This window comes from Luteolibacter yonseiensis, assembly GCF_016595465.1.
GTDB classification, from domain to species: Bacteria; Verrucomicrobiota; Verrucomicrobiia; order Verrucomicrobiales; family Akkermansiaceae; genus Luteolibacter; species Luteolibacter yonseiensis.
Genome location: NZ_JAENIK010000008.1, coordinates 57,672 through 173,014 on the forward strand (window position 1 = coordinate 57,672; position 115,343 = coordinate 173,014).

Below are 115,343 nucleotides of genomic sequence, written 5' to 3' on the forward strand. Positions count from 1 at the left end.
TTTTCCCGGCGGTGTCGCGGACGGCCACACCCATGCGGTCCGCGTCCGGATCGGTGCCGATTACAATCTCCGCGCCGGATTTTTCAGCGAGGTCGATGCCCATCTGCAGCGCCGGGCCGTTTTCCGGATTCGGCGACTCCACGGTGGGGAAGCGCCCGTCCTGGATGTCCTGCTCCGGCACGGTCAGGACCTCGAAGCCGAGGCCGCGGAGCATCGGCACGTTGATGTGGCCGCCGGTGCCGTGGAGGTTGGTGAAAACGATCTTGGTCTGTCCGCCGTCCAGAAGCGATGGCTTGAGCAGCAGGGTCTTCAGACGGCTGATGTAAAGCTCGTCCATCTCCGCTCCGAGGACGGTCACGGTCCCCCGCTCCGATTCGGCGACGGGCTCGTAGCGCTCGCTGGTGATGGCGTTCACCTCGTTGATGATCGCCGTGGCATGCGGATCCACGATCTGCGCGCCATCGTTGAAATAGGCCTTGAAGCCGTTGTCATGGGCGGGGTTGTGGGAAGCGGTCAAAACGACGCCCGCGTCCGCACGCAGTTCTCGCACGGCGAAGGAAAGCTGGGGAGTGGCGCGCGGTCCGTCGAAGAGATAGGCGTCACAGCCGAGGTCGGCACAGGTCTTCGCGCAGAATTCCGCGAAATCCCGCGAGAAGTGGCGCGTGTCATGGGCGAAGACGAGCACGGGCTTCCGCTCAGGACCGGTGAATTGTTTCGCGTAGGCGATCAGGCCGCGGACGGCGCGGCTGACGTTGTAGAAATTCATGGTGGCGGTCCCCACGCAGGGATGCTCCGGACGTCCGTTCGGCCCGCCCGCTCCCTGCTCCGCCTGTGTCACCACCCGCCCGATGGTCCGTCCGCGCAGGCCGCCGGTGCCGAAGGCGAGGGTTTTGAAAAAGCGGTCGTTGAGTTCCGCCCATGCCCCGGAAGACACCAGTTCCCCGATGACCTGCGGAGCGATCTCGCTCGTGGTGCCATCCAACAAAGCCGCGATGTTGTTTTTTGCAGATTCCAGCAGGCTGCCTTCGGCAACCGCATTGATAAGGGTGTCTTGAATGGTGCTCATTTCTGGTCTCATGGTAAGGAAAATCGAGGCGGTGGCAATCCCGCGCATGGTCGTTTTTCCCAACATGCGACAATCCGCGTGATCCATTTCTCCGATTGCGGCGGATGAACCATACGGCATGCCAATTCCGGCTGCTGTCTTGACTTCCCCGCTCCAAAATCGAAAGAAATCCGTATGAAGAAGCTTTTTCTCGCCCTGATGACGGCGCTCAGCCTCGCCAACATCCACGCCGCCACGCTGAAACTGGACGGAAAACTGACTTCCAACATCACCGAGCCGGTCTGCACGTTCAAGCTCAAGGGCAACATCCGCAATGTCGGTTCGTCTTCCGGAACCCTCAAGATGATCCTGATGGCGACGCCGAATCCATTCCCGTCCCCGGGTGTCATCGTCGGAGAATACACCCTCGGCACCCTGCCCAACGGATACCAGATCACGGACTTCACGGTCAAAACCAACGCGAAACTCCCCACCGCCACCGGCAACTACCATCTGACCATCACCATCGCCGAATACACGGGCGCCGGATGGAAAAACATTTTCGCTGAAAAGGCCGGCACCCAGAACATGGTGAACGGAGACATCGCCGGGCAGAAAAAATGGCCGATTCCATCCACCAAGGCGGTTCCGCCGATCGGCAAGCTCCCCAACGGGATGCGCATCCTCCTCGATTCCAAGGCAACCGGCGACATGAACCTGATTCCCACGGCCTTCCAGGAGAAATCCGTCTCCACCGTCAAATCGAAGAACAAGCTGGAAACCGTGCTGAACGGCCGGAAAAAGGCAGGTAAATTCACCATCGCCGCCAAGGACGGAACCTTCAACAAGCAACGCGTCACCTACAGCCAGATCGTGATCGACTACGGCTCGGGATCGAAGTCCACCCTCAGCCTCTACTTCCAAGGCACCTACAACGGCACTTACAAGAACGTCGAGAAGACGTCGGTCGGCTCGATCACCACTTGGGGCACCTTCAAGCTCCAGTGAGCCGGATCCCGGCAGGGGGCTTGTGAAAGGGACGATTCCGGCAGGTTCCGGGATGTCCCAGGTGGTGGCAAGTCTTCCATATTCGGCCTAGCCGTCCGGGAAATCCCGCAGTAGCTTCCGCCGCCTTCATGCATCAACTTCTTAAAAAAGCGGTCGAAAAGCGCTCCGGCCTTCTTACTTCTGAAACGGATGCCGTCCGCCTCATCGACGGTGCCGGAGACGGCCTGCCGGGATTGGTTTTGGAGGCATTCGCCGGGCGCTGGCTCGTCTCCACCACCACCGGCCAGATCGCCCCGCAAGTCCGGGAATGGCTGCGGGACCAGGGAGTTTCCTGTCACTGGAAACGTCTGGACCAGCACCAGAAGGAATCCCCCACCCACCTGTCCGGTCCGGAAACCACCGGACCATTCCTCATGCGGGAAAACGGGGTGGCTTCCGAAATCTCATTCCAGTCCGGCTACTCGCAGGGAATCTTCCTCGACCAACGCGACAACCGGGCCGAAGTCCGCAGGCTGATGGTCCCCGGAATGAAACTGCTCAACACCTTCGCCTATACGGGAGCCTTCTCCGTCGCCGCGGCGATGGCCGGTGCGGAAACGACCACCCTCGACCTCTCCCAACCGTATCTCGACTGGGCGAAACGCAATTTGACCCATAATTCGCTGGATCCCGCCGGGCACCATTTCTGCAAGGGTGACACATTCCACTGGCTCCGCCGCTTCGCGAAACAGGGGCGCACGTTCGACGGCATCGTCCTGGACCCACCGACGTTCTCGCGCGACGAGAAGGGCAAGGTCTTCCGGGTGGAGGAGAACTTCGGAGAACTGGCCGCCCTCGCCGCCGACATCCTCACGCCGGATGGCTGGCTGCTCTGCTCCACGAACTGCAAAAACCTCGGTCTGAATGATTTCCAGAAGCAGCTCCGCAGTTCCATCCGCCGCCCCATGAGCGCCCGGCACTCGGACATGCCGCCCGATTTCACGGACGAACCTTACTTGAAATCCGTGTGGCTCAGATCATGACCTCCGCCGTCCCCAAACCACCTTTGTCGGAAAAGAGCCTGCTCCTGCTGCTGGCGGCGGTCCAGTTCACCCACATCATGGACTTCATGATCATGATGCCGCTGGGTCCGCAGCTCATGCGGGAACTCAAGATAGATCCCCAGCAGTTCGGCGCGTTGATCTCCTCGTTCGCGATCACCTCCGGAATCGTCGGCCTCGCGATGGCTCCCTTCGCCGACCGGTTCGACAGGCGGAAGCTGCTGCTGTTCTGTTATGCGGGGTTCACCCTTGGCACGCTTGCCTGCGGCTTGTGCGACACCGCCGCCAAACTCTTCTGGGCGCGCGCGGTCTGCGGAGCCTTCGGCGGGGTGAGCGGCGCGACCATCATGGCGATCGTTTCGGATGTCGTCCCTCCGGAGCGCCGCGCCCAGGGCATGGGCATCATCATGACGGCATTTTCGGCAGCCGCCGCGCTGGGTGTTCCATTTGGTTTGAAAATCGCACAATGGTGGAAATGGGAGGCCCCCTTCCTGATCGTCGCCGCCGTCGCCACGGTGGTGTGGATCGGGCTCCACCGCATCCTGCCGCCCGTCCGGGGCCACCTCTCGGGAGAAAAGGTGAGATCCGGCAAGGACTTCCTCGACCTCCTGAAGAATGGCAACGCCTGGACCGGCCTCGCACTGATGGTGGCGATGATCTTCGGCCATTTCACCATCATCCCTTATCTTTCCCCCTATCTTGTCGGAAACATCGGACTGCCGGAAAGCAGCCTCTTCCTCGTCTATCTGACGGGTGGCATGGTGACGATTTTCACGGGCCCCTTCATCGGAAAACTCGCCGACCGCCACGGCAGGTTCCTGTTATATGCGTGTCTCATCACGGCCGCATGTGTGGTCATCCGCCTGCTCACCTCCAGCGGCCCCCTGCCCCTGTGGCAGACATTGCTTCTCGCGGCGCTTTTCTTCACCTGCGCCAGCGGGCGCTTCATCCCCGGACAGGCGACGATCTCGATGGCCGTGCCTTCCTCACGGCGGGGTGCCTACATGAGTCTGGTGGCCTGCTCGCGGGACCTCGCCTCCGGCCTGACCGCCGCATTGGGAGGCATGATCATCAGCAAGACTCCAGACGGACGCCTGTTGGATTTCGACAAGCTCGGCTGGATCGCGATCGGGGTGAGCGTTTTCAGCCTTTGGATATTCCGACAGGTAAAGTCCGCGGAATAGTCAATCGGCGCATTGTCACAAAATCGTCACTGACAAGCGGATGATACTGTTATTTCATACCGCCAATGATTTCCCTGACTGATGAGGACGCACGATCCGCAAGCGAGCGGCTCTCCGGCGGATGTGACACCATGGAGCAGTTGTTGAACGGACTGCTCGACTCCAAAGGCCGCGTGGCCGAGGACGTGCACGCCATCCGCAAACTCGGAAAAACCCTGCGCGGCGGGTTCTCATTGTTCCGGCTGAAGGATTCCATCAAGGAAATCCAGGCCATCGGCCGCCTGCTGTCCGGCCCGCGTGATGCGGTGTCACGGCTGAGCACCTGGGGGAAGATCGGGTGGGAGGATGACGCTCCGGCCGGTGCCGCCATTCTCGGCCTGTTGGACCAGCAAACCCATTCCGCCGCCCGCAGGCCGCCGCCGGAAACCATCGCCTGGTGCCAGGAACGCGTCGCGGCAGCGAGGAAAAACCTCCAGGAGCTGCCGGTGGAAGCCCTCGCCGAGCGTCTCGCCAAGGGGGAGAAAAAACTCGGCAAGCAGGCCGGCAAGCGTTGCGGAAAACTCGATCATGATGCCGAGGAGGATTTCCATGACGCCCGGAAGGCCATCAAGGCCTACCTCGGGGCGCTCAAGTTCCTGCCGGAAACCAGCGTCACTCCGGATCCAAAACTGGTGGATCTCGCGGAAATCCTCGGGGATGAGAACGACATCGCCACGCTTTCCGTGTGGCTGGAAGATCACGGATTCACGGCGGATTTCGTCCCGACACTTTGGAAAAAACTGAAGAACGCCCGCAGCAGCCTGAGGAAACAGGCGATCCGCGACGCCGATCTTCTCGCAAACACGCGTGGTGGCTGAATCCCGCCGTGCCGGGTTGCTGGTGAATGTCATATGTGAATCCACCAACTCCGGGCAAACGGCATCATTCTCATCCCGGGCGCGGCGAAATTTCCCGAAATTTCCCAGCACCGGGGTTGCGCCGGGGGCGATTTCCTCTATGGAAAGGGCGTTCCGATTCCATCCGCACCTTACTCCAACCACCTAACGCCATGTCCGCCCGTCTTGATTTCCGCAGCCGCCATTTGGGTCCCGTTGGTTCCGACCGCGAGGAGATGATCCGGGAAACCGGCTATCCTTCGCTGGACGCCCTCATCAATGCCGCCGTGCCGGCGGGAATCCGCATGGATGGCGCTCTCACCCTGCCTCCCGCACGCTCGGAACAAGAGGCGCTGGCATGGCTGAAGTCCATCATGTCGAAAAACCGGGTGATGCGGTCGTTCATCGGCCAGGGTTACTACGGCACCCACACGCCGGGAGTCATCCAGCGGAACATTTTGGAAAATCCCGGCTGGTACACGGCCTATACTCCCTATCAGGCCGAGATCGCCCAAGGCCGCCTGGAGGCTCTGCTCAATTTCCAGACGATGATCACGGATCTCACCGGGCTGGATGTTTCCAACGCTTCTTTGCTGGACGAGGGAACCGCCGCTGCGGAAGCGATGAGCCTGGCCCTCGCAGGCAAGCCGAAGGGCAAAGCCATCTTCGTCTCGGACCGCTGTCATCCGCAAACCATCGACGTGGTGGTGACCCGCGCCGAGCCGCTCGGCATCAAGGTGGTCATCGGTGACTGGCAGACTTTCGAACCCGCCGCCTGCGACGGACTCTTCGCGGTGATCGTGCAGTACCCCGACACCCGGGGCCGCATCGACGACTTCGCGCAATTTTTCGCCACGGCGAAATCCGCGGGCGCGGTGACCATCGTCGCCGCCGACCTGCTGGCTCTCACCGTGTTGAAAGCCCCAGGTGAATTCGGCGCGGACATCTGCGTGGGTTCCTCCCAGCGCTTCGGCGTCCCGATGGGCTTCGGTGGCCCCCACGCGGGATTCATGGCGTGTGTGGACGCGCTGAAACGGAAGATGCCGGGCCGCCTCATCGGCGTGTCCGTCGACTCGCGCGGCAAGCCGGGCTACCGCCTTTCGTTGCAAACCCGCGAGCAGCACATCCGCCGCGACAAGGCGACTTCCAACATCTGCACCGCACAGGTGCTCCTGGCGGTGATGGCGTCGATGTATGCGGTGTATCATGGCCCCGAGGGGCTGCAACACATCGCGAACACCATCCATGCCCGCACCGCCTCGCTCAAGACCACGCTCACCGCGGGGGGGGTGGCTGTCGAGGTGGGTCCGTTTTTCGACACGCTTGCCGCGAAGGTCACCGGCAAGGCGGACGACGTGCTCTCCGCCGCCGCCGCATCGGGCATCAATCTCCGCCGCATCGACGGGGACTATGTGGGCATCTCTCTGGATGAAACGACCACGGATGATGATCTGGCGGTGATCGCCGCCGCGTTCGGCGTGAAAGTGGTTTCACAGGACAACAGCGGCGCCGCATGGCACGGCGGCCACGCGCGGACCACCCCGTTCCTCCAGCAGAAGGTTTTCAACAGCTATCATTCCGAGACGGACATGCTGCGCTACCTGAAACGCCTGGAGTCGAAGGACCTCGCGTTGAACGAGTCGATGATCGCCCTTGGCTCCTGCACGATGAAGCTGAACGCGACCTCCGAGATGATGCCGCTGAGCTGGCCGGAAGTGGCGTCGCTGCATCCGTTCGTCCCCGCCGACCAGAGCCAGGGCTATCGCGAGATGCTCGCGCTGCTGGAAGGATGGCTGGCGGAGGTCACCGGGTTCGCAGGGGTTTCCCTCCAGCCGAACGCCGGCTCCCAAGGTGAGTATGCCGGACTGCTGGCCATCCGCCGCTATCACCTCGCCCGGGGCGACTCCCACCGGAACATCTGTCTCATCCCGGTTTCCGCGCACGGCACGAACCCCGCCTCGGCGGTGATGGTCGGCATGAAGGTCATCGGCGTGAAATGTGACGCGGACGGAAACATCGACGTCGCGGATCTCGCGGCCCGCACGGAGGAACACCGCGAAAACCTCGCCGCGCTGATGGTGACCTACCCGTCCACACACGGCGTCTTCGAAGAAACGATCCGCGACATCTGCAACATCATCCACGAGGCGGGCGGCCAGGTTTACATGGATGGGGCGAACATGAACGCCCAGGTGGGCCTCACCTCGCCCGGCCTGATCGGCGCGGACGTCTGCCATCTCAACCTGCACAAGACCTTCTGCATCCCCCACGGCGGCGGCGGACCGGGTGTCGGCCCCATCGGCGTCGCGAGACAGCTCCTTCCCTATCTCCCCGGACACGCGGAACTGCCGGAAAAGGAAGGCGCGGTGTGTTCCGCCCCCTGGGGAAGCGCATCGATCAACACGATTTCCTGGATGTATGTCGCGATGATGGGACCCGACGGACTGACGGAGGCCACCCAGGTCGCCATCCTCAACGCGAACTACATCGCCAAGCGTCTCGCACCGTTCTTCCCGATCCTCTACACCGGCAACGAAGGCCGTGTGGCGCACGAATGCATCATCGACGTCCGTCCCCTTTCCGATGCCAGCGGCATCACGGTGGAGGATGTGGCGAAGCGTCTCATGGACTACGGCTTCCACGCTCCGACGATGAGCTGGCCTGTCGGCGGCACGCTGATGATCGAGCCGACGGAGTCCGAGTCCAAGTCCGAGCTCGACCGCTTCTGCGACGCGATGATCTCCATCCACGGAGAGATCTCCGCCGTCATCAGCGGCGAACTCGATGCCAATGACAACCCGCTCAAGCACGCGCCGCATCCATGCGAAACAGTGTGTGGCAACGAATGGCCGCACTCATACAGCCGCGAGCAGGCGGCGTTCCCGCTGCCATATCTCCGCAATCACAAGTTCTGGCCGTCGGTGGGCCGCATCGACAACGTGCATGGCGACCGGAACCTCGTCTGCACCTGCGATTCCGTGGAAGCCTACGCGGCGGCGGGCGCCTGACCACACCATCCCATGAGCCAGCCCTCTCCCATCGACTGGACCACCTGGTCCGGTGAAATGCATGCCACGCTCATGTTCATCGTGAGGGACGGGCAGGTCCTGCTCATTGAGAAGAAGCGGGGCTTGGGCGCGGGGAAAATCAACGGCCCCGGCGGGAAGATCGATCCCGGCGAAACCCCTCTCCAGGCGATCATCCGGGAAACCCAGGAGGAGTTGTGCATCACGCCCCACACGCCGAGGAAACTCGGCGAGCTGCGGTTCGCGATGTCGGACTGTCCGGACATCCTTTGCCATGTCTATCGGGCGGATGACTTCACCGGCACACCCACCGAAACGGATGAGGCGGTGCCCGTATGGACGCGGCTGGAGGAAATCCCCTATCAGCGGATGTGGGAGGATGACAGGCACTGGCTGCCTCTTCTGCTCGATGAACAAACCTTCCTGGGGAAATTCGTCTTCGAGGGGGAGCGCATGCTTTGGAAGGAGATCACCACCGGCGTCCGGTGGTGAATGGACAATAAAAAGCCGCCTTCCACCTGAACGGAAGACGGCTGATGGTCCCGATTGGAATCGGGTCTTCGATTTACAGCGCGGCCTTGAGCGACGCGAACCTGGACTTGAGTTTCGCCAGTTCCGCCTCGGCCTTGTCGATCTGATTGCTCAGGGCGAGGAGGGAGGTGAGCTTGGCGTTGAGTCCACCGGACACCACGGCGGCCTTCGGAGCTTTCGCCGCCTTGGAAGCCTTGGCTGGAGCGGCTTTCTTGCCACCCTTGGAACTCACGCCGGCGGCACCGAGCCAGGCCACGACGGTCAGCGGGGAGATGCCGAACTTCTTGGATGCCGTGCTCGCACCGCCACGACCGTTCGCGGCGTTGTATGCCACCACGAAGTCGGTGACTTCCTTCTTCTGGTCGTCGGAATAACGGCTCTTCTTGCCACGGCCGTCGGCGGCGGCCTTCGGAGCCTTCGCCTTTGCTTCCTTCGGTGCTTTCGCAGCCTTGGGAGCTTTCACGGACTTCAGCCAGCTTGCGACGGTGAGCTGGGAAATATTGAATTTCTCAGCAGCCTTGCTCTGGCCGCCGCGGCCGTTTGCCGCATTATAATTCACCGCGAAATCGATGACTTCCTTCTTTTGTTCATCGGTATAGCGAATTCCTTTTGAGGATGCTTTCTTGGTAGTAGTACTCATGACACATGCAAGCTATGACTCAAGCACAATCGATCAAGCGAAATTTTCCTAATATCTTTCCCAATATCATAAGCATCATTCCACTAAATGATGGATCATTCCTTCCCCACATCTGAGATCGCATTCCAGAATCCCGATCTATCATTCATATCCGCGAGCCAGTAGCCCGCTCCATCCATCACCCTGGGCCTGGCGACAACACCGCCGAATCCGACGAACAGATCCACATCGGGACCTGTCTCCATATCCGACATGCCATCCCCCATCATCACCACCCGCTCGGGCAGGAGGGCCGTTTTCCACTCGCGGATGACTTCGTTCTTACCAAGATTCCGCGTGGTGGGATAGGTTTCCCCATAGCCCTTGTAGCTTCCATCATCATTGAAATATACCGGCACCGCCTCCACATGCTCAACCCCGAGCAACTCCGCGAGCGGCCGGATCAACGGCGCGAATCCCCCAGACAGGATGATTGGCAACCAACCATCCGCCTTCAATTCCTGAATCAATTCCGCAGCCCCTGAAACCACTGTTTCCATGTAAAGTTGCGCGATCGACTCACATAAATCACGATCCGGACGGATCATTTCCATGCGTTTGAAAAACACATCCCCGATGGGCACCTCCCCGTTCATCGCCGCATGGGTGAGATCCACCACCCGCTGGAACACCTCGTCTCCCTTCGCACGCGCGAGTTCGTCGATGCCCTCGATGGTGGAAAGCGTCGAATCACAATCGATGAAAAACAGTTTTCCGCGTCGCACGGATGGGGGATGGATCAACACTTCCGTCCCGACATCCACCAGGTCGAACAGTTCGATCACGTCCGTGTTGGCAAGCCTCACGCATCCCTGGCTGGCGGGATGGCCGATCCGATCCTCTCCGTTCGTGCCATGTATATAGATATTCCGCTCCAGTGAATTCGCGTTTTCCGGATCAAGGCCCTCCATCCTCAGGATGCGGGTGAGCACCAGGTCCCCGGCACACACATCTCCCTCGCGCCAGAGGCCGACGGGCACGCGCTGTTTGAAAATGGTGCCAAGAGGCTCGCCATCGCCGATTTTCTCAGAGATCACGAAGCGTCCCGAAGGCGTGCGATAACTCCCTTCCACAAAACCAACCCCCTTGGTGGCGGTGGAAACGGAGAACTGGCGGATGCGTTCATCTCCCTCGATGACACTGAGTGTCTGGTCATCGATGGAAACTTCCAGGCGGCGTGATGGAGTCATGGTGGTGATAGGATCAAGAGTGCGTTGTGCCCTCCCATTCCATGGGAGAGTTTATAGATCGGGCCGGAGGCATCAAGCGGCTCGTGCGGCAGGTTGAAACCGTCCGGAGCATGCAGGCCGGGGAGATTCGGCGGGAGTTTTCCCTCTTCCAGGAAACGTGCGAGGATCACGCTTTCCAACAAACCGCTCGCACCGATGGTATGACCGATGAAGGGTTTGAGAAGGTGAAGATCCGGTGGATCCGCAGGAAACGCGCGGCGGAACGATGCCGGATCCGCCACCGCCTGCACCGATGTGCCGGTGGCGTGCGGACAGATGGCGGAGGGTTTTCCATGGAGTGCCAACGCCTTTTCGAACAGCTCGGGCGTGCGTCCGCCGTCGGCGGGAATGCCGACAGGATCGCGGGCATCGGAGTTGCATCCGTAGTGAAGCAAGCGGGAGAACTTTCCTTCGGCGGGTTCGATCGCCATCGCGGCGGCGCCCTCGGCGGGGATGAAGCCCGCCGATGCCGGGTGGTAGGGATCCAGGGCCATCGCATCCGCCAGCAAACCGGAAGCATGGTAATTATCCAGCAGAAGAGGCACCAATGGCAGGTCCACCGCCACCGCCAGCGCTCTCGGAGCGGCTCCGGACCGGACCATCATCATCGCGATCCCCACCGCGTCCAGACCGGCGGCGCAACCGCTGGCAAGCACATGGTTCGGCCCCGTGATGCCGAACTCGATCGATATCGCGGAGCAGGGTTCGCTGTGGATCGTGTTGCTGGCGGCCATCAGCTTGAACGGCCTGCGGCCCGGCCAGGGCCCCAGCCAGCCCGCCGCATTGCCACGGCTGGTCCCGATGACGAGCGCGGCATCCCGCAGATCATCATCCCTCCAGCCCGCCGCGGAAACGGCTTCGCGCGCGACATGCAGGGCGGCCATGGTGGCTGGACTCCACTTGCGGTTGATCAACAATTTACGTTCCCCGATCCATGCCCCTGGGCGGTGGGCATGGGGGCTGTCATTTCCCAACAACCCACCCAGCTTCCGGAACGGCGTCCGGCGTGCGAGCACCGCCTGATAATGCGACGCCACATCTGAACCAAGGGCTGAAAGGGCGCCGAGGCCCGTGATGGAAAGTGCGGTATGGATGGACACGGGTTAACAAGCGGGAGCATTCCCGCAAACCTAAATTCACATTTGTCAGAGGATGAGCTGGGCACCCAGCTCGACCACACGTCCCGGCGGAAGTTGGAAATATGCGGTGGCGGGGGACGCGTTGCGCGCCATCATCGCGAAGAGTGACAGGCGCAGACGCCCGAAAAGAGTAGCGTTCTTGCCCACGAAGTATGTCTCGCGACCGAGGAAATAGGTGGCTTTTCCCGCGGGAAAACGATGTTCCTCCGGCATCCTGTTCTTGAACGCTTCCGGCACGTCCGGTGTTTCCGCGAAGCCGAAACGCATGGTCACACGTTGCAGGCCATCACCGAAATCCTCGAATTCGAGCGTCTCGTTCTCATTCGCCCGTGGCTGGTCGAGAGTCTCCACATGAAGCAGGATCACCCTTTCGTGGAGGATTTTATTATGTTTGAGATTATGGAGAAGAGCCGTCGGGACCTGCAGTCCCTTGCCACTCATGTAGATGGCGGTTCCGGTGACACGTTGGATTTTTCCATTCTTCAGATCCTTCTGAAGAACATCGATCGGCAGCGCGTCGCGGATGATCCGCGCATAGAGCATCTTCCGTCCCCAGATCCATATCAACATGGCCGACATGACGGCGGCGGCGATCAACAACGGCAGCCAGCCGGATGGGAAGATCTTCAATACATTCGCTCCGAGAAACGCTCCGTCCAGGATGAGGAACAGCCCGGTGAGGATTCCCGCCTTGAGCTTCGACCATCCCCACACCGTCCGTGCCGCGGCGAAGAACAACACCGATGTGATCGTCATCGTGAGCGAGATCGCGATGCCATAGGCACCCGCGAGAGCGGCGGAGGTCTGGAAGGTGATCACCAGAAGGATGCAGGCGGCGGCAAGGATGTGGTTGACGGCCGGCACATAGACCTGCCCCACGGAATGTTCCGAGGTATATAAAACCCGCATCCGGCACATGCAACCGAGCTGCACCGCCTGGGTGGTGAGCGAGAAAGCGCCTGAGATGAGCGCCTGGCTCGCGATGATCGCGGCGGCGGTGGCGAGGATCGTCAGCGGGAGCTGCAGGAAGCCGGGAGCCAGCAGGAAAAACGGATTACGGATGGCGGACGGGTCCGAGGTCAGAAGCGCGGCCTGCCCCAGATAGTTGATCACCAAGGCCGGAAGCACCACCACGAACCAACCGATGCGGATCGGCGTGGTGCCGAAATGCCCCAGATCCGCGTAGAGCGCCTCGCCACCCGTCACCGCGAGAAACACCGCGGCCAGCAGCGGGAACGCGTGCTTCCATTCCCGGACAAGGAAGGACAGCCCCTCCCATGGTCCCAGTGATCTGATGACTTCCGGATGCATCAGGATCTGCCTGCCACCAAGAAGTGCCAGCGACAGGAACCATATCAACACCACCGGCCCGAACAGCTTGCCCACCTGCCCCGTACCGAAGCGTTGGATGGAAAACAAACCGATGAGGATCACCACCGACGCAGGCACCGTCCAGTGGGCGACAGCCGGACTGCTGACCGCGAGCCCCTCCACCGCGCTGAGCACCGAGATCGCCGGAGTCAGCATGCCGTCGGCATAGATCAGGGCGGCACCCGCCAGACCGAACAGCAGGATTTTCCGGGAATCCACATTTCCAAGCTTCTTGGAAGTGCTGCGGATCAATGTGGACAGCGCCAGGATTCCTCCCTCGCCCCGGTTGTCCAGTTTCAGGATGATGAAAAGATATTTCACGGACACCACCAGCAGCAGCGCCCATACGATCAGCGATGCGGCTCCCGCGAGATTCTGCGGATTGATCGGTGCGCCATGTCCGCTCTCCAGGGAGAAACACTCTCGGAACGAATACAAGGGACTGGTGCCGATGTCACCGAAAACAATGCCCAGCGCAGCAAGGGTGGTAGCTGCCAACGAATGCGAATGGCCGTGATGGCCGGGGGTTGATTCATTCATCGTAGCAAGCGGATCGCCTGCGCGGGCTTCAAATCATTTCCCAACCCCGCTGGCTAGTGAAATATACATTCATTCACACCCCTTTTCAGAGGGTGATCTGGGCGCCGAGCTCCACCACGCGCCCCGGAGGAAGCTGGAAATAAGCCGTCGCGGGGGAGGCGTTGCGGGCGAGCACTCCGAAGATCGACAGGCGCAGGCGGTCCATGAATGTCGCATGTTTTCCCATGCCATAACTCTCCCGGCCGAGGAAATAGGTCGCCTTGGACACCTGCAGTTTGGCATCGCCCTTCAGCCGTTTCTTCAATGCCGCCGGAACATCCGGTGTTTCGGTGAACCCGAAACGGATGGTGACGTTCTGCAGGCCGTCACCGAGGTCCTCGTATTCGAGCAGATCTTCTTCGGAAGCCGTCGGCTGGTCGGTGGTCATCACGTGCAGGAGGATCACCCGTTCGTGCAGGACCTGGTTGTGCTTCAGGTTATGCAGCAGCGCGTTCGGCACCTGGGTGCCTTTTCCACTCATATAGATCGCGGTGCCGGAGACGCGGTGGATCCTGCCTTTCTTCAACTCCCTGAGCAGATCCGCGATCGGCAGCGAAGCCGCGACGATGCGTTCATACAACCGCTTCCGACCCCACAGCCACGTGAGCATGGTGCACATCACCAGGCCGCCGATGGTGAGCGGCAGCCAGCCCGTCGGCAGGAGTTTCAAGGTGTTCGCGGCGAGGAAGGCGGCCTCGAATGTCAGGAACAGACTGGTGACCAGACCGGCCTTGAGACCGGACCAACCCCAAACCGCGCGTGCGGCGGAGAAGAACAACACGGTGGTGATCGTCATCGTCACCGAGATCGCGATGCCATAAGCTCCGGCCAGCGCGGCGGATGTCTTGAAGGTGATCACCAGCAGCACGCAGGCGACCGCCAGCAGGTGGTTCACCGCAGGCACATATACCTGCCCCATCGAATGCTCCGAGGTGTAGAGGATCTGCGTCCGGGGCATGCAGCCCAGTTGCACCGCCTGGGCGGTCATCGAGAAGGCTCCCGAGATCAGTGCCTGGCTGGCGATGATCGCCGCGCAGGTGGCGAGGATCGTCAGCGGCAGTTGCAACATGGAAGGGGCGAGCAGGAAGAAAGGACTGCGGATCGCCAGGGGGTCCGCCGTCAGCAGCGCGGCCTGCCCGAGGTAGTTCAATACCAGCGCCGGGAACACCACCGTGAACCATGCGACCCGGATCGGTTTCGTCCCGAAGTGGCCGATGTCCGCATAAAGAGATTCTCCTCCGGTCACCGCGAGAAACACCGCGGAAAGCAACGGAAACGCATGTTTCCACTCGCGGCAAAGGAACGAAATCCCCTCCCACGGGCTGATCGCCCACAACACCTGCGGGTGAGCCCACAGAGCGCGGATTCCCAGCGCGGCCAATGTGACGAACCAGAGCAGGATCACCGGGCCGAACAATCTTCCGACCAGTCCGGTGCCGAAGCGCTGGATGTAGAACAGCGCGACCAGCAGCACCACCGACAGCGGCACCGCCCAGTGGGCGATCACCGGCGCGCTCACCGCCAGACCTTCCACGGCGCTGAGCACGGAAATCGCCGGCGTCAGCATGCCGTCCGCATAAATCAATGAAGCTCCCGCCAGACCGAACAACAGGATCTTTTTGGGGTCCCTTCCCCCGAGACATCTCAAGGCTCCGCGGATCAGGGTAGAAAGAGCCAGAACACCGCCCTCCCCCTTGTTGTCCAGTTTCAGGATGATCAGCAGGTATTTCACCGTGACCACCATGATCAGCGACCAGACGATCAGCGAGGCGGCACCCACCAGGTTGCCCGCCGTGGGAGTGGCTCCGTGAGACCCGGAAAAACACTCGCGGAACGCATAAAGCGGACTTGTTCCGATATCTCCGAAAACAATGCCCAGGGCGGCCAGTGTGGTTGCCGCAAGGCGAGGTCTATGGCCGGCGTGGCCTCCGTGTGTGTCGCTCATCGTCGCGGGCGGGTCGCTCGCAGGCGCTAAAAAACATTTCAGCCCGCCGCTGGCCAGCGAATTCACGAGGCGGGAAAATCCCGATCATCAGGCTTGGCGCGCGCGCCGCGCTCCCCCACGCTGCCGCGTCTGACGAATGAGCACTGTTCTGGAAACCATCGACGGCGGCACGCGCTATCTCGAAAAACGCGGCATCGAGGACGCCCGGCGCAACATGCAGATGCTCGTCGCCCACCAGCTCGACTGCACGCGGATGCAGTTGTACACCCAGTTCGACCGCCCCATCGACGAATCGGACCTCGCCCCGCTGCGGGTGAACCTCAAGAAACGTGGGGAAGGCATCCCTCTCCAGCATCTGCTCGGAAAAGTCTGGTTCCACAAACTGGAGTTCAAGACCGACGCCCGCGCGCTGATCCCCCGGCCCGAGACGGAGGAGCTCGCCGAGTTCATCTTGCAATGGGATCTTTCCGTTGATTCCCAAGTGCTTGACATGGGCTGCGGCTCCGGTGTGCTGGGCCTCACGCTGGCCTCCGAACGACCCGGCTGGCAGGTCACCCTCGCCGACATTTCCCCGGACGCGCTCGCCCTCGCCCGGGAAAACGCCGCCGCACAGGAGATCCCGAACGCCCGCTTCCTGCAAAGCGACCTCTTCAGCGCCGTTGATTCGTCATTCGACGGCATCGTCGCCAACCTCCCCTACGTCCCCGACTCCGAACGCGCCACCATCTCCCGGGAAGTCCGGCACGATCCCGAACTCGCGCTTTTTTCCGGCCACGACGGACTGGACCTGATCCGGCGGTTCATTCCGGACGCGTTCCACCGGCTCAACCCCGGCGGCTGGCTGGCCTTGGAAATCGGCCACGATCAGGCTTCACAAGTCGCTGGAATTCTCGATGCTTGCGGCTTCACCGACATCGAAGTCAAAACCGACCTTTCCGGCATCGCCCGCTTTCCGTTCGCGCGGAGAAGCCGGGAGCCGGCGATCGGGAGTTGAGAGGAAGATGACTTTTCCTACCAATTTCCCACAAGCGCCGCTCCATTCCATTTTCTTCACTCAACTCCCAACCACCAACTCTCAACTTTCCCATCCATGGACAAACTCGTAGTTCACGGCGGCTCCACCCTGCGGGGGGCCATCAACATTTCCGGTTCCAAAAACGCCTCGCTGCCGATTCTCGCCGCCGCCATCCTCACGGGTGAGGACTGCATCATCCGCCGCGTGCCGGATGTTTCGGACACGAACTACATGATCCAGATCCTCAGCGCGCTCGGCGCGGATGTGGAACGCTCCTCCGGCACCGTCCGCATCTCCTGTGCCGACATCATCGACGAAGCCCCCTACGAGCTCGTCCGCCGCATGCGGGCCTCGATCTGTGTCATGGGCCCGCTGCTCGCCCGGAACGGCCGCTGCGTCGTTTCCCTTCCCGGCGGCTGCGTGATCGGCGACCGTCCGGTGGACCTGCATTTGCGCGGATTGGAAGCGCTGGGCGCGAAAATCGAATTCGAGGGCGGCAACATCACCCTCACCGCGCCGGATGGCCTCAAGGGGGCGGAAATCGACCTGCGCGGCACCCACGGCCCCACCGTCCTCGGCACGGACAACGTGATGATGGCGGCGACCCTCGCCGAGGGCATCACCGTGATCGAGTCCGCCGCCGCCGAACCGGAGGTGCTCGATCTCGCGAATTTCCTCAACGCCATGGGTGCGAAGATCACCGGGGCCGGCACCCGCCGCATCGTCATCGAGGGGGTGAAGGAACTTCGCGGCGTCGAGCACACCGTCATTCCGGACCGCATCGAGGCCGGGACCTTCATGGCCGCCGCCGCCATCGCCGGAGAAGGGGTCACCCTCCGCCGCGTCTGCCGCGAGCACATGAAGGCCATCACCGCCGCCATCGAGGAATCCGGCCACCGTGTGGAGTTCAACGAAGCGGGCGATTCCTGCACCATCCATCGCGGCGAAATCCTGCAGGGCGTGGAGATCTCGACCGCGCCTTACCCGGGTTATCCCACCGACATGCAGGCGCAGATGACCGCGCTGCTCGCGACGACGCCGGGTCTCAGCGTGATCAAGGACACCATTTTCCCGCAACGCTTCATGCACTGCGCCGAGCTCAAGCGCATGGGCGCGGACATCAAGGTGGATAACGGCACCGCCGTCGTGCGCGGCGTGGAAAGGCTCTCCGCCGCGCCTGTCATGGCCAGCGACCTCCGTGCTTCCGCCGCACTCGTGCTCGCCGCACTGACCGCGAAAGGTTCCACCGAAATTTCCCGCCTCTACCACATCGACCGTGGCTACGAGCACATCGACGAGAAGCTCCTCATGCTCGGAGCGAACGTGCAGCGGGTGAAGGACCGGTGAAAGAGAGTCCAACCTGTATTCGCATTGCTCTGGATTTCGTCAGAGGTCCGCCTGAGGCAGGTCCCGCAGAGGATCGGGAATCTCTGGCTCAAAGAAATACAAATCCAGGTCGTCGACGGCACTTCCGGCACGGACATTCCTCCGACAATCGGAATGCCCGGAGACAGCGGTGAGAATTTGCCACATTGCCACACAGGAGGCTCTTCTGAGAAAATCCGTGAGTTCACCATCATTTCGGACAAACCTGTATTCTTTCGAATCCAGTCCGAAGGGTATTTGGAACAATGGCTTCAGATCAAAGAGGAATCGCCTCACCAGAACATCGTGAGGCTATAGAAAAAACAAGTCATTTCCCCCATCTCACGCTGTCCGGCCTCCAGAAGAAAGTCTCCCGCCCCGTCCGACGTATCCATTGCCACATGCTCCGCCTGAAGACATTCATCCTCCTCGCCGCCACCTCTCTCGCCGCGCAGGGGAAAAATCCGATTTTTGCCGCCGCGGATCCTCATGCGGCGGTCATCGACGGCACGCCATGGATCTTCCCGACCCACACGGAAAAAGGGAAAAACTTCTTCGCCTTCAAGTTCACTCCCCAGAAAACCTGGGAAAAGGTCGGACCGCTTCTTGATCTGAAGGACGTTTCATGGCTGAAGAACGAACGCTACCGCGGGCTCGGCCCGTGGGCGCCGTGCATCGCGATCAAGGGCGGAAAATACTATTTCTACTACTCCGTCGGCCCGCAGAGCGAAGGCCGTCCGTCGCGCATCGGTGTCGCGGTCGGAGACTCCCCGGCAGGGCCCTTCAAGGATTCCGGCAAGGCGCTTCTCACCGGCGGAAACGGCTTCGAGGCCATCGACCCGATGGTGTTCGAGGACCCGGCCAGCAAGAAATTCTACTTCTACGCGGGCGGCAGCGCCGGCGCGAAGCTCCGGGTCTTCGAGATGGCGGACGACATGGTGAGCTTCCGCAAGGAGATCGAGGTCAAGACGCCGGAAAATTTCACGGAAGGGGCGTTCATGCACTACGAGGGGAAATTCTACCATCTCACCTACAGCCACGGCGGTTGGCAGGACGCCAGCTACTCGGTGCACCATGCGACTTCCGAATCCCCCACCGGGCCGTGGAAATACCGTGGTGTCATCTTGAAAAGCGACGCCACCCACAAGGGGCCCGGCCACCACTCGATCATCCAGTACCCGGACAAGAAGAGCTACCAGATCATCTACCACCGTTGGGACAACCGCGAGGGAGACGGCCCCTACTCCGGCTCACGGGTGGTCGCCATCGACAGGCTTTTCCACACGACGAGCGGCGACATCAAGACCGTCATCATGACGGATTGAGACTTTTCCTTGCGCGGCAACCCATCAGCCTCTCCGTTATCCTTGATCATGATCCTGTTGAAGAAAACACCCATCCGCCTGCTGGCACTCCCGCTTCTCGTCACGGGAGCCTTCGCCCAAGGCGGAAAAGGCGGTGCTTCGAACGCTCCGCTTGTCGCGGAAACCTACACCGTCAGGAAAGCGCCTTTCACCCAGACCCTCTCCACCGTCGGCACCCTGCGGGCGAACGAATCCGTCTCCCTCGTTTCGGAACTTTCCCGCCGCCTCGTGAAAATCCACGTGCAGGAAGGCAGCGCCGTCGCCGCCGGGGATCTCTTGTTCAAGCTCGACGACAGCGACCTCCAGGCGGAACTCGGTGAAATCCAGGCCCGCATCTTTCTCGCCAACACCAACAAGAAACGCGTGGATAACCTCCTGCCGAGCAAGGCCATCAGCCAGCAGGAATACGACAGTTCGACCGCCGAGCTGGCCATTCTGGAAGCCCAGCGCAACACCCAGCAGGCGCAGATCGCCAAGACCGAGATCCGCGCGCCCTTCGCCGGGCGCGTCGGCGTGCGGCAGGTCAGCGAGGGGGCCTTCGTCTCCCCCACCACGCCGCTCATCACGCTGCAGGACGTCTCCCGCATCAAGGTGGATTTCCCGCTGCCCGAGCGCTACTCCGGCGAGGTGAAGAGCGGGCAGAAATTCACCTTCACCGTCGCCGGAAACGGCACGAAATTCGAAGGAGAGATCACCGTGCTCGAGCCCGCCATCGAGGCGGCCACCCGCAGCCTGCTCGTCCGCGGCATCTGCAGCCAGCCGAAGGGACTGCTCCCCGGCGGATTCGCCGAGGTCACGCTCTCCCTCGACCAACTGGCGCACGGCTTCATGGTCCCGAGCCAGGCGATCGTCCCTTCCGCGAGAGGCCAGGGCATCTATCTGGTGGAGAATGGCAAGGCCAAGCTCCAGTCCATCGAGATCGGCCTCCGCACCGATGACCAGGTCCAGATCCTGCAAGGCGTGAAAGAAGGCGACACCGTGGTCACCACGAACCTCCTCCGCATCCGCCCCGGTCTGGAAGTCACCGCAGCGACCGCGCCATGAGTCTGTCAGACACCAGCATCCGGCGGCCGGTCCTGGCGATCGTGATGTCGCTCATCATCGTTCTCTTCGGCGCGACGGGTTTCTATTTCCTCGGCGTCCGCGAGTATCCGGCGGTGGATCCTCCCATCGTCACGGTCCAGACGACCTACCCGGGTGCGAACCCGGATGTCGTGGCGTCACAGATCACCGAACCGCTGGAACAGGTCATCAACGGCATCGCCGGCATCCGCACGCTTTCGTCCGAGTCGCGGCAGGAGCGCAGCACCATCACTGTGGAGTTCACGCTGGATTCGGACCTGGACACCGCCGCCAACGACGTGCGCGACCGTGTCTCGCGCGCAGCCAGAAACCTCCCGGTGGATTCGAACCCACCCGTCGTGGAAAAAGCCGACGCCGACTCCTCGCCGATTCTCTTCCTCTCCATGGTCAGCGACAAGCGCGGCATCCTGGAGGTGAGCGACATCGCGGACCGCGTCGTCCGCGAGCGCATGGAAACCATCCCCGGTGTCTCGTCCGTCCGGATTTTCGGCGAAAAACGCTACGCGATGCGCCTGTGGATGGACCCGGTGAAACTCGCCGTCCACCGGTTGACTCCCGCCGACGTGCAGGCCGCTCTCGACACCCAGAACGTGGACCTTCCCAGCGGCCGCCTGGAAGGCTCCAGCAACGAACTCTCGCTCCGCACGCTCGGCCGCCTGTCCACTCCCCAGGAGTTCGAAAACCTCATCATCAAGCAGGAGAACGGCCGCCAGATCCTCTTCGGCGACATCGGCTACGCGGAACTCGGCCCGGAAAACCTGCGCACCGGCTTCAAGAACGGCCAGCTCTACCGCATCGGCGTGGCCATCATCCCCCAGCCGAACACCAACGCCATCGCCATCGCCGATGAATTCAACAAACGTCTGGAACAGGTCCGCAAGGAAGTCCCGCCGGACATCACCGTGGAGGTCGGCTATGACTTCACCCGCTTCGTCCGCCGCTCCGTGGCCGAGGTGGAGGAAACTCTGGTCATCGCCTTCGTGCTGGTGGCGCTGATCATCTTCCTTTTCCTGCGGGACTGGCGCTCGACGATCATTCCCGTCATCGCCATTCCGGTGAGCATCATCGCCGCCTTCTTCATCATGTATCTGGCGGGCTTCTCCATCAACGTGCTCACGCTCGTCGCCATCGTGCTCGCCATCGGCCTCGTCTGCGATGACGCCATCGTGGTGCTGGAGAACATCTACACGAAGATCGAGGAAGGCATGACGCCCATGGAAGCGGCACTCACCGGCTCGAAGGAAATCTATTTCGCCGTCATCTCCACCACGTTCTCGCTCGCCGCCGTTTTCCTGCCGCTCATCTTCCTTTCGGGACTGACAGGCCGGTTGTTCCGCGAGTTCGGGATCACCCTCGCAGGCAGCGTGCTCGTCTCCGCGTTTGTCGCGCTCACCCTTTCCCCGATGATGTGCCGCTTCCTGTTGAAAAAACACGGCGACACCCCGAACTGGTTCTACCGCACGACGGAGCCGTTCTTCAGAGGGCTCACCAGCGGCTACCGGGGCATGCTCGGGCCGTTCCTGCGCTGGCGGTGGCTGGCATTTCCGATCCTGCTGGCCAGCGGTGGCATGATCGCCTGGCTCGTCGGTGTGATCCCCCAGGAGCTAGCGCCGTTGGAAGACCGTGAGAACATCCGGGTGAACGTCACCGCTCCCGAGGGCGCCGGTTTCGAATACACCGAGAGCTGGATGGACAAGATCGCCGCGTATGTGGATGAGAACATCCCCGAGACCTACCGATCCTTCACCATCCTCGGCGGCGGTGGCGGCGGCTCGGAGGCGAACTCCGGCGCACAGAACATCTATCTCAAGGCACCGGAGGAACGTGGCCGCACGCAGGACCAGATCGCCGAGCAGCTCACCCGCGAACTGCAGGATTTCACCGGCGTGCGATCCTTCGCGTCACAACCACCGACCATCGGCGACCGCCGGGCCGGACAACCGCTCGCCTATGTGATCCAGGCGCCGAACTTCGAGTCGCTGGTGAAGGTGCTGCCCGAGTTTCTCGCGGAAGCGAACAAGAGCCCCCTGCTCCGCCAGATCGATGCCAACCTGAAGGTGAACCGCCCGGAAGGCGTCATCTCCATCGACCGCAAGAAGGCCGCCGAGCTTGGCATCTCCGTGGAGGAGATCGGCAAGACCGTCGAGTTCGCCTACTCGGGACGGCGCTTCGGCTACTTCCTGAAAAACGGCAAACAATACCAGGTCATCGCCCAGATGCAGCGGCAGGACCGAAACGACCCGGGGGATTTGAAAAAACTTTTCGTCAGGACGGCCAAGGGCGAAATGGTTTCCTTGGACAACCTCGTCAGCTTCTCCGAGTCCGCCAGCCCGGCCGCCATCTTCCGTTTCAACCGCGCGGTCTCGGCCACCATCCAGGGTACTCCCGCGCCGGGACACACCCTCGGCGACGGCATCAAGGAGCTGGATAAGGTGGCGGAAAAGGTTCTTCCGGAGAATTTCCGCACCTCGCTGGCCGGACAATCGCGGGATTTCGCCGAAAGCTCCTCGTCTCTGTTGTTCGCTTTCGTTCTCGCGCTGCTCATCATCTATCTGGTGCTCGCCGCGCAGTTCGAAAGCTTCCGTGATCCGTTCATCATCATCCTGACGGTTCCGCTCTCGGTCGCGGGCGCGCTGCTCTCGCTGCACCTCACGGATCAGACGCTGAATGTGTTCAGCCAGATCGGCATCATCATGCTCATCGGCATCGTCACGAAGAACGGCATCCTCATCGTCGAGTTCGCCAACCAGCGGAAGGAGGCGGGTCTGTCGAAAACGGAGGCCGCGCTGGAAGCCGCCATCTCACGCTTCCGCCCGATCCTGATGACCAGCCTCGCGACGATCTTCGGCATCCTGCCGATCGCGCTTTCATTGGGAGCTTCCGGCGGATCACGCCAGTCGCTCGGGATCGCGGTTGTCGGAGGATTGATTTTCTCCGGCTTCCTGACGCTATTCGTGGTGCCCGCGGTTTATGCGATTTTCTCACGGGCGGCGGTGAAACATGAATGATGCGGCATCAGATTCCATGGCCTCTCACCACGACGGCACCATGACGGTGCAGCGTCTCGGACACCGCCTGTTCACGGAAATAGGGAAGCATTTCGATGCGACCGTTCAACACCGGAGCATTTGCCACGAGGCGTGAACCGGCGGCCACCGCGGCTTCAATCAGGGACTCGGATGCTCCCGGTGCCCGGATCACTCCATACCTTTCAATCGCCATCCTGTCACACAGCCGGGCCTCCGCTTCCCGTGTGAACGCCCTTTTCCAACCTGAAAGCGGATAGTCTTCCGGCACCGACAAATCCACCTCCGCACCGGACGCCACCGCCGCCAGCAGAACTCTTCCCAAGGAAGTCATGTCCATTTCCGCCGACGCACGCACAAGCACGCGTCCGAACGGCCGGTAGCGGAAGACATTCGCCTCGCATGACAATCCGGACGGATCGTGGTCTTTCAAAAACTCCGCCGCCAGCCAATGGGCATCGCTCTCGGCAGCCGCAGCCAGTTCCCCGGCATCCGCTCCGGCTTCGACAAAACACTCCCTCAATTCACGGATGGATTCGCTTGCGGCGAGACGCCGCGTTGGCAGCCCCTGGTTTCTCCATGTTCCGAACTGCGCGGCATAGTTCGGTCCGCCCGCTTTGGCACCCGGTCCGAAGCACGAACGCTTCCAACCGCCGAATGGCTGGCGTTGGACGATGGCCCCGGTGATCGGCCGGTTGATGTAGGCATTCCCCACCTCCACCCGCTCCTTCCATCTCTCCACTTCCGCCGGATCCAGCGAATGGATGCCGCCTGTCAGCGCGAAGTCCGAATCGTTCTGGATGCGGATGGCGTCGTTCAAATCATCCGCTCTTACCAGGCCAAGTACGGGACCAAAACACTCGGTGCGGCGGAACCAGCTTTCCGGAGTGACACCGAGCTTGATCCCCGGCGACCACAGGCAGGGGTTTCCATCCACCATGCGTGGTTCCAGCAACCATTCCTCCCCTTCGTCCAAGGTGGTGAGAGCCTTGAGCAGCTCCGCTCCCGGCTCGCGGATGACGGGAGTGACGATGCTTCCGAAATGCCCGGTTCCCCCCACCCGCAACGACTCCGCCGCATCCTTCAACTGGCGGAGGAACGCCGGATCGTCGTAGATCTCCGCTTCGAGAATGGCGAGGGAGGCGGCGGAGCACTTCTGGCCCGCATGGCCGAACGCGCTTTTCACCAGATCCTTGATCGCGAGATCCGAATCCGCGGCGGCGGTGACGATGAGCGCGTTTTTCCCGGAGGTTTCCGCGAACAAACGCAGCCCGGGCTTCCAGCCTAGGAACATCCGCGCCGTTTCATAGGCACCGGTCAGGACCACCGCGCCGATCCGGGGATCCGTCACCAGAGCGCGGCCCGTTTCATCATCCGGGCAGGGAACGAATTGCAGGACCTCGCGGGGGATTCCGGCGTCCCACAGGGCGTTCACCATGACCCATGCGGTGAGCACCGTTTCCGGTGCGGGCTTGAGGATGACGGTGTTCCCCGCGACCAATGCCGCCAGGACCCCGCCACAGGGAATGGCGAAGGGGAAATTCCACGGCGGGGTGATGAGGACCGTTCCCAATGGTTCGAACGAGGAACCATCGAACCATTCCTCCGAAAAACTACGGGCATAGTAGTCGGCGAAATCGATGGCCTCGCTGAACTCGGCGTCCGCCTCCATCACGGATTTCCCAGCATCCGCCACCATCGCGGCGATCGCCTCTCCACGGCGGCTGGCGAGCACGGCGGCCGCCTTTGCCAGCAATCCCGCACGCGCTTCAAATCCCGATTGCCGCCACGAACTCCGCGCCGCAACCGCCGTCGCCAATGCGAGTTCGATCTGCTCCCGGCTGGCCAGGGCGTGCTCGTAGATCTTCACATCCGGTTGTGAGGGATCGCTGGCCGGGACACGCGCCGCGCCCTCAACGAATCCGCCCGCGATTTGGAGCGGGACAAACGGGGCATCGACCCCGGGCCGGCCGAAGCCGGCGCTCCTCACGTGTGATTGGATCCACGAGACGTTATGGGGAAGCGACCAGTCGGTATCCGGCTCGTTGTGGAATGGCAGGTCCAACGGACGGACCGGACGGATTTCCGTATTTCGGTCCTGCACCCGGCGGGGACCCGAGGAAGTTGACCGGATGCCATCGCAGGCGGTGAGAAACCGGGACTTCTGGTTTTCCCACCCGCCATCTCCGAACTCCATGCCAAACAGATCGTGGAGAAAATTTTCCGGTGACGTGTTCTCATCAAGCCGCCGGACCAGATAGGCGATGGCGCTATGGAAATCCTCGCGTTTCACCACAGGTGCGTAAAGCAGGAGACCATCCGCCGCATCCCTCACCACGCGGGCCTGGTGGTTCGCCATGCCCTCCAACATCTCAAACTCCACCCGCGCCTCCACTCCCTCGCGCTTGCGCAGGAGCAGGCCATAGGCGATATCGAAAAGGTTGTGGCTCGCCACCCCGAGACGCACGACACGGGCGTTTTCCGGGCGGCAGCCTTCGTGGAGCATGCGCTTGAAATTCGCATCCACCTCCGCCTTCGTCCCATACGGTGCGAGCGGCCAGTCGTGGATCTCCGCATCCACCTTCTCCATCGCGAGATTCGCACCTTTCACGATGCGGATCTTGATGCCCGCGCCACCGGAATCCACCCGGCGGCGGGCCCACCCGTTCAGCTCGCGCTGCACCGGCCATGCGTCCGGCAGGTAGGCCTGGAGCACGATTCCGGCTTCGTGGTTTTTGAACTCTTCCTCATCCAGCACCTCGCGGAAAGCGTCGCAGGTCAGCCGCAGGTCGCGGTATTCCTCCATGTCGAGGTTCACGAACTTCGGCTTGGGGTTGGCCATCGCCGCACGGTAGAGCAGGCGCAGGCGGTGTTTGATTTCCGCAAGGGTCTCCTGCCAGGCGACGAGATGGATCTGGCTGAAGATCGCGGAGATTTTCACCGAGATATAGTCGATGTCCGGCTCGCCGAGCCGTGCGAGGTTCGCGGCAAGGCGTCTGCCGGCCTCTTCCTCGCCCAGCACCGCTTCCCCGAGCTGGTTGAGGTTCATCCGCATCCCGGCCTTGCGACGTGCGGCCAGATGCTTGCGGAGCTTGTCTTCTTCCGCAGGCAGGATCACGGCGGCGCTCTCGCTCCGCATCTTCCCGGCGACAAGCGGCATGACGACCTCCGGCACCACTACTGACGCGATCGCTCCCATCCGCATGGCGATGCGTGCGGCGAGCGGCAGGTAGGCGGGCTCGCCGTATTCCTCGATCAGGTCACGGAACCGCTTCGCCTCGCGCGATGCCGTCGGCGCACGGAACACCTGGTCCGCCATGGCGAAGGTGAAGGCCTTGCCCTCCATGTCGTTCATGAGGCGGGCCATCTGGCGCGCCTGGGATTTCTCGCTCCAACGCTGGCTCCGGGTGGCCTTTTCCAGCAGCTCCGCGGCAAGCGTGATGGCGGCTTCCGGCAGGTCTTGATCCGAAGGAATGGAAACAGGTGTCATACCAATCAGGTTAGCACGGGGGTCTTGACCGTTTTCATCACGAGTCACGGCAAGCTCGGTCACAATTCCACCTGCGGCCAATTGATTCTTGTCAGGACGGGGCCGGAAAGATTTGGCTGCGGGTGTGGCGATCGACACGGAATTCATCGCGCGGATCGACTCACCGCGGTTTTGCGAGCGCTTGTTCGCCGTGCTGCCCGACGTCGTCTTCTGCCTCAAGGACTCGGACTTCCGCTACCGCGCCGCGAACCAGGCATTCGCCGTCCGGCTCGGCCTGAAAGACCCGCGCCGCCTGATCGGGAAAAGGGCGGAGGACTTTTTCGTCCCCGCCTTTGCCGAAACGTATCGCGAACAGGACCTGCTGGTCCTCGCGGGTGGCGAGGTCAACGACGAGCTGGAACTCATCAGCAACAGCGACGGCTCGGCGGGCTGGTATCTGGCGACGAAGATCCCTTTGCATGATTCCGGCGGGAAGGTGATCGGCATCGCTTCCGTTTCCCGGGACCTGCGCGAGCCGCGCGAAGGAGATGCGGAAATGGCGGGTATCGCCAAGGTGGCGGATCACGTGCACCAGCATCTCGACGAAGACCTGCGCGGAGCGGAGCTGGCAAACATCGCCAACCTCACCCCCACCCAGCTCGACCGCAGGATGCGCCGCGTTTTCCACCTCAGCACGGCACAATTCGTGAGGAAAGCCCGGATCGAACATGCCGCGCACCTGTTGGGAAAAACCACCATGCCGATCGCCGAACTCGCGCTCGCATGCGGCTATGGCGACCAGACGGCGCTGACCCGGCAGTTCCGCGCCACCGTGGGCATGCCGCCCGCCGCCTACCGCGATCACATGCGGCAGTTGCGGGGCTCAACCACCGGATGACGGAACGGCTTCCATGATCGCGCTGGCCCGCACGATGTGGCTCTCGTCGCAAAAGCGGGTGCGGAGCGCGATCTTGAAGTAGATGAAATTCGCCATGAAGGGATTCACCGACTCGCCCTCCGTGCGCGCTTTCCACACGGCGGGAATCTCGCGGATGGGGACGCCGAGACGCAGTGGCTTCAGCGCGGTTTCCAGGAAAAACGGATGTTTCAGCTCCACCCAACGGATGCGCCGCACCAGCGAAGTCGGGAAAATCCGGTAGGCGTAGGTGAGATCGGTGAGGGTGGTCCCGTACAGCAGGGAGAACATCATTTGAAAAACCTTGTTCGCCAGCAGCTTCACCGGATTGTAGCCGACGAAGTGACCGCCCTTGATCCAGCGGGAGGCGGTGGTGACGGAGTCGGGATGCAGTTTCGCCTCGTGGATCATCGTCCGGACCAGGGCCGGGTCGGTCTCCAGGTCCGAGGACATCATGACCACGTGCGAGCCTTGGACGAGATCGAACGCGTCACGGAAGGCCCCTCCGACGAAGGGCAGTGTCTGGAAATTCACCGACGCCCTTTCACCCAGTTCCCCGGCGATCTCGCGGCAGATGGCCAGACTCTCCGGCTTGGTGCGTTCGCAAACCATGATAATATATTGTCCGACATCCTCCGCACACGTGGCCTCGATGATCCGGACCGTCTCACGCATGGAGTAGGTCTCGTTCAGGACGGGTAGGATGACGGTGGCCGAGGTGAAAGCGTTCATATCCTTGTAAGCCAGTCCTGGTAAACGGTGGAGAGGGTCTCCCGCATCGTGTAATCTGGACTCCAGCCGAGTTTTTTCAACTTGGAGTTGTCACCCAGCAGGAGCGGCTCGTCCGAAGGACGCATGAGCTGCGGATCCGGAAGCACCTCCACATCGAGACCGGAAGCCTGGATGAGCATCTCCAGCAGGTCGCCGATGGTGTGGGCTTTGCCGGTGCAGATGTTGATGGGATCGCCCGGGTCACCTTTTTCCGCGAGCAGCATGAGCGCCCGCGCGCCGTCCCGGACGTCCACGAAATCCCTCGCGGAGGTCAGGTTCCCGACACGCACCGTAGGTGGCAGCAGGCCTCGTGAAATGAGCGCCAGCTGGCGGGCGAAATTCTGGATGGCGGTGGCGGGAGGGTGGCCGGTACCGACGTGGATGAACAAACGGGGCAGGAAAACCTTCAACCCGAAGTTTTTCCAATACTGGTAGCCCAGGGCCTCGGTCGCGGCCTTGGACACGCCATAGGGGGTCATCGGCTTGAGCAGGCGCTCCTCCACCAGGGGGGTGTCTTCCGGTTTCACATCGCCGTAGGCGGCGCTGGAGCAGGCGAGCAAAACCTTGGACTGCGGAGCATGCAGCTTGCAAGCCCGGAGCACGTTGAGGGTCCCCGTGTAGTTGGTGAGATGGGTCATGTCCTCCATGTCCCACGAGATGCCGTTGTAGGCCTGCGCCGCCATGTGGACGACGAGGTCCGGCTTGATCCTTGCGATCAGTCTTTCCAATGCGTCACGATCGAGGATGTCGCATCGAAGCACGTTTTCCTCCTCCACCACCGCCATCCGGCTGGTGGCGCTTGACCGGGCGATGCCATAAACCTCGTGCCCCTGCGAGCGGGCAAGCCGCGCGACCTCGCCGCCGATCATGCCCGTGATGCCTGTGATGAAAATTTTCATACCATGAAGACCGCGCAGCCGAAGGAAACCTCCCCGCTGGAACACGGATGCCAACTGTCCGAAATTCTTTATTTCGGATTTCTAACAATCAAGGTATTTTGAATATCCACCAAAAGCCGGAAACCGGCCGACGCCTCCCTTGGGGATAGCAGACATATGGCATGGCCAAGGGGCAGGGACGTATGGAACGTCCCTCCCGTCGTCTCACAGTGGTAGCGCGTAACTGCGGCCGTTCACGCCTTCATACCAATGAAGGTAGGCCTGGTTCACCATGGAGTAGCCTCCGGAGGTGGGATAGTTTCCGGTGAAATACCAATCGCCGCACGGCCCCTTGATGGAAGCGTGGAGGTTGTCGATGGTTTGGAAAATCACCTCCACCTCGCCGCCCCATTCGATGCCTTCCGGGTAAACCATGCGGCTTACCTCCGCGGAGATTTCGTCGTCGGTGAAATCCGCGTAGACCGCCTGCACGCGGTTCCGGCGCTCGTGGGCGGGAAGCTTGAGCTCCTGCTGGCAGTCGTCATAAATCTTGTCCAACAGCGACTGCCGGCCCGCGCGGCGCTGGAGGGCCACCGCCGCGTTGAAGGCGATGAACTTGCCAAGCTCCGACATGTCGATTCCGTAACAATCCGGGTAGCGGATCTGCGGGGCGGTCGAACAAACGACGATCTTCGACGGCTTGGTGCGGGCGAGGATTTTCAGGATGGACTGCTTGAGCGTGGTCCCGCGGACGATCGAATCGTCGAGAACCACGAGGAAATCGCCCGCTTTCACGACGCCATAGGTGATGTCGTAAACGTGGGAAACGAGCTGGTCGCGGCCTTTTTCCTGCGAGATGAAGGTGCGCATCTTGATGTCCTTGTGCGCGACCTTCTCACCTTTCGGCCAGTTGCGGAGGATGAGGTCGTCCACGAGGTCCTCCGTGAGAGTGCCGTCCTTGGACGCCTGCAGGATGGAGGAACGGACTTCCTGGCGGCGGAACAGGCGCAGGCCGTCCATGAGGCCGTAATACGCGGTTTCCGCGGTGTTCGGAATGAAGGAGAAGATGGACTTGTCGAACGCGCCGCCGATGGATTTCACGATCTGCGGGACAAGCGCGGCCCCCATGGCCTTGCGCTCGCGGTAGATCTGCGGATCGTTGCCCCGCGAGAAGTAGATTTTCTCGAAAGAACAGGGAGTGTATTTCTGCGGCGGGGCGAATGCCGAGTCGGACATGCTGCCGTCCGACTTGATGGTGATCATCGAACCCGGATCGACGGCCCTGACCTCGCTGGCGTCGGCTTCGAACACGGTCATCAGCGGGACCCTCTCCGAGGAGAAGGCGATGACCTCGTCCGTGACGAGCATGTGGCACGGGCGGATGCCGCGGGGGTCGCGCATGACGAACATGTCGCCGTTTCCGATGACACCGCAGATGGCGTAGCCACCATCCCAGGCGGCGGCGGATTCCGCGACGAGCTTCGGGACATCGAGAGCCGCGGAGATGCGGGCCGGCATTTCGGCGCCGGGCACGCCTTCGTCACGGAGGCGGCGGTAGAGATCGGTGTGGTGCTCGTCGAGATGGTAGCCGATTTCTTCGAGGACCGTCTGGGTGTCGGTGCCGAACACCGGGTGCTGGCCGCGGTCGATGAGCACCTCGTTGAGCTCGCCGGCGTTGGTCATGTTGAAATTCCCCATCACCATCAGGGTGCGGGTCGGCCAGTTGCTGCGGCGGAGATAGGGATGGCAACACCCGACATCGAATTCGCCGGAGGTGCCGTAGCGCAGGTGGCCGATGAGGATCTCACCACCGAAGTCGAAGTGTTTTTTGACACTTTCCGGATCCTTGTGGTTCATCTGCCCCTTGCGGGACATTTTGTAGAAATTCTTGGTTTCCTTGCGGAAAATCTCGGAAAGAGCGTCCTGCTCCACGCCCCGGCGGCGGTGGACGTAGGGTTGCCCGATGGGCATGTCCAGCTTCACACAACCGATGCCGGTTCCGTCCTGGCCCCGGTTGCGCTGTTTTTCCATGAGGAGGAACAACTTGTTCAGTCCCCAGAGGTTGGTGCCGTAGCGGTCGTAATAATAAGCCAGCGGTTTGCGGAGCCGTACAGCGGCGATGCCACATTCGTGGGTGAGGAAGTCGCTCATGCGTGGGTGGATGATAGCTTCACTCGCCGATAACGCAAACGCGGACCCCTTCTTCGGGTACCATTCGTCCGATGACGGTTCCGCCGTCGCCCGCTTTCAGGGCGGTTTCGACATCGGCCTCGGCGACGATCGCGACCCAACCGATGCCCATGTTGAAGGTGTGGAAGCGGTCTTCCGCGTCGACGTGCGAGAGAAGTTTTTCGATGCCGGGGAGATTCCATTTCGGAATCTCGAGGTCCGCGCCCATGCCGCGGAAGAGGCGCTCGAGGTTTTCCGGGAGGCCGCCGCCGGTGATGTGGGACATCGCCTTCGGCTTGACTCCGGATTTTTTCAAATCGCGGGTGACGTCATGATAGAGACGGGTCGGCTGGAGCCATGCCTGGAGTTCCTCGTCGGTGACCTCGCCGGGGAATTCGTTGAGCACGCGGCGGACGAGCGACCAGCCGTTGGCGTGGATGCTGTCGGAAGCGTAGCCGATGAGGACATCGCCGACGGCCACCGTGGTGGGATCGATGAGATCGGGCTTTTCCGCGCAGCCGATGCAGAAACCGGAAAGTTCGATGACGTCGGTAGGGACGATGCCCGGCATTTCAGCCGTCTCACCACCTGCCAGAATGCAGTCACAGGATTCGAGGTAGTCGGCCATGCCGGAAATGAGGCGGGTGATTTTTTCCTCATGCAGCGCGGCGATGCCGATGTAGTCGAGGAAAAGCAGCGCGTCGCCACCGGTGGTGAGGATGTCGTTGACGCTCATCGCCACCAGGTCCTTGCCGGCGGTTTCGAGAAGATCGTGCTCGAGGAGCAGTTCCAGTTTCGTGCCGACACCGTCGCAACCGGTCATCATGACCGGTTCCTTGTAGGAACTCAGGTCATAACACGCGGCGAAAAGCCCGAAAGCTCCCCACAACTTGCGCGTTTGCTGGGTTCTGCGCACGTGAGTGCCGATGTCACCGACGAGTGCCGCCGCCTTGCGCGTGTCCACTCCTGCTTGTTGATAGGTAAGTTTGCCCGCCATATTCCGCTGCGCGAGTTCTAGCGGGCGTCTCCGGCGCGTCACGCAGAAAAACTCCGAATTTGCGATCAGCTGATAACCAACCCGCTGGATCACCTCGAACTTCCGGCAAACGCCGGTCCCACGCGCACCGGATCTCACCCGCCCGCCCGAGGCGTCTTCTTTTCCCGATCCGAACGGGCCTCAAGCACGACGCCGGGTGGCAGGGTCTTGCGGAAATCGACAAGCTGCCGGTCGATCTCGTCCACGGCCGACGGGGAGGTCGCGAAAAACGCCACCACCGGACTGGCGGGAGTCACCCGCTCCCTGGAAAGATGAAGCTGGCCCACCTTGATCCAGCCGATCTGACGACCGGGCACCCAGCTTTCATAGACAATGGCCAGCTCCGCATCGTGTTTCTCCGCCACCCGGGTCATCCACGAAGGATCCTTTTTCGCCATGCGGAAGTTCAACGCGTCATGGGACGCCAGGCCCCAGAGATCCAGCACATAGGCGTCGTTCCGATAGGTCACCCAACCCAGGTCATTGACAGCGACGGGCTTTTTCCACCAGCCGGTGACGAAACGGTGCATCTGGAACTGCTGCTCGTAGATATTGTTCGCGGCCAAAGGAACCGTGAACATTCCGGCCACGTAAGGATAGGAAATCACAAGTCCGAGAACCGCCGTAACCAGGATCTCGCCCCCTGTCCAACGTCTCACCAGACCGCTGGCGAAACCACCGGCGAGGACGAAGATCGCATATAGCAAGGACGCGAAAACATAGCATTCGTAGCGATTGTACCAGCCGTAGGCACCAAAGCACACATGCAGCACCCCTGCTCCCGCGAGACACAACGCGGCGTGTTTCGTTTTTTCCGAACCTCTCCGGACGGACAACCAGCCCAGTGCCGTGACCATCAACAACAAAAGGACCCCGCGGTTCCCCGTGAACGTCTGCCCGATGGCATCCGCAATTCCTCCCAAACGGCTGCCTCCCGTGGTGAGGTGGGATTTCGCAATGATCGAACTGGGCATCAGCGGCAGTCCCAGCAGGGCGAGAAATCCCGAAAACGCCGCCAATCCCGCGACCGCCGCGCATCCGACCCCGAACGCCAACGCCTTCCGGTCCTTCAGAAACAGCAATCCGCACGCGGCCGCAGTGAGCGCGAGATTCTCATACCGCACCAGCGGCCCGGCGACCGCGGCGAGGACCAGCCATTTCCCCACCTTGCCTGTTGCTGAAAACCGGAGCATCCCATCCACCAGGAGCACGGCCGCCAGCACCTGGAGGTTGTGCTCCATGCCGGTGAAAACCAACCCCACGACGTTGCAGCCCAGCAGGATCACCGAGGCCATCGCCGCACGGGCGGATTGCGAACCGTCGTCGGGAAAGGCCCTGCGGAGGCCGCGCAGAACGACCAGACAAGTCAGGAATCCGAAAACAAGATTGAGGACCAGCGGGAAAAGGTCCCCCACCGGCGTGCGGGCCAAGGGCGCGATGAGGAAAGGCCAGATGGGGCTGGAACAGGGAGCGCAGAATTCCGAACCGTTCACCCCGTAGTGCCCCCGCATCATCTCCTCAGCCACCGCCAGATGGATGTAAGGATCGTCCATCGTGTAGATGAACTTGAAATCATTCAGGACCAGGATCGCCAGCAGCTCGAAGAGACATAGGATGAAGAATCCTCCATACACCCATACCGCATCCAGCGGGATGTGCCCCTGCGATGGGTGGGACTCGTGTGGCTCTATCGTGGGCGTGTCCGGATGACTCATCGGTTCCGTTGCATTTGTTATCTCACCACTCTCCAAAATCGGGTTTTCCGGAAAGTCTCCAAATGTTCATTTTTAGATCGATGGATGCAAACCTAACAACCACCCATCGGAACTTGCTGAGAATGCGTTACTCGGAACAAAAAATTAATAAAAAACCGATAATTTTTCGGAGCAGCCGACCTGCAAATTTTACAAAATCATCAGTCTTTCCCCTATCTCCCATTGTGGTTTTTCCCTGAAATCGTGGAGAACACGCACTGATTCAGCGACTAAACCCAAACAGAAATCGGAAATCCATGTAACTGTGCCAGTTCCGAAAATGTTCAAAAAAAGGTTGCAAACTGATCTACATTGTAATAATACTTGGACAGATTAGCGAAATCGACAGTTAACCCGTCCTGATAGTCCAGAGACCTACTTTTCCAACCGGTCAAAAGCCCAACAATGATCCCACGAGTGCCATCCATCCATCTCGACTCCGGTCTTGAGATAGGATATGGAACACCTCTTGCCACCTTCGGCGAGGCGGTGGAACTCACCGCCGGGACACACTTCCTGCTCGCCCGCAATGGACGTGGAAAAACCACGTTGTTGAGGACTTTGGCGGGGACACAGAAGCCTGTCTCCGGGAGTTTCAAGGTCGATGGTTTCCTGCAATATCTTCCCGAAGACCTGAGGTTCGACGCGAGCATCACGCCCTCGATGATTTTCCGGACGCTCCTGCCGAAAGACAGGCTCGCCGATGCCCTCGCACTCGCCAGCCGCATCGAACTGGACGTCAAAAAACCATATGGCCGCCTTTCGACAGGGAACCGTCGCAAAACCAGCCTGATCGTCGCCGAGTTTTCCGTGAAACCCGGTTGTGGCAACGTCCTCCTTCTGGACGAACCGTTCAGCGGTCTCGACGCCTTCGCCCGTCAGGAGTTTGAGGAAATCTGGAAAAACTCCGCCTCAAACGTCCTGCGCCTCGTAAGCTGTCACCCGGACTACGACTCGATGGAAATGCCGAGCGCGTTGCTGATCGAAAGCCACAAGGGCAGATACCTCAACGACAACGGCCAGACATGGCGGGGTCTCAAGAATCTCATGAACTGACGACCATGAGACTGTACCGCCTCACCCTTGCGACGATTCTCCAGCGGAAAGCCTGGGCGGTCTGTGCGTTTGCGGTGCTGGTCATGCCCTTCGCGCTGCCATTGATTTCCAGCGCCACGGAAAAACCGCTTCTTGTCCAGCCGGCCCGGATTCTCGCCGCATGGGGCACCCTCTGGATCTGTACGCTGTTCTGGGGGCTTTTCACCTCCGCCCAGCAGGGAGAGACGAATGCGAAAACCGGGATAGGCGAGTATTTCCAAACCACCGGTCTTTCTCCGACACGCCAGTTGTTCCAGATCTGGCTCGCCGTCTTCACCTTTGTCGCCCCGCTCACGATCATCACCGCGGGCATCTGCCAGTTCTCCGCCGCTCCCGCGGATCCGGTGGAACAGGGGATGTGGTGGACGCTCAATCTCCAATACACCGCCCTTTTCCTTCTTGTGACGGGCCCGCTGCTGGCTCTCTCCACGGCGCTTGCCTCGCGCTTCGGCGGCATCACCGGATTCGCGGTCACGCTGGGCATCGCCCTGTACGGCCTGTATGGCGTCGGCTATCTCGACAACATGCTGAAGCTTGAGGCAAATCCGGTCCTCCATGGCATCTGGATGTTTTCGCCGCACTACCGCTTCGCCGATCTCACCCAACGTCTTTATTTCAAAACCGGCGCACTCCCCGTCGCCACCTTCTGGAGCATGACCTGCTATTTCGCGGGCGTGCTCTTCGTCAACGCAGGCATTTCCCGGCTCTGCTTCCGCACCAAAGTCCCCGCTTAACCCCCCATCCCCCTACCCCCACCACCACAGCGAATCCGTCCCGTTCATGTCACGCATCGTCACTCACGCGATATCCGCCAGCCTCATCGGCATCGGCGTGGTGGCATGGACATTTACCGGGCGCGCGCTGGTGGAGGATCCGGAGGTGGATGCGCCGCTGAACCCGCTCGGCATCAACGGCAGCCCCTATGGCGAGGTCTTCGCCATGGCGATGCAGGAGCCCATCGACACCTATTTCCATGGAGCGATGGATGGGGGCGGCCGCCGGCATTCCACGGAAGCCGCCGACAAAACCGTGCGGGAACCGGCCGCGACCTTGGAAAGCGGCTGGGAGAATCTGCTCACCTCCCTGGAGGACGCTTCGGAAGTCCGCACGAACCCGAAAGCCGCGAGCGACGCACACAAGCGCTACCTGCGCCGCCAGGTGGAGGACAAGCTCCGTTTCGCCTACCAGTTGGATCCGGCGCACTACGCGAACTACAATTCGCTGCATTTTTTCCTGACGGAACCCCAGCTTGGAACCCGCCCCGAACTCACGCCGTCCGCCGCGAAACTGGCGGAGGAGACGATCCGCTACTGCCTCATGCAGGAGCACGATCCGCGCCCCGCGCTCACCGCGGCGGCCGCCGCCAGCAACATCCTGGAGCTGATGTTCAACGACCACCGGAATCCGGCCCCCAAGTTCGGCACCCGGCAGATGCGCCAATACCTCCAGGTGCTGGACCACTGCATCGCCCGCCACGTTTCCCTCTCGGAAGAATGGGACCGCACGAAAAATTGGGAACTGCTGTCTCCCCAGCGGGTGGCCGAGTGTGAGGAACGTTTTCAATTCATCCTCAAGTTCCGCGAAACCGCCGGGCAGATCATCCTCCGTTTCGAAGGTGAGCCGGACGCACCCCATCTCTGATCCACAACACGATGTCCGCATTCTCCACCACCGCCGCACCACCACCTCTTCCGGGACAGGGCTCCACGGGCGCTCCCACGCGCTTCCTGACCGGCATGGGTGGAACGGATCTGCTGGGCATCATCTTCCGGGTCTGCCGCGAGCTGCGCGTCTCGGACATCCAGATGCGCGCCGGACGTCCCGTTTACATCCATACCAACAAGGGCATGGAGAAACTCGATTTTCTCGGAATCCTCACCGCCCGTCACATGGATGAGATCCTCAAGGAACTCATCCGCAACCGCGAGAGCGGCAGCCACGGCTTCGGACAGGAGGACGCCTCGATGGACATGCGGGTGGATGACAAGATCCGGCTCGCCATCGAGGAATTCTCCCAAACCCGCGTCGCGGACTTCTCCTGCGACGGCATTCCGATGGGCGGCAGCGGAGAGCGTTCCGGACGGCTCCGCATCCAGGCCCACCTCAGTTCCTCCGGACTGGGAGTCACCTGCCGGATCCTCAACGATCACATTCCCGAACTCGAGTCGCTGGGCATCGATCCCGACACCACCGCCACCCTCCGTTACGGCGTGCTGAAGCGCGCGGGCCTCTGCCTCGTCACGGGGCCCACGGGTTCCGGGAAATCCACCACCCTCGCCTCGCTCATCGACTGGGCGCGCCGCCACCACCCCAAGCACATCGTCACCGTCGAGGATCCGATCGAATACCAATACCCGGACGATATGGACGATCCGGAATACCCGGGCCACCGCATCCCCTCGCCCAGCATCGTCACCCAGCAGGAGGTCGGCCGCGACGTCCACTCCTACCGCCAGGGACTCAAGGACGTGCTGCGGAAGGCTCCGCACATCATCCTGCTGGGAGAGATCCGCGACCGCGAGGCCATGGAGACGTGCATGGAGGCGGCCCAGACGGGGCACCTCGTCCTCTCCACGCTGCACACCACGGGCGCGGTCAAGACCATCGGCCGGATCCTCGAACTCTATCCGAAGGAAAACCACGCTTCCGTCCTCAGCCGCCTCGCGGAAATCCTCATCTTCATCCACTCGCAGGGCCTGCTCAACGGCGTGCAACGCCGCGTGCTGACCTACGAATTCCTCCAGAACAACGATGACTCGGTCTCAAGCGCCATCGCCAACTACGACGGCGGGGCCCGCTCGCTCGAAGACGTCATCCGCCGCGCCGGAAACATCGAGTGGGACAACAACCTCAAGCGCCTCCTCAGGCAGGGGGCCATCACCCAGGAGACCTTCCAGAATGCCAAGATGAACAAGAACGACGACGGGTTTTCCTGATCGTCACGACACTTTCCGGGATACGCGGAGCGAATCGTCAGAACTCAGAATCCTTTCGAAACGCGATGCCTTCCCGATCCGACAAAACAAGACACACCAAAAATAAACACACTATGAAACTGACCAATACCATCGGTACGAAACGCAAGGCAGGGATGACCCTGCTCGAGCTGACTGTCGTCATCCTCGTCTTGCTTTCACTCATCTCGATCCTTTTCATCGGCGCCCGCGCCTGGAAAAAAGGATCGGACCGTGCGGCGAACATCCTGAACATCCGCAACGTGCAACAAGCCGTGCGCGCTCACGTGAACGTTCGCGGCCTTGCGGAAGCGGCATCGCTCGCATCCACGGAAATCGTCGGAACAGGCAAGTACCTCAACCCCCCGACACCGCCCAACTCCGACATCACCTACACCTACGGAACCAACGTACCCGGCATCGGCACGCTGTATCTCATCGGGTCGTACGCCAACGACACTTCGGCGGACTACGCTCCGACGAACTATGGCGACTGGTGATTCGAGCATGATCCCCCTTTGATCTCCCATGCGGAGCATCGCATCCCTGCGGTCCGCCCGCCCCTTAACGGGCGGACCGTTTCTGACGTCCCCTTGTCAACATTTCCCCCGGCGCATCATGTACTTCCAGCTATCCAAGTCCCTTGCCCACCTTCCAACATCCCGCCTCCCTGAATGCTTTCCAGCAATACAGGCAGGCCTGCGCCATCCAGCGGACCACCTCGCGTGCCGGCAATCCCGCATGGTATCAGGAAGCTCTTTCCCTGAACCTGCAGCTCCACATCCGCGCGGACGGCTTCTCGATCTCCACCTGGTACTACGACCGCCGGAAGCTCCAATGGAGCGCGGGTCCGGCCCTGTCACATGAGATCCTTCATGATATAGCAAAACTCGAATCGTTCATCGCGGAGGCGCTCCGCCACGCGCGGGCCGGCGGTGCGAACGGCCTTGGAGTCATTCTCCACATCGCCGACGAATTCTCGACCACCGAGCTGAAGCCGGAACTCGACAATCCGGCGTCACTGCCGGAACTGCGCGCCACCGCCGTCACCGATCCCGGAGCGATTCTCGAGGACTCTTCCATCCAGGCCGACCAGGCTTCCTGGCGCGTCCTTCCCTACCCTGCCGCCGGTGGCCAGGCCATCGCCACGACCATCGCCGTTTCCAGGCAATACGCACCGTTCATCGAGCTTCTGCGGGAGGTCGGGGAAAAGACGAATTTCCCGGTCGTCACCCACGCGTTGAGCGCCCCCTTGGTCGTCATCATGGGCCTGGGCGACGTGCTGGCCATCACTCCCGGGAAACCCTTCGTCGCCATCCTCCAGTATCCGTGGTTCACCGCGCTGGCGTTCTTCAACGAACATGCCGACCTCCGGCTGGTCCGCACCCTGCAGCACCGCGGACTCCGCCGTCCGACCAACTTCCGCAACGCCCTCGCCACGACCAACGCGTCCCTGGAGTTCATCGACCCGGATCTCTTCATCCTGCCCCTGGGCGCCAATGTGGACACCACCCTGGCCGCCGATCTGGAGGCCTCGTTCACGGGCTGCCGGGTGGAGGAGATCCTGCGGGACGGACCCGAGGCGGTTCCCGCATGGAGCCCGGAACCGCTCATCGCCGCGAAGGCGGGCCACGCCGAAGCCCCGGCCATTGCCTCCCACACCTTCCAGATCCTGCGGGATGACAAATGGGCGTTGCAGAACTTCCTTCCCACGCCGGACAGCGTTCTGGAGATCTACCCGAACCGCTCGGAAATGCGCCTGCTGAGGATGCTCCGGTTCGCCCGGGCCGCCATCATCATCGTATCGATACTATGCGCGGCGTACTTCGCGTTCGGCGCGCTCGATCTGGTGCGCCGTCCCGAATGGGCCTTCGAGCCGTCCCAGGCGGATGCGGCGCAGGGCAGGCTGGCCCGGCTTTCCGAGGAGCGGAAAAAGGCCGAACACTGGAACAATCTGCTCGAAGACCGGTCGAAGGCGTGGACCAGCATGGAATCCCTCTCCCGCATGTTTCCCGAAAAGGGCGGCATGCTGGTAAAAACCTATTCCCACATCACCAAGGCCGACGGTTCACCGGGACTGGCCAAGGTCGGCTTCACGAAAGAATGGAGGCTCACCGGTTTCGCGCGGGACGAGGCGCTCGACTATCTGAACACCATCAACACCCGCGAGGGGATCTCCGCACATTTCAGCGAGATCGCCCGCATCACCGGAAGCTCCGCCTACCTGCCGAACACCGGAAACCGGACCCTCGTCGTCAATGTCCGCAACCAGGAAAACGGCGCGTTCAAGCCCGTCCCGCCCGAGGAGGCGGACGACTCGGACACCACCACCTACCCCTTCAGCTTCGACCTCACCATCACCCAGCGCTTCGAGGCCACCGACCCGATGGCGATCAACGTCGCCAAGGCACCCTGAACCATGAACCTCTACCGCCAATCCATCGCCTTCTTCGGCATCGCGCTGCCACTCGTGGCCGCCTTCGCCGTGGTGGGCCTTTGCTATCATCTGAAGACCCGGGTGGTCAGGTCCTACGAGAACAAGATGACCAACTACAAGACCTACGAGATGGGCCGCCTCGCCGGACTCGAGATCGAAGGCCAGGTGACAAGGCAGCGGTCCCACATCGACCGCTGGACCAAGCAGCTTGCCGAGGAAACGGCCAGCACCCTCACCACGCAACTGCGGGAAATCACCGAGACGCTGCCCAACAAGGAAATCCAGCAGACCGCCTTCGAACCGACGAAGGCCAAGGCCGGGTTCGGCGCGGTTTCCGCCCAGAACTCATCCCAGATCCGCATCGCCTTCCGGGGGACCTTCCGCACCATGCAGAAGGCGTTTCTGGAACTGGAAACCCGCATGCCCCAGCTCCAGCTCCAGGAGCTGCGCATCGAACCGAACGCGACGCAGTCGTCTCTTCTCAACTTCCAAGTCAGCTACACGGCATGGGAAAACTGACACATCACGCAGGACAGAGGAACGGGATCGCGGTGTTCTCCGCGCTCGCGATCCTGTGTGCCTCGACCTCGCCGGCGTCCGCCCAACCCACGCCAGGTTCCGCTCCTGTTCCGGAGGAACCGTCTTCCGGGAAGACGGTTCCGCCCATCACCACGCCGTCCCGGCTTGTCAGCCCTGAGGAACGTGAGGCCTACATCGACACACTCGCGTCGGCCTTTCTCATCCGCAACCGGACCAAGGATCCCTTCGGCCAGACGCAGGACCCGGACGCCAAGCCGGTCATCCGGCCCTCCGTCGTCCGCAAGTCCACCCAGGCCGCTCCGGTCGTCCTGCCGCTGGCGGAGGTGGTGAAACTGCTCGTCGTCACCACGATCATCCCGGGCGAGAAGCGGTTCCTCGTCGGCACCCGCTCGTTCAAGCAGGGCGATGTCATGCCCGTTTCCTTCCGCAACCGCCAGTTGCGGATCCAGATCACGGAGGTCACGTCCCGCCAGATCTCCTTCCGCAATGTGGACAGCGGGGAAACCGCCGTCCGCCCGCTCAACGTCCTCCCCGCCGGCATGACCCCCGGCCACCAGGGCATCCGGACTCCGGGCATGACACCGGACGCTCCCGGCTCGCCCATCGAGATCGAAGCGGAACCCACCCAACCCTGAAATTTTCCAAACCTGTTTTTCCCATGAAAGCCGCACCCATTCCCACCCTTTCCGCAATGATCCTTGCGGCGGGTCTGCTCACCGCCCAGCCCGCGCCCGAGCCGATGATCGAACCCGTCGCCCCTCCCGTGGAGCTTCCCAATCCTCCGGCTGCCGACGAGACGCAGCAGGAAACCCTGCCTCCCATAGGACTTCCCCCCGTGGTGGCCAAGGAAGCGCCGCCCGCGGCACCCTCCCTACAGGCGGGGGACCCGAAGCAGGAGATGCTCCAGTCCGACGAGGGAATCATCATCAAGGACGCCGGTCTGAACGACACCTTCCAGTTCCTGGCGAAATCCGCGGACCGCCAGTATTTCCACAACAGCAAGATTTCCGGCCCCGAATTCCTCGTCACGGGCCACCTGAACAACGGCAACCCGCTCCAGCAGATGGAGGAGCTGGCATTCATGTACGGCCTGTCCCTTCATACCAAGGGGGACACCATCTACGCCCTGACACAGGCGCAGCTCGCCCAGCTCCCTAGCACCGAGTTCCACTACCAGCTCCGCTACCTCCGCCCCACCGACATGGAGCAGATCAAGGAACTGATCAAACCGATGCTCACCCCGGGAACCGGCATCGTGAACTTCGAGCCGAAGACGAACACCATCATCATCATCGACTCCGCCCACCGCATCGAGCAGGCCCGGAACCTCCTCCACGGCATCGACAAGGCGAAGGGCCAGATCATCGTGGAAACGAAAATCCTGCGGGTGAACAGCACCGCCGCCGAGCGAACCGGCGTGAACTGGGCCACCTCGCTGGGACGGGACGGCACCCCGTTCAGCCTCACCCAGGACCTCAACTCGATCTTCGGCCTGGACACGCCGATCATCAAAGGAGGTCCCAGCGAGAACTCGAACCTCGTGCTTTCCCCATTGCAACTCACCGGCGTGCTCCGCGCGCTGGCGGAGGGCGGACTCGCCCGCCAGGTGTCGAATCCCACGCTCATTACCGAAGACAACGAGCAGGCCGCCATCTCGATCATCGACCGGATCCCCATCATCACCACCACCACCACCGCAAACACCTCCGGCGGAAACCCCACCGTGACCGAGGAGGTCCGCTACAAGATCGACGGCGCGGATCCGTCCATCGACACGCTGCCGGAAAAACACCGGGAGATCGGCATCTCCATCGTGGTCACCCCCACCCTCCTTCCGGACGGCACCGTGCGCATGAAACTGCGTCCGCGGTCCGCCCAGATCGTCGAGCAGATCCTCAGCGTGTCGGGAAACAAGTATCCCCGGGTGACCGAGTCCATGGTCGAGTCGCTGGCCCGGGTGCCGGACGGCCACTCGCTCGTCGTCGGCGGCTTCTATGGCGAGGCCCAGACGAACGGGAAAACCAAGGTCCCGCTGCTGGGAGATGTGCCGGTGCTCAACTTCTTCTTCAAGAGCAAGGACGCCTCCAAGGAGAAGACCAGCCTGGTCTTCATCGTCACGCCCAAGTCATACAACCCCGCCAGCGGCGTCTCGACACGCAACGCCAGCAACCGGCTCCGTTCCGCCACCATCCTCGAATGCGACCATGACTGGGTGGACGAGGACAATCCCGGCCCCGCCCACGAGCCGAACATGAAGCGCACCATCCGTGGCCTGCAACCCGCCGAAGCCCCCTATTATCCCCGCGCGGAGGAACTCGCCCGCCCCACGCCGCCGCCTCCGGCCGCTCCCTCCAAGCCCCGCTTCAGCCGGGCCGCCAAGCATTGAAACGATCCATGCAGTCCGCACTTCCATTTCCAGCCGTGACCGATCCATTCCCGACCGAGGGAAGGGACGACATCTGGAATCACGCCGAAACCTGTCTCCTGCGCACCGCCGAGGCCATCCAGGAAACGCGCGCGTCCACGCCTGCGGAGCTGTCCCAGGCAGTTTCCGCCGCCCGCGAGGCGCATGCCCAGGGAAAGCCCGCCGACCTTCTGGACGTCCTCGCCCGCATCCAGGGCCATGACGAGGAGCACGTCGGTCCCGTCATCCTGAGCCTGGGAGACAAGGTCGCCGCCACCCAGAGCCCTTACGCGCCGCTGCTCCCCTTCGCGGGGAAACTGATCGCGCCCTCCGCCTTTTACGATTCGTTCGACCAGGTGCACCGCATCGCCCGCGTGCTGCTCTCGCCGGTCGTCTACGCGGAGGATACGGACGCCATCGGCACGGCATCGGCCAACCCGGTCGCCGCCGCCATCCTGGCCGACGAGATCCGCGCGGCGGTTTTCAAACGCTTCGGCATCCGGCCCTTCGTCACCATCGCCCGCCTCGACTACGAGAGCTGGACATTCCTCACCCGCAAGCATTTCGAGCTATGATCGAATTCGACGGCATCACCTTCAACGAACTCATCAGCCGCCGCATCATGGGCGAGCTGGCCGGGCATGATCCGAGCTATTCCGAGCTCGCGCAGGACCAGGTGCCGAACCGGGTGACGCGCTACAGCTTCATGGCCGCCATCGCGAAAATCAACGGCCTGCCGTTTTTCCCGAGGGTGGCGGAATTCTGCGAGGCGGCCCTGCACGCCACCTGCGACTCCACGGTGATGACGCGCGGTTTCTTCGCCCCGCTCTGCCTGTCCGGCAGCGACAAGCTCGTCGTCGCCGTGGCGAATCCCTGGAGCCCGTTGCCGGAGGAATACCTCGCCCCCCGTTTCCCGCATCTTGAGATCATCAAGATCGTCACGCTGGCGACGGAGATCAGCCGCGCCATCGAGTCCGTCGCGACGAACAGCGGCCCCAGCAGGTCCGAGCTGGAGGCCATCGACGTGGAGGACCTGGACGACGGCATCCATGACTTCGACGTCACGACGGACTATGCCGAACCGATGGCGCAGCTCGTGGCCACCATCATGGCGGATGCCGTGAGGACGCGCACTTCCGACGTGCACTTCAAGGTGGAGAAGGAGACGTTCTACTATGCGTTCCGTTGCGACGGGGACATCGGCGCGAAGGTGGAGATCCCGATGAAGCTCAAGGACCGCCTGGATGCATTTCTCCTGAACCTGATGAAGCTGCCGACGGAGATCCGCAACACGGCTCCCGGCATTTCCGGAAGATTCACCATCTCGTATTTCCACCGCCCCATCGACATCCGCTACGAGCGCCATCGCACCTACCGCGGCTACCACGTGACGATGCGGCTGCTCGACAAGAGCAACATCAACGTCACCCTCGGAAAGGGCACGCTGGCCTTCGACGACGACACGATGTTCGCGCTGAACAAGGTGATGAAGATCCCCGCCGGCATCATTGTCATGTCCGGCCCCACGGGGTCGGGGAAATCAACGACGCTCAATGCCATCCTGCGCGAGCTCAACCGCCCTGACGTCAACATCCTCACCCTGGAAAACCCGGTGGAGGACGAGGTTCCCGGCATCACCCACTGCGACCTGAAGAGTCCCAAGGAATTCAAGCCGATGATCGCCTCGTTCATGCGGTCGGACCCGGACATCATCCTGATGGGCGAGGTCCGCGACTTCGAGTCCGCCGAGCTCGCGATCGAAGCCGCGGTCACCGGCCACAAGGTCCTGACGACCATCCATACCGCGCGCGCCTCGCAGATCATCGAGCGCTTCGAACAACTCGGCCTCGAGCGGTGGAAAATCGCCCAGACGCTCAAGGCGGCGTGCGCCCAGCGCCTGGTGAAACTGCTCTGCCCCTATTGCAAGGAACCTTCGAAGGGGGTCAGCGAGTTCGACAGGAAAACCTTCAGCCTCGACGATTCCTGGGCGGACATCCCTGTCTTCACCGCGAAAAACGGCGGCTGCGCCGAATGCCGGAACACCGGCTACAACGGCCGCACCGCGATCCTCGAGATCATCCCCATCACCCCCAAGATCTCCGACCTGCTCGCGAAGGGGGAGATGACCCCCTACGAACTGGAACTCAAGGTGGCCGAGGAGGGTGTCCTCCCCAGCCTCCGCCGCAGCGGCCTGCGCCTGCTGCGCGATGGAAAAACCGACCTGCTCGCCGTGAGCAAGGTGATCGACATGACCTACACCGATGATTAGCGCCTCTCCCGCCACCATTCCAGCCAAAGGGGGTGCTCCGGCCACACCGCCCAAAGGCCTTCTCGCGTCCTTGAACAAGCCGAAAAAGGTCAGGGAGTTCAGCAAGAAGGAGCTCGTGGATCTTTTCCGGGGGCTCGGCTCCATGCTGCGCGCGCAGATCAACACCGCGGACGCGATGAAGTATTACAGCCAGGGGCTGCCGAACAAGGCAATGGTGGACGCGCTCGCCCACATCCGCGAGGACATCAATTCCGGGATGAACATCCACGAGGCCTTCCGCCGCACCGGCCGTTTCAGCGAGACCATCGTCGGACTCGTCCAGGCCGGCTCGGACGCGGGCCAGCTCCACCATGCGTTCCAGTCGCTCGCAGCACGTCTGAAGAGCGAGTTGTTTTTCCAGAAGCAGCTCAAGAAGGCCACGATCACGCCGGGTGTGATCATCGGCGTGCTCATGGGGGCGTTCATCGTGTCCCAGGTGAAGATCGTGCCACAGGTCGAGGAAATGCTGGCGGGGGTGAACTCGAAACCGGACGGCATGACGGCCATTTCCTTCAAGGTCAGCCATCTCACCCAGCATACCTGGCCGGTGTTCGTGATCGTGGTCCTGGGAGTCGCGACGGTCATCTTCAAGTCGCCGCTCGTGCGCAACTTCATCCTCGGCTTCGCGATGTCGAAGTGGCGGCTGCTGCGGCTGCTCGTCATGAGCCTGAGACAGGTGACCTTCCTGTCCACGATCCGGCTGCTCCACTCGAACGGCATCAACCTGGCGAAGTCCATCCGTGTCTCGGCGAACAGCGTGAAAAACACCCCTTTCTATCATGAGCTGCGCACCGCCGCGGACAAGTACGAGCACTCCGGTGTCCCGCTCTCCACCGCGTTCGCCAAATACACCTCGGTGGACTCACAGGTCACCCACATGCTGTCCATCGGAGAAAAATCCGCCTCGCTCGACGCACAGCTGGAGATGCTGTCCGAGATGTACGAGGAGGACCTGCAGAACCACATGAACGCCTTCGCCGCGGCCATCAGCTTTGTCGTGCTCATCATCGCGGTGAGCCTCATCGGCGCGGTTTTCGTCGGCACCTTCCTGCCCATCTTCCTCATGGGACCGAAGATGATGAACAGCGGCATCTGAAACCCAACCATCCGACGACCCATGCAACTCACCCGATTCGACCGCTGGCTGCGTGAAAAATACGTGTATGAGACCCACGTCCAGACCCTGCGTCCGGTCGAGGCGGTTCCACGGGGAATCCGCGAGGTCGAGATCCCCGACGTGCCCGGCAAGCGGTTCAAGCATCTCTATGTCGCATCGAACGCGAAAGCGGCCGACGACCTGATCTCACAACTGAAGGAAAACAGCCAGATGTATGCGACCCAGATCGTGGACCGCCGGCGCTGGTACGTGCCGTTGATCGCCCCCAAGGAAAAATCCGTCACCTGGTTCCTCCTGTCGTCGATCATCATCGGTTCATCGCTGGTCGTTTTCCTTTTCCATCTGAAGGGATTGGTGGAAGACCCGGAATTCCGGAAAAACGTCATGGAAGCCCTCAAGCTTCTGCGGAAATGAACCGTCACGCGTCCATACCCCGCCACCACAGGAAAGCCTTCACCCTCCTTGAGATGACGGTGGTCATCCTGGTGCTGCTCTCTCTTGTGAAGATCGGACTCTTCACCTCGAAAAAAATGGACGAGTGGAAGCTCGGCCGCGCCGCCTCCGAATCCCTGCGCTCCGTTTACTCGGCCCAGAGGATGTACCTGGCCGACAATCCCACGGCGACGGTGGCGAGCCTCACGGGCGCGGCGCTCATTCCCTACATGCCGAACAACGCGACCTCCATTCCGACCGTCACCTCCCTGACGGGCTCCACCCTCACCATCATCGTCACCGTCTCCCCACCCGTGGTCAACGCGGGTTCCGGGGTGACGTATGACCCATCCGGCAGCGGCAACGATTCACTCTGGGACGTGGGAGAATGAAAAACACCATCATATTCCTGACCGTTCTGGTGATGTCGGCGGTGGCCGGCGCCACCGAGTTCAAGCACGTCGGCGATTTCCTCCTCCAATCCCACTTCAAGGTCACGGGCCAACAGGTGACACCGATTCCGATGAAGCCGATCTCCTTCAGTGTGTTCACCGACGGGGTGAAGATCCGTGTCACGGCGGAAGGCGATGACGAGGCCCACACCACATTTGAAATCTACCGTTCCGACGGCATCGGCCGCCAGCGCTCCGGCGCGGGCGCCCTCGAGGTCATTCCGGGGCTGCAGGCCATGAGCAACGTGGGCGGCACCCTGCGCCACCTGCGCCTCAGCCGTGAATCCATGACCATCACCACCTTCCCCGGCGTTTCGGATCAGACCATCGTGAGCCATGCCGTCGCCGCGGAACCGAAACCTCAGCCGGGCCCGCCTGCCGGCCCCATCTCCAACAAACCATGAGACCCATGCCCGCCACTCTCCCGGACATCAGCGCGATGCCATCACCGGCTTATCCCGCGTCCCGCCGTGTTCCCGCCGACCAACGTGTCCCGTCCGGTCCCGCCGTCACCCGCGCCTATCCGTGGCTGCTGGTCACCAGCACCGCCGTCGCCGCGTTGTTCTGCATGATGTACATCACCAAACCGGTGATCGAAACCGCCCCCTCTCCGAAGGCTGTTCCCGCCGCGACCGAAATCCAGCCCTTTCCCCCGCAGGAAACCGCGCTTCTGCCCCGCCAGAACCACCTGCCCGGTGATGCCGCCGCCAGCCCGGCTGCCACGGCGATACGGAAAGCCGCTCCGCCGACGCCGCCCGCCACCGCGTTCGAACAAACCAACCTCCGCATCCAGCACATCCTGACCGCGGAAACTCCCGGCGGACATCTGGCGAAGATCGATTTGGACGTGCCGGTGCTTTATCAAAGCCGGAACCTGCGCTGGACGGCTGCCGAGGTGGCGGATGCCAGAAAACTCCTCGCCCGCCTCGCGGACTATCAGGAAAAATCCCGACTCCTTCGCACCGAGGGTGCCGAACTGCTCGATGCCTGGAACCGGCTGATCGGAAATTCCATTCCTGCCGTGGACCTCCGTGCGGATAGCCCCTCGCTGCCCACCAACCAACAGGAGGCCGAGGATCTCCCACGGGCTCCGGGCCTCGACTCCTCCGAGCTGATCCAAATCCAACCTGCAAAAAAATGAATCCCCGCCCCGTCATAGCAACCCTAGTGCTCCTCGGAGCCGCCCTGGCCGGCGCGCAGGACACTCCTCGTGAATCCGAACCGGCCCCGGCGGTCAATTCCGGCAGCCAGGACGACAAGTCCGTTCAGGAAGTCACCGTCGTGCTCGATCCGGTCGGGGAATCACCCGCACCCACCGAACTTGAAGCAAAGTCCGGGGAAAAACCCGACGAGTCCTCCACCGGCACGCCGGCGCAAGAGGTGACCGGTGAAGCCGCCGCCGGACAGCCACCGTCCGGAGCCGCGCCTGCCACGACGGAAGAAGTCAAACCCGGCACACCGGAGGATGGTCTGGCAGTGAGGGTTGAGAAGGTCCAACCCGGCACCGGTTCCGTCGACCCTGCCGAGGTCAAGCTGCTCGCGCCATTTCCCGCGAAGCCCATGTCACCAGTGCCTGCAGGCTGGCATCTCACCACCTCGGACGCGGCTCCGCCCTTCACCCGTGAGGTGGAGGTCTCCCCGGGCACCAAGGTGACGCTGACCATCCGGCCTCACCTGCTTGTCCCCGATGCCGATGGTGCGGAGGCGTTCGCCATCCCGGAGCCCGGCTACGACCACACGCTCGGTTTCCGCCAGAATTCCACCGTCGCCGCCATCCTGTCGGACTCCATCCGAGGAATCGATGAGAACTCGAAGCAGCTCGGCACGGTCATCGAGAGCCTCCAGCAACTGCTCGTCTCCCTGCCGAAGACCGGAGAACCCGCGCCACAGCCCGTGGAAAAACCCGCCACCCCACGCAAGAGATGAACCCCGCCACCGTTCCCATCCTCTGCGGCGCCGCTCTCGCCGCCATCTCGGCAGCCGGTGCCAGCCACTGGTGGTCGGTGAATTCCTTCATCGCCGCCACCCATGGAAAACCCGCGATCCGGACCTCCCCATCACCAGCAGTGGAACCCGTCGCACCCGCCTCACCCGCCGCCATCGCCCGTCACAACGGAGCACCGCCTGCCGACGATTCGCAGAAGCGGTTTTTCGAGACCCTCGTCAAACGGATGGAGAACCTCCAGAACCAGAACCGAGACCTGCTGGACCAGATGGCGGAGACGAACCGGGATGTCATGAAACTGGAATTCAGGGTGGACACGCATTCCGAATCGTTCCGCCCGATGCCGGTGAGCGACGACCGGCCGGACATGAGTCTGGACAATAGTCCGGGCGTGCTTCCCCCGCGTGCCGAAATCGTGTTTCCTCCGAGCGATGAATAATCTCCTCCACACCAGAGTCATGAACGGCATGACCTCATGCCTCCGCATCCTCGTGCTCCCGTTCCTCGCAATCGCCCCGCTCGCCGCCGCCCCCGCCTGGCGGTCCGAGCTGACCACCTCCGTTCCCGGTTCATTCCCCATCCCCGCCCCCACCAGACTTGAACTCCGGGTCAGTTGGAACGGCATGGTCGATGCGGGAAAGGTCCGCATCGAGTTCGCCCCGCAGGACGTGAAAAAGGCGGGCAGTTATGTCATCCGCTCCTCCGCGTCGAGCCTCGGCCCCGCCGAGGTCTTGTTCCCTTACAAAACCAGCTTCTGGTCCGAGCTCGTGCCCGACACGCTGCGTCCCCGCTTTTTCCAATCCCTGGAAGATGACAAAACCGAACACGTCACCACCACGATCCGTTATTTTTCCGACAGGGTCGAGTGCGGCAATGTCACCAAGCAGATCAAGGACGGCTCCTCGAAACAGAAGGACCGGGTCTTCACCAGTTCCCCGGTCTTCGACCTGTTCTCCGCCATGCTGCACGTCCGCAGCCAGAAGCTGGATGACGGGGACCGCTCCACCCTCGTCATCCATCCTTTCGAGACCCCCTATCTGTTGCGGGTGAAGGTCGTGGGCCGCGAGGTCCACAACGGACGGAATACGATCCGCCTGACGCTCGGCATGCGGAAGATCGACCGCAAGACAGGGGAGCTGCAGCCTTATAAAAAACTCAAGCAGGATGCCACCCTCTGGCTCAGCGACGACGCCGAGAGAATGCCCGTCGAGCTCCGCGCCGCGGCCTTCATCGGTGATATCCGTGTCACCCGCGTGCTGCTGGAGCACCCGTGATTCCACTTCCGCCATTCCTTTCCCGCATGTCATCACTCGTTTCCAACAAACCCCGGCCACAGGACCTCGCAGGTCTGGCATTCATTCTTCTGCTGGTGATCGCATGCAGTTGGCCGGGGATGCATGCCCCGCTTTTCACGGATGACATCCATCAGTTGGAACGATCGAAAGGCCTGGTTTCCTGGGCCGACTTCTGGGGCACGGATGTCTTCGGCTATTACCGGCCGGTCAAGAACGCTCTGTTCAAACTACTTGTTCCGCTGGAGAAAAATCCCGTCGCATGGCACTGGGTCGGGCTGGCCTGCTACCTCGCCGCGACCGTCGCGGTCCACCGCATCGCCACCATCTGCCTGGGTGCCGGGTTGCCTGCGCTGCTGGCGTGCTGCCTGTGGGCGCTGAGCCCGAGTTGTGTTTCCACGGTCATCTGGCTCAGCAGTGCGAACATCAGCATCGGCATCGTCCTGTTCGCCCTCGTGGTTCATTTCCACGAATGTTCCGCCACCCGGTCCTCGCTCCGGATCTTCATCTTGTGCGGCGTCTTCTTCGCGCTCGCCCTGCTTTGCTACGAGTCCCTCATCGCCATCCCGGCCCTGCTCTTCATCCGGGATCTGCAACAACGCCGGATCGGACCGGATCGCGGGACCGTCATCCGCTACGCCGGCTACGCGCTGGTCGCCCTCGCATTCCTGATCGTCCGCCATCAGTTTTCGGCAAGGGCCATCGGCGGCGACAACCTGAACCCGGGATTCCAACCGGACACGAAAGCATACCAGATGATGCTCTCCGCCCCTTGGTTCCTGTGGCGGCATTTCCTGATGTGGGCGTTTCCCTTCGGCACCATCGAGCTGCTGGGGAGCTACTCGTGGTTGAAATCCGCTCCGGCCGCCTCGCTGGTGTTCGGCTGGGTGTTCCTCGCCACCTTGATCGCCACCGTATTCCTGACCTGGAAGCGTTTCCCCGCCGTGGGGTATGGCATCGCGTTTTTCATTCTCGCCAGCATGCCCTCCGGGAACTTCCTCCCTTGTTTCAACGGGCCGATATACGATGTGTATGTCACCATTCCCTCGATCGGGCTGGCCATCGCCGTGGCGGCGGCATGCGCGTCTCTCGTCCGGCAGTTCCTGAACCGAAGGCGGGAAGCGGCGTCCGGTGCCGTGGCATTTCTGGCGGTGCTGTCTCTCCTGCTGATCTACCGCCTGCCCGTGTGCGGCAGCTATTTCCGGTATTGGTCCGGCGTCTGGGGGAAGCCGGTGGAACTGATGCTGCTGACCGCCGAAACCAGGCCGCTGCAATACCAGGCCAAGGGGTTCGCCACCATCCTCCTTCTGGGCGAAGGCTTCATCGGCCAGGCGGAGACCCTCGCCAATGAGGTGGTCTCCGAGGCACCATGGATCCCCACGGCGAAGCTGACGCTGGCCCGCATCGCAGCCTATCGCAAGGAGGACCGGAAAGCGGAGGAAATCTACCGCCGCCTCCTGGGCTCGCCGAGGGAAAGCATGTTCATCAAGGACTCGGCGAAGCTGGAGCTGGCCGACATTCTCGCCAAAACCCCCGCCACCCGCGAAGAGGCCGCCCAACTCTGCCGGGAGGTTCTCATGCAACGAAAGGCCGATCACACGCCCGTCGCCGTGGCACTCCTCGCCTCGATCTACAAGGATCAAGGCAACCCGGCGAAGGCCATCGCCACGCTTGAGAGGGGGCTGAAACTGCACCCCGGTGACAAGCGGCTCGCCGGGTTGCGGCAGGCCTACAACCACCCGTCATCCGATCCTCCCCCGGAAAGGAACTGACCCACATCCATCTCACCAACCAGCTATCCCTTAAGCTATCCCTATGAACCCGAAAACCGCCCTTGTCGTCACCAGCATCTCCGCTCCCAACCCGGTCCTCAGGTCCCTCGCCGCGGGAGCCATCTCCCATGGATGGGACTTCATCGTCGCCGGCGACACCAAAAGCCCGCCCGGCTTCGTCCTGACCGGCTGCCATTACCTGACCGTGGAACACCAGCAGGCCGGCATCCATGAACTCGGCAGGCTCTGCCCGACGCGCTCGTACGCCCGCAAGAACATCGCCTACCTGGAAGCCATCGCGCGCGGTGCCGAGGTCATCGTCGAGACGGATGACGACAATTTCCCACGGGACTCCTTCTGGCAGCCGAGGAATCCCATCGTCGCCTGCCGTCCGGTGAACCATGACGGCTGGGTGAACGTATACGCCTATTTCTCGGAAAACTTCATCTACCCGCGCGGACTGCCCCTCGACCGGTCGCGCGACACGCCACCCGCGCCCTCCGGGAAACAGCTGATGGACTGCCCGCTGCAACAGGGACTGGCGGACGACAATCCGGATGTGGACGCGGTCTACCGCATGTTGTTTCCACTGCCGTTCGTCTTCGACAAGGATGTGGAACCCGTCGCCCTCGGAGAAGGCGCGTGGTGTCCCTTCAACAGCCAGAACACCACCTTCTTCAGGAAGATCTTCCCGCTCCTCTACCTGCCCGCGCATTGCAGCTTCCGCATGACGGACATCTGGCGCAGCTTCGTGGCCCAGCGCGTGCTCCACCACCTCGGTTACCCTGTCATGTTCCACGGCAGCACCGTCTGGCAGGAGCGGAACGAACACAGCCTCCACCGTGATTTCTGCGACGAGGTCTCCGGCTATGTGAACAACGATGAAATCCGCACCGCCCTGATGGACATCACGTTCGAGGAGGACGCGGACATCCACCAACTGCTCGTCCGCTGCTACGCCTGCCTCATCGAGAAAGGCTGGGTGGGCAGGGAGGAGGAAGCCCTGCTGGACGCCTGGATCCGTGACCTGAAAAGCATGGAAAAGCACATCCCCTATCAGGAGTGTCGCGCCGGGGCCGCCTAGACGGCGGAAGTCGGGTCCAAACGCCACCAGGCCTTGCCTGATGGCGCAAGTGCGGCTACTGGTTTGGCATCATGATGAGCTTCAAGGTTCTCACACTCTCGCTGCTGGCGATGCTTCCGCTCGCCGCCTTCCAACTGCCCGCAAATTCCTCCCAATGCCTCGTCGGAACCTCCGATGGCTGGGACAGCTCCAACGTCACGCTCACGCTCTACCAGAAATCCGGTGGCGCGTGGAAACCCGTCTCGACACCATGGAAGGGACGCCTCGGGAAAAGCGGCCTCGTCTGGGGGAAAGGCATGAGTCCCGTGCCCCCGGGAGTCCGCACCAAGAAAGAGGGCGACAACCGCTCGCCCGCGGGCGTGTTCGAGATCGGCGGAGCATGGGGATACGACACCACCATCAAAAAAAATCCGGGCCTGCCCTACCGGCAGGTCACCTCCCGGGATCTCTGGGTGGAGGACCCCGCATCGCCCCAGTATAACAAGAACGTCATCCTCGACCACGAACCGTCCACGGACTGGGAGAAGAAACAACAGATGAAGCAGGATGACGCCGCGCATTCCCTCAAGCTTTTCATCGCCCACAACGCCCCGCCGGACGTCACTCCCGGTGCGGGTTCATCCATCTTCTTCCACATCTGGCGGCGCGACGGAGCATCCCCCACCGCCGGCTGCACCACCATGGAAAAGACGAAGCTCCAGTGGCTGATCTCCCAGATGGATCCCGGGAAAAACCCGGTTTACGTGCTCCTGCCGAAAGCGGAATACGCGAAATACAAGATCGGCTGGAAACTGCCGTGATGTGAAGGACGAAGGCCTTTCCCTCTCCCATGAGGTGCGCGAGATCACCCCAAACAAGTCCGCGCCTCCCGTGATTTCAGACATTGGCAGGTACGTGTATTGGGAAGTGATCCTGAGACGGATGGCTCGAAGGCCGGACGCCATTTTTTCGATGGCTGATGCGGTGACAATAAGTTCGCAGCCACCCGTTTCCCGCCTACGCTCATGAATGAAGCCGCTGTTTGAAGAACTGGATTTCCGGAAAACGCCTCTGGGCGATCTCATCCTGCGCCGACGGCGGATGACGATGTTGGACGATCTCATCGTTTACGAAGTGCTGCTGGGAAACGGCTATCTCATGTCCAGTTTGTTTCATGAGGTGGAAGTGGCGTTGGCGGATCTCGGCCTGGCGGCGGTGGGTGGTGAAAAATTGGATGTGGTTGTCGGCGGACTGGGCCTCGGCTACACGGCGGTCGCCGCGCTGAAGGATACGAGGGTTGCGGAGCTGCTGGTGGTGGACGTGATGGCCCCGGTCATCGAATGGCACGAGAAGGAGATGGTGCCGCTGGGTAAGACCCTTAACGACGACTCGCGCTGCCGGTTCATACATGGCGACTTTTTCGCACTCGCGGCGGCGCCCGAGGTCGGATTCGATCCAACGCGGGCCGGACGGAAATTTCATGCGGTGTTGCTGGACATCGACCACTCGCCGCAAAAACTGCTGCACGAAGGAAACGCCGGATTTTACAGCGAGGACGGATTGCGCCGTCTCGCAGGGCAGTTGCATGAGGGCGGGGTGTTCGCGTTGTGGTCCGACGATGCGCCGGATGAGACATTTCTGAAGTATCTGGTGGAAGTCTTCGGCGATGCGATCGCGCATGTCGTGAAATTTCCCAATCCATTGCTGGAGAAAGAATCGGAAAGCACGGTGTATGTGGCCCGTGCGGAATGAATACCGCGGCTCCCGGAGGAGGCTCTCATCCGTTACAATGAGAAACCGGCGGGAATCGTTGCGGGGGGCTCGCGATTCACACCGGTTTTTCTCGATCGGGGGGATTTCTGTTCCTTGGGGGGATCTGTTTTTCGGGGGGCTTGGGGGGATCTCCGTTTGCTTGCCCGGGGGTGGGCTTGCTTGCGGCGACGGGAATAGAGATACCTGATTTCAGGATGCTTTCCTAGTGCGTGATCGCGTGTACGGGATCGCGGGATGGGCGTTCCATCGGGTGGGGACTCCCCGCGGTGAGTAGGGGGAACAGGGTTGGAGCCGTTCGCGCGGAATGAATTCCGCGCTCCCGGTGCTGGACGCGGGAGAATCCTCCATCTACACGTCGCGCATGACCGTCCGCACACGCTTCGCTCCATCGCCCACCGGCTACCTCCACGTCGGCGGGGCGCGCACCGCATTGTTCAACTGGCTCTTCGCCCGCAAGCATGGCGGCGTGTTCGTGCTGCGTGTGGAGGATACGGACGAGGCACGGAACACGGATGCCGCGCGCCAGGCGATCTTCGACGGCATGAACTGGCTGGGCCTCGACTGGGACGAGGGGCCGCAAAAAGGTGGGGACTACGGGCCTTACTATCAAAGCGAGCGCAAGGAGATCTACGACGCGTGGTTCGCGAAACTCGTGGCGGCGGACCGCGTTTACGAAGACGGAGGCGCGTGGCGTTTCCGCTTCGAGCGCAAGCCGGTGACCATGAACGACCTCGTCTGCGGCGAGGTCACCATCGACTACCGTGACGAATCCAACACTCCCGACATGGTGGTGAAACGCTCGGACGGTTCCTATGTCTTCCACTTCGTGAATGTGGTGGACGACCTGGAAATGGAGATCACCCACGTCATCCGTGGCGAGGATCACCTGATGAACACGCCGAAGCACCTGCAGCTCATCGAGGCGTTCGGTGGCAAGGCTCCTCAATACGCGCACATCCCGCTCATCCTGAATCCGGACGGATCGAAGATGTCGAAACGCGACGAGGGTGCGGCGGTGGGAGACTACCCGCGCCAGGGATTCCAATCCAGCGCGGTGGTGAATTTCATCGCGTTGCTGGGCTGGAATCCGAAGACGGAGCAGGAGATCTTCACCTTGGGAGAACTGGCGGACATTTTCACCTTGGAGAACGTCAACCGCGCTCCGGCGCGGTTCGACATCGAGAAGTGCAAGTGGGTGAACCAGCAACATCTCCTCAATGTCAGCGTCGAGGATTTCGCGGCTGCGGCGAAGCCGTTCGTCGAAGCGGAAGGTCTGCCGGTTTCCGACAACTACGTGGCGGTGATCGCCGCGGTGAAGGAAAAGGTCCGTTTGCTTGGCGATGTGCCCGCGGCGGTGGATTTCCTGCTCAAGGACGATTTCAGCAACGACGATGAAGCCGTCGCGAAGGTTCGCGGAAACGCGGCGGCGGGCGGACTTCTCGCAGCGCTGGCCACCGCTTTCGAATCCATCACCGAGTGGTCCGCGGATGCGGCGAAAGCGGCGCTGGCGGAAACCGCGACCGCCGCGGGAGCGAAGGCCGGGCAACTGATGTTCCCGCTGCGCGTCGCGCTGACGGGCCGCGGCCATGGCCCGGATCTGGGCGATGTGCTGAACCTGCTGGGCAGGGGCCGCTGCGTGAAACGCGTCCGCGATTTCGCAGGCATCCTCTGATTTTTTCCACGGATGAAACACGTCTATACCATCGATGATCTCGCCTCGCGCGAGCTGCTGGACGCCGGAGCCGGCAAGCCCGCGAAGCTGGCGGTGATCGGCCATCCCATCGCCCATTCCGCCTCGCCCAAGATGCACCAGGCGGCGCTGGACGCGTTCGGCATGGACCTGCGCTACATCCGCCTGGACATCGAACCGGGACAGGTGGGCGAGGCGTTTTCACGCATGCGCGCGCTGGGATTCATCGGCTGCAACGTGACGGTTCCGCACAAGCTGGAGGCGATGGAAAACTGCGAGGTGCATCCGGACGCCATGGCGCTTGGCGCGGTGAACACCATCCGCTTCGATCAGGACGCGACCCGTGGATTCAATACCGATGGGCCGGGTTTCGAACAGGCGGTGCGCAATGAATTCGAAGTCGAACTTTCTTCCCTGGCCACCGCCATCTTCGGGGCGGGAGGAGGGGCCGGCCAGGCGATCGCCACACAGGCGTGTTTGCGTGGAATAGCAAGACTGCTGCTGGTGAACCGCACGGCGGAAAAACTCGGGCCACTGGTGGAACGGCTGCGGCTCATTTCCCCCCGGACGGAAATCACCGCGATTTCCTTCGGTGATCCGCAGCTTGCCGGGCATTGCCTCGGCTCGGACCTCATCGTGAACACATCATCAGTCGGTTTGAAAGCAGACGATCCCTCCATCCTTCCTGTGAATTGCCTGAGAAAGGATCACCTGGTTTACGATACCATCTATCAGCCCGCCGTGACCCCGCTGCTGGCCTTGGCGAATGCCGCCGGATGCCGGACCACGAACGGGCTTTCCATGTTGATCAACCAAGGGGCCCTCGCCTTCCAGCATTGGTTTCCCGGCACGGAGCCCCTGCCACACATGACGCGCGCGCTGCGGGCGGAGTGATTTCCACACCGTCCCACGGTCACTTTTCCGCTGGCGTCTCGGTGATTTCCACTCCCGGTTCGTCCGTGGAATACCAGTGGCAGGCGACGACCTTTTCGAGCTCGAAGCGGCGCACGCCGTCCTGCTCCACACGGCGGACCTTCACCCGCAGGCGGATGAATCCATCGGGGTTGTTGCTCTTCAACTTCACTCCGAAAGGGCGTCCGCCATTCCGCTGCAGCGCGAACGCGGCGTCCAGCAATTTACCGTCGCGGGTATCGCGCCGGATCAGGAATTCCGGCGACTGGGAACCGCTTTCCCCACTGTGACCGAAGCGCGGGGCGTAGAGCACGACGCTGACGGTATTCTCGTTTTTCCGTTCTTTGGCGAGGCGCTCGCGCGCGAGCAACCGGAATTCTCCTTCCGAAGGACCGCTGCCGGTCAGAAACAGCGCCCATGGATAATCGCTGTAGCGGGCGAAATGATCCCAGTCCAATCTCCACTCGCCGTTTTTCTCGATGAATACCGCGTCGAGACGCAGGTTGTCCGCCCCCTCCCATTGAGTTTCGATGGCACGGCGGCCGGGAAGCGCAAGCAGGGTGCCTCCGGTATTGGCGATTGTCGCCGGATCGATGTTCACGATCGGATTCAACTCATAAAAACGGGCCATGCGGGCCGCGGTGGTGATGGGATCCAGCACGAACTGGTTCCGCTCCTCAGGTGTTCCCGCGTTGAGGAAACCGGACAGAACGCCGGTGCAGATCGGAGCGGCTTCATTGAGTTCGGTGATTTCCGCTTCCGTGGACTGGTGGGATGCGGCGGCCTGCCGGTGACCGGTCTGCGCGCCATCCCGCCCTTCCGGCCAAAGCAGCCGCGCGCCGACAATGATGAGCCCCACGAGCAACCCCCAGCCCGCCAGCAACCCGAACATGAAATAGCTGCTCCTGCGTTTCCGGACGGTATGCCTGCCACGTTCGGACGACCGGCCCGAACCTCCCTGCGGAGGAACCGCATCCGGAACTCCGGGTGCGGCTTGTCGCGCGGGCGGAGCTTCCAGGCTGAGTGACGGGTTCCGCCCGCATTCGGTACAGGTGCGGTCGTCGGTGTTGCCGATGGGAGATTGGAACAAGGAACCGCAACGGCCACAATGAAACCAGGAGATGTTGTTTTCGCTCACGAAGATCCGGATTTAGGGTTTGACCCAGCCTTGGAAAAGCACCTCGCCAATGGCCCATTGGTTGGGGGAGGCGTCACCCGGCCCGCGCTGGAGACGGAGGGTGAAGGGTAGAGAGTCCTTGGACTCCTGGACAATCTCTCCCTGGTTGAAAAGTGGGGCGATACGGGCATTCGCTGGTTCGTCCCTGCGGGCATAGCACCAGATGCTGGCGACACCGTCCGGCGCGAGGAAGCGGTAGGACTGATATTCCGTCTCCGGCCAGGTGGCGGTGTAGAACTCCGCCGGGGAAATCTTCCCGCGGATCTCCTGCGGATCTCCCTGGCCGTTTTTCAACTGCTCGAAAGTGGCGGTGCCGAAACCGGTGGTCGCCTTCCAATCCAACATGAGATTGTTCCCGGACCGGGTGAAATAAGCGGTGAACCGCGTGTGATCCGGCAGCTCGCCCTCGAGCATTCCATAATAATCCCGCCCGAGCTTGTCGGCGCTCCATGAGCAATCCGCGGCAGGCCACCATTCCTTGGAGACACCCAAGGGCTTCCAATGTGCCTTCAGGGATCCATCCTTGGCCTGATCCTCCCGCATGAGCATGACAACATCCGCCCAACGGCCGGCGGTGGCGTAGGAGCGGAAAAGCCGCATGGCCTCGGGCTGCCGGGCGATCAGCGCGTTCATGGCCGCGATTCCTTCCACCTCCTCCTCGGCTGCGAGATGCGAAGCCGCGCTTTTCCGATCCCGTCCTTGATTGGGCGCGTTGATGGAGGGCAGCAGCAACAGCCCGCCAACGACCACCGCCACGACAGCAGCACCGGACGCGAGCAGCCAGCGGGTCGAATGGCGCTTCGAACCTCCCCAGGCCGCGGCTTCTCCATGTGTGTGCCCGGCGGCCTCCCGGACAGGCCGTTCGTGAAATTTCAGCTGTCTTTCGACCTTGGGTGGAGCGGCGGCCGACTGCTGGAGCCTCACGACATTTCCACTGATTTCCTGCACCTCAAGCCGCCTGGGAGCGTCCGAGGCATCCCCCCGGGTCAGCTGGGAGTCGATTCTAAGGCCGATCTCCCTCGCAGGCTCCACCACCGCGACCGGGCGCTCGCCGGAAGTCCGCCTGGGAGGAAGCACCGCGGCGGTGGCGGGACGGGTCGATGCAGCAGCCTCGTCATCGCCCCAATCATCGCCCGGAGCAAGCTCGGGGGCGTGGTTGTTGGGATCGGACAGGCTGGGATTCATCAGGCGGATGGAAGGCGGAGCAGGATGGAAGGGAATGGTGCCGGTTGCAAGCGGTTACCCTCATTCACCGGCGAGTTGGCGGTCCAGCGCGGCGTCCATCGCCTGCTCCACAAGACGGGCGGCGAGCGCTTCGGTGGCGGCATCCAGCTGCTGGACAGCCTTTTTCAGGGGATTGGCGGCTCCCGCGGCCAGCGCGGCGCGGACGGCTGCCGCGGCGGACTCGATTTCCTGCTTCTCGTCCGGCAGTGCGAGTCCCTGGGCCAAAACGGATTCCACCGCCGGGAGCAATTCCTCCGCTTTCAACCTGGCTTCGGTGAAAACGCGCTCCGCCATGTCGGTGAAGGCATGTTCCACCGATTCGCTGACCATCGCCTCGACGGCGGCGTCATCCACGTCCACCGCCGAGCTTTCAATGCGGATGATGGTATCCGTGCCGGTGGCGACGTCACGCGCAAGGGCTTCGAGAATGCCATTTTCATCGATCCGGAACTGCACGCCGACACGTGCCTGGCCCTTCGGTGATGGAGAAAAAGCGACGTCGAAGCCGCCGAGCTCCCAGTTGTCCTTCGCCATCTCCCGCTCGCCCTGGAGCACCCGCACCCGCATCGCCGCCTGCCCGTCCGCGGCGTTGGTGAACATTTCCCCGGCCTTGCACGGGATGGTGGTGTTGCGCGGGATCAGCACGTTCATGAGACCACCGAAGGTCTCGATCCCGAGGCTCAGCGGCGTCACGTCCAGCAGGATCATCTGCCTCAGCGAGCCACCCAGCACGCCACCCTGGATGGTGGCTCCGAGGGCGATCGCCTCGTCCGGGTGCTGTGAAACATCCGCCTCCCGCCCGAAAAGCTCCGCCACCGCGCGACGGACCGCGGGCATGCGGGTGCTGCCGCCGACCAGCACGACGGCATCCAGATCGCCAGCCTCCAGCGCGGCATCGGCAAGGGCCTGGCGGCAGAGACGCAGCGTTTTCGCAATCCATGGCGCGGCGAGTTTCTCCAGCTGTTCCCTTGTGATCCCTTGCTCCAGGCTGCGGGTTCCGTCGTAGAATGGGACCCTGAAAACCGTTTCATCCCCATCGGACAAGGCGAGCTTCACCCGTTCGGCTTCCGCCGTGAGGCGGATCCGTGCCGAGCTGTCGACTTCGGCAACGCCTCCGCGCTCCATGATCCATGCCAGGATGAGGGCGTCCAGATCATCGCCGCCCAGACGGGTGTCGCCATGGGTGGCGAGCACCTGGAAGACACCGTCCTGGATTTCCAAAATGGAGAGGTCGAACGTGCCGCCACCGAGATCATACACCGCGACACGGGCTTTTTCGCCCAGTTTGTCCAGGCCGTATGCCAATGCCGCGGCGGTGGGTTCGTTGATGATCCTCACCACTTCGAGCCCGGCGAGCTCCCCCGCCCGTTTTGTCGCAGCGCGTTGGGCATCATGAAAATACGCGGGAACGGTGATGACCGCCTTGCGGATTTCCGCACCCATCCTCCACTCCGCGACACGCCTCATCTCCCGCAGGATTTCCGCGCTGATTTCCTCAGGCGACTTCCCCAGCACCAATGGAAACCCATCCGCTCCGGCGGTCACCGCCAGCGGGAAATTCTCCTCCACTTCGGCCGCCCTGCGTCCCATCAGCCGCTTGACGCTGGTCACCACCCGATCCGGTTCCAGCGACCGGCGCCGCAGGGCCTTCGCACCGGTTTCCACCGAGCCGTCCGCACCGATCCAGACCGCGCTGGGAGTGATGCGCCGTCCGTCCTCATTGGCCAGCAGGATGGGAAAGCCGGAGTCCACCACACCGACGGCGGAATTCGTCGTGCCCAAATCAATTCCCAGGATCATCTCGCTCATCCCGGCCAGCTTCACGGGCAACAGCATCCACGTCAATGAGGCAACGCCCTCCGTACGGGATGAAAACCCACTTGGAGCGCTCCATTCCGCAAGCGACCGCTCATCCCGCACAATCCACCGCCAGCAAAAGCGCGGGAACCGTGGCATGCTGCGGTCATGTTCTGTTCATGGCGAAAGAGTCCGTCGGCCCCGTGCGGTTGCGCGTATATGCTGCGCAGTCCGATTTCCGAGGTTTTGAACCACCTTTGCTACCTCGGCCAGGGAACGATGGTCCTGCGGCAGAAAGGGCTGAGCCTCGCGAAAACCACGCCTTTCGGGCTGGCGGTGGCCTATCAGAAAAACGGCTGGAACATCCTGCACGACCAGGTGAGCGGACTGGAGACGGACACCAGCCAGCCCCAGAACATCTATCTGATGACGGACGCCTCCGACCGCCGTCCCCTGCTGGCGGTGGGAGAGCCGGGCCAGGCGATCGATCTCTCCATCCGGCTGGATGGCTACAGTTGGGAATCCCCCGCGGTCACGGCGCTGCTGCGGAAGTTCAACGCCGTTTCTCTGGACTGCGCCCAGAGCCGCCAACTCGGTGCCGGAGCGTGGCTGGACGATTGGGGAGACGCCTCGCGGACCACGAGCGACGGCATCCTCGTGCGCTCCGCGGCGGAGACCCTGCGGGCCTGCGAGTGGCTGGAGGTCGAGATCAAGAATCACATCCACCGCAACGTGGTGCGGTTCACCCCCTCCTTCATCGACTCGGAAGGCGGGGTGCTGCGCGTGGCGGACCACGCCTGCCGCCATGTGGTGTATGCCAACGTGGAGGCACCGGACTTCCGTATGACGCGGGTGCCGCACGGCCCCGTCCGGATCTATCTGGAGCCCACCGCCGCCTGATCCTTTTTTTCAACATGCACCAGCCGAATCCCTACCAAGTCGCCCGCCGCACGCTCCGCTTCACCGGGCCGGTCCCATCACTCCTGCAGGCGGTGGCCCGCAGCGGGCCGCTCTACGTGCACGCGCGGAACTGGATGACCGAACTGGCCGCCATCGTCCCGCTGTCCGAAATGGTCGACGACGAGGACGCGAAATCCGTCTTTTTCCCGGAAAACGGGCTGCACCTCTCACTGGCGGCCGTCGAGGCGGTGCACGGGGTCGAGATCGACTACCGGACCCGGCAGGCGCTCGCGTTGGAAATCGCAACGCATGGAGAACCGAGGACCCTGTCGGTGGTGGCCATCCCGAACATCAGCGAAATGGAACACTTCACCCGCTGCCTGAACCACCATCCGGCGGATGTCCTACAGGAGGAGCAGTACCAGCGGTGGCGGGAGGAATTCATCATCCGTCCCGTCATCTGCCCCTGCTGCCAGGCCGCGGCCGACGAACGGCGCTCCTACCCGGAGCGGAATCCCCTCACCCGCATCTTCTGCCACGCCATCGAGAAGGAACTCGAGCTGCGGTGCGGGCTGGTGTCCCCTGTCGTCGGTTTCACCACCTGGTTGAAACCGAAGAATCTCCAGCTTTCCAACGGCATCCTCGGCATCATCGCGGATGACGGCAGGAGCATGCTGGAAGTGGACTTCGGCGTCTGCCACACCCTGCGCATCGTCTGCGTGCTGGTCGACGACGAGCGGTTCACCGAGATGATCCTGTTCGATTCATTGGGGAACCCGCACTTCAAGATCGCCGCCAGAGGCTGGGAGATGGACGCGGTGTGGCGTGGGTTGTGCGGGTGACCGATGGTCGGACCGTGCGCGGCCTGCCGCCGCTTCCCGACCGGCGGCAGGCTGCGGAGTGGCGGCGGGCCACCCGGGGAAAGCGGCGGCAGGCCGCCGCGATCCAAGGACGGAACCGATGGTTCACCAGTGATATGCCACCGAGAGATTCACCGAATTTCCGGCGGTCTTGTTGTATTGATACTCGGTGTCGATCCATTCCACCGTGTCGAAGACGTTGTTCACATTCAGCGCGTAGGTCCACGGTCCGCTGACGTAGCGTGCCGCCAGGTCAAGCACGGTGTAGTCGCTGTTCTTCCTCGCGGTATCCGAACTCGAGGAATAACTCGTCCCCACGTAGCGCACGCCGCCGCCGAGGATGAGCCCTTTCAGCGTGCCGTCCCGGAACGTATAGTTCAGCCAGGTGGAAGCGGACTTCTCAGGAGTGAGACCGGGGGTGTTTCCTTCATCCCCATCCTCGCTTTCGGTGATTTCCACATCACCAAGGGTGGTGTTCACCAGAAGGTCGAGATTGTCGGTGATTCCGAGATTCCCCTCGAACTCGATGCCGCGCGAACGCCATTCACCGGATGCCTCGTAGTAGGCGGCATCCGCGGGATTGGAGGTCAGCACGTTGCTCTGGGTGATGTCATACAACGACAGCGTGGCTCCACCGCGGAAGTTTTTCGGCGCGTATTTGAGGCCGATCTCATACTGTGTTCCCTCGGTGGGATCGAAAGTATTTCCGGAGATGTCGAGCCCGGAGTTCGGGTAAAACGAACTGGAAACGCTGGCATACGGAGCAAGGCCGTTGTCGGCCAGATAGGTCAGCCCCGCACGACCGGTGAAGGCGCTGTCGTCCTGACCGCTGCGGAAATCAGGGGTTCCGCTCAGCGTGCGCTCCTTCACTTCGGTTTCCGCCCAGTCATGGCGGCCGCTCAGGGTGACCACCCATTTCGAGTCGAACTTGATCTGGTCCTGGAGATATAGCCCGTATTGGGTGGATTTCTGATAGCTGTCGGACTGTAGGCTGGTGGGACGCTGGATCGGCTGGCCGTAGTCCGGATCGGAGATGTCGATGCTGCCGACCGGATCATCATAATAGACGGTGTCCGCGCTGGCCCAGGAATAGTCAAAGCCGCCCAACAAGGTTTGCTCCACCCGGCTGCCGCGGATCTTGTATTCAAGCTGGCTGTCGATCCCGAGCGAGAGCGAGTCGCTGTCCCAGATGGAAGCGGTGCGGTCCATGATGGTGGTGGGGTTGCCACTTCCATCATCCTGATAGCCCATGGAGTTCAAATACTTGTCCTGGACGTTGTAACTGGACGCGCGCAGGTTCTGGCGGAATGCGAGATCCCGGCTGATGCGGTGCTCCAACTGATAGTTGAGATTGAGGATGTCATTTTCCTCGTAGTCCCATTTTCCGTAACCAAAGGCCTTCACATTCGTGGGGCTGCCGTCCGGAGCGGAGGCATAACTCGGGGTCTGCGTGCTTTCCCCGTGGAAATAGCTCACCCGGAAGTCGATCTTCGTGTCCGGCGAGATTTTCCACGTGAGCGCGGGCGCGATGTAGTAGCGGCTGGCATCCACCGGGAATCCGTTGCTGTCCTCCTGGCTGTCCCTGAACAGTCCGGTGAGACGATAGAGCACCGAGCCGTCCGCAGTGAGCGGCGAACCGACGTCCAAGGTGGCCTCGTAGGATTCATGGGTGCCGATCTCCGCCGCGACCTCGCCGAACGCAGTCTCCTTCGGGCGCTTGCTGATCGCGTTGATGACGCCGCCCGCCACGGATTGGCCGTAAAGAACCGAGCTGGGCCCTTTGATGACCTCCACCCGTTCGAGGCCGAAGATTTCGGGAAATTCGTAGTTCTGCAGACGCAGGCCGTCGAGATAACGGCTGTTGAAGGCATCGAACCCGCGGATGTTCACCCAATCGTAACCACGCGGGTCCTGGCCGTAGGCTTCGGTGGAGGTGCCGGCGGTATAGCGCAGGGCCTCCGCCACACCCTGGGCATTCCGGGTGACGATCTGGTCCTCGGTGATGACGGAAATCGACTGCGGGGTTTCGAGGAGGGGTGTGGTGGTCTTGGTGCCGACGGTGCTGTTCTCGTTGTTATAGTCGAGGATCCGCGCGTCGCCATCACGGCTCGCGGTGACGGTCAGGGTGTCGAGCACCGTGGAGCCGTCGGCATTGGTTTTTGGCGCGGCCTCCTGTGCCTGGACAAGTCCGATACAGGCGGCGGTGCCGACCAGCAGCGGTAGACCCGGTTGGATTCTGGAAAACCTCCATGGGCGGATGAAGCGGTTGGGAGCGGGTTTCATGGTGTGTTCGATATCTCGGTTGATGGGTGATTTTCAGCCGCGTTTGCGGGCGAGCCATTTGCTGGGCGACTCACCGGCTTCCTCACGGAAGGCTTTTGCGAAATGGCTGAGGCTCTGGTAGCCGACTTCGAGCGCCACCTCGGTGACGTTCATTTTCCCCGAGTCCAGTGCCTCGCATGCCCGCTCGATGCGGATGCGGCGCAGGTGGCGCTGGAGGGTATCCCCTGTCTCGCTGCTGACCCGGCGGGAAAGATGGTGGGGCGCGACGCCGACCTCCTTCGCCAGCGAGGTGAGGTCCAGCGGCTGGTCGAGCCGTTCGCGGAGCAGGTGGATGGCGCGCTTCACAGGATCGCGGTCGCGGATCGCGGAGCAGAAGCTGCTACCTCCATCGCCAGGCTTGGCACGGAACAACCGCACCGCGGCCCATTCAAGCACACGGGCTTCCGCCAGCAGGCGGCTGGGTCCGGCCTCCTGGGCCGCTTGGGCAAGGGCTTCGCATAGATCGCGCTCCCATACACCCATCAGTCCACAGAAGGCGACCGAACCCCCGTCACGCAGCCATTTCCCGAGTTCGGGATGCAGCCAGTCCATGTTCTTGCCCAGCCGTTCCCGCAGCCACTCGCGGGAAATCACAATGACCTCCAAGGTGTGCATGCCGGGATAACGCACACAGGACCACTCTCCCGCCTTGCCTCCACCGGTCATGGCGTACATGCCGGGTTTTAGAATGAAACGGTCTTTTTCCCCCCACACCAGTCCGCTGCCCTCCCGATTGAGCCACAGCCAGATGGCCCCCTCCGACGAGACTTTCCACCTCCAGCCTCCGGAAACAATCCGCCCGGCCACGCGCCCGCAGCGCAGGTCGTTGGCTTCCCCCCACCACATTTCCGAGATGGGTTTTTCGATTTTCTCCCCGGTTCTGGCCGGAGCGGCAGACTCGCTCACGGCGACTTCTATTGAAACCGAGTCTCAATAGCAAGTACATCTTTCCTTTGAACAGTCACACTGTGAGGATCGGGCTCGGCCCGCCAGACCAGGTTGCATTGCAAGTCCCACGATCACCAACAAAACTCCCAACGGGATGGTGAAGAGCGTGCTCAGAAATCTGTTTACCCAGGTAAAATGTTCCGCCGAACTTCCGGCTTCATCGATCACGATTTCGACGACCTCATCCAATCGAGGCTTCCTGCTGGATTCATAACCAGAGGTGAACCGTATGATGCCGGCAGGACCTTCAAATTGAATTTCAGGAGCATAATTCACTCCGTCGCCCTCTCTCTCCTTGAACCCGACAATAACGCCCTTCCCTCTGGTCCACGTCCTCCGCTTCCACCAGGAGAACTCATGCGCCACGCCCAATGCGAGAACGGTCCCCCCGATCACAATGAAGCAAACCTTGACAATTAGAAACATCATCGGCTCCCGGTATTGTCGATCACCCATTCCCGCCACCTTTGAGCCGGTGCGCCAGCACCGGAACGATGAAGATCAGCAGGGTGAGCACCGAGGTTCCCAAGTCGAAATAATGGCTTGCCAGGAAAGAGTGGAATGCGTCGCCCGCCGAGGATAGAGCTGGAGACTTCGCCGCGAGGTAGGCGTGGAAATCGTTGGTTTTATCAAGGAAATGGCGCGGCACGCTGAGCACCAGCTTGATGCCCAGGATTCCGATCACCACGAACGCGCACGTTTCCAAAAACGGATAGCGGTGCATCAGCTTCACGAATCCCGTGGCGGCGAAGCGCATCGCGAGGATGCCCAGGAAAACGCCGGTGCAGACGAGCACGAGCTTCGATGGCATCGGATACATTTTCACGTAAGCGATCGCGGCGACGACGTTGTCGATGGAGAACGCCAGATCCATGACCTCCACCGCCGCAACCGTCGCCCAGAACGGGCCGAGAAGGCCGATGGTGCAGCGGTAAAGCAGGTTGCCCTCCGCCGCGACGGCTTCCGCCCCCTCTTCCTCCACGGACTTGTGTTTGGAAAAATGGCTCCAGGCCAGCCATAGCAGATAAATCCCGCCCAGCGGTTCCAGCCACCAGATCGTGATGAGCCATGCCGCCAGCGCGAGGCACAGCCCCCGGAACGCGTAAGCTCCGATGATGCCATACTTCAGGGCCTTCCCCCGCTGTTCCTCGGGGAGACGCATCACCATCGTCGCCAGCACGGCCGCGTTGTCCACCGATAGAACGCCCTCGATGATCACCAGAATGAGAATCACCATCAAACCCGCGACGGGGTCCGGTCCGAGAATATTGTAGGTCCAGTCCATGAAATTGCTCCGGGGACGCTGGGCGAGGCACCCCTCACTGGCAACGTGAAATTCCACCGGATCCATCCGTACGCCGGAAAACGCCCCGGAATTCCGGGTCACACCCGTCCTTGCACCCCGTCCGGCAACCGTTTAGGACTCCCGAAGCAACTTTCATCCATGGCCGCGAACTACACCGAAGACGACATCAAATCACTCGATTGGCGCGAACACATCCGCATGCGTCCCGGCATGTACATCGGCAAGCTCGGTGATGGCTCGTCTCCGGACGACGGTCTCTACATCCTGCTCAAGGAGGCGGTGGACAACTCCATCGACGAGCACATCATGGGCTTCGGCAAGGAAGTGCGCGTGGAAATCGACGAGGAAGGCCGCGTGGAGGTGCGCGACTTCGGTCGTGGGATTCCACTTGGAAAACTCTTCGACTGCGCCGCGCAGATCAACACCGGCGCGAAGTATGACAGCGAGGCGTTCAAGAAATCCGTCGGTCTGAACGGCGTCGGCATCAAGGCGGTGAACGCGCTTTCCACCTTCTTCGAAATCCAGGCGTGGCGCGATGGCGAGACGAAGGCTCTCGAGTTCTCCAAGGGCCAGCTCACGGTGGACATGAAAAACCCGCGCCGCGACGACGGGGTGAACGGCACCCGCCTCGCCTTCGAACTGGACCGCACGATTTTCCCGGCGAAAGCGAAGTTCAAGGAAGCGTTCGTCGAAAAGATGTGCCGCTACTACTCCTACCTGAACCCGGCGCTCACCATCAATTTCAACGGCAGGAAATTCCGCTCGAAGGACGGCCTGCTCGACCTGCTGCGGGAGGAAATGGAGAACGAGGCGCTCTATCCGCCGATCCACCTCGTGGGCAAGGACATCGAGATCGCCTTCACCCACACTCCGGAGAGCGGGGAGGAATACTATACCTTCGTCAACGGACAGAACACGTCCCAGGGCGGCACCCACCTCGCGGCCTTCCGCGAGGCGCTGGTGACGGTCATCCGCGGATTCTACAAGAAACAATACGAGCCGTCCGACATCCGCGCCGGCATCGAGGCCGCCGTCTGCGTGCGGATCATGGAACCGGTCTTCGAGTCCCAGACCAAGACCAAGCTCGGCTCCACCGGCATCTCGCCGGACGGCGAGTCGCTGCGCACCTTCGTCGGGAACTTCCTCAAGACGAATCTCGACAACTACCTGCACAAGCACCCGCAGGTGGCCGAGGCGATCCAGAAGCGCATCCTCTCCGCCGAACGCGAGCGCAAGGACCTGAAAGGCATCCAGAAACTCGCGCGCGAACGCTCGAAACAGGCGAAGGTCCACAACAAGAAGCTCCGCGACTGCCGCGTCCGCTTCGACAGCAAGCACAAGCGCCGCGAGGAATCCACCCTCTTCATCACCGAGGGTGACTCGGCCTCCGGTTCCATCACGAAAAGCCGCGACGTGGAGACACAGGCGGTCTTCTCGCTGCGGGGCAAACCTCTCAACACCTACAGCCTGCCGCGCAAGATCGTGTATGAAAACGAGGAGTTCGCCCTGCTCCAGGCCGCGCTCAACATCGAGGATGGCATTGAATACCTGAGATATAACAAGGTCGTCATCGCCACCGATGCCGATGTGGACGGCATGCACATCCGCCTGCTGCTGCTCACGTTCTTCCTCCAGTTCTTCCCGGAGATGATCCGCGACGGACACTTGTATATTCTGCAAACACCGCTCTTCCGCGTCCGCAACAAGAAGGAGACCATCTATTGCTACGATGAGGAAGAACGGAAGAAGGCCATGGCGAAACTCGGCAAAGCCGCCGAGATCACCCGCTTCAAGGGCCTCGGGGAAATCTCGCCGGACGAATTCAGCTTCATGATCGGCCCGGACATGCGCCTGGACCACGTGGAGTATGAGGAAGGCAAGGGAGTGAAGGAGCTGCTCGCCTTCTACATGGGCAAGAACACCCCGGACCGGCAGGACTACATCATCGAGAACCTGCGCGAGGACGTGGACAAGCAGGTGCAGGTGGCGTGAAAATACATCGGCCTCCCTCTATTTGGCATTCCGGCGCAACATATCCAGCACCTTTGTCTCCTTGTCAAAGTCACCTTGAAAAAGCTGGTCGTAGGAAGTTCCGGGCAACCGTTCGAGCCAGCTTTTCCAATCCCCTCCGGTTTGGGCGAGGCGGATCAGGCACGATGTCTTGATCTGCCTGGTTTTTTGAACGGGCAGGTTGGCTGTGGCGAGAAACTCCAACACCTTCACCGGGTCGGAACCGCCCTGGATGCTCAGCAGTTCCAGTTCCGCCATTTTCCGGGCCTCGCCCTCGGGCAAGCGCGTCAGCCAGACTTGGCTCGCGGCAGGATCATAGGGTGCCCATAACCGGATCACGCCCACGGCGTCATCCGTCGAGACCGGCTTATCCAACAATCTTCCGGCAGCCGCGGCGGGATCGATTTCGAACTCTTTTTGAAAGATCCTCGAACCCGGCGATGTCGGATCGGTCGACCGCACAGGCTCCGTGAGGACTTCGAGATCCGGCCAGTAGCGTTGGAGATTCCCCACCACCCGGTTCCCGAACCTGAGGTGGGGCGGATAAATGGCACCAAAGGATGAGGCGGGGACGAGTTTTGCCAGAGCCGCCGCTTTCTCAGGAAAAAAACGTACCGCTCGTTCTGCGAGACTGACGAGCGGGAACCGCCCCCACCCGAGCGCGTCCAGGGCTTCCCGGGGATCCTGGTGCCGCCGCAGTTCCGCCAACCATAAGTCACAAGCGGCCGCCGGATCATCGCCGTAGGGTGTCACCGATTCCGACGCCCTGCCTTCCGGCAAAGGAAGGGCGAGTTCCGCAGCCAGGGTTTCGCTCCCCTCAGGGTTGATTGCATGTAGCGACCGGAGGAAGGTCGCGGCGGACTCCGGATCGATGGCAGCCTGCTTGCGGATGAAACGTCTGGCCTCCTCGGGCTCGTGCTTGATGGAATGAAAGAGCATCTCCGCGTGATTGGCACCCTCCTCGTCCGTCTCCATCGCCCATGCCATCGCGGTTTCCGGGTCGGCAAGCTGCCAGAGCCTCAGGACTCTGGTGAAATCCGTATTAGTCATCACCCGGCGCAATTCGGGGTTCGCGGCGATGACCTTCGCTGTTCCTGCCGGGTTCCGGTTGAGACCGATCCGGAGGATGCTCTCCAACCGGAGCTCGTAATGATTCTCCGCTCCGGGATCGAGGAAATCCGTGATGAAGCCAATGGCGGAGGGCGCGTCGCGGCAGGCCCAGACCTCCGCAACTCCGCCAGCGACCTTGAGACGCTCGGAGGGCGCGAGCTTCATCACCGCGCCAGCGGCGGCGGAAGGATCCCGCCGGGACCATGAGGAGAGGATCGCACCGAGTGGCGAACCCGACTTCATGCCGCCCTCGTCCGAGCCGCAGGATGCGTGAACGGGCGCGGGCATGGTGGAGAACCGCTCCAAGGTGCCCGCCGGGTCACGCCATGCCAAAGTGCGCATGACACCGATGGAAAGAGGTTCGAGATTCCTGCGTTCCAAATTCTTCCACACCGCCTCGGGATTCGCTTCAGCGAAGGCTGCATAGGCACCGGGTTCATCGGCCACGGGCCGGGCCGCCCGCACCGCCAGTTCCTCGGTCGCCAGCAGATACGTGACGTTCCGCATGTCCCGCCGGACCCTCACCCATGCTTCCTTGTCCACGTGCTTGGGGGTGATGGATTCCAAATCCCTGACCGTCGCCGTCCTGGCGAAGTCCTGCCAGATGCCAGCCCATTCTCCGGTCGGGCGGGTCTGGAATTGCTCTTCAACCTGGGCCACCGTGAGCCGCCGGGGTTCGTCGGTTCCCGGGGAGGGCCGGCTGGCGCGGTGGTGACTCACAGGCGGTTCTTCCACCGGCGGGGCGTTACGGTGTTTCGACAGATAAAAAGTAACACCCCATGTGACGATGAAACAGGCGGCAGGGATCAGCAGCGGACGAAAAATTTTCATGGCGTGAGTTGTTTGATGGATTGGCGGATCTTCAGGACCTCTTCCTCCGGTCGATTTTGGTAATAGGGTTCGATCCCGGCGGCGATCACCTCCCGATCCTCCTTCGGAAGGGCCTTGAGCGAAGGCATGGCTCTCACGGTGTCGGCACCCAGGGCATGGAAAGCCAGTTCAGGCAGCATTTCCCTGCGCTTTGCGGCTGATGCCATCGAAACGATTTCCAACGACTCGTCCAACTCTCCCCCGGCCAGACATTTGTTGAATGCCAGTTGTCCGAGCACCTGATCGGCAGACGAAGGAGGCATTTTCGACAGCAGCTCCTTCGCCGAGCCAGCGACCAGCTTCTCCCGGACCTTTTCCACCAAAGTCCACAGCGCCATCCGCCGCACCTCCAGGTCGCCGTCTTCAAGCAGGGGGACCACGGCGGCGGGATCGCCGGTGACTTTTTCCGTATCCAGCATGATATCCGCTCCGCCAGCCCATCGGATGGCTGCAACGGGGTCTTTTTCCAACCAGGAGTTGAGAACCGCCCTCGCGAGTCCGAGATTTCCCTCCCGTGAGCGAATCCGGAGGGAGATATCCTGCAGCGCGTCCAGCGCACGCTGGGGATCTTCCTTGCCGACGGAGGAAAGGGCGGAGGCCACCGCGGAGGATTCTCCGCCCAGGGTTCCATCCAGCGACCTGACAATATCGATCAAGCGCCATGGATCGCTGCCCGCCAGGCTCCGGGATACAGCCAGATAAATCGCCTCGCGGTCGGGGCCGGGCGGAGCGGACCGCAACTTCCGGATGGCCGCCTCCGGGTCGCTGCCCATGAGCGCCACCATCTCGTTCTCCAAGGCTCGGAAACGAACCAAGCCGGGCGGGAGACCGGAGGATTTCGGTGGATGGTTCCTGTAAATGAAAGAGAGCACCTCCGCCCGTAGTTGCGGCCACGGGATGAGCTCCGCCCGCGCTGCTGCGGCGGCGGGATCCTGATTCACGAGGATTTCAAAAGCCCGGGAAATCCTCTCCCCATCCTCGTAAGCGGGCGGCGTTTTTGAATTCCCGTTCAAGAACATGGCAAGCACCTGCTCGGCTTCCGCGAGCGATGCCGGAAGATTCTCCCCCCGTTGTTCCTCCAAGGCCCATGCGACGCGCGGAAACCTCGCGGCGAGAAAATCACCGGCAGGCTCATCCACCGATCTGATGATCGAGACCTGGTCCCGGACCGACAGCGCCCCGTAGGCGGTCGCCGCGGCGGAAGGGTCTGACGCGCACCATACGTTGAAAACCTCCTGCACGTCTCCCAAGCCCCGCCGGTTCCGCTCGCGGGTGATTGCGAAACTGAACGCACCCTCGGGGTCGATTTCCGCCCAACGCCGCAGGGCCATATTGCGTGCGGTGCCGAAATGATCCCCTCCTTCACCTTCAAGGGACACATAGTCATCCTCGTCGATGATGGCCTGCAGGTCGGACACTTTGGCGGTTGGAAGAAACTCCACCAAGGGAGCGAAGCGTCCGGCCTGGATGGTTTCCAACACTTCGTCCAACGAGCGCGTGACACTCGCGGGGCGGGGTGCGAGAGCTTCGCCATCGTTTTTTGAAACCATCTTCATCTCCGCCGCCCTCGAACGCGAGGAGAGGGAGCGCGTCTCGGGTGGAGGAGAAATCGCCTTCACTTCCGGCTGCCATCCCGCCGCTCCTCCCGCAAGAACGAGCACGGCGCAGGCACCCAGCTTCATTCCTGAAAACGCACCCGCCATGCCACCGGTGGCGGACTGATATTTCAACGCTGCGGCAGCGACCTGTTCCGCAGCGGGCATCGCCTGGCTTTTCACATTCGTTGCGGCAAGGGCGGCGGCGATGACTCCCGCCGTCCGTGCTCCGCCAAGTCCCTGACCCAGGCGGACGAGCGCGCGCTCCACCCGTTTCTGGCAGGCGGCCTCGGATTTGCCCACCGCCGCCGCCATCCGCCGGTAGTCCTCACCACCGCAGCAGTGGCGTAGAACGAGTTCGCGGTCGAGCTCGGGAAGCTTGTTGAGAGCTTCGTCCAGCCGGTCATAGATTTCAGGACGGTGCATCGGCGGGGTGTCGGGTTCGGGTTTGACGGGCAGGCGGGAAAGCCGGGTTTCCTTACGGGCGAGCGCCGAGGCTTCGAAACAGGCGGTGCGGTGCAGCCATGCCCGCAGCCGCTCGGGATGGCGGGAGACCACACCCGCCTTCGCCGCGAGCCGGGCGAAGGCGTGTTGGGATGCCTCCTCGGCCAGCGCGGCCGAACCGAGGCGCCGGAGCGCGACATGGAACACCAGGGGCAGGTACCGCCGGACGATCTCCGTGAAGGCGGCGTTGTTCCGCGTATCGCGGAAATCGTTCAGCAAGGTGCCGTCGTCGGATTCGGAATGGTCTGACATGATGTTTTCTACCAACATACGTCGCGAAACCGGCGCTCCCACGACAGCTATTTTCAAAAAACGAAAAGTGGACGCTTGGTCAGGGCCGGTGCCGGACTTGCGGAAAAGCAGGAGCAACCCATCCAACCTATCCGTCGGGTGACGGTTTTGACGCATTTCCGGAAACCATATCTAACGGAAGCGTCACAAGGCGAATTGGTCACAGTAAAAACCGGGTGGAGGGGAATGCGGTGTCGAAACTCCGGCTTCCCTACCAAAACCACCATGAAACCCCGTAAAAATCTATTCCTCCCTTCCCTCATCACGCTCGGAGCGCTCTCGCTTCCCCTCCAGGCGCAGCTGTTGGTCACCGAAATCCAGTCCGATGGCCTCTGGGATTTCTGGGAACTTACCAATACCGGGACAGAAGCTGTCGACCTGGGCGGTTACAAGTGGGATGATGACAGCAAAAACCCTGCGGATAAGGATGCCGTCACCATTCCTTCCGGCACCACCATCGCCGCAGGCGAGTCGATCGTCTTCGCAGGTGCAGGCGTGGGAACGGCGGAAACTTTCCGCAACCAGTGGGGGATTTCCACCAACGTCCAGGTCATCGTGGGTGGTCCTAATTTCGGTGGTGGCGACGGCGTCGCGTTTTTCAGCCCGTCCAACACCGAACTCTTCTTCTTCAGCTACGCCGCCGGTGGCTTCACCCGCATCGACGGCAGCCCGTCCAGCGGCGGCCACGCCGGGCTCTCCGCCGGTGGTCTCGCCACCCAGGCCATGGTATGGGATTCGACCTCAGGCACCGCCTCGCCGCGTTACACCTTCGCCACCGGCTCGAACTTCGGCACCTTCGCCGCTCAGTCAAATGCCGCCGTGAAGGGCTCTCCTGGCTACAGCGGCTTCGGAGCCACCGCTCCCTCCGTCACTCTTTCCCTGAACGCCACCCTCTCCACCTTCCCTGAAAACGCCGCCAATCCGGCGTCCGTCGGCACGGTGACACGGACAGGCGACACCACCAACGCCCTGGTGGTCAACCTCACCAGCCGCGACACCACGGAGGCCACGGTGCCCGCCTCGGTGACCATTCCCGCCGGTTCCTCCTCGGTGAACTTCGACATCACCGCGGTGAACGACACGTTCCCGGATGGAACGAAAACCGCGACCATCACCGCGGCCGCTGTGGAGGCTACATCCGGCACCATCGCCCTCACGGTCACGGACGACGGCGACGTGGCGGACACCGATTTCCTGCTGACCGAGCTGCAGTCGAACCAGTCCACCGGCAGTCCGGCAAACTCGAACGACTACTGGGAGCTGACGAACACCGGCTCGGCCACCCGCGACATCAGCGGCTACAGCTGGCATGACAGCGGCCGCTCGGGCGCCTCCGCCGCCGTTTACAAACTTCCTTCCGGCACCACGATCGCACCCGGCGAATCGGTGATCTTCACCACCATGCCGGCGGCGGACTTCCGCACCTGGTGGAACATCCCGAACACCGTGCAGGTATTCCAATCCACAGGCGCACCGGGCCTTGGCAAGGGCGACGGGATCTCGTTCTTCGATGCCCAGCAGAACGAACTGTTCTTCTTCAGCTATGCGGCGGGAGGCTTCACCCGCGAGGACGGAAACCCGTCCATCAATGATCATGCCGGTATCGCCGCGGGCGGGACCGATGCGAGCCAGGCGCTCGTATGGGTGCCGGGTTCCGGCAAGGCCGCGCCACGCTACGCCGCCGCAACCGGCAGCAACCACGGCACCTTCAAGGCGGCGGTCGGCACCGATTCCGGCTCCCCCGGCAACACCCTCCCGGGAGCTCCCACCGTCAGCATCGCCAGTTCCTCCGCTGCGGAAGGGAACACCGGAGACTCCAACCTCGTCCTCAACGTCACCCGCACGGACATCTCCACCGCCTTCACCGTGAATTACGCCGTCACCGGCGGCACCGCTGAATCGGGCACGGACTACACCCTCGTTTCCGGAACCCTGACCTTCGCGGCCAACGGCCCGGCCACGCTTCCGATCAACATTCTGGTTCACGGGGACACCACCATGGAAGAGAATGAAACGGTGGTCGTCACCCTGTCGGGCGTCGTGAACACCACCGGTGCCACCGTCCTCGGCACCGCCGAAGGAACCGGCACCATCATGAATGATGAAACCGCCGCCGGAACGCTGAACCTCGCCAACTACGTCCGCACCGGCCGTTACAACCTGCCGGAGCCGACCCGCACCGCCCTGCCACCGGGCACGGCCACCCACAACCTCCTCTGCCAGGAGGCTTCCGGTGTGACATACAACTGGGATACGGACACGCTCTTCATCACCGGTGACGGCGGCCGCTCGGTCACCCAGGTTTCCAAAACCGGGACGCTCATCAACACCATGTCGCTCGATCTCAAGTCGGGCGCTCCGCAAGGCACCGAGTTCTACGATCCGGAAGGCATCACCTACATCGGCAACGGAGAGTTCGTCCTCTCGGAAGAGCGTGACCGCCAGCTCGTGAAGTTCACCTACGCCGCCGGCACCACGCTGACCCGCGCGAACGCGAAGACCGTGGACCTGGGCACCTTCGACGACAACACCGGCACCGAAGGCCTCTCATGGGATCCGCTGACCGGCGGCTTCATCGTCCTCAAGGAAAAGTCTCCGATCGGCGTTTTCCAAACCACCATCGATTTCAATGCCGGAACCGCGTCCAACGGTTCCCCCACCACGACGAACTCCACCAACCTCTTCGACACCACGCTGCTCGGCATGAGCGATGTGGCGGATGTCTTCACCTTCTCGAACCTTCCCGAAATGGCGGGAACGCCGCAGGAGGCGAACATGCTCATCCTCGGCCAGGAAAACGCCCGCATCCTCAACGTCAGCCGCAGCGGGGTCGTCAGCAGTTCGCTCAACATCACCGCGGATCCCGGTGACATCGCCAGCTCGCCCAACATGCAGCACGAGGGCATCACCATGGACCGCGCCGGGAACATCTACATCGTCAATGAAAACGGCGGTGGAGACATCAACTTCCCGCAGTTGTGGGTCTACTCCCCGACCAACGCGCAGAACACGGCCCCGACAGCGGTGGCGGTCAACAATGCCGTCACCACCATTCAGGAAAACTCCAGCACCGCCTCTCCCGTCAAGCTGGGGGACATCGGGGTGTCCGACGACGGCCTCGGCGCGAACGTGCTGAGCCTCGCCGGTGCCGACGCGGCCGCCTTCGAAATCTCCGGCAACGCCTTGTATCTCAAGGCCGGTGTCACCCTTGATTTCGAAACCAAGGCCAGCTATTCCATCACCATCAACGTCGACGACACTTCGGTGGGTTCCACTCCGGACGCTTCGGTGAACTTCACCCTGACAGTGACCGACCAGGTGACGGAAACTCCGGTCACCGCCGCACTTGCCATCACGGAGGTTTCGGCATGGGCCAGCGGCAACAGCCCCGTGGGGAGCGACTGGTTCGAGCTGACCAACATCAGCGGCAATACCGTGGATATCACCGGCTGGAAAGTGGACGACAGCTCCAACTCCGCCGGATCCGGCGGTGTCTTGAGCGGGGTGACCACCATCGCTCCGAACGAGTCGGTGATTTTCCTGCTGGAAGTGGGCGCGGGTGAATTCGCAGCAAAGTCGGAGTCCTTCATCGAAACCTGGTTCGATGGAACCGCGCCGGCCGGTTTCAAGATCGGCTATGCGAATGCAAGTGGTCTTGGACTGAGCACGGGTGGTGATGCGGTGAACGTCTTCAACGCCAGCGGCGTCCGTCAGGCCGGTGTCACCTTCGGCGCTTCCGACAGCACCTCGCCATACCAGAGCTTCGACAATACGGTGGCGATCAACAACGGTGCCATCTCGCTGCTCAACCAGGTCGGTGTCCACGGTGCCGTCCTTGCTCCGAACTCCGCTGAGATCGGGTCACCGGGCTACTCGGCGCCGGGCGTCCTGCGCATCACCGAAGTCGCCCCATGGAGCAGCGGAAACAGCCCGATCAGGGCGGACTGGTTCGAGGTAACCAACGTGGGAGCCCGCGCGGTCAACATGACCGGCTGGAAGGTCGATGATGTTTCGGAGTCCATTGCGGGAGCCGCGCCGCTTGTCGGCGTCCCGTCCATCGCTCCCGGCGAATCGGCCATCTATATTGAGACCGCCAACTTGGAAACCGCCCGCACCGCCTTCCTGAGCAACTGGTTCGGCGCGAATCCGCCAGCCGGCCTTCAGGTCGGCAACTACAGCGGCGACGGTCTCGGACTCGGCACCGGCGGCGACGCGGTGAACCTCTTCGACAGCAACGGCACGCGTCGCGCGAAGGTCACCTTCGGAATCGCCCCGTCCGCCGCACCGTTCGGCACGTTCGACAACACCGCCGCGGCCGATGCCGGAGCGGTTGCGCACAGAAGCGTTCCCGGGATCAACGGAGCCTTCATCGCCGCGAGCAGCGCGGCTGAGGTCGGTTCTCCAGGATCCGCGGCAGCCGGTGGCAACCAAGGGTTTTCCTCATGGCTCGCCGCCAAAGGCTTGTCTTCGTTCGGATTCGGCGCGGATACCGATGGTGACGGCGTCTCCGACGGTGCGGAGTTCTTCTTCAACGAAAACCCCAACAGCGGAACGCCTTCAGGAAATCTGCCAAGCCTCGTTTCCTCAAACGGTGCCTTGCAGCTCGACTTCACCCACCTCACCAACACCGGCGCGGTGAATGGCGAGCTGATGGTTTCGGGCGATCTGAAAACCTGGACGCCCGCTCTCACGGGCCTCGATTACACGGTGGCCTCGTCCATCGCCACCGGCGACGAAACAGCCGTCACCTACGCATTGCCCGGCACCGGCCCTTCCGCTCCCGGCACTGCGGGTGTCCACCTCTCGCCAAACACTTCCGATCCGGTCGGAGCGTCGCTCGGTGGAGTCCGCATCGTGAACGAGGGTCTCGTCGGTGTCGGCCGCCTCACCGGAAACAGCGAGGACAAGTTCGGTGAGACGCAGGGCGCCTCCTCCGGCGTCGTCATCAGCGACTGGGCATGGAACGGCAGCCAGTTCAGCGGGAAACTCAATGTCCTGCCGGACCGTGGCTATGGCGACGGAATTTCGAACTACGCTGCCCGCCTGCATGAGGTCGGTTTCACCTTCACCCCCTACTACGGTGCCGGTCCGGTTTCGCAGAACCAGGTTTCCATGACCTATCTGGACTCCACCAGGTTCACTTATCTGGACGGAGGGGTGGAGAAATTCACCAGCGGCCTGAATCCTACAGGAAACTCCACGCTGTTCGGCGGTCAAACCGTCGGCACCGTCACCGCCGCGAATGGTGAGGGAGGCCCTCTGCTGAACTTGCTCAGTTTCGATGCTGAAGCCATCTATCTCTTCGGTGATGGTTCCGGTTTTGTCTCGGATGAGTACGGCACCTACATCGCCCGGTTCAACGCCGCGAAGCAGATCGTCGGGATCACGCAACTTCCGGAAGCCGCCCGCCCTTACCGCCCCGCGAACACGCCGAACTTTGACTCCGTCAACCCGCCGACCACGGGACGCCGGAACAACCAAGGCCTCGAAGGCATGTCCGTCACTCCGGACGGCACCCGCCTCTTCGCCCTGCTCCAGAGCGCGACCGTTCAGGACACGGACGGTACCAAGCAGCAGACACGGAACAACGCCCGCCTGTTCGTCTACGACATCGCCGGAGAGAAACGGGAAGCCCCGGTCCTCATCGGCGAATATGTGGTGAAACTGCCGCAGATCGACCTGGACCCGAATGCCGCTCCCTCCGCGCTGAACGGCACCGCCGCCCAGTCCGAAATCGTCGCCCTCGGCAACAGCTCGTTCCTGATGCTGCCGCGCGACGGCAATGGTTTGGGCAAGCTGAACTCCACGGCGATCACGTTCAAATCGGTCCAGCTTGTTGATTTCGCCTCCGCGAGCAACATCCTCGGCCAATACGACGGCCCCACCGATCAGATCACCATCACCCCTGGAGTGCTTCGCCCTGAGATCAAGGCCGCCGCCACTGCGGAAGTCATCAACATGCTCCAACAGGACGATCTCGGCAAGTTCGGCCTGAATACGACGATCCCCGCGAACGCCAACACGCTCAACGAGAAAATCGAAGGCATGGCCCTTGTGCCTGACTTGTCCACGGAGCAGCAGAACGACTTCTTCCTCTTCGTCGGAAATGACAACGACTTCCAATCGCCAAATGTGAGGATGCTCGACGCATCCGGCAAGTTCATGACCGGTCCCAACAACACTCCCATCGACGGTCGCGCCAGCAAGGACATCAATAACGTCGGTATCACCAACGACGCCATGTTCTACGTCTGGCGTCTCACCATCGACGCCGGTGGAAGCAAGTTCTTCCGCTTCGAAGTGAAATAAGGCTGCCTGCTCCGAATCACCAACGGCCTCTCCGGATGACGGGGAGGCCGTTTTTTTGTGATGAAACGCTCTTTCCCCAACGCGCCACCGGGGAGATGCGGCACCTGTCACCCGTCACTCGCCGGCGGTCCTGCGGGCGGATTCCAGCACCTGCGACTGGGTGGCGAGAACATGGCGGAGCCTGTCGAGATTGCCTCCGGGCATTTTATCGAGCCAGCCCTTCCAATCGCCACCTGTGACGAGGAGGCGGGTGAGGCTGGTTTCCCAGATCGTCTCCGACCTGCCGTTGTTGATGGAGTTTCGTGTCAGAAAGTCCAATGCCGCCGCCGGATCGGTGGATGCTTCGATTGTCGCGAGCGCCAGTCCGCCCGACTGGCGGAGCCCGGGATCAGGCAGGCGGGCCACCCACGAGCGGGCGGCGGCGGGATCGTATTCGCCCAACAGACCGATGATTTTCCTGACATCACCGTCGGAGAGGGGCCCCTGGAGCAAGCCATCCGCCGCGGCGACAGGATCGATATGAAACGGGGTTTCCTGAAATGCCGGTGTGTCGCCTGGAGACACGGGGTAGTCGAGGAACGGGGCAAGCTCCGGCCAATAGCGGGCGATGTCCTTGTTGTTTCCTCGCCAGAGATTCGTCGTGTCCAGAGCCGAGGCGGGCAGGGCCTTGGCAAGCGCGGCGGCTTTTTCCGGAAAAACTCGCGCGGCGCGTGCGGCGAGTTCCGTGGCCGTTTCCTTCTTCCAGCCCAGCGACGCCAACGCTTTTTCAGGATCACCCTGTTCGTCGCGCAATGCCGTGAGCCACCGCTCGCATGAGACTTCGGGTTCGTTGAGAATCTGATTTTGCCGGATCTGCGGATCAGCCGACAGGTCGATACCCAGCTCATCCGCCAGGGAAAGCGCGCTTGCGGGATATTGCCGATAAATGCCTCTCAACTGGGAGGGCTTCACCGCCACACCGGCGGCGGCAAGCCCGCGGATGATCCGTCCGGCGGATCCGACATTTCCCCCAATGCAGAAATACAGATAGACCGCAAGCTGGCCCGCATCTCCCGACGATTCCAGCAACCAGGTTGTCACCCGATCGGGATCCGCCTCAGCCCATGGCCCCAGCGCGGCATACAGACCGGATTCTTTCTCCATGGCCTTGCGGAGGGTCGCGTTCGCGTCCATCAGGCCTGCGGTTTCCCCGGGGTGGGTGCGGAACGACGCCCTCAGAATGTTTCCATTCGCCTGATCGGAATCCAGCAGGTAGCGGATCGCGGCGGGGCCGTCCTGGAATGCCCAGACAGTCGCCACCTGATGCTTCATCGCCTCCCGGACATTCGGAGGCAGATCCTTGAGGGCTGCTGCCGCGGCGGTGGGATCCCTCCTCGCCCAAGCACCGAAGATGGAACCCAAGGGCGTGGAATAAGTCCGTTCACGACGGTGCGTTTCTTCCGGCGGTGCCGTGCCGCTTTCCGGCATGCCTTGAAAGCGGCGCAGGGTTTCCGCCGGATCTTTTCCCGCGAGGATGCGCAGCGCCGCGCTGGCGAAGTCGCTCCTGTTGTTTCCTTCAATGCTCCGCCAGGCGGCCTCCGGGTCGCGTTCCGCCAGGGCGGAGAAAGCACCCGGTGTCAGAATGACAGGATGCCCGCCACGGACGGCGAGCGCCTCACAGGCGAGTGATTGCAGCAGCTCCCGGACAACCGCGTGATGGGGGAAAGCACCCGGAGGCGGGAGCCGTGAAATTTTCTGGAGATCGTCCGCGTCGGCCTGGACCGCGAATTCCTCCCAAAGCCGCGCCCATTCGGACGTGGGCCGCGCGAGGAAATCTTCCGCAAGCTTTTCGGCGGATATCTTGCGGAACCCACCGGGCGTCCGTCTGGCGGATGAGCCGTGGTGGTCCGGGGATTCTCCGGTGGCAGACGGTCCGCCGTGTTTGCCCACCCAGGAGGAGACGGCCCATGCGGCGGAGAAGCAAAAGACCGGAATAAGGAAGGATCGGAGGCGTTTCATGGCTTGAGCTGTTGAAGGGCTTCACGGAACTGATCCGAGTCATTGGACGGATTCGCACCCAGATAGTGCTCCATCCCGTGGAGGATCGCGGATTGATCTTCGGGAGCGAGGGATTGGAGCCATTTCAATCCCGACTCCGGATCCTTCCGCCACACCGACCGTGCGATCGCCGGCAAAATCTCGTTCTGACGGGCGGTGGGAGAGGCCTCGGCGGCAATCTCCATCGCCCTCTCGTAACCGCCCTTGCCGACCGTTGCCATCGCACAGTGCCGGAGGCTACGGTCCGCTTCCGCTTGGGGGATTTTCCGGATCAATTCCCGGACGGTGCCGTTGGCCAGACTATCCTCGAAAATCGGACCGAGGGCGAATCGGGCGATCCCGCTGACCGAGGGATTTTCGTTCGCCAGGAGACCGGCGATGATCTCCGGCTGGATTTTCGTCGTGCCAAGTTCTTCGTGACCGAGGCCCATTCCCGCTTCTCCCGCCCAGGTGATGGCTGCGGCCGGGTCTTTCTGAAGCCATCCGCAGACGATTTTTTTCGCATACTCCTGCGGTCCTCCATACCTGGAGACACGGGTACAGATCGCGGAAAGATAACCCAGGGCCCGTTTCGGATTCTCTTTCCCCGCCTGGATCAAAACACAATCCAGGGGATCCGAGCCAGTCCAGTAGCCGCTCTTCAACCTTCCTGGAAGCGAACTGACGAGATCCAGCAACCTCCACGGATCGCCACCTGAGAGGCCGTTTGCGACGACCTGGTAGATGGCATCCCGCTCCGCTCCCGGAGAAGCCTCGCGCAGGCTCCGGACGGCCGCCGCCTCGTCGCCCGCCATAAGTTCCCGGGTCTCACGTGCGAGGGCTTTCGCACGCAACGGCCCCGCGGGCAGATCGGCGGATGCGACGTCGAAATGTTCCGAGAGCCTGGCAAGCACGCTGATTTTCAGCCCGGGCCAGGGCAGGAGTTTTGCTTGGGCGATGGCGGCTTCCGGGTTCATCTCCGCCAGGCGGTGAAAGGCGAACCCTATTTCTCCGGCCTCCGGCTCCATCGGCTCCTCACGATGGGTGGGGGAAAAAAGCCGGTCGACCGTTTGTTGGTAACCCTGCAATTCCATCTCCGGGTCCGGCCGGACAATCCGCTCCTCCGTCACAGTCCAGGCGATGGCCGTATCCGCCGCCGCAAGCGCATCGGCGATCCGGTTGTTCTGCGTCACCATGTTTCTCGCCAGCAACTGCCGTGTATCCGCCGACAAGCTTCGGAAAGCCACCTCAGCCGCCGCCCCGTCCATCGTCATCCATCGCTCAAGCATCCGGGTGGCGAGCCGGTCCGAACGGGAAACCCCGTACTCGAACGCGTTCACAGGATCCATTTCCACCCAGCGCAGCGCGGCCAGCCCGTGCGCGGTGCCGAAGGTGCCCGATCCTTCGGACAGATCGCGGAGGTCATCTTCCGCCATGATCGCCCGGAGATCCGCAACGGTGGCGTGGGGGAGAAATTCGATCAGGGGGGCGAGCTGGCCCGCCTGGATGGATTCCAGCACATCCACCAGCGAGCGGGAGATTCCTGCTGGATGAGGTCCGAACGCGGGTCCGTCGGAGTCCGCCGCCGTTTTCCGCACGGCCTCCCTGGATCTGGCGGCGAAAGATCTCACTTCGGCGGGCGGCGGCGGAGGTGGTTCATACCTTGGCCAGCCCGCGACAGCACCTGCCAGGGCGAGGGTCGCGCAGGCGGCGAACTGAATCCCGGAAATGGCACCGGTGGCACCGCCGGTGGTGGAGTGATATTTCAACGCTGCCGCGGCGACACGTTCCGCAGCGGGCATCGCCTGGCTTTTTCCATTCGTCGCGGCGAAGGCGGCGAACACGATGCCGGCCGTCCTCGTTCCACCGAGTCCCTGTCCGAGGCGGGCGAGCGCCCTCTCCACACGCTTCTGGCAGGCGGCCTCGGATTTCCCGACCGCCGCCGCCATCCGCCGGTAGTCCTCTCCGCCGCAACAGTGGCGGAGGACAAGTTCGCGGTCGAGTTCGGGGAGCTTCCCAAGAGCCTCATCCAACCGGTCATAGATTTCCGGACGATCCATCGATGGCGGGTCGGACCGGGGGGTGATGGGCAGGCGGGAAAGCCGGGTTTCCTTGCGGGCAAGGGTGCTGGCTTCAAAATAGGCGGTGCGGTGAAGCCATGCCCGCAACCGCTCGGGGTGGTGGCAGACCGAGGCCACCTTGGCCGCGAGCCGGGCGAAGGCGTGCTGAGCCGCTTCCTCCGCCAGCGCGGTGGTCCCCAGGCGTCGGAGCGCGACATGAAAGACCAATGGCAGATGCCGTCGGACGATTTCCGTGAAGGCGGCGTCGTTCCGCGTGTCGCGGAAGTCATTCAGCAAGGTGCTGTCGTCTGGTTCAGAGTGCTGGGACATTGGAATTTCTACCTACATACGTCCCCCGCCTGACTCTCCCAAGACAGGTTTTTTCAGAAAAGTAATGAGCCCGGCCCGGCACGATCCCGCAGCCCGGCTCCCGCACCCGCTCCATGCGAAGCGGCCTCCGGCCTCTCCGGTTCCGCGACTTTCACGCGCGGCGGCACCGCCCCGGTCTCCTCCGACCCATCATCAGAGGAACCGCTCCCAGGCAAAGCACCAAACTCGTCAGTTCCGGCACCACGATGTGGTCCACGACCCCGGCCTTGGAGTAGTCCACGATATACCCGAGGTCATCGAGCGCGCCCAAGGTCATCTCACTGATGAAAAAGGTGTTCGAGGCCCAGCCGGTCATCAGCTCGTTGGAAAGATCCATCCCCGTCAGGTTGCTGACGAAACCGGTGTTGCCGACTCCGCTGTTGTTTTCGTTCCAATGGCCGTTGGCGGTTCCGGGGCCGCCACCCAGCTCGACCGGCACATAGGTGGCGGATGGCTGGTTGAACTCGCTCTGCCACCGGGCCAGGGCGTTCGGCCCGGTGTATTGGCCGCTGCCGTCGGCGTAGAGTTCGTAAGACGTGCCGTTGACGTTGTTGTTGAAGGTCCACAACGTGCCGATTCCGAGGACATGCGCCATTTCATGCAGGACGACGCCGTAGAAGGTGCTGTCCGCCACCATGCCGGCGACATCGGCGGAATCGAACGACATCGATCCGGTCGCCGCGTAATAGAGAGCGACGGTGGGATTCGGTGAAAAAGGATCGTTGTCGTAGTACGCGAGATTTTCCGGTCCAGCGCTGCCGAGCACTCCGCCCGAGCCGTCGATGAAGGGAATGGAAACGGAGACCGTCAGCGAATGCGGGGTTGGGCTCCCGTTCGCGTCGCTGACGAGGTCGTATCCGAGGATGACGGAGTTCCAGAAATCCGCGGCATCGACGAAGGTCTGCTGTTGGATCGGAGTCATCGGCCCGGAAAACTCCAGGCTGATGAGGGAGGCGGCATGGGCCACGTGAGCCGAGAGCACGGCGATCACCGCGGGAACGATCGATTTCATCTGGGCCGAATATCTGGTGAATCGACCCGCCTCGTCAATCCACCAGTTTGTTAGGCCGGAGGAAGCAGGAATTTCGATGCCTGTTCGACATCCTTGTCCCCGCGGCCCGAGAGGTTCGCGATGAGGATCGAGGACTTCGGCAGGCTCCCGGCGATCTTCGAGACGTAAGCCATGGCATGCGAGCTTTCCAACGCGGGCAGGATCCCCTCGCAATAGGCAAGCTCCTTGAAAGCGGCGAGCGCCTCGTTGTCGGTGGCGTAGGTGTATTCCACACGGCCGATGTCCTGGAGATACGCGTGTTCCGGTCCGACGGCGGCATAGTCCAGTCCGGCGGAAATGGAGTGCGTGAGCTCGATCTGGCCGTCCGCATTCGCGAGCAACCAGGTTTTCGTCCCTTGCAGCACGCCGAGTTTTCCACCTTGGAAACGGGCGGCGTGGCGCTCGGGGAAGATACCGTCGCCACCGGCCTCCACGCCCACCATGCGGACGTCCCCGTCATTCAGGAACGGATGGAACAGGCCGATCGCGTTGGATCCGCCGCCGACACAGGCGACCAGCAGGTCCGGCAGGCGGCCTTCCTTTTCCAAAATCTGGCGGCGCGCCTCGATGCCGATGACACGGTGGAAATCCCGCACGATCATCGGGAACGGATGTGATCCAAGCGCGGAACCGAGGATGTAGTGGGTGTGGTCCACCGTGGCGACCCAGTCGCGCATGGCTTCGTTCACCGCTTCCTTCAAGGTCGCCTGGCCGGCCGTGACGGCACGGACCTCCGCACCCATCAGGCGCATGCGGGCGACGTTCAGCGCCTGGCGCTCCATATCCACCGCACCCATGTAGACGACGCATTCCATGCCGAAGCGCGCGCAGACGGTGGCCGTGGCGACGCCGTGCTGGCCCGCGCCGGTTTCCGCGATGATGCGTTTTTTCCCGAGCCTCTTGGCCAGCAGGATCTGGCCGATGGCATTGTTGATCTTGTGCGCCCCCGTGTGGAGAAGGTCCTCGCGCTTGAGATAGATTTTCGCGCCACCGAGTTTCTCCGTCCAACGTTCCGCGAAATAGAGAGGTGTCGGACGCCCCACATAGTTGTGAAGCAGGTCGTCGAGTTCCGCCTGGAACGCTGGGTCCGCCTTCGCGGAGTCGTAGGCGGTGGACAGCTCCTGCAGCGGAGCCATCAGGGTTTCCGGGACAAACATCCCGCCGAACTGGCCGAAGTGGCCGGTGGAATCAGGGAGCGCGGAAATGGGTGGGGTTGCGGTGGCCATGGACGGACGCAGTCTCCTGCGGGATGGCCCGGGGTTCAAGGGAGATTTGTTCCGTCTGGTTCCGACGGCGGGGGCGCTGCATTTAAGAAGAACGAAAACACATCACAACATATTGGAAACAAGAATTTTAAATAAAAAATCGATTCAACATCCAGTCATCACCATCCATCTTCGGCTGGAGAAAACGACCCCGTGTCCGTTCCCATTCCTATGGCGGGAAAGCCAACCGCCGGTTCCATCTCTCATCGGCTGGCGCATTCCGGTGACTTTTTGGCACGAACGGGGAAGCTGATTTCGTCGGCGGAGCGGTTCGTTTGTGGTATGCTGCACCCTCGTGCGCTCACCCGGCGTTCCGACCCGTTCTCCAACCCATGAAAAAATCCCCCGCCCTTTTGGCAGCAGCACTCTCGTGCGCAGGTGTGACCGCGCTCTGGCTTTTGCCGCAAGGCTCAGAGCCAATCCGGCCCTCCGTCGCAAAGGCAGTCGCCCCCGGCCATGAAATACCGGAAGAACAGGTCCCGGCCGTCACGCCTCCCCATCCTGCCCCAGCGGGAGCCCATGCCGTTTTTGATGACATCGGAAACCTGACGGAAGGCGGCACCGTTTCCCTTCCCCTGCCCGATGGCGGGCACATCGAAGGCAGGTTGAACTACGTGAAAACCCACCCGAACGCCGCGACAGCGGCCGGTGGCACGCTGGCGGACGGCAGCGGGATTTTCGAAATCGCGCGGGAGCCGGGATATTATCGGGGATTCATCCTGCCCAGGACCGGGAAGATCGCTTACGTCTATTCCGGCCAGGTCGGAGCGGGGCTGGAGGTCGCGAGCCGCCCGCGCGGCGAGGTCATCTGCGAACCGGACCCCAATTTCAAACCACTCGCCCAGTCCGGTCCCCGGGACCCGCAGAAGGCGGCGATCTACAACGAAGGCCGCTCGGTGGGCATCCTTTACGAAGCCATCCCCATCCTCCACAACCTGCCCCGCGCGACGGCGACGATCTATCTGGACTTCGACGGAGAGGTCATCGAGGGCCAGAGTTGGGAAGGCGGAAGACGCATCATCGCTTCCGCCTACAACATGTCCGCCTCTTCCGTCACCGACATGTGGCGGCGGGTGGCGGAGGATTTCTCTCCCTACGAGGTGAATGTCACCACGGATCTCCAGGCCTATCTCCGCGCGCCGCAAGGGAGACGCATGCGCTGCATCATCACCCCGGACAACTTCGCCCCGGGTTCCGGAGGCATCGCGTTCGGCGGGACGTTCCTGCAGTCCGGAGACACCTGTTGCTGGGTGTTCATGGATGGAAAGGCCGGATCGGACGCCATTTCCCACGAGGTCGGGCATACGCTCGGCCTCCATCATGACGGCCTCGTGAAACGCGGGGACATCCCGGCACAAGGTTACTTCGGCGGCCATGGCAGCGGGACGGCGAGCTGGGGTCCCATCATGGGCGCTCCCTATGGCGCCAATGTCGCACAGTGGAGCAAGGGGGAATATCCCTTCGCCGACCAAGGCCAGGACGATCTCGCGGTCATGGGCTCCAATGTCCCGCTCATCCCGGACGATCACGGCCCCACCACCGCGCAGGCGACCGCGCTCAGACTCGGAACCTCGGGGGCCGTGTCGAACAGCGGCGTCATCGACAGCCCGGAGGATGTGGACGCATTCACCTTCACCACCAGCGGAGGCGCGCTGACCCTCCAGTTCAACCCGGCGGTGAACAGCCCGAACCTCGACATCTCCGCGAAGCTCTACAACTCCGCCGGCACGCTCGTCGCCACCGCCGGTCCGGCAAACCAACTCAGCGCGACGCTTTCCCAATCCATCCCGGCGGGCAGCTACACCGTCACCGTGGACGGAGTGGGGAACGCGACATGGACCACGAATGGTTACGGCGACTACGGTTCGCTCGGAGCCTATACCATCACCGGTACCGTTCCCACGGCGGGATGGGCGTTCACCATTCCCCGGAACGCCCTGGCAGGCGCGGTCCTCGGCACCGTCGCACCCGGCACCGGCTCCGCGTTCTCGATCACCTCGGGAAACACCGGCAACGCGTTCGCCATCCACCCCACCACCGGCGTCGTCACCGTCGCAACCGCGGGCGGGCTCTCCAACAACAGCTTTTCCCTCACCGTCGCCTACACCGCGGGCGGCTCGCCCACGAGCACCGTCGTCCCGGTGAACGTCATCGCGCTGCGTGGTCTCAAGCAGCAGATCTGGACCAGCCTCGGAGGAAACGGCATCGGCCCGATGACCTCGCTCGGCACCTATCCCAACAGCCCGAACCAGACGCGCTACTCCCCGGCGTTCCAAACCACGCTCGACCTCGACAACTACGGCCAGAAACTCAGCGGCTACCTGCTGCCGACCGAGACGGGGAACCACACCTTCTGGATCAGCTCCGACGACTACAGCGAGGTCTGGCTTTCCACCGACGAAAACACCGCGAACAAGGTCAGGATCATCAACCTTCCCGCCGTCACCGCTCCGGGAAATTTCACGGCCAACGCGGCCCAGCAGTCCGTCGCGATCCCGCTGGTCGCCGGGCAGCGCTATTATATGGAAGTCCTCCACCGCGAGCAGACGGGAGCCGATCACCTCGCCGTAGCCTGGCAGACGCCGACACAGGCACGCCACCTCATCCCGAATGCCAATCTGGAATACCCCGGCACATGGGTGAACCGCGCGCCATGGATCGCGAGCAGCACTTACCGCATTCGTGAGGACGCCACCGTAGGGACAACTGTCAGCCTGCTGACAGCGGGCGACCACGAACCCGGCTCGGTGCTCGCGAATTACACCATCACCGGAGGAAACACCGGAAACGTCTTCGCCTTGAACGCCACCACCGGCGTGCTGTCCGTGAACGGCCCGCTCAGCTTCGCCACCCTGCCGAGATATTTCCTCACCGTCCAGGCCACCGACAGCGGCGGACTCACCACCTCGTCACAGATCGCCGTGGAGGTGGAGGCCCTCGCGGTGAAACGCCAGCTATGGACCGGCATCGGCGGCACCGCCCTCTCCAACCTGAGGTCGCAGCCGACCTTCCCGAACAGCCCGAACTCCACGACGTATCAGCCGTTTTTCGAAACCCCGACCGACGTCGCGGACAACTTCGGGCAGAGGCTCAGCGGCTACCTCCGCGCGCCCGACACCGGTGGCTACACCTTTTGGATCGCCTCCGATGACGAAGGAGAGCTCTGGCTGTCCACGGATTCCAATCCCCTGAACAAGGTCAGGATCGCCTACACCGTGAATGCGACGGGATCCCGCCAATGGAACACCTTCACCACACAGAAATCCGCGACCATCAATCTCGTGGCGGGGAGGTCCTACCACATCGAGGCGCTCAACAAGGAGGGCGGCGGTGGCGACAATCTCGCCGTCGCATGGTCCGGCCCCGGCTTCGGCCAGAGAATACTGGGCGCGCCGAATGTCACCCAGCAGTTCTACAACCACGGCGCTCCCGTGCTGAACAACAGGACCGTGACCGTCTTCAACCGCGAAAATTTGGTGGCCACACTCGAGGCGAAGGACTGGGCGGACCCCGGCACTCAGGTGACCTACACCATCACCGGAGGAAATGCCGACGGAGTGTTCACCATCGATCCGCTCACCGGTGTCATCCGCGGCACCACCGGGGATTGGCTCCCCGTCGGCAACCGTGTGCTCACCGTCACCGCGACGGACAACGGAACCCCCGCCCTGTCGGACACGGCACAGATCACCGTGCAGGTGCAGAAGGCGGGACTGAAACGCGAGGTCTGGACAGACCTGGCCGGAAACAACGAAATCTCGGGACTCACCGGTTCCCTCTACTTCCCGCACAAACCAAGCCTGCGGGGATATACCCAGAATTTCCAGGCACCATCCGGCTTCGGCGACAGCTACGGCCAGCGCCTCAGCGGCTTCCTCATCCCTCCCGCCACCGGCACCTACACGTTCTGGATCGCCTCCGATGATGGCGGCGAGCTGTGGATTTCCAGCGACGCCAATCCGGCCAACAAGCGGAAGATCGGATCGGTCACGGGTTCGGTGAACCAGAACCAGTGGAACGGCCAAGCCGGCCAGCAATCCGTGGGTATCTCCCTGGAAGCGGGGCATTACTATTACATCGAGGCCATCCAGAAGGAAGGCGGAGGCGGGGACCATCTTTCCGTGGCATGGCAGGGCCCCGGCATCGCCCAGGCGGTCATCCCCGGGACCTATCTTGAATATCCCGACTCCTACCGTCCCGGCGTGAAGCGCGAGTTCTTCAACTCCGCGAGCACGACCAAATGGAGTCCCGCCACGTCCTGGACGACCGCTTCCGCGAACCTCTCCGAGACATTCACCGGAACAGGGGCGCTCAATGGCAAAATCCTGGCAACAGGGACCGGCACCTGGAGCGCATCCACCGGTTGGAACCGGAACAATGGCGTGGCCAACAAATCCGCCGCAGGCGACATCCACGCGCTGGTACCGTTCGCACCACAGGCGGGCTACGTTTACACGCTCAGCCTGGAGATCGATCCGACCAACTCACCCGGCAGCGCGGATTGGTTCGCCCTCGGCTTCAGCAGCCAGCCCTCGACCACACTCCCGTCCTCCCTGTTCCCCACCGTCGGCCAGGCGTGGGTCCTGCTGAGGGCGAACGGTTCGGACGGCGGCACGGCGCGGGCCTTTTCCTCCGCGTCGGCGAACCAGCTCTCCTTTTCTCCCGTCGTCAGCCCGCCGGGCACCTACGACATGCTGAGGATCGTGCTCGACACCCGCAATCCGAACTGGGTTTCGACCTACTCGTTCAACGGCGCATCCCTCGGCACCCACACCCATAACGGCGCGCTGGCCATCCAGTCCGCCGGCATCAGCGGCTATGGAAACGCGCTGGGCAATGTCAGGAATTTCCGCCTGACCTCAAGCGGTGGCGGCATCCCGGGCACCATTTCCAAACTCAAGACCTCGGGACTCAACGAGGAAAACTTCTCGGAGCGCCTCACCGGATTCATCATTCCTCCGGCTACGGGTGCCTACACGTTCTGGATCGCCTCCGATGACGAGGGGCAGTTGCTTCTGTCTACGGATGAAACCGCGGCGAACCTCGCCCCGATCGCTTCGGTAACCGGTTACACGGCGGAGGAGGCATGGGATGTTTCAGCATCGCAAAAATCCACCGTCCAACAACTCGTCGCGGGAAAACGTTATTATTTCCAGGCGAACCACCGGGACGGAAGTTTCGGCGACCATGTGGCGGTCGCATGGGAGGGCCCCGGCATCACGCGGCAGGTTATTCCCAACGACTGCCTGGAACACCCTGCCGCTCCGGCGGATCGCACGCTTTTCCAACGTGAGGTGTGGACCGGCATCAATGGAGACAATGTCACGGACCTGACCGCGGCCTCCACGTTCCCCTCCGTGCCCTCCTCCGTGGGAAATCTGTCGGCAGACACGGGGCTTGTGGCCCCCTCGGATGCCGGAGAGAACCTCGGCGAACGCATCACCGGCTATCTCGTCGCGCCGGAGGACGGACGTTACACGTTCTGGATCTCCTCGGATGCCTCCAGCGAGCTCTGGCTCTCCAGTGATGACAACCCGGCCAACCGGGTGCGGGTCGCATCGGTAAGCGGTTCGGTCAGCCAGGGGGCATGGGAAACACAGGCGTCCCAAAAATCCGGAGCCATCGCCCTCCTGACGGGCAAACGCTATTACATGGAAATCCTCCACAAGGAAGGTACCGGCACCGATCACGCGTCCGTCGCATGGCAGGGCCCCTCCTTCGCCCGCCGCGTCATCGCGAACACGCACCTGGAGAATCCGTGGGTCATCCCCGGCAGGGCGGGTCTCAAACGGGAGGTCTGGACCGGCCTTTCCAACACCACCACCATCTCAAGCCTGACGACGGCGATCAATTCCGCCTCGGTGAAACCCACCGCACGAGGCATTCTGACCACCTTCGAGTCTCCCTCGAATTTCGGCGACCTCTTCGGCGAACGGATCACCGGCCTGCTCGTCCCGCCTGAAACCGGGAATTACAAATTCTGGATCGCCTCGGACGCGGCGAGCGAGCTTTGGATCTCCACCGACTCCAACCCCTCGAACCGGATGAGGATCGCCTACACCACCACCGCGACCACGGCCCGGAACTGGACCCAGTTCGCCAGCCAGGAATCCGGCTCGCTCGTGCTCGTCGCCGGACAGCGCTACCACATCGAGGTCCTGCACAGGGAAGCCATGGGGGATGACCACCTGGCCGTCGCGTGGGAAGGCCCGTCATTCTCGAGGCGGATCATCGACGGACGCTTCCTTGAATACCCGGGAACCATCCCGGCGCCCGCGTATCTCAACCGGCAGATCTGGACCGGCATCGGCGGCAACAACGTCAGCGACCTGACCAACAAGGCCAACTACCCCGCCACCCCGAACCAGACGAAGACGCTCGACAGCTTCGAGACCCCGTTCAACGAGTCGGACAACTATGGACAAAAGGTCAGCGGCTATCTGGTCGCGCCGGCCACCGGGAACTACCAGTTTTGGATCGCCTCCGACGATGGCGGGGAACTCTGGCTGTCAACCAGCTCCGTCCAGACGGGCAAGGTGAAGATCGCCTTCACCACCAATGCGACGGGCGACAAGAACTGGACGAACAACACCGACCAGGCCTCGGCATCCATCGCCCTGGCCGCCGGCCAGCGTTATTATATCGAGGCCCTTCACAAGGAAGGCGGTGGCGATGACTACATGGCCGTCGCATGGGAAGGTCCGGGATTCACCCGGCAGGTCATCACCAGTGATTTCCTGGAATTCCCCGGTCTGGTCCCTGCCGCCATGCAGTCGGGCGCCATCATACCCGCCACGGGCATCGACAACAGTTATACCTTCTGGCTCAATTATATGGGCCTCGCCGGAAACGATCGCCTCGCCCATGCGGACCCGGACAAGGATGGAATTCCCAACAGCATGGAATTCATCCTCGGCGGCGCCCCCTCGGGAGCCGGAACGAACGCGGCGACCCTCCTGCCGAAGCTCACGACAGACGGGACCCACGCCATTTTCGAATACCGCATGGCGGATGTCGCGAAGACCGTCGCTCCATTTCCCCAGTACGGCACCTCGCTGGCCTCATGGACCCGCGCGACCCAGGGCGTCGACGGCGTCCAGATCACCACGGAAAACGACGCCTTCGGCCCGGGCGTGGACCGAGTCACCGTGCGCGTCCCGCTGGCGAACGGCCCCAACATCTTCATGCGCCTGAACGCGAACATGCGTTAAAAGGGACACACATTGCCTTTCGCGGAACACCGTGGCCACCGCGCAGGGTACCGTCACGGCGGCGAAAAAACTTCATCGTTTCGTCACCGTGACGCTCTGCAGATAGTAGCCGCCATACTTCGGCCCGTCCGATTCCAGCGCGAAGTTATATCCCCAGTAGTTCACGAACCGCGCGTCATCGAGCTGCCATTTCACCGTGTGCCATTTCTCATTGTCCGGCACCGTGTACCAGCCGCTGGCGGCGGTCTTCAGACCACTTGTCGATTCATAGACGAGCTTGAAGCCGGCGTTGTCGTTCGCCTCGTTCCGCCGCACGACCGCGGTGATTTCGATCGGCACCGGTGTGGCGGTGTAGGACAGGAAACCCGGGTCCACCACGAAGACATTGCCACCCGGAACATTCCCGGATCGCGCCGGGCCGCCATATGCCACCACCGCCTGTGCCACACTGTCACCGGCGAAGGTGTGCAGCCCCTTCTCCACCTGCCGTTCGCCGATCGTCACCGACACGGATTTCTCCTCACGATAATCCCCGCCCCATGGCAGGGGTTTGTTTTTGTTCGAGGCTGCTTGTTTCAGCAGGTCCTCCGGGACGCCGAGCACCAGGACAGGAGCGGAGGTGAGGGTGAGCTTGTCCGCCCGCGTTTCCTGTCCTGTCCGCGGATTCACGAAGCCGACGGGCTTGGAAAACCGGATCTCATCCCTCGTCTTGCGCGAGGTCCAGGCGACGAGCACCGGCCCGGCGGCCCCTTGGAATGCGAACGCGGGATTTTTCCCATTCATGAGAACCCACCCGAGGTACCCCGGTTTCTGGCCCAGGTGCCGGATCATCTGTGCCAGCGCGGTATAGGAGGGACGCGGTTTGCCCGAGGCATCGATGAGACCCATCGGCCCGCTGTCGCCATCCATGCCCTCGAACCAATGGATGCATGAAACACCCTGTGCGATCCCCATCGCATACGCCTTCACCAGCACGTTGGCCTGGACGTCCGCGCCCTTCTTCTCCGCATCGCAACCCAGCTCCGTGAAAAGGATGGGCACATCCTTTTTCGCGGGATTTTTCGCAGCCAGCATTTTCCTCACCACCGGCACGATGTTCATGAACACCGCCTCCGTTCCCGCATCATCAGCGATTCCGTCGAGTATCTCATAGGGATGCAGCGTGATGTAGTCGAAATGATCCTTCGCCCCCGCCTCGATCACGGCTTCCAGATATTGCACATGCGAGGATTTCGCCGCCAGGCCAACCCTGCAGGCGGGGTCCGCCGCCTTCGCCGCATCGTACGCGCTGATGACGATTTTCGCATAGTCCGCGGGCGTCTGGTCACGGCCGGTGAAATTCGGTGGTTCGTTCCAGACTTCCCACCACTTCACCCGCCCGCGCGTATGTTTCACGATTTCCGAAACGTATTCCGACCACCCGGCGAGATTGTTCACCGGCAGTGATCCGGGAGCATCCGCGGTGTTCCACCCGGGGTTTCCCAACAGCAGTCCTCCCGTGAGGATTCCCTGTTGGCTGAAGTAGTCCAACTGCTCGTCCAGTTCCTTGAAATCGAAGCGCTCCTTCTCCGGCTGCACCATGCTCCAGCCGGTGCCACCCGACCGCAGATAACGCAGGCCGATCTCCCTCATCTGGGGAATCCACGTTTTGGAATCCCCGGCATTGCGCCCGCGCACGTGACAGCTCCCGATGCCGAACGGCCCCAGCTCCAGCGGATCATCCGCAGCGGGAAGGAGTGTCGGGAAAACAACAAACGCGAATGCGATGAGGAACGGGATTTTCATGGGAGCGAGGGTTGGGAGCATCAGCCGGAGCGGAAACAACATCATACGCGGCGTCCGCATTCGAGCTTCCAAAGGAGTCCGCGGGCCGCTAGTCAACAAACAGGAAAAGCCCCGCCATGATCGACAGCATCACCATCCGCCCGTTCCATGAGGACGACGCCATCCCACCGATCACGCGGCTGCTGCACCAGGCCTACGCGCCGCTCGCGGCCATGAACCTCCGCTACACCGCGACACACCAGTGCGACGAGGTCACCCGGTCAAGGTTGCTAGGGGGACTGCCGTGGGTGGCGGAACTGGATGATGAGATCGTCGCGACGGTCACCCTCTATCCATACACGGGTGGTGGCTCCGGCTGTTCCTGGTATGACACATCCGGTGTGTTTTCCTTCGGCCAGTTCGCCGTGCGTACCGATCTGCAGGGACGGGGTCTTGGTGGAAAACTGATCACCCTGATGGAAAACGAGGCCTCCGCACTCGGAGCGTCCGAGCTGGCCCTCGATACCGCGGAGGGAGCGCACCATCTCATCCGCTGGTATGAAAAACTGGGTTTCCGGTTCATCGAACACATGGACTGGTCATCCACGAACTACCGCAGCGTGATACTTTCGAAGACCCTGTGAACGCGGCGAACCGCAGTTTATTGTTTCTCCAAACCGGTTGCAGCTCCCACCTCCAGCACCTGGATGCGGCCCGAGTCCGCACCCTTGAGATCCGCGGGGTAGACCGCGTTCCCAAGAGAGTGGAAAACCACCGCCCCGCCATGATTCTCCCCCCTTTGAACGACATGCGGGTGTGCTCCCACGATGAATGACGCTCCCCGCGCGACAAGCCAGCGCGCCCACCGCCGTTGTTCGTCATTCACCTTCACATCATATTCATCTCCTCCGTGGACCATGATGATCACCCGCTCACCGGCCGTCCGGGCTTCCTGGATCTCCCGTGCTATCCTGTCCTGGTGCGACGGCAACACCGCGATACCGGGATGATCCGCCCCCGCCGCACCGGCTGGAAAATAGCTGGCACCGAAAACCGCCAGCCTCACGCCCCGGGCGGTCACCCGCCATGGCCGGCATGCCTCCGCTTCGTTTTTCCCCACTCCGAAATAGGAAATGCCCGCCGCGTCCAAAGCCTTCATCCCCTCGACAATGCCATCCCTCCCGGCATCGGCGGCATGATTGTTCGCCAGCGAAACGGCATCCACGCCCCGCTCCTTCAGCCATGCCAGCCGTTCCGGAGGGAATCGGAAATCATAACGGGGCTTCGTGTCCGGCTCGCGCATGGAAGGAATGCCTTCGAGATTCGCCACGAAACGGTCCGCCCCTCCCTTGCCAAAACCATCGATCACCCTGCGTTCTTCTCCAGCCAAAACCACATCCCCGGCAAACGCCAGACGGCACGTCGGCAAAGCCGCCGGAACACGCAGTGAAAAAACAGGCCGGGATTCCGCCAGCCGCGACAGCGCGACGATCTCAGGAAAACCTCCGAGATGATGGACCACGGCATCACCGCCATCCAACAAACCGAACGGTTCCCGATCCTCCCAAACCGCCGCGACGTGTTTCCCGAAATCGACGACCACCCCCCTCGCGATTTCTTCAGGTGTGATTTTCACCGGATCCTGAAGAGAAACACCTTCCGCCTTGGTCGCGAGCCGGGCGCGCAAACGTCCGGGATCGCCCCACGCCAGAGGAATGCCATTCCGCCGCCAGGCGTGGACGAAAAGGTTCGCGCAATCACCGCCCCAGCCGGTCTCCACCCCGGAAAGATCGCCCGCCCTCACGCCGGCGATTCCGAAAACATAGGGCATGCCGAAGCATTCCGACACGGCGCCACGGAATCCCTCCGCCGAGCGGATCCTCAGTTCGATGCGTGGCGTCGGAATCCAGCCCTCTGTTGTTTCCATCTCCGCCTCAACGAAAAATCTCCCGCCCGTGGGACGCCGCCATGCCGCGGGATCAAGCTGCGAATCACCGCTTTCACCCAAGCTACGACGTTTCTCGTAGATCCAGCGGGCGGGCGATTGCGAAAAATCCTTTCCAAGCCCGGTCTCAGGCAGCAGGTCATACGCGTCCCTCGCGGGCTCCAACAAAAACCAACGGGTCCTGCCGGTCGAGGCGGCGGAGGCTTCCGCCCTCAACACGGGTTCCCCGCCGAGCGGAAACCTCCACACCCCGTCGCAGTCGATCTCCCCATGATCCGGAACAATCCGTGCGGAAACGGACTCATCCGCCCAAGCGGCGGCGGACCACCGGCGGTTCCGATCGGCGATCCTCAAATCGTCCGCCATCATTCCCAGCTTCATCCGGAGTCCTGCGGAGATCTTCGCAATGTCCCAGCGTGGAACCTGATGCTTCAGTTCCGCCGCCTTCGACGAATCGTCCGGCCTGTCATCAAGCGAGGCATCCAATTCCAGAAAGGCTCCACGCGTGCGGCGCACGGCATCCACCGCAAGGCTGACGAGCGCGTCCGCCTCTTCATCGCCTCCAAGCCATGGACGGGAAACGGCGAAGGCGACACCGGCCAGCCCGGGCCAATCCATCGCCCGCTCCCAGATTTCTTCAAAGCGCGACACCCGGTCCGCCGGATTCATTCCCGCGAAGAAATCCAGGTCGATGGCGAGGACGACCTTGCGCGTTCCCGGCTGCCAGTCGCGGTAGCGTTTCAGGTCACAGGTTTCCCAGCGTCTTTCAAATGAGCCGGCTGAGCGCGGTTCGACCTCCAGCCGACCGTCCAGCGACTCCGTGGCATCAAGGGTTTTCGCCGCCCGTTCCTTGGCGGAAAGTTCCGGCGCGGCAAGCCACAACACACGATCCAACGGACGTGGCATCAGCGGTTCGATCCAGTTGAACGCCTGGATGCGTCCGGTCTTCCTCCAGTCCTCCACACGGGCGGCCCGCTCCTTTTCCGATGGCACCCGGCGCAATTGCTCGCGGATCTCCTCGGACCTCTCCGCCGCGGAACCATCCGAATGGGCATCCACCAGGACCAGAACGTGTTTCTCATCCAGATCGAAGTTCCGGATGATCCAGCCGGCTGTTTCCGCGTGGTTGTCAGCGATGAAAACCGGAAGCTCTTGTCCGGCTCGGACAAAACCAGCGAGAACGGCAATCAACACCAGGACTTTAGCGAACCGGTCCAAGTTTCGGTTTCTTGTCGAGTTTCACTTCCAACCAAACCCCGCTGACACAGAGGTCCTCGAATTTCGTCCCCGGCCACACATCTTCGAAAGTCAGCCTGATCTGCTTCACCGGCTTCACATACCCGATGACGGGAATGCGCCGCACATTGTTGGAATCGGGGACATCCACACCGAACGAGTGCTCTCCATTGAGAGTGACCCGTATCCGCTTCGGCCGGGCGTTCGCTTGGAACAAGCCGTCGCTTTTTGAATAACCCGGGCGGACCAGGATGGCGGCCAGGGGTTTCGGCGCCACGGGTTTCAACTCCAGCCATTCACCGGCACCGGTTCCCGGCACACCCTCGCTCCAGGTCTCCTGCCCCCACATGCTTTTCACTTTCCCAGCGCCATATGAATTGCCGTCCGCAGGAGGAAGCTCCGAACTCGCCCGCACTTCGTAATTGATATGGGACATCAGCCATTGGCTCCCCCGCTCCACGAAACGCGAGGTTTCGGAATCATTGTGTCCCGATATGGCTGGAGAGGCTTCGATTTCCATATCATCCGCCATGGAAGGTTCCAGATTCTCAAAATTCCATACCCAGTTTTCACCGTCTTTTTTGAACCGGTTCACCGGCTTGATCACCTTGAGTTCCCTTGGATCGATACCCGCCGGCTTTATGATGATGTGTCCCGTCCCGATGGTCCCCGCCCAACAGGCGGCGGTTGAAAGGCGATACCGGAACATTGCGGGGCTTTCAGAAGTATTGTCACTGACATTCCATTCCTCCGATGGATAATCACTGTCAAAACGGATCATCACGGGCTTCTCCTCCCCCGCCGAGAATGTGATCTCCGAGATCAGCCAGCCCGCGATCCCTTTGAAACGCTTGTCCCCCACCTCCTTTTCCTCACTTTGCCATTTCACGGCCACGGACTTTCCCGACGCGGTGATCAGGTAGTTTTTGCAATACTTCAGCGACTTGGTCTTTTCGGATGCGTCCTCGCCGACAGCAACCATCATGCTGGTATCGAACGACTCCTCCACCGGAAACCCGAAGCGCACCTTCACCTTTTTGTCCGTTTCATTCCGCATCAGGTAGCGCACCTCGACGTCGGCGGATTTCTGGCCCAGCCCGACAGTCAGCTTCTCATCCAGTATCCGGATTTTCTCCGTCTCTTCCGGTTCGAATCCCGCGACATCCCCCGCCCGCTCGACGCCACCCCGGAAGTAACCGCCGCCATTGGCGAGAACGGGTTGCAGGAACAGGGTGAAACAGATTCCCAGCCACACCTTGGTTTTCATTGTTCTCTTATCGGCGATCCGGACCGGTGAGTCAATTTTGAACGGGTTCCGGAACGAATCCGGAAAACATGCCATTCTAACGGGCTGGTTGGATCTTCGGTTTTTTGTCGAGCCTGACATGCAGTTTCACACCACTGACGCACAAGTCCTCATATTTGCTTCCCGGCCACACCTCCTTGAATGTCATCCGGAGTTTGTCCACAGGCTTTGAATAACCTTTGATCGGGATACGGAAGCTCTCCCTCCGGTCCGGAACATCAACACTGAATTGATATTCGCCATTCAGATCGATCGATATCTTTTTTGGCCGCGCGTTTGCCTGATAGTATTCCTCGCTGGAAGTGAATCCCGGCCAGATTTCAATCGCAGCCAGCGGTTTGGAAACCTCTGGAATGATTTCCAACCATTCGCCAATACCCGTCCCCCGGGCACCTTCGCTCCAAGCGATGTCCGGCCTGGAGGTTTTCACATTCTCCGCCTGATAGGAATGCGTCCCGTCGGCAGGCAGCGTCGAACTCGCCTTGATCTGGTAGTTCGCATGGGACATGGACCACCGTCCTCCGCGATTCACATATTCGGAACCGTCGGAGCTTCCAAACCGCACGGGGAACGTGTCAACCGACGGGCTGGCTTCCACCTCCATATCATCCGCCATGGCCGGCTCCAGATTTTCGAAATTCCAGACCCAGGCATCCCCTTCCTTTTTGAACCGGTTCACCGGCTTCAGGACTTTCAATTCCTGTGGATCGATCCCAGCCGGCTTGAGGACGATGCGACCGGTGGAGATGGTTCCCGACCAGCATGCCGCCGTGGAAAGACGGTACTTGAACAAAGAGGCACCTGTGGACGAGTCATCACTCACACTCCACTCCTTGAGCGGATAGCTGCTTTCAAAACGGATCATCACCGGCTTTTCCTCCCCCGGGGCGAATGTGATTTCGGAAATCAACCACCCGGCGAGGCCTTTGAACGGCTTCTGTTCTCCGGACTTCTCCTCGGCCTGCCATTTCGCGGCCGTGGACACCCCCGAAGCGGTGATGACATAGTTCCTGCAGTAGCCGGGCTGGTCCGGCTTCTTGTTTTCCACTTGGTCGGGCATGCCAAAGTCATTTTCGTCAAACGACTCCTCCACCGGGAATCCGAAGCGCACCTTCACCTTCTTGTCCATTTCATTCCGCATCAGGTAGCGCACCTCGACGTCGGCGGATTTCTGGCCCAGCGCGACAGTCAGCTTCTCATCCAGGATCCGGATTTTCTCCGTCTCCTCCGGTTCGAATCCCGCGACATCCCCCGCCCGCTCGACGCCACCCCGGAAATAGCCGCCGCCGTTCGCCAGAGCGGGCTGTGCCAGAAGGACGGAACCGGCTGCGAGCCATCTGTGGATTCTCATGATCGCGATGCTCGCCCACGCCACCAGGGAGTCAATTTCCGAATGGCGAGGCGCGGCGGCATGCTTACCACAGGATCAGTATTGACGCACCAAATCACATGTTCAAACTGACACCATGATAGCGAGACTGCGGGGCAAGGTGATCGAGGCGTATCCGAACCGGCTGGTGGTGGATGTGCAGGGAGTGGGATATGAGGTTTTCATTCCGCTTTCCACGTTCGACCGCCTGCACGCGGCGGAGGGCTTGCAGGTGGATCTGCGGACCCACCTTCATTTCAGCCAGCTCGGGCAGAAGTTGTTCGGCTTCGCGAGCGAGGAGGAGCGGGATGTGTTCCTGCTGTTGATCGACCGGGTGAGCGGCGTGGGCCCGACGATGGCGGTCTCGGTGCTGAGCGGGATGAATGTGAACGATTTCAAGAAATGCGTGGTCGCCGGGGATGTGGCGGGCCTTTCGAAACTCAAGGGGGTCGGAAAAAAAACCGCGGAGCGCATCGTGCTGGAGTTGAAGGACAAGGTCGGCGTGGTGGAGACATGGCAGGACGCCGCCGCAGGACAGGTGAGCGCGGGGGCGGCGGATGCCGAACTCGCGTTGATCGCGCTGGGCTACAAGCAGGTCGACGCGCGCAGGTCGGTGAAAAAGGTCCTTGATACCGACCCTTCCGCAACCACCGAAATCCTGATCCGCGGCGCGCTAAGAACGTTGCAAGGGTGAAGAATCCGACAAAAAAAGTCACCCAAGTGTGATTTTTTTGTTTCTTGTCAGACCGTATTTCACCGGACCAGTCTGAGTGACCGTTGTGAAATTATCATATTTCCGACGGCAAAAAACTCATTTTGAAATTTCAACATGTCTCACACCTCCCTGAATGAAAAAATCGGCCGCCATCGGTGGACCATCTGCGGACTGATCTTCGCCGCGACGACGATCAATTATCTGGATCGGAACGTCCTCGGGCTGCTCAAGAAGACATTGTCCGAGGATGGGGTTTTCGGAGCCACTCCGGGGGACCAGGAGCTGAACTACTCGACGGTCGTCATCTGTTTCCAGATCGCGTACGCGCTGGGGATGGTTCTCGCGGGCAGGATCATCGACAAGGTGGGCACCAAGCAGGGCTACGCCTACTCGCTCATCGGCTGGAGCCTCGCCGCCATCGGCCACGCCTTCGGCCACCACACATGGAGCTTCGGACTCTGGCGCGCGGCTCTCGGAGTCACCGAAGCGGGAAACTTCCCCGCTGCGAACAAGGCCATCGCCGAGTGGTTCCCGAAAAAGGAGCGCGCCTTCGCCACCGGATTCTATAACTCCGGAGCGAACATCGGAGCCATCGTCGCTCCGCTCTGCGTGCCGTACATCGCCTCGGCATGGGGTTGGGAATGGGCGTTCATCCTCACCGGTGCGGTAGGCCTGCTGTGGCTGTTCTTCTGGTACAAGATGTATGGATCACCGGCTGAGAAGCTGCGGAGCGGCAAGCTCCAGCAAGCGGAATACGACTTCATCCACAGCGACACCGACGAACAGGAAGCCGAGCGTGCGGACACATCCGGTGAAAAGGTTTCATGGTTCCGTCTGCTGAAATTCCGCCAGACGTGGGCCTTCTTCTTCGGGAAATTCATGACCGACCCGATCTGGTGGTTCTTCCTCTTCTGGCTGCCATCCTTCCTCGAGGGAGAGAACGCCCGCAAGGTGCGTGAATACATCGCCGCCAATCCGGGATTCGCCGGTGACAAGGCGGACATCCCGGGCGTCATCAGCTGGCCCTTCGCGGTGGCCGTGGTCTACACCGTCTCCACCGTCGGTTCCATCTTCGGTGGCTGGCTGCCGAAAAAATTCATCGATGGCGGCATGGATCCGAACAAGGCGCGCAAGCTCTCCATGTTCATCTTCGCCCTCTTCCCGCTCACCGTTCTTTTCGCATCCCGCCTGGGCGAGATCAATACCTGGCTCGCCGTCGCGACCATCGCCGTCGCATGCGCGGCCCACGCGGCATGGTCGGCGAACATCTTCACCACGGTTTCGGACATGTTCCCGAAAAAGGCCGTCGCCTCCGTCACCGGCATCGGTGGCATGGCGGGTGCGGTCGGAGGCATCCTCATCGCCCGCGCGGCCGGACTCCTTCTCAAGCACTACTCCGCGCTCGGCAAGGTGGAGGTCGGCTACGGAATCCTCTTCGTCATCTGCGGCTCGGCCTACATCACGGCATGGGTGCTGATGCACCTGCTGGTGCCGAAGTTCAAGAAGATCGTCCTCTGAAAACTGTTGGTAGGTTCCCTGCCATGATATTTGGAGACACCGCGGACTTTGCTATTGAAGCATACCATGAACCCCATGGCCCTCGTTTTGGCGGATTTGGCAGGATGTGCATCTACATCCAAGGCGTGTGCCTAGGCGATATCCGGGAGAATCATTGCTCATTGTTTCACGCCACCGACCGCATTCGGGCGGTGGCGGCGGACTTCCAGATCCTCTGGGATGAAAGCTTGGCCAGCTTGTCAGATACCGCGATATTTACCCTTATCGATAAAGAACTTTATGAGGGTGCGGCTCCCGGGCATAGAACCGGCCATACGACACGTGACTTCCTGACGAACACGGGTGAAATGTTTGATGGCGCGAAGACGTTCGTCGTCTTCCGGCCACCTGACCGGCTTCATATTCTGTTTCGGCTTCAAGATGACACGTTCGGTTCGGCTTCTTGCAACATCCAGACTTTTCGAAATGTCGCGGACGCCTACGTCGGTTGGTTTGAAGAGCAGGTGCGGACAACCGCTCCACCCTATTTCCCCATCAATCCGTTTGATTTGGATGAGAAAGTTCCGGACGAGGACTGACCATGCACCACAGGAAATGGTGGCCGCCCGTATCAAAATCAGGGGATGCCCAGTCTGCTTCGCAAGCGGGCCACCGCCCAGGTGGCATGTTCCGAAATCAACGGATCCTCATCCGCCGCGGCTTTCTCCAATGCGGGCAGGTCTTCCAGCGTGCCGGTGTTTCCCAACGCCACGCAGACGTTCCTCAGGAATCTCGGCCTCTTGATCCGTTTGATGGGAGACTTCGCGAAAAGGGCCCGGAAGCCATCGTCATCCAGATCGAGGAAATCCCGCAGGCGCTTTTCAAATACGGTGGTGCGCGCGTGAAAGGTGATTTCCCGGGATTCCACGGCGAAGCGGTTCCACGGACAGGCGTCGAGGCAGTCGTCGCATCCGTAGATCCGGTCGCCCATGGCAATGCGGAACTCCTCGGGGATGGCCCCCTTGTGCTCGATGGTGAGATAGGAGACACACCGCCGCGCATCCACCCTGCGGGGCGCGGTGATCGCCCGGGTCGGGCAGGCGGTGATGCATGCGGTGCACTTCCCGCAATGGTCGCCATAGGGTGGGTCCGGCGTGAGATCCAAAGTGGTAAGCAGTTCGGCGAGGAAAAACCAGGCGCCCATGTGGCGGTGGATCTGCACGGTGGACTTGCCATTCCATCCGAGCCCCGCGTCACTGGCGAAGTCCCGCTCCAGCACCGGCCCGGTGTCCACGTAGAACCGCTGCGTGCCGCCGAGCGTCCGCAGTTTCGCGTCGAACTCGCGCAGCCGTTTCTCGATCAGGTCATGGTAGTCGTTGTTCCATGAATAGCGGGCGATGCGGTAGCCGCCGGGATGGCCCTCGGGAAACGGGCTACGGCCCGGGTAGTAGTTCAGCGCGAGGCAGATGACGGATTTGCATCCGGCGAGCACCTCACGCGGATCGCAACGGCGTTCCGGAGTCCGCTCAAGCCACGCCATTTCCCCGTGCTTGCCCTCCGCGATCCACTCGCGGAACAGGTCCGCGTGGCCCGCTTCCTTCGCGGCGGCGATTCGGCAGTCGTCGAAGCCGAGCTCCGCCGCCCATGACTTGATCTGTTCGATCATCGGGTCACAGGTGTCCGGTGAAAAAGTAGCGCGCGCTCTCGAGGATGCCGGTTGCGAGCTCTCCGCAGTCCAGGCCGAGGATGTCCACCCTCAGGTGGGCCGTTTTTTCATAAAGCGGCGTCCTCACCTCCATCAGCGCCTCGATGCGCGCCCGTGGGTCGTCGGTATGCAGCAGCGGCCGGTCGCGGTTTTTCCCCGTGCGCTCGAGGATCACATCGACGGGCGCGTGCAGCCACACCACATACCCGAGGTGTCTCAACAAGTCCCGGTTGGCCTCGCGGCCGATCACCCCGCCGCCGGTGGAGATGATGCGCCGCGGTGCCGCCGGATCGCAGAGTTCTTCCAGCAGGCGCGTCTCCATGTCGCGGAACTTCTCCTCACCTTCTTCGGCGAAGATGGTGGTGATCGCCTTTCCGGCGCGGTGTTCGATGACATGGTCCATGTCAACCAGAGGGTAGCCTAGCCGATGATGGAGCTCGCGCCCGACCGTCGATTTCCCACTACCCATGAAGCCGATGAGAACAATGTTCTTCGGCGGAGGGTGCGATTCGTTCATGGCTAGACCCTACCCACTCCCGGCCACGGGGATAAACCGTAAAATGGCGCGCCGCTCATTTTGGCACTCCTCCGAAACCTCTGCCCGCCGTTTCATCGGTTTTCCAAAACCGAACTTGGTATGAACCATGCTTAATCCGGTGTGAAAAAACGGACAAACATTCATACCGCGCCGTTAAAATCCAACCACACCCACCGCCATGAAATTGTTGCCCCGCCTTGGATTCACCGCAGTTGCATTGCTCGCCATGTGCGGGTTCGCCAATGCCGCCCCCTTGAAGATCGCCTACTCCGACTGGCCCGGCTGGATCGCATGGGAGATCGGCGTGCAGAAGGGCTGGTTCAAGGAAGCGGGTGTGGAGGTGGATTTCCAATGGTTCGACTACGTCCCCTCGATGGACGCCTACGTCTCCGGAAAGGTGGACGCCGTCTGCATGACCAATGGCGACGCCCTCGTCACCGGAGCCACCGGCAAGCCCTCGGTCGGCATCATCATCAATGATTTCTCCAACGGAAACGACATGATCGTCGCCGCTCCCGGCATCAATTCGATCAAGGAACTCAAAGGCAAAAAGGTCGGGATCGAGGAAGGTTTCGTCTCCCACCTGCTCCTGCTTACCGGTCTCGAAAAGAACGGCCTGAAATCCGATGACGTCACGATCGTCAACACGCCCACCAACGAGACTCCGCAGGTGCTCGCCTCGAAGGCGGTGGATGCCATCGGCGCGTGGCAGCCGAACTCCGGCCAAGCCCTCAAGGCGCTGCCCGGCTCCAAACCGGTCTTCACGTCCGCGGACGCCCCGGGCATCATCTACGATCTCCTCTACGTCTCGCCCGAAAGTCTTGAGAAAAACAAGGACGACTGGGCGAAGGTGGTGAAGGTCTGGTACCGCATCGCCGCTTACATGAAGGCGGAGGAAAATCTCGACGATGTCCTGAAAATCCTTTCCGCCCGGGTGAAGATCTCACCGGAAGAATACGAACCCTTCCTCAAGGGCACCTATATCCTCACGCTGGATGAAGCGCTCAAGCGCTGGGAAACCGGTACCGGACTCGGCACCGTTTACGGCTCCTCCAAGGTCGTCAACGAGTTCAACCTCAAGTTCAAGGTCTACGAGAAAACCCAGGACGTCGCCAAGTACCTCGATCCCTCGCTGACCAAGGCCCTGGCTGGCAAGAAGGGCGAATGAACCTGTGAATCCCTCCTTCAGGACCATGCCGCATCCCGACACGTCGGCATGGTCCGTCCGCGCCTCCATCCCACCCGCCTCCGCCATTCATGACACGTCCCGGCATTCTTAAAAACTGGTTCCTGATCCGCCGGGATCTGCCACAGACGAGGAGGTTCGCCCTCTCGATCACCTCGTTCCTGCTTCCCCTCGCCCTGTGGTGTCTCGTTTCCTACGTCCCATGGATCTGGCATCCGGACGTGAAGATCGAACTCTCCGCCGAACGCGAGGGCGTGACCACGGTCTTCACCGCGGGCGATCACGTCAGCCGGAAGTTTTTCCCGGAATTCGCCCAGGCCGTCAGGGATGACAACGCGAAAGTGCTGGCGGCCAGAAGCGCCGGCACACCTGAAACGGGTGCTAAGCGGAAAAACCAGAAACTCCTCCGCCAGCTCGCCCCACTCGCCGTGGAGCATGGCTGGCTGCCCCACACCGAAGGACAGAACGACGCCGTCCTCTACACGCTCTGGCGCGACATCGCCACCGGTGCGAAAGTCGCCGTAAAGCCCGCGCTGACCGACGAGAATCTCGGGATCGTCCGGGAAAACTGGACCATCCTTTCCGCGGCATCGCCCACCTTCTCCTATCAGCTCCTGCCGGACGCGCCTCTGCTGAAACTCATCCCGCAGGGCAGGCCCGCGAATCCCGTCTATCTGCCCGCGCCGGATGAGGTTGTCAGGACCGGCCTGCGCGACTTCACCGCCGAGGTCCCCGCGGGAGAACTCACCATGGGGCAACGCTACAAGCGCTCCCTGCACGTCATTTTCATGGGCTTCATCTGGGCCTGCATCGTCGGCATCCCCATCGGCATCCTCTGCGGTGTGTTCGATTTTTTCTCGAGGCTCTTCGAGCCGTTCGTCGATTTCTTCCGCTACATGCCCGCGCCGACCTTCAGCACGCTGCTGGTCGCCGTGCTGCTCGCGGGGGATGCTCCGAAGATCGCGCTCGTCTTCATCGGCACCGTTTTCCAGCTCATCCTCGTCGTTTCCAAAACCACCCGGCTGCTCGATCCATCATTGCTGGAGGCCGCGCAAACCCTCGGTGCCAAGCCCCGCCAGATGATCACCCACGTGGTCATCCCCGGCATCCTGCCGAATCTCTACAACGATCTCCGCATCCTTCTCGGCTGGGCATGGACCTGGCTCGTCATCGCCGAACTGATCGGCATGAAAAGCGGACTGACCGAATTCATCGAAACTCAGGGCCGCTTCCGCAACTTCGACCGTGTTTTCCCCGTGATCATCCTGATCGGCCTCACGGGATTCATCATGGACCAGTTCCTCTCCTGGCTTCACGGCATCTTCTTCCCATGGGCGGGCAAGACCGGACCGCTCTCCCGCGCCATCGTCCAAGCCATGAAATGGCCCGTCCGGATTCTTTCCGCCGGCAGCCGCAAAAGCGCGCCACAACCATGAACACCGATCTCGCACTTCCCGACTACCGCGAGCAGACACCCGAGGTCGCCGCCCGGTTCTCCCGGCTCGTCGAGCGCCCCGTGGCCCTGCAAGTGAGCCATCTCACGAAAAAATTCGAAACCCCTCGCGGCATCATCACCGCGCTGGATGACGTCTCGTTTTCCGTGCACAAGCGCGAGCTTCTCAGCGTCATCGGACCCTCCGGCTGTGGAAAATCGACACTCGTCAGAATCCTCGCAGGGCTGGAATCTCCGACTTCCGGCGAGCTCCGTGTCTACGGCGAACCCGTTTCAGGCCCGGGTGCGGACCGGGGGATGGTCTTCCAGGGCTACACGCTCTTCCCATGGCGTACGGTGAAGGAGAATGTCATGTTCGGCCCGCAGATGTCCGGCACGCCCACCTACATCGCCGACTCCGAGGCCCGCGAATGGATCGAACTCGTCGGCCTCTCGAAATTCGAAAACGCCTACCCCCACCAGCTTTCCGGCGGCATGAAGCAACGGGTCGCCATCGCCCGCGCGCTCGCCAACCAGCCGCGCGTCCTCTTCATGGACGAGCCCTTCGGCGCTCTCGACGCACAGACCCGCTGCCAGATGCAGTCCTACCTGCTGGAGATCTGGAAAAACGTGGACATCACCATCGTCTTCATCACCCACGACCTGGACGAGGCCGTGTTCCTGTCCGACAGGATTCTCGTTCTGGAAGCCAACCCGGGAAGAGTGAACGAGGTCGTCCAGGTCCCGGTGCCCCGGCCACGCAGCAGCACCCAGATCTTCGATCCCACCTTCCTCGGCGTCCGCAAGCACATCGACAACCTCATCCATCCGCCCGGCCAGGAGCAGAAGGAGGCCCCCGTCCTGCGCCACGCGATTTCGGATCCCGACGTTGTCTGATCCTAGGAAAAGACCTTCAGACCGACGACGCCCGCGAGGATCAGGGAGACGCATGTCAGCCTCGCCGCACTCACCGGATCGCCGAGGAACATCATTCCGATCACAACGGTTCCAGCGGCCCCCACGCCCGTCCACACCGCATAGGCGGTGCCGATCGGCAGGGTCTTGGCGGCGCTGCCCAGCAACAGGACACTCACCACAAGGGCGGTCACCGTGCCGACGGTCGGCCACAGGCGGGTGAAGCCCTCGGTGAATTTCAGGCCGATGGCCCAGGCGATTTCAAAAAAGGCTGCGAGTAATAGAAGAATCCAAGGCATGACGTTCCGGCGGTTGCCAGGGTCGTCCCTGATTTTCGCACAGCGGCTGAAGTCGTCCTCAACACGCCGAACCTAACCGCCCCGGGACACAAATCAACCCAAGTATGACGATTTTAAAAAAAGTTCATACTCGGCATCACTCATGCTGTGAAACCATGCATGGCCAGCAACGGTAACAACGACGGATTGAGGCGCATGACGGTCTCGATGCCGGAGGAGACATTCCAGGCGTTCGAACGCCTGGTCGCCTCGCGGGGATTCGACAGCCGGTCGCAGGCGGTCGGCGAGATGATCCACCAGCACGCCGCCCAGCACCTGGAGAAAATCGGCACCGAGATCATGGCGGGAACACTCACCCTCGTGTACGACGAGTCGAAGAGCGCCCTTCTCCGCGACCTCTCCCGCATTTTCCGGGAACATATCTCCGAGGTGATTTCCTCACAACACATCCTTCTGGAGGACGAGCACGTGCTCGAGGTCATCCTCATGCAGGGTCCCGCCCGCACCCTGCGGGAGATCACCAACAAGCTCGTCACCTGCAAGGGAGTGAAGACCGCGCACATCACCCTGACACCCCACCTCATGCCTCCGCTCCACGCCAAGGGAACCGGCAAACGCCCATGAAACCGCTTTTCGAAAAAACATTGTCAGGGGCCGGGATGTGGTCCGCCGTGATCTCGCGTGGCAAGCGGCTCCGCCTCACCGACACCGACGGCGGCGCGAACGTGGGCATGCTGCTCTACAACACCCGCGAACGCACGGAGCGCTACAACATGCCGGACACCCTCAAGGGCCAGCACATCTTCTACCTGCGCTCGCCCTACTGCCTGCATTCCGACATGGGGCGGCTGCTGGCCTCGGTCACCTCGGACACCGTGGGCTGGCACGACACGGTCTGCGGCCACTCGGACGCTGCCCGCGTGCTCGCGAAATACGGGGAGAACAACTACCAGTCCGCCCGCAACGGCTGGCACCGCAACGGCCACGACTGCTTCCTCATCGAACTGGCGAAGTGGGGGCTCGGCAAAAAGGACCTTGTTCCCAATCTCAATCTCTTCAGCAAGGCCGTGGCTGATGAAGCCGGCCAACTCACCTTTGTCCCGGAAAATTCGAAACCCGGCGACAGCATCGAACTGCGGTTCGAGATGGACACGCTCGTGGTGCTCAACACCTGCCAGCATCCGCTTGATCCGGATCCCGTCTACCGGCAACGCCAGGTGAAGCTCCAGGTCTTCGCGGGGGATCCGCCTGCGGATGATGATCCATCACTGCTCGTCCGCCCGGAGAACCTCCGGGCCTGGGAAAACAACCAAACCTATCACACCCTTCTACAACCATGATCGAAAGCACCCTCGACCCGGAGAACGCCGCGTTCCGCGAGGTCATCCCCGCAGGCGGCTGGTGGGTTCATGAAATCAAGAAGGGCCGGACCTTGCGCATCCTTGATCTCGAAGGGAACCAGGCCGCCGACACGCTGTTTTTCAGCGCCGCCGATCCTACCGAACGCTACAGCGCGGACCGGACGATCCAGGAGCAGGCGGCCCTCTATCTCACCACCGGCACCCGGCTGATGAGCAACGAGGGCAACGTCCTGCTCACCATCACCGCGGACACCTGCGGGCGTCACGACACGCTCGGCGGCGCGTGCTCGCGCGAGTCCAACACCATGCGCTACTCCCACGACACCGAGTGCATGCACGCCTGCCGCGACAGCTTCATCCGTGGCGCGCAGGAGTGGGACATCGAGCTCACCAAACGCGACCTGCCGCCCAACATCAACTTCTTCATGAACGTGCCGGTCTCCACCGATGGCGGCCTCACCTTCGCCGACGGCATCTCCGCTCCGGGCCGCTACGTCGAAATGCGGGCGGAAATGGATGTGGTCTGCCTCATCTCCAACTGCCCGCAGCTCAACAATCCCTGCAACGGTTGGAATCCGACGCCTGTCGAGGTGCTCGTCTTTTGATTGGAGCGCCGTTGCCCAAAAACCTTCGCACGGAATGAATTCCGCGCTCCCAGTTTCCCATGAAAATCCTCATTGCCAATCGCGGAGAAATCGCGGCCCGAGCCATCCGCACGTTTCAAAAACTCGGCTACCGGAGCATCGCGGTTTATTCCGATCCCGACGCCGGAGCACCGCATGTCGATCTCGCGGACGAGGCCCGCCACCTCGGACCCGGCCCGGTTTCCGAAAGCTACCTGCTCAAGGACAAGCTGCTGGAAATCGCGTTGGAATCCGGAGCGGACGCGGTTTTCCCCGGTTACGGCCTGCTGAGCGAGAACACGGACTTCGCCCGCATGTGCGAGGACGCCGGCGTGAGATGGCTGGGCCCCACCCCGGAACAGATCATCGCCTTCGGCTTGAAACATGAAGCCCGCCGTCTCGCGGGTGACGCGGGCGTGCCGCTCGTTCCGGGCACGGGCCTTCTGGAAAATGCGGAGGCCGCCATCTCCGCTGCGGAGGGGATCGGCTACCCGGTCATGTTGAAAAGCACCGCCGGTGGCGGAGGGATCGGCATGAAGGTCTGCCGCGACGCCGATGAACTGCGCCGCGAGTTTGAAAGCGTCGTGCGTCTCAGCGAACGCAGCTTCGGCTCCGGCGGCGTCTTCATCGAGCGGTTCATCCAGCGGGGCCGCCACGTGGAGGTCCAGATCTTCGGTGACGGAAACGGAAAGGTGCTGGCCCTCGGCGAGCGCGATTGTTCGGTGCAGCGCCGCAACCAGAAGGTCTTCGAGGAGACACCCGCTCCCGACCTGCCCGACCGCACGAGGACCGCGCTCCACGCGGCGGCGGTGAAACTCGGTGAGAGCGTGAACTACCGTTCCGCCGGGACCGTGGAATTCATCTACGACGCGGACCGCGATGATTTCTTTTTTCTCGAGGTGAACACCCGCCTGCAGGTCGAACACGGGGTCACGGAACTCGTCACCGGCATCGATCTCGTCGAGTGGATGGTGCGCCTCGCCCTGGACCGGACTTGGAAAATGCCGGATGCCAGCCCCACTCCGCGCGGCTGCGCGATCCAGGCGCGCGTCTATGCGGAGGATCCGAACCATAACTTCCGCCCGAGCTGCGGCCTGCTGACGGAAGCGGTTTTTCCCGATTGGACACGCTGCGACGGCTGGATCTCGCCCGGCACCGAAGTCAGTCCCTTCTACGATCCGCTGCTCGCGAAAGTGATGGTCCACGGCGAGGATCGGGAGACCGCCGTGCATCTGCTGGAAAAGGCGCTCGATGAAACGAAAATCTCCGGCATCGAGACAAACCTGCGCTACCTGCGCGGCATCGTACGATGGACGCCATACCTGTTGGGCGGCGTCGCCATGCGTGACATGGTGGATTTCTCCTACACGCCCCGCACCATCGACGTACTGTCCGCAGGGACGATGACGACGGTGCAGGACTGGCCCGGCCGCGTGGGGTATTGGGAGGTGGGCGTGCCCCCATGCGGGCCGTTCGACCCGCTGTCATTGCGCCTGGCGAACACCCTCGTCGGAAATGAGGAGGGCACGGCGGGCCTGGAAATCACGATGACCGGTCCGACGCTGCGGTTCAAT

Annotated in this window: 84 protein-coding genes (2 of these 84 cut by a window edge); 53 read left to right on the plus strand and 31 right to left on the minus strand. The window is 62.0% G+C overall.

Annotation, left to right across the window (positions count from 1 at the left end; translation table 11 throughout):
* Positions 1–1,066, minus strand: partial view of a phospho-sugar mutase gene (locus tag JIN84_RS06525; protein WP_234043243.1) — the 5' portion only. The gene continues 857 nt to the left of window position 1, outside the view; the window shows 1,066 of its 1,923 coding nt (coding positions 1–1,066); its start codon is at positions 1,064–1,066; its stop codon lies off the left edge, out of view.
* Between the two features lie 174 nt (positions 1,067–1,240).
* On the opposite strand from JIN84_RS06525, the gene JIN84_RS06530 reads away from it, so the two are divergent.
* The 6 genes from JIN84_RS06530 (at position 1,241) to JIN84_RS06555 (ending at position 8,670) form a co-directional block, all read left to right on the plus strand.
* The gene (locus JIN84_RS06530; protein WP_200350229.1) at positions 1,241–2,053 is read left to right on the plus strand and encodes a hypothetical protein; all 813 of its coding nucleotides are present in this window, start codon (positions 1,241–1,243) and stop codon (positions 2,051–2,053) included.
* A gap of 128 nt (positions 2,054–2,181) precedes the next feature.
* Positions 2,182–3,075, plus strand: a complete 894-nt coding sequence (locus JIN84_RS06535) for a class I SAM-dependent rRNA methyltransferase (protein WP_200350230.1) — start codon at positions 2,182–2,184, stop codon at positions 3,073–3,075.
* A complete protein-coding gene (locus JIN84_RS06540; RefSeq protein WP_200350231.1) occupies positions 3,072–4,277 on the plus strand; it encodes an MFS transporter in 1,206 nt (401 codons plus the stop codon). Before JIN84_RS06535 ends, JIN84_RS06540 begins: the two co-directional genes overlap by 4 nt.
* 65 nt (positions 4,278–4,342) lie before the next feature.
* Positions 4,343–5,134 carry a CHAD domain-containing protein gene (locus tag JIN84_RS06545; RefSeq protein ID WP_200350232.1) on the plus strand — a complete coding sequence of 264 codons (792 nt, stop codon included), beginning with the start codon at positions 4,343–4,345 and terminating at the stop codon, positions 5,132–5,134.
* Between the two features lie 191 nt (positions 5,135–5,325).
* Positions 5,326–8,160, plus strand: a complete 2,835-nt coding sequence (gene gcvP / locus JIN84_RS06550) for an aminomethyl-transferring glycine dehydrogenase (RefSeq protein ID WP_200350233.1) — start codon at positions 5,326–5,328, stop codon at positions 8,158–8,160.
* Positions 8,161–8,172: 12 nt separating this feature from the next.
* A complete protein-coding gene (locus JIN84_RS06555) occupies positions 8,173–8,670 on the plus strand; it encodes an 8-oxo-dGTP diphosphatase (protein WP_234043244.1) in 498 nt (165 codons plus the stop codon).
* A 73-nt stretch (positions 8,671–8,743) separates the two neighbouring features.
* Here the strand turns inward: JIN84_RS06555 and JIN84_RS06560 are convergent, their stop codons facing one another.
* The 5 genes from JIN84_RS06560 to JIN84_RS06585 form a co-directional block, all read right to left on the minus strand.
* Entirely contained in the window at positions 8,744–9,349 is a 606-nt protein-coding gene (locus JIN84_RS06560) for a hypothetical protein (protein ID WP_200350234.1), read from the minus strand.
* A 95-nt stretch (positions 9,350–9,444) separates the two neighbouring features.
* Entirely contained in the window at positions 9,445–10,578 is a 1,134-nt protein-coding gene (locus JIN84_RS22940) for an HAD-IB family phosphatase (protein WP_234043245.1), read from the minus strand.
* Positions 10,575–11,717 carry a beta-ketoacyl synthase N-terminal-like domain-containing protein gene (locus JIN84_RS06575; RefSeq protein ID WP_200350235.1) on the minus strand — a complete coding sequence of 381 codons (1,143 nt, stop codon included), beginning with the start codon at positions 11,715–11,717 and terminating at the stop codon, positions 10,575–10,577. Before JIN84_RS06575 ends, JIN84_RS22940 begins: the two co-directional genes overlap by 4 nt.
* Positions 11,718–11,762: 45 nt before the next feature.
* The gene (locus JIN84_RS06580) at positions 11,763–13,667 is read right to left on the minus strand and encodes a potassium transporter Kup (protein ID WP_200350236.1); all 1,905 of its coding nucleotides are present in this window, start codon (positions 13,665–13,667) and stop codon (positions 11,763–11,765) included.
* Positions 13,668–13,752: 85 nt separating this feature from the next.
* Positions 13,753–15,717: a potassium transporter Kup gene (locus JIN84_RS06585; RefSeq protein WP_200350237.1), complete on the minus strand. Its 1,965-nt coding sequence runs from the start codon at positions 15,715–15,717 to the stop codon at positions 13,753–13,755.
* A gap of 70 nt (positions 15,718–15,787) precedes the next feature.
* Between JIN84_RS06585 and prmC the strand changes: the two genes are divergently transcribed.
* The 5 genes from prmC to JIN84_RS06610 all read left to right on the plus strand — a co-directional run bounded on the left by prmC (position 15,788) and on the right by JIN84_RS06610 (position 23,486).
* Positions 15,788–16,645: a peptide chain release factor N(5)-glutamine methyltransferase gene (gene prmC, locus JIN84_RS06590; protein WP_200350238.1), complete on the plus strand. Its 858-nt coding sequence runs from the start codon at positions 15,788–15,790 to the stop codon at positions 16,643–16,645.
* A 96-nt stretch (positions 16,646–16,741) separates the two neighbouring features.
* Positions 16,742–18,013 carry a UDP-N-acetylglucosamine 1-carboxyvinyltransferase gene (gene murA, locus JIN84_RS06595; protein WP_200350239.1) on the plus strand — a complete coding sequence of 424 codons (1,272 nt, stop codon included), beginning with the start codon at positions 16,742–16,744 and terminating at the stop codon, positions 18,011–18,013.
* 419 nt (positions 18,014–18,432) lie between these two features.
* The gene (locus JIN84_RS06600) at positions 18,433–19,356 is read left to right on the plus strand and encodes a family 43 glycosylhydrolase (protein ID WP_200350240.1); all 924 of its coding nucleotides are present in this window, start codon (positions 18,433–18,435) and stop codon (positions 19,354–19,356) included.
* A 48-nt stretch (positions 19,357–19,404) separates the two neighbouring features.
* Positions 19,405–20,439: an efflux RND transporter periplasmic adaptor subunit gene (locus JIN84_RS06605; protein WP_200350241.1), complete on the plus strand. Its 1,035-nt coding sequence runs from the start codon at positions 19,405–19,407 to the stop codon at positions 20,437–20,439.
* Positions 20,436–23,486: an efflux RND transporter permease subunit gene (locus tag JIN84_RS06610; protein WP_200350242.1), complete on the plus strand. Its 3,051-nt coding sequence runs from the start codon at positions 20,436–20,438 to the stop codon at positions 23,484–23,486. The genes JIN84_RS06605 and JIN84_RS06610 overlap by 4 nt, the downstream gene beginning before the upstream one ends.
* 7 nt (positions 23,487–23,493) lie before the next feature.
* Here JIN84_RS06610 and JIN84_RS06615 read toward each other — a convergent pair whose 3' ends face one another.
* On the minus strand, positions 23,494–26,994 hold the full coding sequence (locus tag JIN84_RS06615) for a proline dehydrogenase family protein (RefSeq protein WP_200350243.1): 3,501 nt from the start codon (positions 26,992–26,994) through the stop codon (positions 23,494–23,496).
* A 124-nt stretch (positions 26,995–27,118) separates the two neighbouring features.
* On the opposite strand from JIN84_RS06615, the gene JIN84_RS06620 reads away from it, so the two are divergent.
* Entirely contained in the window at positions 27,119–27,871 is a 753-nt protein-coding gene (locus JIN84_RS06620) for an AraC family transcriptional regulator (protein ID WP_200350244.1), read from the plus strand.
* Here the strand turns inward: JIN84_RS06620 and JIN84_RS06625 are convergent.
* The 5 genes from JIN84_RS06625 to JIN84_RS06645 all read right to left on the minus strand — a co-directional run bounded on the left by JIN84_RS06625 (position 27,857) and on the right by JIN84_RS06645 (position 34,458).
* Positions 27,857–28,621: a glycosyltransferase family 2 protein gene (locus JIN84_RS06625; RefSeq protein ID WP_200350245.1), complete on the minus strand. Its 765-nt coding sequence runs from the start codon at positions 28,619–28,621 to the stop codon at positions 27,857–27,859. The two genes, JIN84_RS06620 and JIN84_RS06625, sit on opposite strands and share 15 nt — an antisense overlap.
* On the minus strand, positions 28,618–29,559 hold the full coding sequence (locus tag JIN84_RS06630; protein ID WP_200350246.1) for a GDP-mannose 4,6-dehydratase: 942 nt from the start codon (positions 29,557–29,559) through the stop codon (positions 28,618–28,620). The genes JIN84_RS06625 and JIN84_RS06630 overlap by 4 nt, the downstream gene beginning before the upstream one ends.
* 204 nt (positions 29,560–29,763) lie before the next feature.
* On the minus strand, positions 29,764–31,689 hold the full coding sequence (locus JIN84_RS06635; protein ID WP_200350247.1) for an amidophosphoribosyltransferase: 1,926 nt from the start codon (positions 31,687–31,689) through the stop codon (positions 29,764–29,766).
* 19 nt (positions 31,690–31,708) lie between these two features.
* Positions 31,709–32,704, minus strand: a complete 996-nt coding sequence (gene purM / locus JIN84_RS06640; protein ID WP_200350248.1) for a phosphoribosylformylglycinamidine cyclo-ligase — start codon at positions 32,702–32,704, stop codon at positions 31,709–31,711.
* A gap of 134 nt (positions 32,705–32,838) precedes the next feature.
* Positions 32,839–34,458: a hypothetical protein gene (locus tag JIN84_RS06645; protein ID WP_200350249.1), complete on the minus strand. Its 1,620-nt coding sequence runs from the start codon at positions 34,456–34,458 to the stop codon at positions 32,839–32,841.
* Between the two features lie 456 nt (positions 34,459–34,914).
* Here JIN84_RS06645 and JIN84_RS06650 point away from each other — a divergent pair, with 456 nt between their 5' ends.
* From JIN84_RS06650 to aroE, 25 genes are all read left to right on the plus strand, one after another.
* Positions 34,915–35,553: an ATP-binding cassette domain-containing protein gene (locus JIN84_RS06650; RefSeq protein WP_200350250.1), complete on the plus strand. Its 639-nt coding sequence runs from the start codon at positions 34,915–34,917 to the stop codon at positions 35,551–35,553.
* Positions 35,554–35,558: 5 nt separating this feature from the next.
* Complete coding sequence (locus JIN84_RS06655) at positions 35,559–36,326, plus strand: hypothetical protein (RefSeq protein ID WP_200350251.1); 768 nt, start codon at positions 35,559–35,561, stop codon at positions 36,324–36,326.
* Positions 36,327–36,372: 46 nt separating this feature from the next.
* A complete protein-coding gene (locus JIN84_RS06660; protein WP_200350252.1) occupies positions 36,373–37,233 on the plus strand; it encodes a hypothetical protein in 861 nt (286 codons plus the stop codon).
* Between the two features lie 11 nt (positions 37,234–37,244).
* Positions 37,245–38,528 (plus strand): type IV pilus twitching motility protein PilT, encoded by a 1,284-nt coding sequence (locus JIN84_RS06665; protein WP_200350253.1) that lies wholly within the window; start codon positions 37,245–37,247, stop codon positions 38,526–38,528.
* A 113-nt stretch (positions 38,529–38,641) separates the two neighbouring features.
* Positions 38,642–39,046: a hypothetical protein gene (locus JIN84_RS06670; RefSeq protein WP_200350254.1), complete on the plus strand. Its 405-nt coding sequence runs from the start codon at positions 38,642–38,644 to the stop codon at positions 39,044–39,046.
* Positions 39,047–39,189: 143 nt separating this feature from the next.
* Positions 39,190–40,962 carry a hypothetical protein gene (locus JIN84_RS06675; RefSeq protein ID WP_200350255.1) on the plus strand — a complete coding sequence of 591 codons (1,773 nt, stop codon included), beginning with the start codon at positions 39,190–39,192 and terminating at the stop codon, positions 40,960–40,962.
* Positions 40,963–40,965: 3 nt separating this feature from the next.
* On the plus strand, positions 40,966–41,502 hold the full coding sequence (locus JIN84_RS06680) for a hypothetical protein (RefSeq protein WP_200350256.1): 537 nt from the start codon (positions 40,966–40,968) through the stop codon (positions 41,500–41,502).
* The gene (locus JIN84_RS06685) at positions 41,490–42,158 is read left to right on the plus strand and encodes a hypothetical protein (protein ID WP_200350257.1); all 669 of its coding nucleotides are present in this window, start codon (positions 41,490–41,492) and stop codon (positions 42,156–42,158) included. The genes JIN84_RS06680 and JIN84_RS06685 overlap by 13 nt, the downstream gene beginning before the upstream one ends.
* A gap of 23 nt (positions 42,159–42,181) precedes the next feature.
* Positions 42,182–43,909, plus strand: a complete 1,728-nt coding sequence (locus tag JIN84_RS06690; RefSeq protein WP_200350258.1) for a secretin N-terminal domain-containing protein — start codon at positions 42,182–42,184, stop codon at positions 43,907–43,909.
* Between the two features lie 35 nt (positions 43,910–43,944).
* Positions 43,945–44,502 carry a hypothetical protein gene (locus tag JIN84_RS06695; RefSeq protein ID WP_200350259.1) on the plus strand — a complete coding sequence of 186 codons (558 nt, stop codon included), beginning with the start codon at positions 43,945–43,947 and terminating at the stop codon, positions 44,500–44,502.
* Entirely contained in the window at positions 44,499–46,196 is a 1,698-nt protein-coding gene (locus JIN84_RS06700) for a GspE/PulE family protein (RefSeq protein WP_200350260.1), read from the plus strand. The genes JIN84_RS06695 and JIN84_RS06700 overlap by 4 nt, the downstream gene beginning before the upstream one ends.
* Complete coding sequence (locus JIN84_RS06705; RefSeq protein ID WP_234043248.1) at positions 46,189–47,331, plus strand: type II secretion system F family protein; 1,143 nt, start codon at positions 46,189–46,191, stop codon at positions 47,329–47,331. The genes JIN84_RS06700 and JIN84_RS06705 overlap by 8 nt, the downstream gene beginning before the upstream one ends.
* A gap of 21 nt (positions 47,332–47,352) precedes the next feature.
* Positions 47,353–47,766, plus strand: coding sequence for a hypothetical protein (locus tag JIN84_RS06710; RefSeq protein ID WP_200350262.1), 414 nt, complete (start codon positions 47,353–47,355; stop codon positions 47,764–47,766).
* The gene (locus JIN84_RS06715) at positions 47,763–48,176 is read left to right on the plus strand and encodes a prepilin-type N-terminal cleavage/methylation domain-containing protein (RefSeq protein WP_200350263.1); all 414 of its coding nucleotides are present in this window, start codon (positions 47,763–47,765) and stop codon (positions 48,174–48,176) included. Before JIN84_RS06710 ends, JIN84_RS06715 begins: the two co-directional genes overlap by 4 nt.
* Positions 48,173–48,640, plus strand: a complete 468-nt coding sequence (locus JIN84_RS06720) for a hypothetical protein (protein ID WP_200350264.1) — start codon at positions 48,173–48,175, stop codon at positions 48,638–48,640. Before JIN84_RS06715 ends, JIN84_RS06720 begins: the two co-directional genes overlap by 4 nt.
* 5 nt (positions 48,641–48,645) lie before the next feature.
* Positions 48,646–49,377, plus strand: a complete 732-nt coding sequence (locus JIN84_RS06725; RefSeq protein ID WP_200350265.1) for a hypothetical protein — start codon at positions 48,646–48,648, stop codon at positions 49,375–49,377.
* Positions 49,374–50,162, plus strand: a complete 789-nt coding sequence (locus tag JIN84_RS06730) for a hypothetical protein (RefSeq protein WP_200350266.1) — start codon at positions 49,374–49,376, stop codon at positions 50,160–50,162. Before JIN84_RS06725 ends, JIN84_RS06730 begins: the two co-directional genes overlap by 4 nt.
* On the plus strand, positions 50,159–50,620 hold the full coding sequence (locus tag JIN84_RS06735) for a hypothetical protein (protein ID WP_200350267.1): 462 nt from the start codon (positions 50,159–50,161) through the stop codon (positions 50,618–50,620). Before JIN84_RS06730 ends, JIN84_RS06735 begins: the two co-directional genes overlap by 4 nt.
* Positions 50,613–51,455, plus strand: a complete 843-nt coding sequence (locus tag JIN84_RS06740) for a DUF3108 domain-containing protein (protein WP_200350268.1) — start codon at positions 50,613–50,615, stop codon at positions 51,453–51,455. The genes JIN84_RS06735 and JIN84_RS06740 overlap by 8 nt, the downstream gene beginning before the upstream one ends.
* 26 nt (positions 51,456–51,481) lie before the next feature.
* On the plus strand, positions 51,482–53,245 hold the full coding sequence (locus tag JIN84_RS06745) for a tetratricopeptide repeat protein (protein ID WP_200350269.1): 1,764 nt from the start codon (positions 51,482–51,484) through the stop codon (positions 53,243–53,245).
* Positions 53,246–53,288: 43 nt separating this feature from the next.
* Positions 53,289–54,329 (plus strand): STELLO glycosyltransferase family protein, encoded by a 1,041-nt coding sequence (locus JIN84_RS06750; protein WP_200350270.1) that lies wholly within the window; start codon positions 53,289–53,291, stop codon positions 54,327–54,329.
* 71 nt (positions 54,330–54,400) lie between these two features.
* Positions 54,401–55,129, plus strand: a complete 729-nt coding sequence (locus JIN84_RS06755; RefSeq protein WP_200350271.1) for a L,D-transpeptidase family protein — start codon at positions 54,401–54,403, stop codon at positions 55,127–55,129.
* Positions 55,130–55,337: 208 nt separating this feature from the next.
* On the plus strand, positions 55,338–56,060 hold the full coding sequence (locus JIN84_RS06760) for a polyamine aminopropyltransferase (protein WP_200350272.1): 723 nt from the start codon (positions 55,338–55,340) through the stop codon (positions 56,058–56,060).
* Positions 56,061–56,385: 325 nt separating this feature from the next.
* The gene (locus JIN84_RS06765) at positions 56,386–57,753 is read left to right on the plus strand and encodes a glutamate--tRNA ligase (protein ID WP_234043250.1); all 1,368 of its coding nucleotides are present in this window, start codon (positions 56,386–56,388) and stop codon (positions 57,751–57,753) included.
* A gap of 12 nt (positions 57,754–57,765) precedes the next feature.
* A complete protein-coding gene (gene aroE, locus JIN84_RS06770; protein ID WP_200350273.1) occupies positions 57,766–58,665 on the plus strand; it encodes a shikimate dehydrogenase in 900 nt (299 codons plus the stop codon).
* 19 nt (positions 58,666–58,684) lie between these two features.
* On the opposite strand, the gene JIN84_RS06775 is transcribed toward aroE, so the two are convergent.
* Genes JIN84_RS06775 through JIN84_RS06785 form a run of 3 tightly spaced genes read right to left on the minus strand, consistent with a single transcriptional unit; the run spans position 58,685 to position 62,920 of the window.
* On the minus strand, positions 58,685–59,821 hold the full coding sequence (locus JIN84_RS06775; protein WP_200350274.1) for a hypothetical protein: 1,137 nt from the start codon (positions 59,819–59,821) through the stop codon (positions 58,685–58,687).
* A gap of 12 nt (positions 59,822–59,833) precedes the next feature.
* Complete coding sequence (locus JIN84_RS06780) at positions 59,834–61,045, minus strand: hypothetical protein (RefSeq protein WP_200350275.1); 1,212 nt, start codon at positions 61,043–61,045, stop codon at positions 59,834–59,836.
* Between the two features lie 60 nt (positions 61,046–61,105).
* Positions 61,106–62,920, minus strand: a complete 1,815-nt coding sequence (locus JIN84_RS06785; RefSeq protein WP_234043254.1) for an Hsp70 family protein — start codon at positions 62,918–62,920, stop codon at positions 61,106–61,108.
* 180 nt (positions 62,921–63,100) lie between these two features.
* Between JIN84_RS06785 and JIN84_RS06790 the strand changes: the two genes are divergently transcribed.
* Positions 63,101–63,781, plus strand: coding sequence for a hypothetical protein (locus tag JIN84_RS06790; protein ID WP_200350276.1), 681 nt, complete (start codon positions 63,101–63,103; stop codon positions 63,779–63,781).
* 14 nt (positions 63,782–63,795) lie between these two features.
* Positions 63,796–64,623 carry a hypothetical protein gene (locus JIN84_RS06795; RefSeq protein ID WP_200350277.1) on the plus strand — a complete coding sequence of 276 codons (828 nt, stop codon included), beginning with the start codon at positions 63,796–63,798 and terminating at the stop codon, positions 64,621–64,623.
* A gap of 123 nt (positions 64,624–64,746) precedes the next feature.
* Here the strand turns inward: JIN84_RS06795 and JIN84_RS06800 are convergent, their stop codons facing one another.
* From JIN84_RS06800 to JIN84_RS06810, 3 genes are all read right to left on the minus strand, one after another.
* A complete protein-coding gene (locus tag JIN84_RS06800) occupies positions 64,747–66,924 on the minus strand; it encodes a TonB-dependent siderophore receptor (protein WP_200350278.1) in 2,178 nt (725 codons plus the stop codon).
* Between the two features lie 33 nt (positions 66,925–66,957).
* A complete protein-coding gene (locus JIN84_RS23355) occupies positions 66,958–67,869 on the minus strand; it encodes a helix-turn-helix domain-containing protein (protein ID WP_200350279.1) in 912 nt (303 codons plus the stop codon).
* A 490-nt stretch (positions 67,870–68,359) separates the two neighbouring features.
* Positions 68,360–69,196 carry a TerC family protein gene (locus tag JIN84_RS06810; RefSeq protein ID WP_200350280.1) on the minus strand — a complete coding sequence of 279 codons (837 nt, stop codon included), beginning with the start codon at positions 69,194–69,196 and terminating at the stop codon, positions 68,360–68,362.
* A 159-nt stretch (positions 69,197–69,355) separates the two neighbouring features.
* Between JIN84_RS06810 and JIN84_RS06815 the strand changes: the two genes are divergently transcribed.
* Positions 69,356–71,209, plus strand: a complete 1,854-nt coding sequence (locus JIN84_RS06815; protein WP_200350281.1) for a DNA topoisomerase IV subunit B — start codon at positions 69,356–69,358, stop codon at positions 71,207–71,209.
* 18 nt (positions 71,210–71,227) lie between these two features.
* On the opposite strand, the gene JIN84_RS06820 is transcribed toward JIN84_RS06815, so the two are convergent.
* Positions 71,228–73,168, minus strand: a complete 1,941-nt coding sequence (locus JIN84_RS06820; protein ID WP_200350282.1) for a hypothetical protein — start codon at positions 73,166–73,168, stop codon at positions 71,228–71,230.
* Positions 73,165–75,558, minus strand: a complete 2,394-nt coding sequence (locus tag JIN84_RS06825) for an RNA polymerase sigma factor (protein WP_200350283.1) — start codon at positions 75,556–75,558, stop codon at positions 73,165–73,167. The genes JIN84_RS06820 and JIN84_RS06825 overlap by 4 nt, the downstream gene beginning before the upstream one ends.
* 264 nt (positions 75,559–75,822) lie before the next feature.
* Here JIN84_RS06825 and JIN84_RS06830 point away from each other — a divergent pair, with 264 nt between their 5' ends.
* Positions 75,823–81,906 carry a lamin tail domain-containing protein gene (locus JIN84_RS06830; RefSeq protein WP_200350284.1) on the plus strand — a complete coding sequence of 2,028 codons (6,084 nt, stop codon included), beginning with the start codon at positions 75,823–75,825 and terminating at the stop codon, positions 81,904–81,906.
* A 114-nt stretch (positions 81,907–82,020) separates the two neighbouring features.
* Here the strand turns inward: JIN84_RS06830 and JIN84_RS06835 are convergent, their stop codons facing one another.
* The 4 genes from JIN84_RS06835 to trpB form a co-directional block, all read right to left on the minus strand.
* The gene (locus tag JIN84_RS06835) at positions 82,021–83,904 is read right to left on the minus strand and encodes a hypothetical protein (protein ID WP_200350285.1); all 1,884 of its coding nucleotides are present in this window, start codon (positions 83,902–83,904) and stop codon (positions 82,021–82,023) included.
* Positions 83,901–86,312, minus strand: a complete 2,412-nt coding sequence (locus tag JIN84_RS06840; RefSeq protein WP_200350286.1) for an RNA polymerase sigma factor — start codon at positions 86,310–86,312, stop codon at positions 83,901–83,903. The genes JIN84_RS06835 and JIN84_RS06840 overlap by 4 nt, the downstream gene beginning before the upstream one ends.
* A 151-nt stretch (positions 86,313–86,463) precedes the next feature.
* Positions 86,464–87,363, minus strand: a complete 900-nt coding sequence (locus tag JIN84_RS06845; protein ID WP_200350287.1) for a leishmanolysin-related zinc metalloendopeptidase — start codon at positions 87,361–87,363, stop codon at positions 86,464–86,466.
* Positions 87,364–87,413: 50 nt separating this feature from the next.
* Positions 87,414–88,628: a tryptophan synthase subunit beta gene (gene trpB, locus JIN84_RS06850; protein WP_200350288.1), complete on the minus strand. Its 1,215-nt coding sequence runs from the start codon at positions 88,626–88,628 to the stop codon at positions 87,414–87,416.
* Positions 88,629–88,999: 371 nt separating this feature from the next.
* Between trpB and JIN84_RS06855 the strand changes: the two genes are divergently transcribed.
* Positions 89,000–95,878 (plus strand): PA14 domain-containing protein, encoded by a 6,879-nt coding sequence (locus JIN84_RS06855; protein WP_200350289.1) that lies wholly within the window; start codon positions 89,000–89,002, stop codon positions 95,876–95,878.
* 72 nt (positions 95,879–95,950) lie between these two features.
* Here the strand turns inward: JIN84_RS06855 and JIN84_RS06860 are convergent, their stop codons facing one another.
* Positions 95,951–97,663, minus strand: coding sequence for a GH39 family glycosyl hydrolase (locus JIN84_RS06860; protein WP_200350290.1), 1,713 nt, complete (start codon positions 97,661–97,663; stop codon positions 95,951–95,953).
* A gap of 116 nt (positions 97,664–97,779) precedes the next feature.
* Between JIN84_RS06860 and JIN84_RS06865 the strand changes: the two genes are divergently transcribed.
* The gene (locus JIN84_RS06865) at positions 97,780–98,286 is read left to right on the plus strand and encodes a GNAT family N-acetyltransferase (protein WP_200350291.1); all 507 of its coding nucleotides are present in this window, start codon (positions 97,780–97,782) and stop codon (positions 98,284–98,286) included.
* A gap of 17 nt (positions 98,287–98,303) precedes the next feature.
* Here the strand turns inward: JIN84_RS06865 and JIN84_RS06870 are convergent, their stop codons facing one another.
* The 3 genes from JIN84_RS06870 to JIN84_RS06880 all read right to left on the minus strand — a co-directional run bounded on the left by JIN84_RS06870 (position 98,304) and on the right by JIN84_RS06880 (position 103,480).
* On the minus strand, positions 98,304–100,781 hold the full coding sequence (locus JIN84_RS06870) for a CapA family protein (protein ID WP_200350292.1): 2,478 nt from the start codon (positions 100,779–100,781) through the stop codon (positions 98,304–98,306).
* Positions 100,782–100,788: 7 nt separating this feature from the next.
* Complete coding sequence (locus JIN84_RS06875) at positions 100,789–102,090, minus strand: NADase-type glycan-binding domain-containing protein (protein ID WP_200350293.1); 1,302 nt, start codon at positions 102,088–102,090, stop codon at positions 100,789–100,791.
* A 76-nt stretch (positions 102,091–102,166) separates the two neighbouring features.
* A complete protein-coding gene (locus tag JIN84_RS06880; protein WP_200350294.1) occupies positions 102,167–103,480 on the minus strand; it encodes an NADase-type glycan-binding domain-containing protein in 1,314 nt (437 codons plus the stop codon).
* A 115-nt stretch (positions 103,481–103,595) separates the two neighbouring features.
* Between JIN84_RS06880 and ruvA the strand changes: the two genes are divergently transcribed.
* From ruvA to JIN84_RS06895, 3 genes are all read left to right on the plus strand, one after another.
* Positions 103,596–104,192, plus strand: coding sequence for a Holliday junction branch migration protein RuvA (ruvA, locus tag JIN84_RS06885; RefSeq protein WP_200350295.1), 597 nt, complete (start codon positions 103,596–103,598; stop codon positions 104,190–104,192).
* Positions 104,193–104,327: 135 nt separating this feature from the next.
* A complete protein-coding gene (locus JIN84_RS06890; protein ID WP_200350296.1) occupies positions 104,328–105,731 on the plus strand; it encodes an MFS transporter in 1,404 nt (467 codons plus the stop codon).
* Positions 105,732–105,754: 23 nt separating this feature from the next.
* On the plus strand, positions 105,755–106,309 hold the full coding sequence (locus JIN84_RS06895; RefSeq protein ID WP_200350297.1) for a hypothetical protein: 555 nt from the start codon (positions 105,755–105,757) through the stop codon (positions 106,307–106,309).
* A 38-nt stretch (positions 106,310–106,347) separates the two neighbouring features.
* Here the strand turns inward: JIN84_RS06895 and queG are convergent, their stop codons facing one another.
* Complete coding sequence (gene queG, locus JIN84_RS06900) at positions 106,348–107,376, minus strand: tRNA epoxyqueuosine(34) reductase QueG (protein ID WP_200350298.1); 1,029 nt, start codon at positions 107,374–107,376, stop codon at positions 106,348–106,350.
* Positions 107,377–107,380: 4 nt separating this feature from the next.
* On the minus strand, positions 107,381–107,932 hold the full coding sequence (locus JIN84_RS06905) for a shikimate kinase (RefSeq protein WP_200350299.1): 552 nt from the start codon (positions 107,930–107,932) through the stop codon (positions 107,381–107,383).
* Positions 107,933–108,131: 199 nt separating this feature from the next.
* On the opposite strand from JIN84_RS06905, the gene JIN84_RS06910 reads away from it, so the two are divergent.
* The 3 genes from JIN84_RS06910 (at position 108,132) to JIN84_RS06920 (ending at position 111,468) form a co-directional block, all read left to right on the plus strand.
* Positions 108,132–109,121 (plus strand): ABC transporter substrate-binding protein, encoded by a 990-nt coding sequence (locus tag JIN84_RS06910; protein WP_200350300.1) that lies wholly within the window; start codon positions 108,132–108,134, stop codon positions 109,119–109,121.
* An 89-nt stretch (positions 109,122–109,210) separates the two neighbouring features.
* Positions 109,211–110,575, plus strand: coding sequence for an ABC transporter permease (locus JIN84_RS06915; RefSeq protein ID WP_200350301.1), 1,365 nt, complete (start codon positions 109,211–109,213; stop codon positions 110,573–110,575).
* Entirely contained in the window at positions 110,572–111,468 is an 897-nt protein-coding gene (locus JIN84_RS06920; RefSeq protein ID WP_200350302.1) for an ABC transporter ATP-binding protein, read from the plus strand. The genes JIN84_RS06915 and JIN84_RS06920 overlap by 4 nt, the downstream gene beginning before the upstream one ends.
* 2 nt (positions 111,469–111,470) lie before the next feature.
* On the opposite strand, the gene JIN84_RS06925 is transcribed toward JIN84_RS06920, so the two are convergent.
* Complete coding sequence (locus JIN84_RS06925) at positions 111,471–111,785, minus strand: DMT family transporter (protein WP_200350303.1); 315 nt, start codon at positions 111,783–111,785, stop codon at positions 111,471–111,473.
* 159 nt (positions 111,786–111,944) lie between these two features.
* Between JIN84_RS06925 and JIN84_RS06930 the strand changes: the two genes are divergently transcribed.
* The 4 genes in view from JIN84_RS06930 to uca are tightly spaced (at most 59 nt apart) and all read left to right on the plus strand, a layout consistent with a single transcriptional unit that may run on beyond the window.
* Positions 111,945–112,409, plus strand: a complete 465-nt coding sequence (locus JIN84_RS06930; protein WP_200350304.1) for a CopG family ribbon-helix-helix protein — start codon at positions 111,945–111,947, stop codon at positions 112,407–112,409.
* Positions 112,406–113,125 (plus strand): urea amidolyase associated protein UAAP1, encoded by a 720-nt coding sequence (locus tag JIN84_RS06935; RefSeq protein WP_200350305.1) that lies wholly within the window; start codon positions 112,406–112,408, stop codon positions 113,123–113,125. The genes JIN84_RS06930 and JIN84_RS06935 overlap by 4 nt, the downstream gene beginning before the upstream one ends.
* A complete protein-coding gene (locus JIN84_RS06940; RefSeq protein WP_200350306.1) occupies positions 113,122–113,751 on the plus strand; it encodes an urea amidolyase associated protein UAAP2 in 630 nt (209 codons plus the stop codon). The genes JIN84_RS06935 and JIN84_RS06940 overlap by 4 nt, the downstream gene beginning before the upstream one ends.
* Positions 113,752–113,810: 59 nt before the next feature.
* Positions 113,811–115,343, plus strand: partial view of an urea carboxylase gene (gene uca, locus JIN84_RS06945; protein WP_200350307.1) — the beginning only. The gene runs 2,052 nt beyond the window's last position; only the first 1,533 of its 3,585 coding nucleotides appear in the window; the start codon lies at positions 113,811–113,813; its stop codon lies off the right edge, out of view.

What these genes read in the sequence shown, in the direction of transcription:
- murA (WP_200350239.1), top strand. Translation starts at nt 16,742, where the DNA reads ATGGACAAACTCGTAGTTCACGGCGGCTCCACCCTGCGGGGGGCCATC.
- JIN84_RS06555 (WP_234043244.1), top strand. Translation starts at nt 8,173, where the DNA reads ATGAGCCAGCCCTCTCCCATCGACTGGACCACCTGGTCCGGTGAAATG.
- JIN84_RS06825 (WP_200350283.1), bottom strand. Translation starts at nt 75,558, where the DNA reads ATGTCAGACCATTCCGAATCCGACGACGGCACCTTGCTGAACGATTTC.
- JIN84_RS06810 (WP_200350280.1), bottom strand. Translation starts at nt 69,196, where the DNA reads ATGGACTGGACCTACAATATTCTCGGACCGGACCCCGTCGCGGGTTTG.
- JIN84_RS06635 (WP_200350247.1), bottom strand. Translation starts at nt 31,689, where the DNA reads ATGAGCGACTTCCTCACCCACGAATGTGGCATCGCCGCTGTACGGCTC.
- aroE (WP_200350273.1), top strand. Translation starts at nt 57,766, where the DNA reads ATGAAACACGTCTATACCATCGATGATCTCGCCTCGCGCGAGCTGCTG.
- JIN84_RS06645 (WP_200350249.1), bottom strand. Translation starts at nt 34,458, where the DNA reads ATGAGTCATCCGGACACGCCCACGATAGAGCCACACGAGTCCCACCCA.
- JIN84_RS06705 (WP_234043248.1), top strand. Translation starts at nt 46,189, where the DNA reads ATGATTAGCGCCTCTCCCGCCACCATTCCAGCCAAAGGGGGTGCTCCG.
- JIN84_RS06530 (WP_200350229.1), top strand. Translation starts at nt 1,241, where the DNA reads ATGAAGAAGCTTTTTCTCGCCCTGATGACGGCGCTCAGCCTCGCCAAC.
- JIN84_RS06615 (WP_200350243.1), bottom strand. Translation starts at nt 26,994, where the DNA reads ATGACACCTGTTTCCATTCCTTCGGATCAAGACCTGCCGGAAGCCGCC.
- JIN84_RS06540 (WP_200350231.1), top strand. Translation starts at nt 3,072, where the DNA reads ATGACCTCCGCCGTCCCCAAACCACCTTTGTCGGAAAAGAGCCTGCTC.
- JIN84_RS06790 (WP_200350276.1), top strand. Translation starts at nt 63,101, where the DNA reads ATGCTGCGCAGTCCGATTTCCGAGGTTTTGAACCACCTTTGCTACCTC.
- JIN84_RS06920 (WP_200350302.1), top strand. Translation starts at nt 110,572, where the DNA reads ATGAACACCGATCTCGCACTTCCCGACTACCGCGAGCAGACACCCGAG.
- JIN84_RS06840 (WP_200350286.1), bottom strand. Translation starts at nt 86,312, where the DNA reads ATGTCCCAGCACTCTGAACCAGACGACAGCACCTTGCTGAATGACTTC.
- JIN84_RS06905 (WP_200350299.1), bottom strand. Translation starts at nt 107,932, where the DNA reads ATGAACGAATCGCACCCTCCGCCGAAGAACATTGTTCTCATCGGCTTC.
- JIN84_RS06855 (WP_200350289.1), top strand. Translation starts at nt 89,000, where the DNA reads ATGAAAAAATCCCCCGCCCTTTTGGCAGCAGCACTCTCGTGCGCAGGT.
- JIN84_RS06915 (WP_200350301.1), top strand. Translation starts at nt 109,211, where the DNA reads ATGACACGTCCCGGCATTCTTAAAAACTGGTTCCTGATCCGCCGGGAT.
- JIN84_RS06780 (WP_200350275.1), bottom strand. Translation starts at nt 61,045, where the DNA reads ATGAATCCCAGCCTGTCCGATCCCAACAACCACGCCCCCGAGCTTGCT.
- JIN84_RS06670 (WP_200350254.1), top strand. Translation starts at nt 38,642, where the DNA reads ATGAAACTGACCAATACCATCGGTACGAAACGCAAGGCAGGGATGACC.
- JIN84_RS06580 (WP_200350236.1), bottom strand. Translation starts at nt 13,667, where the DNA reads ATGAATGAATCAACCCCCGGCCATCACGGCCATTCGCATTCGTTGGCA.
- JIN84_RS22940 (WP_234043245.1), bottom strand. Translation starts at nt 10,578, where the DNA reads ATGACTCCATCACGCCGCCTGGAAGTTTCCATCGATGACCAGACACTC.
- purM (WP_200350248.1), bottom strand. Translation starts at nt 32,704, where the DNA reads ATGGCGGGCAAACTTACCTATCAACAAGCAGGAGTGGACACGCGCAAG.
- JIN84_RS06690 (WP_200350258.1), top strand. Translation starts at nt 42,182, where the DNA reads ATGAAAGCCGCACCCATTCCCACCCTTTCCGCAATGATCCTTGCGGCG.
- gcvP (WP_200350233.1), top strand. Translation starts at nt 5,326, where the DNA reads ATGTCCGCCCGTCTTGATTTCCGCAGCCGCCATTTGGGTCCCGTTGGT.
- queG (WP_200350298.1), bottom strand. Translation starts at nt 107,376, where the DNA reads ATGATCGAACAGATCAAGTCATGGGCGGCGGAGCTCGGCTTCGACGAC.
- JIN84_RS06865 (WP_200350291.1), top strand. Translation starts at nt 97,780, where the DNA reads ATGATCGACAGCATCACCATCCGCCCGTTCCATGAGGACGACGCCATC.
- JIN84_RS06625 (WP_200350245.1), bottom strand. Translation starts at nt 28,621, where the DNA reads ATGAACGCTTTCACCTCGGCCACCGTCATCCTACCCGTCCTGAACGAG.
- JIN84_RS06655 (WP_200350251.1), top strand. Translation starts at nt 35,559, where the DNA reads ATGAGACTGTACCGCCTCACCCTTGCGACGATTCTCCAGCGGAAAGCC.
- JIN84_RS06665 (WP_200350253.1), top strand. Translation starts at nt 37,245, where the DNA reads ATGTCCGCATTCTCCACCACCGCCGCACCACCACCTCTTCCGGGACAG.
- JIN84_RS06845 (WP_200350287.1), bottom strand. Translation starts at nt 87,363, where the DNA reads ATGAAATCGATCGTTCCCGCGGTGATCGCCGTGCTCTCGGCTCACGTG.
- JIN84_RS06935 (WP_200350305.1), top strand. Translation starts at nt 112,406, where the DNA reads ATGAAACCGCTTTTCGAAAAAACATTGTCAGGGGCCGGGATGTGGTCC.
- JIN84_RS06750 (WP_200350270.1), top strand. Translation starts at nt 53,289, where the DNA reads ATGAACCCGAAAACCGCCCTTGTCGTCACCAGCATCTCCGCTCCCAAC.
- JIN84_RS06800 (WP_200350278.1), bottom strand. Translation starts at nt 66,924, where the DNA reads ATGAAACCCGCTCCCAACCGCTTCATCCGCCCATGGAGGTTTTCCAGA.
- JIN84_RS06745 (WP_200350269.1), top strand. Translation starts at nt 51,482, where the DNA reads ATGTCATCACTCGTTTCCAACAAACCCCGGCCACAGGACCTCGCAGGT.
- JIN84_RS06730 (WP_200350266.1), top strand. Translation starts at nt 49,374, where the DNA reads ATGAATCCCCGCCCCGTCATAGCAACCCTAGTGCTCCTCGGAGCCGCC.
- JIN84_RS06740 (WP_200350268.1), top strand. Translation starts at nt 50,613, where the DNA reads ATGAATAATCTCCTCCACACCAGAGTCATGAACGGCATGACCTCATGC.
- JIN84_RS06765 (WP_234043250.1), top strand. Translation starts at nt 56,386, where the DNA reads ATGAATTCCGCGCTCCCGGTGCTGGACGCGGGAGAATCCTCCATCTAC.
- JIN84_RS06535 (WP_200350230.1), top strand. Translation starts at nt 2,182, where the DNA reads ATGCATCAACTTCTTAAAAAAGCGGTCGAAAAGCGCTCCGGCCTTCTT.
- JIN84_RS06875 (WP_200350293.1), bottom strand. Translation starts at nt 102,090, where the DNA reads ATGAAAACCAAGGTGTGGCTGGGAATCTGTTTCACCCTGTTCCTGCAA.
- JIN84_RS06560 (WP_200350234.1), bottom strand. Translation starts at nt 9,349, where the DNA reads ATGAGTACTACTACCAAGAAAGCATCCTCAAAAGGAATTCGCTATACC.
- trpB (WP_200350288.1), bottom strand. Translation starts at nt 88,628, where the DNA reads ATGGCCACCGCAACCCCACCCATTTCCGCGCTCCCTGATTCCACCGGC.
- JIN84_RS06630 (WP_200350246.1), bottom strand. Translation starts at nt 29,559, where the DNA reads ATGAAAATTTTCATCACAGGCATCACGGGCATGATCGGCGGCGAGGTC.
- JIN84_RS06815 (WP_200350281.1), top strand. Translation starts at nt 69,356, where the DNA reads ATGGCCGCGAACTACACCGAAGACGACATCAAATCACTCGATTGGCGC.
- JIN84_RS06940 (WP_200350306.1), top strand. Translation starts at nt 113,122, where the DNA reads ATGATCGAAAGCACCCTCGACCCGGAGAACGCCGCGTTCCGCGAGGTC.
- JIN84_RS06600 (WP_200350240.1), top strand. Translation starts at nt 18,433, where the DNA reads ATGCTCCGCCTGAAGACATTCATCCTCCTCGCCGCCACCTCTCTCGCC.
- JIN84_RS06925 (WP_200350303.1), bottom strand. Translation starts at nt 111,785, where the DNA reads ATGCCTTGGATTCTTCTATTACTCGCAGCCTTTTTTGAAATCGCCTGG.
- JIN84_RS06860 (WP_200350290.1), bottom strand. Translation starts at nt 97,663, where the DNA reads ATGAAAATCCCGTTCCTCATCGCATTCGCGTTTGTTGTTTTCCCGACA.
- JIN84_RS06710 (WP_200350262.1), top strand. Translation starts at nt 47,353, where the DNA reads ATGCAACTCACCCGATTCGACCGCTGGCTGCGTGAAAAATACGTGTAT.
- JIN84_RS06895 (WP_200350297.1), top strand. Translation starts at nt 105,755, where the DNA reads ATGATATTTGGAGACACCGCGGACTTTGCTATTGAAGCATACCATGAA.
- JIN84_RS06680 (WP_200350256.1), top strand. Translation starts at nt 40,966, where the DNA reads ATGAACCTCTACCGCCAATCCATCGCCTTCTTCGGCATCGCGCTGCCA.
- JIN84_RS06820 (WP_200350282.1), bottom strand. Translation starts at nt 73,168, where the DNA reads ATGAAAATTTTTCGTCCGCTGCTGATCCCTGCCGCCTGTTTCATCGTC.
- JIN84_RS06795 (WP_200350277.1), top strand. Translation starts at nt 63,796, where the DNA reads ATGCACCAGCCGAATCCCTACCAAGTCGCCCGCCGCACGCTCCGCTTC.
- JIN84_RS06715 (WP_200350263.1), top strand. Translation starts at nt 47,763, where the DNA reads ATGAACCGTCACGCGTCCATACCCCGCCACCACAGGAAAGCCTTCACC.
- JIN84_RS06685 (WP_200350257.1), top strand. Translation starts at nt 41,490, where the DNA reads ATGGGAAAACTGACACATCACGCAGGACAGAGGAACGGGATCGCGGTG.
- JIN84_RS06700 (WP_200350260.1), top strand. Translation starts at nt 44,499, where the DNA reads ATGATCGAATTCGACGGCATCACCTTCAACGAACTCATCAGCCGCCGC.
- JIN84_RS06610 (WP_200350242.1), top strand. Translation starts at nt 20,436, where the DNA reads ATGAGTCTGTCAGACACCAGCATCCGGCGGCCGGTCCTGGCGATCGTG.
- JIN84_RS06910 (WP_200350300.1), top strand. Translation starts at nt 108,132, where the DNA reads ATGAAATTGTTGCCCCGCCTTGGATTCACCGCAGTTGCATTGCTCGCC.
- JIN84_RS06720 (WP_200350264.1), top strand. Translation starts at nt 48,173, where the DNA reads ATGAAAAACACCATCATATTCCTGACCGTTCTGGTGATGTCGGCGGTG.
- JIN84_RS06930 (WP_200350304.1), top strand. Translation starts at nt 111,945, where the DNA reads ATGGCCAGCAACGGTAACAACGACGGATTGAGGCGCATGACGGTCTCG.
- JIN84_RS06755 (WP_200350271.1), top strand. Translation starts at nt 54,401, where the DNA reads ATGATGAGCTTCAAGGTTCTCACACTCTCGCTGCTGGCGATGCTTCCG.
- prmC (WP_200350238.1), top strand. Translation starts at nt 15,788, where the DNA reads ATGAGCACTGTTCTGGAAACCATCGACGGCGGCACGCGCTATCTCGAA.
- JIN84_RS06880 (WP_200350294.1), bottom strand. Translation starts at nt 103,480, where the DNA reads ATGAGAATCCACAGATGGCTCGCAGCCGGTTCCGTCCTTCTGGCACAG.
- JIN84_RS06835 (WP_200350285.1), bottom strand. Translation starts at nt 83,904, where the DNA reads ATGAAACGCCTCCGATCCTTCCTTATTCCGGTCTTTTGCTTCTCCGCC.
- JIN84_RS06890 (WP_200350296.1), top strand. Translation starts at nt 104,328, where the DNA reads ATGTCTCACACCTCCCTGAATGAAAAAATCGGCCGCCATCGGTGGACC.
- JIN84_RS06830 (WP_200350284.1), top strand. Translation starts at nt 75,823, where the DNA reads ATGAAACCCCGTAAAAATCTATTCCTCCCTTCCCTCATCACGCTCGGA.
- JIN84_RS06785 (WP_234043254.1), bottom strand. Translation starts at nt 62,920, where the DNA reads ATGCTGTTGCCCGTGAAGCTGGCCGGGATGAGCGAGATGATCCTGGGA.
- JIN84_RS06545 (WP_200350232.1), top strand. Translation starts at nt 4,343, where the DNA reads ATGATTTCCCTGACTGATGAGGACGCACGATCCGCAAGCGAGCGGCTC.
- JIN84_RS06725 (WP_200350265.1), top strand. Translation starts at nt 48,646, where the DNA reads ATGCCCGCCACTCTCCCGGACATCAGCGCGATGCCATCACCGGCTTAT.
- JIN84_RS06735 (WP_200350267.1), top strand. Translation starts at nt 50,159, where the DNA reads ATGAACCCCGCCACCGTTCCCATCCTCTGCGGCGCCGCTCTCGCCGCC.
- JIN84_RS06760 (WP_200350272.1), top strand. Translation starts at nt 55,338, where the DNA reads ATGAAGCCGCTGTTTGAAGAACTGGATTTCCGGAAAACGCCTCTGGGC.
- JIN84_RS06605 (WP_200350241.1), top strand. Translation starts at nt 19,405, where the DNA reads ATGATCCTGTTGAAGAAAACACCCATCCGCCTGCTGGCACTCCCGCTT.
- ruvA (WP_200350295.1), top strand. Translation starts at nt 103,596, where the DNA reads ATGATAGCGAGACTGCGGGGCAAGGTGATCGAGGCGTATCCGAACCGG.
- JIN84_RS06660 (WP_200350252.1), top strand. Translation starts at nt 36,373, where the DNA reads ATGTCACGCATCGTCACTCACGCGATATCCGCCAGCCTCATCGGCATC.